Origin of the sequence: Emticicia sp. 21SJ11W-3, assembly GCF_024138715.1 — a bacterium.
Lineage (GTDB): Bacteria > Bacteroidota > Bacteroidia > Cytophagales > Spirosomataceae > Emticicia > Emticicia fluvialis.
The window spans coordinates 3920679-4036021 of record NZ_CP092074.1; the positions used below are offsets into that span (position 1 = coordinate 3920679).

General features: G+C 40.6%; 96 protein-coding genes, 7 tRNA genes, 4 rRNA genes and 6 pseudogenes (1 of these 113 only partly in view). 42 read left to right on the forward strand and 71 right to left on the reverse strand.

From position 1 onward, the window contains the following. Both MB380_RS16585 and MB380_RS16590 read right to left on the reverse strand, forming a co-directional pair. A protein-coding gene (locus MB380_RS16585; RefSeq protein WP_253528083.1) for a DUF3822 family protein crosses the window boundary here: on the reverse strand, positions 1-132 show its 5' end (the start). Its footprint begins 747 nt before the window's first position; only the first 132 of its 879 coding nucleotides appear in the window; its start codon is at positions 130-132; its stop codon lies beyond the left edge, outside the window. A 66-nt stretch (positions 133-198) separates the two neighbouring features. Further along, entirely contained in the window at positions 199-648 is a 450-nt protein-coding gene (locus tag MB380_RS16590; protein ID WP_253528086.1) for an NUDIX domain-containing protein, read from the reverse strand. A 157-nt stretch (positions 649-805) separates the two neighbouring features. Here MB380_RS16590 and MB380_RS16595 point away from each other — a divergent pair, with 157 nt between their 5' ends. Continuing rightward, entirely contained in the window at positions 806-2230 is a 1425-nt protein-coding gene (locus tag MB380_RS16595) for an ATP-dependent RecD-like DNA helicase (RefSeq protein ID WP_253528089.1), read from the forward strand. Between the two features lie 12 nt (positions 2231-2242). Next, complete coding sequence (corA, locus tag MB380_RS16600) at positions 2243-3325, forward strand: magnesium/cobalt transporter CorA (RefSeq protein ID WP_253528092.1); 1083 nt, start codon at positions 2243-2245, stop codon at positions 3323-3325. A gap of 115 nt (positions 3326-3440) precedes the next feature. Here the strand turns inward: corA and MB380_RS16605 are convergent, their stop codons facing one another. From MB380_RS16605 to MB380_RS16615, 3 genes are all read right to left on the reverse strand, one after another. Further along, positions 3441-4451, reverse strand: coding sequence for a glycosyltransferase (locus MB380_RS16605; protein WP_253528095.1), 1011 nt, complete (start codon positions 4449-4451; stop codon positions 3441-3443). Between the two features lie 4 nt (positions 4452-4455). After that, positions 4456-4992: a hypothetical protein gene (locus MB380_RS16610; protein WP_253528098.1), complete on the reverse strand. Its 537-nt coding sequence runs from the start codon at positions 4990-4992 to the stop codon at positions 4456-4458. A 65-nt stretch (positions 4993-5057) separates the two neighbouring features. Next, the gene (locus MB380_RS16615; protein WP_253528099.1) at positions 5058-5693 is read right to left on the reverse strand and encodes a polysaccharide deacetylase family protein; all 636 of its coding nucleotides are present in this window, start codon (positions 5691-5693) and stop codon (positions 5058-5060) included. Positions 5694-5821: 128 nt separating this feature from the next. On the opposite strand from MB380_RS16615, the gene MB380_RS16620 reads away from it, so the two are divergent. The 4 genes from MB380_RS16620 (at position 5822) to MB380_RS16635 (ending at position 10656) form a co-directional block, all read left to right on the forward strand. Next, on the forward strand, positions 5822-7735 hold the full coding sequence (locus MB380_RS16620) for a M1 family metallopeptidase (RefSeq protein ID WP_253528103.1): 1914 nt from the start codon (positions 5822-5824) through the stop codon (positions 7733-7735). Positions 7736-7899: 164 nt separating this feature from the next. Continuing rightward, entirely contained in the window at positions 7900-8769 is an 870-nt protein-coding gene (locus MB380_RS16625; protein ID WP_253528118.1) for a pirin family protein, read from the forward strand. A gap of 2 nt (positions 8770-8771) precedes the next feature. Further along, positions 8772-9725, forward strand: coding sequence for a nitrilase family protein (locus tag MB380_RS16630; RefSeq protein WP_253528135.1), 954 nt, complete (start codon positions 8772-8774; stop codon positions 9723-9725). A gap of 1 nt (position 9726) precedes the next feature. Continuing rightward, complete coding sequence (locus MB380_RS16635; protein ID WP_253528138.1) at positions 9727-10656, forward strand: arginase family protein; 930 nt, start codon at positions 9727-9729, stop codon at positions 10654-10656. A gap of 2 nt (positions 10657-10658) precedes the next feature. Here the strand turns inward: MB380_RS16635 and ligA are convergent, their stop codons facing one another. The 6 genes from ligA to dusB all read right to left on the reverse strand — a co-directional run bounded on the left by ligA (position 10659) and on the right by dusB (position 16869). Then, a complete protein-coding gene (gene ligA / locus MB380_RS16640) occupies positions 10659-12737 on the reverse strand; it encodes an NAD-dependent DNA ligase LigA (RefSeq protein ID WP_253535596.1) in 2079 nt (692 codons plus the stop codon). A gap of 172 nt (positions 12738-12909) precedes the next feature. Beyond that, positions 12910-13470: a ribosome recycling factor gene (gene frr, locus MB380_RS16645; RefSeq protein WP_253528155.1), complete on the reverse strand. Its 561-nt coding sequence runs from the start codon at positions 13468-13470 to the stop codon at positions 12910-12912. A 147-nt stretch (positions 13471-13617) separates the two neighbouring features. Beyond that, positions 13618-14334 (reverse strand): UMP kinase, encoded by a 717-nt coding sequence (gene pyrH, locus MB380_RS16650; RefSeq protein WP_253528178.1) that lies wholly within the window; start codon positions 14332-14334, stop codon positions 13618-13620. Between the two features lie 87 nt (positions 14335-14421). Beyond that, complete coding sequence (locus MB380_RS16655; RefSeq protein ID WP_253528181.1) at positions 14422-14922, reverse strand: acetyl-CoA carboxylase biotin carboxyl carrier protein subunit; 501 nt, start codon at positions 14920-14922, stop codon at positions 14422-14424. Positions 14923-14932: 10 nt separating this feature from the next. Continuing rightward, positions 14933-15820: a DMT family transporter gene (locus MB380_RS16660; RefSeq protein ID WP_310587339.1), complete on the reverse strand. Its 888-nt coding sequence runs from the start codon at positions 15818-15820 to the stop codon at positions 14933-14935. 20 nt (positions 15821-15840) lie between these two features. Beyond that, on the reverse strand, positions 15841-16869 hold the full coding sequence (gene dusB, locus MB380_RS16665; protein ID WP_253528196.1) for a tRNA dihydrouridine synthase DusB: 1029 nt from the start codon (positions 16867-16869) through the stop codon (positions 15841-15843). Between the two features lie 101 nt (positions 16870-16970). Between dusB and MB380_RS16670 the strand changes: the two genes are divergently transcribed. The 5 genes from MB380_RS16670 to tsaB all read left to right on the forward strand — a co-directional run bounded on the left by MB380_RS16670 (position 16971) and on the right by tsaB (position 21693). After that, the gene (locus MB380_RS16670; protein WP_253528199.1) at positions 16971-17912 is read left to right on the forward strand and encodes a CPBP family intramembrane glutamic endopeptidase; all 942 of its coding nucleotides are present in this window, start codon (positions 16971-16973) and stop codon (positions 17910-17912) included. Between the two features lie 273 nt (positions 17913-18185). Continuing rightward, positions 18186-19094 (forward strand): hypothetical protein, encoded by a 909-nt coding sequence (locus tag MB380_RS16675; protein WP_253528203.1) that lies wholly within the window; start codon positions 18186-18188, stop codon positions 19092-19094. A gap of 127 nt (positions 19095-19221) precedes the next feature. Next, positions 19222-19365 carry a hypothetical protein gene (locus tag MB380_RS16680; RefSeq protein ID WP_253528221.1) on the forward strand — a complete coding sequence of 48 codons (144 nt, stop codon included), beginning with the start codon at positions 19222-19224 and terminating at the stop codon, positions 19363-19365. A 303-nt stretch (positions 19366-19668) separates the two neighbouring features. Further along, positions 19669-20916, forward strand: a complete 1248-nt coding sequence (locus MB380_RS16685) for an ABC transporter permease (RefSeq protein WP_253528224.1) — start codon at positions 19669-19671, stop codon at positions 20914-20916. 69 nt (positions 20917-20985) lie between these two features. Then, positions 20986-21693 carry a tRNA (adenosine(37)-N6)-threonylcarbamoyltransferase complex dimerization subunit type 1 TsaB gene (tsaB, locus tag MB380_RS16690; protein ID WP_253528227.1) on the forward strand — a complete coding sequence of 236 codons (708 nt, stop codon included), beginning with the start codon at positions 20986-20988 and terminating at the stop codon, positions 21691-21693. A gap of 64 nt (positions 21694-21757) precedes the next feature. On the opposite strand, the gene MB380_RS16695 is transcribed toward tsaB, so the two are convergent. Together MB380_RS16695 and MB380_RS16700 are read right to left on the reverse strand one after the other, a co-directional pair. Continuing rightward, the gene (locus MB380_RS16695) at positions 21758-23410 is read right to left on the reverse strand and encodes a S41 family peptidase (RefSeq protein WP_253528230.1); all 1653 of its coding nucleotides are present in this window, start codon (positions 23408-23410) and stop codon (positions 21758-21760) included. Positions 23411-23519: 109 nt separating this feature from the next. Then, complete coding sequence (locus MB380_RS16700) at positions 23520-24032, reverse strand: phosphoglycerate mutase family protein (RefSeq protein ID WP_253528233.1); 513 nt, start codon at positions 24030-24032, stop codon at positions 23520-23522. Positions 24033-24256: 224 nt separating this feature from the next. On the opposite strand from MB380_RS16700, the gene gyrB reads away from it, so the two are divergent. Further along, positions 24257-26230 (forward strand): DNA topoisomerase (ATP-hydrolyzing) subunit B, encoded by a 1974-nt coding sequence (gyrB, locus tag MB380_RS16705; RefSeq protein ID WP_253528236.1) that lies wholly within the window; start codon positions 24257-24259, stop codon positions 26228-26230. A 71-nt stretch (positions 26231-26301) separates the two neighbouring features. Here the strand turns inward: gyrB and galK are convergent, their stop codons facing one another. From galK to MB380_RS16775, 14 genes are all read right to left on the reverse strand, one after another. Then, entirely contained in the window at positions 26302-27456 is a 1155-nt protein-coding gene (galK, locus tag MB380_RS16710; protein ID WP_253528239.1) for a galactokinase, read from the reverse strand. After that, positions 27457-29763: a polyphosphate kinase 1 gene (gene ppk1 / locus MB380_RS16715; RefSeq protein ID WP_409014712.1), complete on the reverse strand. Its 2307-nt coding sequence runs from the start codon at positions 29761-29763 to the stop codon at positions 27457-27459. A 133-nt stretch (positions 29764-29896) separates the two neighbouring features. Further along, complete coding sequence (locus MB380_RS16720) at positions 29897-30277, reverse strand: LytTR family DNA-binding domain-containing protein (protein WP_253528258.1); 381 nt, start codon at positions 30275-30277, stop codon at positions 29897-29899. A gap of 126 nt (positions 30278-30403) precedes the next feature. Beyond that, positions 30404-31054: a hypothetical protein gene (locus tag MB380_RS16725; protein ID WP_253528275.1), complete on the reverse strand. Its 651-nt coding sequence runs from the start codon at positions 31052-31054 to the stop codon at positions 30404-30406. A 7-nt stretch (positions 31055-31061) separates the two neighbouring features. Continuing rightward, positions 31062-31541: a hypothetical protein gene (locus tag MB380_RS16730; protein WP_101725902.1), complete on the reverse strand. Its 480-nt coding sequence runs from the start codon at positions 31539-31541 to the stop codon at positions 31062-31064. A 100-nt stretch (positions 31542-31641) separates the two neighbouring features. Further along, the gene (locus MB380_RS16735) at positions 31642-32595 is read right to left on the reverse strand and encodes a papain-like cysteine protease family protein (RefSeq protein WP_253528278.1); all 954 of its coding nucleotides are present in this window, start codon (positions 32593-32595) and stop codon (positions 31642-31644) included. Between the two features lie 79 nt (positions 32596-32674). Beyond that, complete coding sequence (locus MB380_RS16740; RefSeq protein ID WP_101725904.1) at positions 32675-33310, reverse strand: response regulator transcription factor; 636 nt, start codon at positions 33308-33310, stop codon at positions 32675-32677. A 119-nt stretch (positions 33311-33429) separates the two neighbouring features. Then, the gene (locus MB380_RS16745) at positions 33430-34506 is read right to left on the reverse strand and encodes a sensor histidine kinase (RefSeq protein ID WP_253528281.1); all 1077 of its coding nucleotides are present in this window, start codon (positions 34504-34506) and stop codon (positions 33430-33432) included. Between the two features lie 142 nt (positions 34507-34648). Beyond that, positions 34649-36232 carry a 2-oxoglutarate dehydrogenase complex dihydrolipoyllysine-residue succinyltransferase gene (gene odhB / locus MB380_RS16750; protein ID WP_253528290.1) on the reverse strand — a complete coding sequence of 528 codons (1584 nt, stop codon included), beginning with the start codon at positions 36230-36232 and terminating at the stop codon, positions 34649-34651. A 55-nt stretch (positions 36233-36287) separates the two neighbouring features. Beyond that, complete coding sequence (locus tag MB380_RS16755; RefSeq protein WP_253528300.1) at positions 36288-39083, reverse strand: 2-oxoglutarate dehydrogenase E1 component; 2796 nt, start codon at positions 39081-39083, stop codon at positions 36288-36290. Between the two features lie 323 nt (positions 39084-39406). Next, positions 39407-40300: a PorP/SprF family type IX secretion system membrane protein gene (locus MB380_RS16760; protein ID WP_253528303.1), complete on the reverse strand. Its 894-nt coding sequence runs from the start codon at positions 40298-40300 to the stop codon at positions 39407-39409. A 50-nt stretch (positions 40301-40350) separates the two neighbouring features. Continuing rightward, on the reverse strand, positions 40351-41271 hold the full coding sequence (gene rbsK / locus MB380_RS16765) for a ribokinase (protein WP_253528319.1): 921 nt from the start codon (positions 41269-41271) through the stop codon (positions 40351-40353). A 20-nt stretch (positions 41272-41291) separates the two neighbouring features. Then, positions 41292-42287 (reverse strand): GRP family sugar transporter, encoded by a 996-nt coding sequence (locus MB380_RS16770; protein WP_253528337.1) that lies wholly within the window; start codon positions 42285-42287, stop codon positions 41292-41294. A 31-nt stretch (positions 42288-42318) separates the two neighbouring features. Further along, positions 42319-43302, reverse strand: coding sequence for a nucleoside hydrolase (locus MB380_RS16775; RefSeq protein ID WP_253528370.1), 984 nt, complete (start codon positions 43300-43302; stop codon positions 42319-42321). A 184-nt stretch (positions 43303-43486) separates the two neighbouring features. Between MB380_RS16775 and MB380_RS16780 the strand changes: the two genes are divergently transcribed. After that, positions 43487-44863 (forward strand): glycoside hydrolase family 30 beta sandwich domain-containing protein, encoded by a 1377-nt coding sequence (locus tag MB380_RS16780; protein WP_253528373.1) that lies wholly within the window; start codon positions 43487-43489, stop codon positions 44861-44863. A 30-nt stretch (positions 44864-44893) separates the two neighbouring features. Here MB380_RS16780 and miaA read toward each other — a convergent pair whose 3' ends face one another. Together miaA and MB380_RS16790 are read right to left on the reverse strand one after the other, a co-directional pair. Continuing rightward, a complete protein-coding gene (miaA, locus tag MB380_RS16785; protein ID WP_253528376.1) occupies positions 44894-45853 on the reverse strand; it encodes a tRNA (adenosine(37)-N6)-dimethylallyltransferase MiaA in 960 nt (319 codons plus the stop codon). Then, positions 45843-46730, reverse strand: coding sequence for a hypothetical protein (locus MB380_RS16790; protein ID WP_253528379.1), 888 nt, complete (start codon positions 46728-46730; stop codon positions 45843-45845). Before MB380_RS16790 ends, miaA begins: the two co-directional genes overlap by 11 nt. A 102-nt stretch (positions 46731-46832) precedes the next feature. Between MB380_RS16790 and MB380_RS16795 the strand changes: the two genes are divergently transcribed. Both MB380_RS16795 and MB380_RS16800 read left to right on the forward strand, forming a co-directional pair. Beyond that, positions 46833-47528 (forward strand): hypothetical protein, encoded by a 696-nt coding sequence (locus tag MB380_RS16795; protein ID WP_253528382.1) that lies wholly within the window; start codon positions 46833-46835, stop codon positions 47526-47528. Positions 47529-47711: 183 nt separating this feature from the next. Continuing rightward, entirely contained in the window at positions 47712-48119 is a 408-nt protein-coding gene (locus tag MB380_RS16800; protein ID WP_253528398.1) for a MaoC family dehydratase, read from the forward strand. A 62-nt stretch (positions 48120-48181) separates the two neighbouring features. Here the strand turns inward: MB380_RS16800 and MB380_RS16805 are convergent, their stop codons facing one another. Continuing rightward, on the reverse strand, positions 48182-48358 hold the full coding sequence (locus tag MB380_RS16805) for a histone H1 (protein ID WP_101725917.1): 177 nt from the start codon (positions 48356-48358) through the stop codon (positions 48182-48184). Between the two features lie 236 nt (positions 48359-48594). Continuing rightward, entirely contained in the window at positions 48595-49857 is a 1263-nt protein-coding gene (locus MB380_RS16810) for a pyridoxal phosphate-dependent aminotransferase family protein (RefSeq protein ID WP_101725918.1), read from the reverse strand. A 264-nt stretch (positions 49858-50121) separates the two neighbouring features. On the opposite strand from MB380_RS16810, the gene MB380_RS16815 reads away from it, so the two are divergent. From MB380_RS16815 to MB380_RS16830, 4 genes are all read left to right on the forward strand, one after another. Beyond that, positions 50122-51630 (forward strand): acetyl/propionyl/methylcrotonyl-CoA carboxylase subunit alpha, encoded by a 1509-nt coding sequence (locus MB380_RS16815; protein ID WP_253528400.1) that lies wholly within the window; start codon positions 50122-50124, stop codon positions 51628-51630. Between the two features lie 14 nt (positions 51631-51644). After that, positions 51645-52391, forward strand: coding sequence for an energy transducer TonB (locus MB380_RS16820; RefSeq protein ID WP_253528417.1), 747 nt, complete (start codon positions 51645-51647; stop codon positions 52389-52391). A gap of 86 nt (positions 52392-52477) precedes the next feature. Continuing rightward, positions 52478-52565: transfer RNA gene (locus MB380_RS16825), tRNA-Ser, on the forward strand. A gap of 89 nt (positions 52566-52654) precedes the next feature. Further along, positions 52655-52728, forward strand: a tRNA-Pro gene (locus MB380_RS16830). A 616-nt stretch (positions 52729-53344) separates the two neighbouring features. Here MB380_RS16830 and MB380_RS21985 read toward each other — a convergent pair. Together MB380_RS21985 and MB380_RS16835 are read right to left on the reverse strand one after the other, a co-directional pair. Next, positions 53345-54244 (reverse strand): annotated as a pseudogene (locus MB380_RS21985) (recombinase family protein); the annotation flags it as partial. Between the two features lie 48 nt (positions 54245-54292). Continuing rightward, positions 54293-54436: a hypothetical protein gene (locus tag MB380_RS16835; protein ID WP_253528420.1), complete on the reverse strand. Its 144-nt coding sequence runs from the start codon at positions 54434-54436 to the stop codon at positions 54293-54295. 239 nt (positions 54437-54675) lie between these two features. Here MB380_RS16835 and MB380_RS16840 point away from each other — a divergent pair, with 239 nt between their 5' ends. Further along, positions 54676-55392: a hypothetical protein gene (locus tag MB380_RS16840; RefSeq protein ID WP_253528422.1), complete on the forward strand. Its 717-nt coding sequence runs from the start codon at positions 54676-54678 to the stop codon at positions 55390-55392. Between the two features lie 238 nt (positions 55393-55630). On the opposite strand, the gene MB380_RS16845 is transcribed toward MB380_RS16840, so the two are convergent. The 3 genes from MB380_RS16845 to MB380_RS16855 are packed head-to-tail and all read right to left on the reverse strand — an operon-like array spanning position 55631 to position 58712. Beyond that, positions 55631-57262: a type I restriction-modification system subunit M gene (locus MB380_RS16845; protein WP_253528455.1), complete on the reverse strand. Its 1632-nt coding sequence runs from the start codon at positions 57260-57262 to the stop codon at positions 55631-55633. Between the two features lie 5 nt (positions 57263-57267). After that, on the reverse strand, positions 57268-58332 hold the full coding sequence (locus tag MB380_RS16850) for an AAA family ATPase (RefSeq protein WP_253528458.1): 1065 nt from the start codon (positions 58330-58332) through the stop codon (positions 57268-57270). Positions 58333-58334: 2 nt separating this feature from the next. After that, the gene (locus tag MB380_RS16855; protein WP_253528472.1) at positions 58335-58712 is read right to left on the reverse strand and encodes a restriction endonuclease subunit S; all 378 of its coding nucleotides are present in this window, start codon (positions 58710-58712) and stop codon (positions 58335-58337) included. Between the two features lie 128 nt (positions 58713-58840). Here MB380_RS16855 and MB380_RS16860 point away from each other — a divergent pair, with 128 nt between their 5' ends. Next, complete coding sequence (locus tag MB380_RS16860) at positions 58841-60331, forward strand: IS1634 family transposase (protein WP_253528491.1); 1491 nt, start codon at positions 58841-58843, stop codon at positions 60329-60331. Here the strand turns inward: MB380_RS16860 and MB380_RS16865 are convergent. The 11 genes and pseudogenes from MB380_RS16865 to MB380_RS16915 form a co-directional block, all read right to left on the reverse strand. Next, entirely contained in the window at positions 60305-61285 is a 981-nt protein-coding gene (locus MB380_RS16865; protein WP_253528494.1) for a restriction endonuclease subunit S, read from the reverse strand. The genes MB380_RS16860 and MB380_RS16865 overlap by 27 nt on opposite strands. Further along, positions 61272-62309 (reverse strand): annotated as a pseudogene (locus tag MB380_RS16870) (YhcG family protein). Before MB380_RS16870 ends, MB380_RS16865 begins: the two are co-directional and overlap by 14 nt. A gap of 5 nt (positions 62310-62314) precedes the next feature. Further along, positions 62315-65326, reverse strand: a complete 3012-nt coding sequence (locus MB380_RS16875) for a type I restriction endonuclease subunit R (RefSeq protein ID WP_253528511.1) — start codon at positions 65324-65326, stop codon at positions 62315-62317. Next, complete coding sequence (locus MB380_RS16880) at positions 65323-65511, reverse strand: helix-turn-helix transcriptional regulator (protein WP_132775921.1); 189 nt, start codon at positions 65509-65511, stop codon at positions 65323-65325. Before MB380_RS16880 ends, MB380_RS16875 begins: the two co-directional genes overlap by 4 nt. A 265-nt stretch (positions 65512-65776) precedes the next feature. Then, positions 65777-66031, reverse strand: a complete 255-nt coding sequence (locus MB380_RS16885) for a tyrosine-type recombinase/integrase (RefSeq protein ID WP_253528545.1) — start codon at positions 66029-66031, stop codon at positions 65777-65779. Positions 66032-66035: 4 nt separating this feature from the next. Next, the gene (locus MB380_RS16890) at positions 66036-66713 is read right to left on the reverse strand and encodes a site-specific integrase (RefSeq protein WP_253535598.1); all 678 of its coding nucleotides are present in this window, start codon (positions 66711-66713) and stop codon (positions 66036-66038) included. 84 nt (positions 66714-66797) lie between these two features. Continuing rightward, positions 66798-66926, reverse strand: a pseudogene (locus tag MB380_RS16895) (site-specific integrase); the annotation flags it as partial. 243 nt (positions 66927-67169) lie between these two features. Then, positions 67170-67523 carry a hypothetical protein gene (locus MB380_RS16900; RefSeq protein WP_253528547.1) on the reverse strand — a complete coding sequence of 118 codons (354 nt, stop codon included), beginning with the start codon at positions 67521-67523 and terminating at the stop codon, positions 67170-67172. 421 nt (positions 67524-67944) lie between these two features. After that, positions 67945-69366, reverse strand: a complete 1422-nt coding sequence (locus MB380_RS16905; protein ID WP_253528563.1) for a hypothetical protein — start codon at positions 69364-69366, stop codon at positions 67945-67947. A 21-nt stretch (positions 69367-69387) separates the two neighbouring features. Further along, the gene (locus MB380_RS16910) at positions 69388-70557 is read right to left on the reverse strand and encodes a hypothetical protein (RefSeq protein WP_253528573.1); all 1170 of its coding nucleotides are present in this window, start codon (positions 70555-70557) and stop codon (positions 69388-69390) included. Continuing rightward, positions 70554-71105, reverse strand: coding sequence for a hypothetical protein (locus MB380_RS16915; protein WP_253528575.1), 552 nt, complete (start codon positions 71103-71105; stop codon positions 70554-70556). The genes MB380_RS16910 and MB380_RS16915 overlap by 4 nt, the downstream gene beginning before the upstream one ends. 504 nt (positions 71106-71609) lie before the next feature. Here MB380_RS16915 and MB380_RS16920 point away from each other — a divergent pair. Continuing rightward, on the forward strand, positions 71610-73229 hold the full coding sequence (locus MB380_RS16920) for a hypothetical protein (RefSeq protein ID WP_253528578.1): 1620 nt from the start codon (positions 71610-71612) through the stop codon (positions 73227-73229). Here the strand turns inward: MB380_RS16920 and MB380_RS16925 are convergent. Beyond that, a complete protein-coding gene (locus MB380_RS16925; RefSeq protein ID WP_409014594.1) occupies positions 73206-74477 on the reverse strand; it encodes an IS256 family transposase in 1272 nt (423 codons plus the stop codon). The genes MB380_RS16920 and MB380_RS16925 overlap by 24 nt on opposite strands. Before the next feature lie 248 nt (positions 74478-74725). Continuing rightward, positions 74726-75292 carry a hypothetical protein gene (locus MB380_RS16930; protein ID WP_253528587.1) on the reverse strand — a complete coding sequence of 189 codons (567 nt, stop codon included), beginning with the start codon at positions 75290-75292 and terminating at the stop codon, positions 74726-74728. A 506-nt stretch (positions 75293-75798) separates the two neighbouring features. Here MB380_RS16930 and MB380_RS16935 point away from each other — a divergent pair. From MB380_RS16935 to MB380_RS21995, 17 genes and pseudogenes are all read left to right on the forward strand, one after another. Beyond that, on the forward strand, positions 75799-77130 hold the full coding sequence (locus MB380_RS16935) for a TlpA disulfide reductase family protein (protein WP_253528598.1): 1332 nt from the start codon (positions 75799-75801) through the stop codon (positions 77128-77130). A gap of 11 nt (positions 77131-77141) precedes the next feature. Then, on the forward strand, positions 77142-80330 hold the full coding sequence (locus MB380_RS16940; RefSeq protein WP_253528608.1) for a SusC/RagA family TonB-linked outer membrane protein: 3189 nt from the start codon (positions 77142-77144) through the stop codon (positions 80328-80330). Positions 80331-80384: 54 nt separating this feature from the next. Further along, positions 80385-81710: a RagB/SusD family nutrient uptake outer membrane protein gene (locus tag MB380_RS16945; RefSeq protein ID WP_253528635.1), complete on the forward strand. Its 1326-nt coding sequence runs from the start codon at positions 80385-80387 to the stop codon at positions 81708-81710. 565 nt (positions 81711-82275) lie between these two features. Further along, positions 82276-82902, forward strand: a complete 627-nt coding sequence (locus MB380_RS16950; protein WP_253528653.1) for a hypothetical protein — start codon at positions 82276-82278, stop codon at positions 82900-82902. Between the two features lie 207 nt (positions 82903-83109). Further along, positions 83110-83394: a hypothetical protein gene (locus MB380_RS16955; protein ID WP_253528656.1), complete on the forward strand. Its 285-nt coding sequence runs from the start codon at positions 83110-83112 to the stop codon at positions 83392-83394. Positions 83395-83595: 201 nt separating this feature from the next. Next, positions 83596-84120 (forward strand): hypothetical protein, encoded by a 525-nt coding sequence (locus MB380_RS16960; protein ID WP_253528659.1) that lies wholly within the window; start codon positions 83596-83598, stop codon positions 84118-84120. Positions 84121-84243: 123 nt separating this feature from the next. Further along, entirely contained in the window at positions 84244-84378 is a 135-nt protein-coding gene (locus tag MB380_RS21845; RefSeq protein WP_256503992.1) for a hypothetical protein, read from the forward strand. Between the two features lie 272 nt (positions 84379-84650). Continuing rightward, positions 84651-85394, forward strand: a complete 744-nt coding sequence (locus tag MB380_RS16965; protein WP_253528686.1) for a hypothetical protein — start codon at positions 84651-84653, stop codon at positions 85392-85394. Between the two features lie 138 nt (positions 85395-85532). Beyond that, entirely contained in the window at positions 85533-86048 is a 516-nt protein-coding gene (locus tag MB380_RS16970) for a hypothetical protein (protein WP_253528690.1), read from the forward strand. A 230-nt stretch (positions 86049-86278) separates the two neighbouring features. Further along, entirely contained in the window at positions 86279-86413 is a 135-nt protein-coding gene (locus tag MB380_RS21850) for a hypothetical protein (RefSeq protein WP_256503993.1), read from the forward strand. Between the two features lie 71 nt (positions 86414-86484). Continuing rightward, a complete protein-coding gene (locus MB380_RS16975) occupies positions 86485-87120 on the forward strand; it encodes a hypothetical protein (RefSeq protein ID WP_253528693.1) in 636 nt (211 codons plus the stop codon). Positions 87121-87125: 5 nt separating this feature from the next. Then, positions 87126-87422, forward strand: a complete 297-nt coding sequence (locus MB380_RS16980) for a hypothetical protein (protein ID WP_253528696.1) — start codon at positions 87126-87128, stop codon at positions 87420-87422. 361 nt (positions 87423-87783) lie between these two features. Next, on the forward strand, positions 87784-87918 hold the full coding sequence (locus MB380_RS21855; protein ID WP_256503994.1) for a hypothetical protein: 135 nt from the start codon (positions 87784-87786) through the stop codon (positions 87916-87918). Positions 87919-88190: 272 nt separating this feature from the next. Next, entirely contained in the window at positions 88191-88913 is a 723-nt protein-coding gene (locus MB380_RS16985; RefSeq protein ID WP_253528697.1) for a hypothetical protein, read from the forward strand. A gap of 17 nt (positions 88914-88930) precedes the next feature. Continuing rightward, entirely contained in the window at positions 88931-89353 is a 423-nt protein-coding gene (locus MB380_RS16990) for a hypothetical protein (RefSeq protein ID WP_253528700.1), read from the forward strand. An 822-nt stretch (positions 89354-90175) separates the two neighbouring features. Further along, positions 90176-90553, forward strand: a pseudogene (locus tag MB380_RS21990) (transposase). Between the two features lie 26 nt (positions 90554-90579). Next, a pseudogene (locus MB380_RS21995) lies at positions 90580-91061 on the forward strand (transposase). Positions 91062-91236: 175 nt separating this feature from the next. Here MB380_RS21995 and MB380_RS17000 read toward each other — a convergent pair. The 13 genes and pseudogenes from MB380_RS17000 to MB380_RS17060 form a co-directional block, all read right to left on the reverse strand. Continuing rightward, positions 91237-92247, reverse strand: coding sequence for a YhcG family protein (locus tag MB380_RS17000; RefSeq protein ID WP_253528712.1), 1011 nt, complete (start codon positions 92245-92247; stop codon positions 91237-91239). A gap of 176 nt (positions 92248-92423) precedes the next feature. Next, positions 92424-92549 (reverse strand): hypothetical protein, encoded by a 126-nt coding sequence (locus tag MB380_RS21860; protein WP_256503995.1) that lies wholly within the window; start codon positions 92547-92549, stop codon positions 92424-92426. A 65-nt stretch (positions 92550-92614) separates the two neighbouring features. Continuing rightward, entirely contained in the window at positions 92615-92980 is a 366-nt protein-coding gene (locus tag MB380_RS17005; RefSeq protein ID WP_253528715.1) for a hypothetical protein, read from the reverse strand. Positions 92981-92991: 11 nt separating this feature from the next. Continuing rightward, positions 92992-93998 (reverse strand): annotated as a pseudogene (locus MB380_RS17010) (relaxase/mobilization nuclease domain-containing protein). Continuing rightward, positions 93995-94378: a plasmid mobilization protein gene (locus tag MB380_RS17020; protein ID WP_253528720.1), complete on the reverse strand. Its 384-nt coding sequence runs from the start codon at positions 94376-94378 to the stop codon at positions 93995-93997. The pseudogene MB380_RS17010 and the gene MB380_RS17020 overlap by 4 nt, the downstream one beginning before the upstream one ends. A gap of 303 nt (positions 94379-94681) precedes the next feature. Then, the gene (locus MB380_RS17025) at positions 94682-94960 is read right to left on the reverse strand and encodes a CHC2 zinc finger domain-containing protein (protein ID WP_253528731.1); all 279 of its coding nucleotides are present in this window, start codon (positions 94958-94960) and stop codon (positions 94682-94684) included. 856 nt (positions 94961-95816) lie between these two features. Next, positions 95817-98057, reverse strand: coding sequence for an LruC domain-containing protein (locus MB380_RS17030; protein WP_253528733.1), 2241 nt, complete (start codon positions 98055-98057; stop codon positions 95817-95819). A gap of 825 nt (positions 98058-98882) precedes the next feature. After that, positions 98883-99022, reverse strand: a 5S ribosomal RNA gene (rrf, locus tag MB380_RS17035). 76 nt (positions 99023-99098) lie between these two features. Next, positions 99099-99210, reverse strand: a 5S ribosomal RNA gene (gene rrf, locus MB380_RS17040). Positions 99211-99322: 112 nt separating this feature from the next. Beyond that, positions 99323-102144, reverse strand: a 23S ribosomal RNA gene (locus MB380_RS17045). Between the two features lie 238 nt (positions 102145-102382). Beyond that, positions 102383-102459, reverse strand: a tRNA-Ala gene (locus MB380_RS17050). Between the two features lie 83 nt (positions 102460-102542). After that, a tRNA-Ile gene (locus tag MB380_RS17055) sits at positions 102543-102619 on the reverse strand. Between the two features lie 165 nt (positions 102620-102784). Further along, positions 102785-104290, reverse strand: a 16S ribosomal RNA gene (locus tag MB380_RS17060). Together the 16S, 23S and 5S rRNA genes with 2 tRNA genes alongside form the textbook arrangement of a ribosomal RNA operon. An 841-nt stretch (positions 104291-105131) precedes the next feature. Between MB380_RS17060 and MB380_RS17065 the strand changes: the two genes are divergently transcribed. Beyond that, complete coding sequence (locus tag MB380_RS17065) at positions 105132-105599, forward strand: low affinity iron permease family protein (protein ID WP_253528735.1); 468 nt, start codon at positions 105132-105134, stop codon at positions 105597-105599. Between the two features lie 72 nt (positions 105600-105671). Here MB380_RS17065 and MB380_RS17070 read toward each other — a convergent pair whose 3' ends face one another. Together MB380_RS17070 and MB380_RS17075 are read right to left on the reverse strand one after the other, a co-directional pair. Next, the gene (locus tag MB380_RS17070) at positions 105672-106397 is read right to left on the reverse strand and encodes a hypothetical protein (RefSeq protein WP_253528737.1); all 726 of its coding nucleotides are present in this window, start codon (positions 106395-106397) and stop codon (positions 105672-105674) included. 75 nt (positions 106398-106472) lie between these two features. Further along, entirely contained in the window at positions 106473-108035 is a 1563-nt protein-coding gene (locus MB380_RS17075) for an ADP-ribosylglycohydrolase family protein (RefSeq protein WP_253528739.1), read from the reverse strand. Positions 108036-108312: 277 nt separating this feature from the next. Here MB380_RS17075 and MB380_RS17080 point away from each other — a divergent pair, with 277 nt between their 5' ends. Beyond that, the gene (locus tag MB380_RS17080; RefSeq protein ID WP_101728430.1) at positions 108313-109086 is read left to right on the forward strand and encodes an alpha/beta fold hydrolase; all 774 of its coding nucleotides are present in this window, start codon (positions 108313-108315) and stop codon (positions 109084-109086) included. A 53-nt stretch (positions 109087-109139) separates the two neighbouring features. Next, positions 109140-109805: a CBS domain-containing protein gene (locus MB380_RS17085; RefSeq protein ID WP_253528754.1), complete on the forward strand. Its 666-nt coding sequence runs from the start codon at positions 109140-109142 to the stop codon at positions 109803-109805. On the opposite strand, the gene MB380_RS17090 is transcribed toward MB380_RS17085, so the two are convergent. From MB380_RS17090 to MB380_RS17120, 7 genes are all read right to left on the reverse strand, one after another. Next, positions 109795-111039 carry a TCR/Tet family MFS transporter gene (locus tag MB380_RS17090; protein ID WP_101728428.1) on the reverse strand — a complete coding sequence of 415 codons (1245 nt, stop codon included), beginning with the start codon at positions 111037-111039 and terminating at the stop codon, positions 109795-109797. The two genes, MB380_RS17085 and MB380_RS17090, sit on opposite strands and share 11 nt — an antisense overlap. A gap of 201 nt (positions 111040-111240) precedes the next feature. Beyond that, entirely contained in the window at positions 111241-112428 is a 1188-nt protein-coding gene (gene tuf, locus MB380_RS17095; protein ID WP_101728427.1) for an elongation factor Tu, read from the reverse strand. 362 nt (positions 112429-112790) lie between these two features. Continuing rightward, positions 112791-112862 (reverse strand) — tRNA-Thr (locus MB380_RS17100). An 84-nt stretch (positions 112863-112946) separates the two neighbouring features. Continuing rightward, positions 112947-113019 (reverse strand) — tRNA-Gly (locus MB380_RS17105). Between the two features lie 41 nt (positions 113020-113060). After that, positions 113061-113146 (reverse strand) — tRNA-Tyr (locus MB380_RS17110). A 200-nt stretch (positions 113147-113346) separates the two neighbouring features. Further along, the gene (locus tag MB380_RS17115) at positions 113347-114390 is read right to left on the reverse strand and encodes an outer membrane beta-barrel protein (protein WP_253528757.1); all 1044 of its coding nucleotides are present in this window, start codon (positions 114388-114390) and stop codon (positions 113347-113349) included. A 47-nt stretch (positions 114391-114437) separates the two neighbouring features. Continuing rightward, a complete protein-coding gene (locus MB380_RS17120; protein WP_253528759.1) occupies positions 114438-115331 on the reverse strand; it encodes a hypothetical protein in 894 nt (297 codons plus the stop codon). Between the last annotated feature and the right edge of the window lie 12 nt (positions 115332-115343).

Here is a 115343-nt window from a genome sequence, read left to right on the forward strand (position 1 = left end):
GTTATAAACTGCAAAACGGAAACGGTCATGCCCCGCCTCAATCAGCAAATGGCAGTCTGCTATCTGACTCACATCAAAGCGGTCGTCCTTAACCTCAAAGCTAGGCGAAATATTAGTTACAGTGGCCTCCAAATTATCTACCCTATTTTTATTATTCAAAACGGAATATCGCAATATTTTACCAGATAGGCAAAAACATCAGACACCCTGGTTATTTATCTTCCTGTAAAGCTCCTCCGAAACAAATTCTCTGTTTTTAACAGGCACCCACTTTACCTCTTTTATTACTTGTATGTGGTGGTCAGCCTCGGGGTCATGCCCTGTTTTTAAAGCTCCAGATACAACCTTTACTTCAAAATACAACTCAACACCATGCAAAGGGTAGTGGATAAACTCCGACACAAACAAAAATCGGCCTACACTTATTTCCAGTCCGGTTTCTTCCAAAAACTCACGCGCCAAAGCAATTGGCAGTTGCTCGCCGTCCTCAACCCCTCCACCGGGGGGCAGCCAAACGTCATTGTCGTTCACAATGCCTTTATGGCACACCAGCAATATCTGCTCATTTTCTATACATACCCCACAAACCCTGACACGAATCTGATGCCCGTAAAATTTTAAGGCTGCTTCCTGCGTTTTAATTGGCATTAGTAATTAGAAAGATTCTGCAAAGATATAGATTACTATCTTAGCGGACTTCAGAAAATATGAATGTTTTTTGAGGTATTTTCTAATAGATTCATAGCTACCTTTTTATGCACGGCATATATCTGCTTACTTTGCATAAAATAATGTGCTTCCGTAGATGAACCTTGCCCCAGATATTAAACCTTCAGAAAGGTTATTTAAAAAATTTCCTTTTACGCCAACACCCGGACAAGCCCGCTTGTTTGAGTTGATGGATGAGTTTATTCTGAGTGAGGATAAATACAGAGATGTATTTTTACTGAAAGGCTACGCCGGTACCGGTAAAACTACCTTTATTAACACACTTTTAAAAGTGTTGAAAGAGTTTGGCTATAAATCGGTACTGATGGCACCTACCGGCCGTGCCGCTAAAGTAATGGCAGGCTATGCTAAAAAAAGCGCTTTTACGATACACAAGAAAATATACCGGATGGTAGAGAACACCTATACTGGTGCACTGGTATTTGAGCGGGTAAAAAACAATAATGAAGGCACCGTTTATATTGTAGATGAGGCCTCTATGATATCAGACGAACGCGATTTTGGCACTAAAAGCCTGCTGCACGACCTGCTGGACTTTGTTTTTGAACAGGAAACCAACAAATTAATACTGATTGGTGATGAAGCCCAGCTGCCCCCCGTGAAAATGAACGTAAGCCCTGCCCTGAATGCCGACCACCTGAGGAACCACTACCACACAGAACTGACCGAACATTGCCTGACAGAAGTAATGCGGCAGGAGCAGCAGTCGGGCATATTGGCCAATGCGACGGCACTAAGAGATTTGCTTGATACTGAAAAACCGGCCATCAAATTAATAACCAGCAGGTTTAAAGATATATACAAAATGGGTAGCGACCGCCTGGAAGACGGCCTGCGATATGCCTATGGGAAGTATGGCCGAGAAAATACGACTATTATTACGAGGTCTAACAAAACAGCGGTGCAGTATAACCGATACATCAGAAACGCCATTAACTATGCCGATAGTGAAATTGAAAGCGGTGATATGCTGATGGTTGTACGCAATAATTATTCGGTTCTGAATGAAGATTCTAAAGCTGGTTTTATTGCCAACGGCGACTTTGTGGAAATAGTAAAGCTGCGTAAAGAGGAAGAAATACACGGTTTCAGGTTTATAAACGCTTCTCTAAGGTTGGTTGATTACCCCGATGAGCCCGAGTTTGATGCCAAACTGATACTGAACACGCTTTATTCTAACGCCCCTACCTTAACGCAGGAAGAAAACAAGGCCTTGTATGAAAGCGTGATGAAAGACTATTTCTGGGCGAAGTCGAAAAAAGAGCGACAGGAATTATTAAAAGCAGACCCTTACCTGAACGCCTTGCAGGTAAAATTTGCCTATGCCCTTACCTGTCATAAGTCGCAGGGTGGGCAATGGGATGCCGTTTTTATAGATCAGGGATACCTGCCCCCTGACACCGAAATCGACAATGACTATATCCGGTGGCTTTATACGGCAGTTACCCGCGGCGTAAAAGAGGTTTTTCTAATCAATTTCAATAAAGATTTTTTTGAGTAATCGTTCCAGGCTATGTCTAAGCATCATAAAAAACTCAACACTTATATTAACAAAAAAGCTTTTACTTCGCCCGGCACATTGGTTTACGTGGGCAAAGAAGTAGCCGAAAGCACCACTATTAAACTTGTAGAGTTTAATCAGGAGGTTTATAACGAAAAAACCACTAGAGTTTTAAATGATTGCCGCCCGTCTAAAAAAGAGAATCAGGTGGTTTGGCTGGATGTTGACGGTATACATGAAGTGCAGGTCATTGAGGCCATCGGCAAGCTTTATCATTTACATCCGCTTTTACTGGAAGACATCCTGAACACAGGCCAAAAACCAAAAATGGAGCATTTTGGCGACAACCACCTTTTTACTGTACTTAAAATGTTTCAGTTTAACACAGAGCTAAACATGATTGAGTCAGAACACGTGGCTCTGGTATTGGGAGAAAATTACGTAATCAGTTTTCAGGAGATCCATAAAGCTGATGTGTTTGCACCTATTTTCAGCCGCTTAAAAGCATCGATAGGCAAAACCCGCCGGGGAAAAGCCGACTACCTGTATTATTCGTGCTGCGACCTGGTAGTTGATAATTACTTTGTGGTGCTTGAAAAACTGGGCGAAAAACTGGAAGAACTTGAAATAAAAATTATTGATAAACCCCAAACCGACGACCAGAAACAATTGTACCTGCTGAAACAAGAGCTGATGACTGTCAGAAAGGCGGTTTTGCCCCTACGCGATATGTTCGGTACGCTTGTAAGAGAAGAGTCGCCTCTTATTCAGTCTGCTACCCATATTTATATAAGAGACCTCTACGATCATGTATTGCAGATACTGGATACGATTGAAACCTACCGCGAAATAGTTGAGAATATACAGAATATTTACCTGACCAGCCTGAGCAACAAAATGAATTCGGTTATGAAAACCCTTACGGTTTTCACGGCAATTTTTATGCCTTTGTCGTTTATAGCAGGTATTTACGGCATGAATTTCGACAACATGCCTGAGCTTAGGCACCCGTATGGTTATTTTTATACACTTGGGGGCATGGTTCTGATAACAGCTACGCTCTGGATTTATTTTAAGTGGAAAAAATATGTTTAATGCAACCCCAAAAGGTTAATCAATAGTAATTACAGTAGTATTCCTGTTATCTTATGAAAGGAATACCTTAACCAACGCCGACCTTCATAAGTTGGCAATTAATTGCTTTTATAGGTTAATACTGCCGTCCTTTCCAGACCAGCCTGGTAGGCAATAAATAACTTACCAACTGCAAAAACCAGAAAACATACATATACACGGTGTAGGCAGGAATGTAACGAAACAACCGTAACTGATGCAGACGGGTTAAAATACCGTAACCCACAATCATATTAATGAGTAGGTTAAGACCAAAAACAAAAACAGGAATCTGCCAGTAGAAAAAACCGAGAATGACCAAAACCGGTAAAGCAACCCCCTGCAACAATGCCGGAAAAATAAGCGCCGTACCCGTAGAAAGCCCTCCGGCCACCCATCTTTTACGCTGCTCAAAATAATGAGGGGGTGGCTTGGTAATGGTCATAACCGAGGCATCAAACCCTTGTTTGTAGGCATACCCTTTGTCTATTATAGCTTTATAAAGCGCGTAGTCTTCTACTATTGAAAATTCAAATCCCTCATAACCGCCTGTGGCCAGATACGCTTCTTTCAGCACCATCATGTTATTACCCATAGCCGTTGAAGGTATCTTCATATCGGTCAGGGTTTTCATTATCTTCAATGCAAAAAACCATTCAAGAGCCTGGCAGGCTTCAAACCAGTTGGTGTTCTTCACTAAAGTAATGCCGGTAACCACACCTGCCCTATTTTCGCCGGGCTTTTTATTCATTAGTGCCATCATTTGTTCAATCCAATGGGCCGGCACTTCTACATCTGCATCGGTAATGAAAAGATATTCGCCTGTGGCATGTGCAGCCAATTGAGCCAGCACATTAGCCTTGCCCTTCAGGTGAGCCACCTGCTTGTCAATGGTCAATACATTGAATGCTTTTCTGTCGGCATCTGTTAAACCTTGGAGATATTCATTTATTACACCCGCCGTATTGTCTGTTGAGCTATCATTACCAATCAGAATTTGTGTTAATTCTTTTGGATAACTCAGTTTCCTGAGCGATTCCAGCAGGTCGGTTATATTGTTTTCCTCATTGCGGGCAGCAATCAGGATACTCACCATCGGTAAACTCATGGGTTTAATCCTTAATACTGGTCGCTATTTTTTTAAAATCGGGCAATAGTTTATCAAACTCCGAACTCAACGACCAGCATAGTATCTGATAATAATATTTTTTCGTTTCAACGTAGGTAATCAGATAGGTAATCTTTACCTCTTCTTCATTTGTTTCCTTAAAATCTACCTCAAGCTCAGACTGAAAAAACCGGTTGCCTTTCCATTCAAATTCACGCGGATCCGTCTCCGCCCATTTGTTTTTTTCGCCTTTCAGATTGATGATGTTTTCATCGTGAAACTCGCGTAACGACCCGAATTTTATACCCTTCATTTCCAATTCTTCTTTCGAATCATCAATAACTACCATAAAAGCGTTTTTAACGGTATTAACATACTGCATAGATGCCACCTCGTTCAGCTTTACGGTTCTGGTCATGTAATTAGGTACTGACACATAATAAATATGCCCTGCTTTCTGCTCGGCAAATGTACTCTGGCTATACAATGCCTTGGCCGCAATTACCAGCAGCCAGGCAAACAGCACTCGTTTAATTTTCATGGTTTGAAAGGTTATACTGAGTTTAATTACGATGAATTAAGCCCAACTTGTCACAACATTTTTTTTCAGATACATTCAAAACAAAATCCCTTCTCTGAAAAATACGCAAGGAATCTCGGTAAAGCAAAACTCATATTCTTGTTGGCTTTAATGCTATCATGAAAAAGCACTATAGACCCTGCCTCTGTGTATTGCAGTGTTTTGGCCAGTACTTTTTCAGGCGCTATATCTGCAGCATAATCTGCTGTCAGCACATCCCACATTACAATATCATATTCAGGCAGCAAAGCCCTTGCCTGGCTACGCCTGATTCGCCCATGCGGAGGCCTGAATAGTTTCTTACCAGGCAGCATCAACCTGGCCTGACTGCTAATCAGGGCGTCACATTGCTTTACGTTGTCCAGATATGCTTCAGTGGCAGTATCCCAGCCTCTTAAATGATTAAAAGTATGGTTGCCAACAGAATGCCCGCCTGCTATTACTTTATCAAAAACAAGCGAGTGTTTCCTGATGTTATCACCGATACAAAAAAAAGTTGCCCTGGCATTATATGCGGCCAGGGTTTCCAGCACAAACTCGGTTATTTCTGGTATGGGGCCGTCATCAAATGTGAGGTATATTTTCTTTTCCTGTGTTTTTTTTCGCCAGATAAAGTCCGAATACATGGCTCTCATCAGGAAGTTCGTCTTATGAATAAACATAGCCACAGTTTCTTCAAATGTTATAAAATTGTTCTAATAACTAACTAATTTATCTAAATTGCAAAAGAAAATATCAGATTGCCAGTGCTACACAATTATCTTTTCCGGTTCTGAAATAAACTATTTGTATGAACAAGTTTTTGAGTATCTGCCTTTTTTTATGCCTTTTTTTTAATGCCGGGGCACAAAATAAACCTTTAAGCAACCGCATTGCCAACTACAACATTGATGTAACGCTGTTTGCCGAAAAGAAAATTCTGCTAGGAAAAGAAACACTGGTCTGGAAAAACACATCAACCGATAACATTACCGAATTACAGTTTCATTTGTATCTGAACGCATTCCGCGATAAAAACTCGACCTTCATGAAGGAATCAGGCGGACAACTACGTGGCGACAAGTTAGATGCTACCGATAAAGCCAATCTGGGTTACATTGATGTGGTTTCAATGCAAGTGCGCAATGGAGAAACCCTGACACAGAAGCTAAAGTTTATTCAGCCTGATGACCTGAACGATAAAGACCGAACCGTAATCAGTGTGCCGCTCAGCAAACCTCTGAAACCAAATGAAACCATTACGCTGGATATTGATTTCAGAGCCAAATTACCTAAAATTTTTGCCCGTACCGGCTTTGCTGATAACTACTTTCTGGTTGGGCAGTGGTTTCCTAAAATTGGAGTTTATGAACCTGCCGGTATGCGATACGCCACCAAAGGCCAATGGAACTGCCACCAGTTTCATGCCCATACCGAATTCTACGCCGACTTTGGCAGCTATCTGGTAAACATGACCATACCTAAAGATTATAAACTGGCCGCAACGGGTATTTTTCAGAAAGAAACACTTAATAAAAATAATACAAAAACCATAAGCTATAAAGCAGATGACGTACACGATTTTGCCTGGACAGCCTCCCCTCGTTTTGAAATCAGCGAGCGGCAATGGAAACACGTAAAGATAAAAGCCGTAATGCAACCGGAACATTCGGGTTCAACTGAACGCTATTTTCAATCAGCCATTACAGCCTTAAACTATTTTGAGAAGCACGTTGGCCGATATCCGCATACGGTTCTGAGCCTGATTGACCCTCCGGCCAATGCCAGTGGGTCAGGCGGTATGGAATACCCGACCTTTATTACCTGCGGAACCTTGTGGGGATTACCCAAAGGCCTGAAATTTCCTGAATTGGTAACCATACATGAGTTTGGGCATCAGTATTTTCAGGGTATGCTGGCCAGTAACGAATTTGAAGAATCTTTTCTGGACGAAGGCTTTAACCAGTATTTCGAAGGCCGCATCATGGACGAAAACTATTCGCCCGGCTCGCAGGTCAACCTTTTCGGTTTTACTATCAACGACATGGAGACGTCGCGAAGGAGTTATGTAAAAATGAAAAACCCGAAAATAACCGAGGTTTTCAGAAAAGCCTGGGAATATCCGCAAGGTACTTATACCATTATGACCTACACCAAAACCGCCGTCTGGATGAAAACCCTCGAAAACCTGATAGGCCGTAAAGTGATGGACGAAGTAATGCAGACCTACTTTGCCCGCTGGCGTTTCAGACATCCTTGCGTTCGGGATTTCATTAGTATTGTGAATGAGATTGTGCATAAACGATTGGGAAACATATTCGGGCCAGACATGAACTGGTACTTTGAGCAGGTTTTATACAAGGCTCCGGTGCTTGATTATGCCATCAGCTCATTAAACAACACCACAAACGGACAAACCACCGAAGGCACATTTACGGCAGAGCGTTTGGGTGATATGATATTGCCCACTGAAATTCTGGTGAAATTTATGGATGGAAGCCAGCAACTACTCAGCTGGAGCGGGAAAGAAAAAACCAAGGTTTTTAAGTTTAAAAAGCCTGTTGCATCTGCTAAAGTAGACCCACTGAATAAGCTATTGCTAGATTTAAATTTTAACAATAACAGCAAAGCCACTGAGCCATCAACGTTGGCGCTAAAAAAATACAGCATTAAAATTATGTTCTGGGTTCAGAACCTGATGCAATGGGCGGCTATGTTGTCTTAAATTTCAGGTGCATTAATGATTTGTACTGCAGTGATTATAACATTTAATTTACGTTATGTTGAAACCAATAGCCGTAAGTAATACACCCACTATACATTTCATTCATTAAATCACTAATTCGCTAATTCACTCATTCGCTCAATCACTCATTCACTCAATAAAAAATGTCCAATATCAGCCTGATAATTGAAGAAAGGCCCACACACTTAGGTAGTTTTATGGTGGGGCGGTTGCTGCCATTTAGAGGTAAGCGCATGGTAGGACCATTTATATTTCTTGACCACATGGGTCCGGTTTGCATGAGTGACAGAGAAAATGCAGATATTGGCCCGCACCCGCATATCGGTTTATCTACACTTACCTATCTGTTTGAAGGTAACATTATGCATCGCGACAGCCTTGGCACTGTTATGGAAATAAAACCGGGCGAAGTAAACTGGATGACCGCCGGTAAAGGCATAGTGCATTCGGAACGAACACCCGACTACCTGCGAGATACCGATAAAATGTTGCATGGCCTTCAAATCTGGATTGCCCTGCCCAAAGAGCTGGAAACCATGGAACCCACTTTTTACCATGTCCCTGCCGATGAAATACCAACCTGGCAGCAAGATGGTATTACTTACAAACTAGTGGCAGGCGAAGCTTTGGGGTATCAGTCGCCGGTGCCGGTTTATAGCAAGTTGTTTTTGATTGAACTTAAAAATACGGAAGAAAAAACCCTGACCATCGGCCGCGATTTATACGGCGAAGTAGCCATATATATTTTAGAAGGCGGCATTGAAACCGAAGGCAATAGCTACGAGCCCAAGCGTATTCTGGTGGCCAAAGACAATAAACTTTGTGAATTTACCCTGAAACCCAACAGTACCATCTATATTTTTGGCGGAGAACCCTTTGCAGAAGAACGATTCATTTATTGGAATTTTGTAGCAACCAGCAAAGAAACTATTGACGATGCCAAAACCAGATGGAAAGAGCAGTCTTTCCCAAAAATTGAAGGAGAAACCGGATATATACCCTTACCAGCCTGATTATGAACAACCTGAGAATATCAACGGCGCAATTTGAAAACAAAAGCGGCAATAAACCCTATAATCTATCTGTCATAGACCAACTGGCCGGTAAAGCCGCGCAGGCTGGCTCGCAGGTAATAGCGTTTCATGAATGTTCAGTAACCGGTTATACTTTTGCACGCTCACTTTCTAAAGAACAGATGCTGGCCATAGCCGAGGAAATTCCTGACGGAGAAAGCATTCAACAACTGACAGCCATTGCCCGCAAGCATGGCATTGTAGTGCTTGCCGGGCTGTTTGAAAAAGACAAGGAAGACAACCTCTTTAAAGCCTATGTATGCGTAGATAAAAACGGACTGGTGGCCAAATACCGCAAACTGCATCCTTTTATCAACCCTCACCTTACTCCCGGCAACGAATATTGCCTATTTGAAATCCACGGCTGGAAATGCAGCATTCTGATTTGTTACGATAATAATATTATAGAAAACGTGCGTGCTACCACCCTACTGGGCGCTGATATTATTTTTATGCCCCATGTAACCATGTGCACGCCATCTACAAGGCCGGGCGCCGGTTTTGTAGACCCCCAACTCTGGCAGAACAGGGAAGCCGACCCAACCTCGTTGCGACTGGAGTTTGATGGCATGAAAGGCCGGGGTTGGCTAATGAAATGGCTGCCAGCCAGGGCTTATGATAACGCCATTTATGCTATTTTCTCGAACCCGATTGGTATGGATGCTGACCAGCTGAAAAACGGTTGCTCTATGATTGTTGACCCATTTGGTGATATAATTGCTGAGTGCCGCACACTGGGCGATGATTTTGTAACAGCTACCCTAACGCCTGAAAAACTGACACAGGCAGGCGGCTACCGGTACAAAAAAGCCAGAAGGCCGGATTTGTACCGAGACATCATCGGGCTGGAGCATACACCTGAACAAAAAGTAGTCTGGCTGAATACAGATAAATAGTATGTCATCAAAACCCGGGCAAATACTTGATAAGACCCTGGTCTTTGTAACGGCTCCATCTAATCTGGGTCTGAAACGGATGCCCTATGCCGATAAAGATGGCCCGGGTACAAGAAAAATGCCGGGGGTATTCAAGCAGTTTTTATTTGCAGAAAGGCTGAAGATAGCAGCGCATATACACATAGAACCGCCTGCCTACAGCGGTAAGGTTGACGCTGAAACAGGCATCAGAAACCTGCCTGAAATACTTAGTTACAGTAAGCAATATGCGGCTGTCATTAAAAGTATTGTAGAAAAAGACCAGCTGCCAATTGTAATTGGTGGCGATTGCAGCATTTTAGTAGGCAGTATGCTGGCACTTAAACAGTCAGGCACTTATGGTTTGGCCCATATTGATGGCCATTCAGACTATGCCATAGCCAAAATAAGTTCGTCAACAGGTGGGGTAGCAGGTATGGATTTAGCCATTGTAACCGGCATAGGCCCAGACGCTATTACCAATATTGACAACCTGAAGCCGTATGTGGCCGAAGCCAATACGGCTCAATTTGCCAACCGATGCTATGACGAAACTTTCAACGGCAACTTCTATAATACCAATATTTTTAGTGCCGACTTACCCGAATTAAGAGCGAATGGAATTGAAGAAACAGCCAATGCATTTATAGCAAAACTACGAAAAAATAAAGTAGACGGCCTATGGCTGCATGTAGATGCTGATGTACTTAATGAAGAGCTTATGCCCGCCGTCGATTCGCCGCAGGAAGATGGTTTATCTTATGCAGAGCTTAAGACATTGCTAAAGGCATTGTTAAGGTCGGGGTTGGTATGCGGGTTTCAACTGACTATATACGACCCCGACCTTGACCCTGGCAAAGTCTATGGCAAAAAACTGGTTGATGAGCTGGTAGATTTGTTTCAGCAAGCCTGAAATCAGACAGCCAGCATATCCATAAATTCAGTTTCTGATATCATTTTTACATTCAGTTTCTTAGCCTTTTCTAATTTTGAGGAGCCGGGTTTTTCGCCAACAATGAGGTAATCGAGCTTGCCAGATACCCCGCTAACAACCTTACCCCCATTGGCCTCAATTTTCTGCTCCAGCGCCTCACGCTCAAAGTTCTCAAATGTACCTGTATACAAAAATGTTTTTCCGGCTAAGGCTTCTCCTTCTATTTCTTTTACTTCGTTGCCCGCGGTAAACTGTAAACCTGCAGCCCGAAGCCGCTCAATAAACTGGTTATTATCTTCGTTTTGAAAATAATCAAGAATACTCAGCGCAATTTTGTCTCCAATTTCAGGTGCGGTTCTTAATTCATCATAAGAAGCGTTTTTAATTGCATCTATATTTTTGAAAAAACCAGCCAGTTTTTCGGCTACTGTTGCCCCCACGAATCGGATACCAATAGCAAACAGCACCTGTTTAAACGACATTTGCTTCGATTTCTCAATACCATCCAGAATATTCTGTACCGTTTTTTCTTTGAAACCAATCTTCTTTATTTTACCAGTCTCTTTGTCTTCTATTACTTTTTCAAGGCCAAAGAGTTTTTCATACGTAAGGTCATACAAATCGGCGGCATCATTGACCAGCCCTTTTTCATAAAGCAGTTCAATTTTTCCTTCACCCAGGCTATCAATATTCATAGCCTTGCGATGAATAAAATGCTCTATCCTGCCACGTATCTGTGGTGGACATCCTTTTTCGTTGGGGCAATAGTGGTTGGCTTCGCCTTCCTTTCTGTACAGTTCAGCACCGCATTCAGGGCAATGAGTCGGGTATTCAATCTTTTGCGAAATAAAAAGATTTCGTCTCGTCAAATCAACGCCCGTTACTTTGGGTATAATCTCTCCGCCCTTTTCAACAAAAACCGTATCACCTATTCTTAAATCCAGCCTTTCTATTTCATTGGCATTATGCAGCGACGCCCGCTTTACCGTTGTGCCTGAAAGATGGATACCCTTGTTGTTCAGCTTCTCGTTGTCTAGTTCCGCCACCGGAGTAATAGCCCCCGTTCGCCCTACCTGATAAGTAACGCCTCTCAGAATGGCAGGTTTAGATTCCGCCTTGTATTTATAAGCAATGGCCCAGCGGGGGCTTTTGGCAGTATAGCCCAGCTCTTCTCTTTGCGCAAACGAGTTAAGTTTAATTACGATACCGTCTGTGGCCAGGGGTAGCTTATACCGCTCTTGTTCCCATTCATTAATGTAAGCCATTACCTCTGCCATGTTGGTACACTTGCGCCAGGTCTGAGATACCTTAAAGCCCAGTTTTTTTAGTGCAATCAGGCTTTCTTCATGGGTACTGAAAATCTCGTCGTCAGACAAAAACTGATAAACGTAGGCATCCAAACCACGGCGTGCCACTTCTTTTGAATCCTGCAGTTTAAAAGTGCCAGAAGCCGCATTTCTTGGGTTGGCATAACTCTCTTCGCCAGCTTCTTCGGCCTCGCGGTTCATGCGTTCAAAAGATTCAAAAGGCAAAAAGCCTTCACCGCGTACCTCAAAAACATCGGGCAGTATAATATCCTCTTTATTATTAACTTTTAATGGCAGGCTTTTTAGTGTTTTTATATTGGTGGTTATGTCATCTCCTTTCACCCCATCGCCTCTGGTTACACCCCTTACAAATAACCTGTTCTGGTAGGTCATTGATAACGAAATACCATCAAATTTCTGCTCGCATATATACTCATAGCTTTCCCCGTTCAGCCCTTTTCTTACACGTTCGTCAAAATCAAGCAGTTCCTGCTCGCTGTAAGTATTGGCCAGCGAAAGCATAGGATACCGGTGCGCCACACTGGCAAAATTTTTGGTGATACCCCCACCTACCCTGTGCGTTGGTGAATCAGGCTGTTTCAGTTCCGGATACTCCGCTTCAAGGCTTTCCAGTTCTTTTAGCATCAGGTCAAATTCCTGATCCGAAATCTCCGAAACGCTATCCTGATAATAGCGGTCATTATAGTAATTCAGTTGTTCTGTCAGTTCAATAATTCTATCGGCCGGGTTCATTTCTGTCAAGTTCTTAGGTATAGACACTGATTTTGTTCTTTTATGTCAAAATTAGAAGAAATATTCTAATTTCCGATTGAGGGTTTAGTTTGAAAAAATTCAAGGAAATTAACGTATAACAAAAATGCCCGCTCAAAGCAGGCATTTGTACGAAATCAAAATTCTATTGTGTCTAAACACTCATGATATCTTTCTCTTTGTCAGCCAGCATCTGTTCTGCTTTCTGAATATAAGCATCAGTCAGTTTCTGCACTCTGTCTTCAGCTTTTTTCACTTCGTCTTCAGAGCCACCGTCTTTCTGAATCTTTTTTAACTCATCGTTTGCTTCCTGACGAACCTTACGGATATTCACGCGGGCCACCTCAATTTCGCCTTTTACTCTTTTTACCAGATCACGACGGCGTTCTTCTGTCAATGGTGGAATATTCAAACGGATAACTTCACCATCATTGGCAGGCGAAAGGCCCAGATTTGAATTGATAATGGCGCGTTCTAAATCGTTGATTAATTTTCTCTCAAAAGGCTTAATGGCAATGGTGCGGGCATCTGGTGTGCTCACTGACGATACCTGGTTTAATGGCGTGGGTACACCATAGTATTCAACCATGATGCCGTCAAGCATATTTACGCTGGCTCTTCCTGCTCTTATTTTCGAAAGTTCAATTTGAGTATGTTTCAAGGCACGCTCCATCGAGTCCTTCGACATATCAATTACGAGATCAATTTCTTCCATTGTCTAATATATTTTTCAGTCTCTGTTACTATTTAGTGATTTAGTGGTTGAGTATTTGAGTGAATATTTTTCTTGAATAATGATTTTGCAATCAGCCATTTCAGCCTATTCACTCAGTCATTAATTCACTCAATCACACAATTATTACTACTCGCTTACCAACGTTCCAATATCTTCGCCGGTCACCACTTTCATCAGGTTCCCTTCCTGATTCATATCAAACACCACAATCGGCATTCTGTTTTCTTTACAAAGCGCAAATGCGGTTAGGTCCATTATTTTAAGGTTTTTGTTAATGGCCTCATCATAACTTATCTGGGTGTAACGGGTGGCAGTCGGGTCTTTACGTGGGTCGGCGGTATAAACACCGTCTACACTGGTGCCTTTCAAAAGCAGGTCAACACCTAATTCATTGGCTCTTAATGCCCCGCCAGAGTCGGTCGAAAAATAAGGATTACCGGTTCCGGCTCCGAGTATTACCACTCTTCCTTTTTCAAGATGACGTATCGCTCTTCTGCGTATAAACGGCTCGGCCACCTGTTCCATTTTAATTGCCGACAGCAGCCGGGTAACTAAACCAACTTTTTCAAGGGCGCTCTGAATAGCCATACCATTAATAACGGTGGCTATCATGCCCATGTAATCACCCTGTTCGCGCTCAATACCAGAGTTAGTACTTGCCCCGCGGAAAATGTTTCCGCCACCGATAACGATAGCCACTTCGCAGCCCGCATCTACCACCGATTTGATTTCCAGTGCGTATTGCGAAAGGATATCTGAATTAATAATCTGGCTTTTATCTCCGCCATTTAAGGCTTCGCCACTTAGCTTTAAAAGGATTCTTTTGTATTTAAGTTGGTTCATAGTGTATGATTTGCGCGTAAAATTAAATATTTGTCTCAATCAATCAAAAAAATACCCTCTTTGTTGAAAGAGGGCAGCGAATAAATTTTATTCAAATTCCATTATTACCTGGTTCTTCTCTACGGTCTCACCCGTCTTTACCTTTATTGTCTTCACCTTACCGTCGCCGGCGGCTTTAATAGCATTTTCCATCTTCATCGCTACCAGAATCAACAAAACGTCACCTTTCTTAACCTCATCACCCACCTGCACTTTCATTTCATAGATAAGCCCGGGCATGGGTGCTTTCAGGTTGTTCAACCGGGTTGATTTATTGCTGCTCATGCCCATTTTTTCAAGAAGCAAATCTGTTCTGTCTTTCAGATTTACTGTATGAATGGTGCCGCCGATTTTTAATTTAAAAGTCTTTTCGGCATAGTTGGCTTCTACTACCTCAACATTATATGATCTATTGTCTTTCAGAATATGGAAGTCTTTTTCAGAAATCTTTGACAGGTTCCAATCAAAAGGCTCGTTATTCACAAGTATATGCCCTTTGTCTTCAGATACCTCCAGGGTTTCGGTGTCGTTTACAATCGCTTTCAGCATAAAGCACAACTTATTTTTTGTTGATCAGATATACACCCACTAATATAATACTCATTCCTGAATAATGCAGCAAAGAAATTGGTTCTCCGTCTAAAAAGCCCATAATAGTTGCTACAATTGGTATAAGGTAGGTAACCGACGAAGCAAAAACCGGTGAAGCCGCCTGCAATATATAATTAAAAATAATAGTAGCAATGCCCGAATTTACTACACCCAGCAAAATAATTAATAACAAGGGTACGATATTGGCCTTATTGATTTTTTGGATGAAATCTGTAGAAAAAAGAACAACACCGGCCATAAGGGCAACACCAATGAGTGTCCAGCCGGTTAGCAATACCGGATTAATAGTGTTAAGATGTTTACCCGTAATGTTAACATTGAAGCCATACATGAGCGATGCCGCAATAACCAGCAAGGCATAAGGATTATTGAAAGAGAGCCCGTCTTTACCTGCCGAGAGTATAAGCATTAGACTACCCCCAAAACCAAGCACCAGCCCTGCCAATTGTGAAACCCTGATTGCCTGCTGAAAAAACAAGGCACCCACCACCAGCACAAAAAGAGGAGTGGCAGAATTGAGCGCCCCTACCAGCGAGCTGTTAACCCTTGTGCCAGCCAATGCAAACAAAAAGGCAGGGAAAAAATAGCCTAATAAACCGGTAAGTACAAAGTATTTTGTTTTTGCGGCAGGATAATCTTTCCGGTGCTTAATAAGCAAGGGCAGGAAAACCAAACCCGCCGACATGATTCTGAGGGCACCTATCTGCACAGGTGTAAAAGCGGGCAGACTTTTTTTCATGATTAAAAAAGAAGAACCCCACATGGTGGCCAACAGGCATAGCAACAGCCATACAACTATGCTTTTACGACGGGTAGCAGAAACGGCAGTATTCAATTGTTATATAGTAGGTTAGTTTAATCTACACCGGCGTACTCAACCTTTATGGCTTGTTTTTCAAGTACGTATCCATCATACACAACCGGAATTTCGTTCAGGATATCCATAATTTCGTTAATATCCAACGATTGCACCATCCGCATGCGATACTCTTTAAAATTGGGAAGGCCTTTAAAATAATTGCTGTAATGCCGGCGCATTTCCAGAATACCCAGGCGGTCGCCTTTCCATTTTATAGAAAACGTAAGGTGCTTACGTGCGGCTTCTACCCTTTGGTCAATACTTGGGGCGGGTAGTTGCTGGCCGGTTTTAAAATAGTGCTTAATTTCATTAAATATCCACGGGTAGCCAATGGCCGCGCGGCCAATCATGATGCCGTCTACACCAAAGCGGTTTTTATACTCAAGCGCCTTTTCAGGTGAGTCGATGTCTCCGTTTCCAAAAATCGGTATTTTAATACGCGGATTCTCTTTTATTTTGGCTATCAGCGTCCAGTCGGCTTCACCTTTATACATCTGGGCCCGTGTGCGCCCGTGAATGGTCAGCGCCTGTATGCCTACATCCTGCAATCGCTCGGCCACTTCTTCCACATTTTTAGTTTCCTCATTCCAGCCCAGGCGTGTTTTTACAGTTACAGGCAGGTGTGTGGCTTTCACAACGGCGGCGGTCATCTCTGTCATTTTCGGAACATCCTGCAACAAAGCAGCTCCTGCGCCACGGCAGGCCACGTTTTTAACAGGGCAACCGTAATTGATATCTACCAGGTCCGGACTGGCATTCGTAGCAATTCTGGCACATTCGCCCATGGTTTCAACATCACTGCCAAACAACTGAATGCCAATGGGGCGCTCATACTCAAATATATCCAGTTTCTGCACACTTTTTGCTGCATGCCTTATGAGGCCTTCAGACGAAATAAACTCAGTGTACATCAGATCTGCTCCGTTTTCTTTACACACCAGCCTGAACGGCGGGTCGCTGACATCCTCCATAGGTGCCAGCAAAAGCGGAAAATCTCCTAATGATATGTTACCTATTTTTACCAAAATGAAAATTGAATTAGTGAATTCACAAATAAGTGAATATTTTTACTGCAAATTTACCGAATTCCGTGCAAATTCTGTTATACTAATTTTAAACAGTAATTATGGAAAATAATTCCCGAATGTACATCAAAACCAACGAAAACCCTGCTGCTTCTTCCGTTCTCATTATTCTCGGCCTTTTTCTGGTTAACTTTCTGGTGCTTGGTGGTCTGATACAACTGGTAACAGTACTCGCCGCAGGTGTCTCACTGGATGTCATGATGAAAGGTGGTGAAGACCTGAGAAAAATACCCAATGCCTGGTTAGGCATGATTATAGGCCAGGGATTAGGGTCTTTTGCAGGTTTTGTTGGCACAGCGTGGTTGTACTGGCGGGTTATTGAGAAAAAACAATGGAGCGACCTCAATTTTCAATCCTTACCGCCCATCAGAATATTCTTCATGGTTTTACTTATTGAGGTAAGCTTTATGGGTTTCAATGGCTGGCTGCAGGAACTAAACCAGAATTTCGTTTTCCCGGAGTCAATGAAAGGCCTTGAAACCATACTCAAAAACATGGAAGATAAACTGGCCGAAACCACCAGGTTTTTTACATCTTTTACCTCATTGTGGCAGTTTTTATTGGCTTTTGTGGTGATAGCCGTTATTGCAGGTGTAGGAGAAGAACTGGTGTTCAGAGGTTTGCTGATGCGTAAATTGTTTCTGGGCACAAAAAATATTCATGTAGCTATCTGGCTATCGGGTTTTATTTTTGCGGTTATACACTTCCAGTTTTATGGAATTTTGCCGCGCATGATGCTTGGCGTGTTGTTTGGTTACCTGTATTACTGGACGGGCAACATCTGGGTGCCTATTGCAGCTCATATTTTTAACAATGGCTTGGCTATTATCATTATGTATCTTTACAACCTTAAAATTGTAAAAACAGACCTTGAAAACCTTGACCACATGCCTACTCCTATTGTTATTTTTTCACTGATTGCAACCGCTGGCCTGTTATTTTTGTTTAAGAATTATCTTGACAAACAGTCGGCAGAATCATAACATTATGGAAAAACAGAATAAATTTAAGCTCTGGTTTAAACGCCTGGGTTGGGCAGGTTTTTTTTTCTTTCTTATTAAAGGCTTGTTATGGCTAATCATACCTTACCTGATTACCAAGGGAATTTTGAGCAAATAATTGAATCTTTTCATTGATAAGTTTGCACCTGTAAACCCAATTTAAGGACATTTTTTAACTTTTAAAGCCGGACCTTCTGATGTCAGATTGCGTTTATGAGCCTTGGGGCGGTCCGGAATCAAATACCTGAACACCTGATGAATTATTATTTTGCTTATGGTCTTTCTCTAGTAACTGATATTGTTTTTCCTGAACTTCATATAATTGCCCCAACTGAAAACCCGGATATAAGCGTAGTTATCGGAACAATCCCCTCAGCATATACAGACACGAAAAAAGACAGTGAATCAACCATTAGTTTTGATTCAGACAACTATTTTCTCAATATTATAAACGTGGGTGGCTATTATGTTACTTCTGGCAACCACGTGATTATTGAACCCGCCGCCAATGCCGATATGAAAGAAGTGCGGCTGTTTTTTTTGTCAAATGCAATGGCGGCCATTTTGTATCAACGCCAGATGATACCTATGCACGCTTCTGCCATTTATGATAACGAAGGCATAGTATTGTTTCTGGGAGACTCCGGAGCGGGGAAGTCAACCACGGTAGCTTCGCTTCAGGCAAAAGGCTACAGAATATTTTCTGACGATGTATGCGTACCAGTGCCAACTCCTGACGGCATAAGCGCCTATGCTGCCTACCCGATGATGAAACTCTGGAAAGACAGCTTTGACCGGGCCAATATTGGTGATTATGAGGAAGAACTCAGGATAAGACCAACCATGGATAAATACGGCAAATTGTTTAACGAATCATTTGATACCAGGCCGATGAGAATCAAGCGGATTTTTGTTCTGGAAAAAGAAGATACCGGCCATCTGGAAACCAGGCAGGTTATGGGTATTCAGGCATTTAAATATCTGCAAAATTATGCCTACCGGCTTCAGTACATTGAAGGCATGGGGGTATTAAAAGACTATTTTCAGGTAATTAGTTTGCTTTCAAATCAGATACCTACAACCGTAATAACTCGCCCGAACGAAGTTGACACACTGGATACCATACTTGCATATATTGAAAACCTGCTTGAAGAAAAACATTAAAGCCTGACAATAAAATGATTAACGTGTTGTGATAGATGCTTAAATTAATTATAATACTTTTATATACCGTATTTGTAACTCATTTTAAGACCCGGATACTTTTTTTTAAAATTAACATTTCACCCCTATGGCACCCTATTCAGTAAGCACCAGGAAAGTAAAAAAAAGCTGGCAAACGCCTTCTTTTGAAAAAATTGAGCTACAGACCAAGTCAGGTATCAAATCATTGGCAGGTCTGAAATTGCTAGACCCCGATGCCATCAATTATTAAAAACCGGCAGGTGGTTTACGTTTCTCTTAATATCGGGGGCTGGGTTCTGCCCCCCGGCACAAACCTGATCATCCATAGGTTAGCTTTCAATAAGCCCGTTTGTTAATTCTGCCTTAGACCTGCAACTCCTTAGCCCTGCCCTCTGTGGGCAGTCATTTTCTGGCTAATCCAACTATCCTTAAATTTTACCGTTAGTTGATATTTTCAGACGTATCAGCCTATTTCATTTTTTTAATACTTGAAAGAAATCTATTTTCGTTTGTCAGAATCCACCTGCGCACTCAATCACTCAAACAAAGATTTATGATCAAGTTTTTCTTTCTAGTATTTGAGAGTTTCCGTTTTGCCGCTCAGGCATTGCGGGCCAATCTGTTTCGTACCATGCTCTCGTTAATGGGAGTAACCGTAGGTATTTTTTCAATTATAGGGGTACTGACAATGGTGGATTCGTTGGAAGCCAACATCAAAAGCAGCCTTAATTCAATAGGTACCAATGTAATATATGTTCAGAAATGGCCCTGGCTTTTTTCTAACGGAGACTACCCCTGGTGGAAGTACTTTATGCGACCCGAACCCAAATATAACGAGTATAAATACCTGAAGGAAAATCTGGAACATGCCCAGGCAGGCGCCATGATGGATTTTGCAGGTAATGTTACATGCCGCAGAGCAAACAATAGTATTGATGCCCTTTGCCAGGGTATTACCTACGAATTTAACGAGATAACCGAGGTACCAATTAATAATGGCCGCTACTTTGCTCCACAAGAGATTGAGTCTGGCAAAAATGTTGCTGTGCTGGGCGCTGAAATTGCCGAAACTTTATTCCCTGACACCGACCCGATTGGTAAAACCTTTAAAATGAAAGGTCAGAACATTGTTGTGATTGGTGTGCAGGAGAAAAAAGGAAAACAGATTGCCGATTTTGGTGGTGAGCCAGACCAGAAAGTGCTGATACCTTTTCTGGCGCACAAAAGGATTTTCTCGTCTGGTGAACTGACAGGCGACATTGTTTTTAAAGGATATGACTCCGACGAAGGGCTTTATGAACTGGAAGGAGAAATAACCGGATTGTTGCGTACCAAACGCGGCCTGAGACCATCGCAGGAAGACAGCTTTGCGCTGAACCGCCCGGAAGCAGCAGCAGCCATGCTAGGGCAACTATTCGGAACGATACGTGTTAGTGGCATAGCCATCGGTTTTTTTGCGCTTCTCATAGGCGGCTTCGGTATAGCCAATATCATGTTTGTAACCGTAAAAGAACGAACCAATATTATAGGCATACAAAAATCGCTTGGTGCAAAAAACTACTTTATACTTTTCCAGTTCCTGTTCGAATCCATATTTCTTTGTGTAGTGGGCGGGTTGTTCGGTCTCTTACTGGTGTATCTCATCAGTTTCTTGCCATTAGGCTCACTTGATATTATTCTGAGTTACCGCAACATTGTTTTGGGGCTGGTGGTTTCCAGTTCTATCGGTATACTTTTCGGTATTATACCTGCCTGGCAGGCAGCCCGACTAGACCCCGTTATTGCCATTAGAAGCAAATAAAAGGTAAAATCTTGATGCCTTGTCAGACGAATGAGTAATTTTGTGAATTCAAAATTACTCATTTTTGTAATGGCCATCATTCTAAGTATTGAAACTTCTACCAAAGGCTGCTCAACAGCTATCCATCAGGACACCCGTTTATTAGCGCTCAGCGAGTTGTTTCATGAGAAATCGTCGTCCGGTATGCTCACCACACTGGTGCAGCAGGTAGTAAAAGTTTCTTCTTTGAGCTTTGACGATATTGATGCCATTGCAGTTGCCAAAGGCCCGGGTTCTTACACAGGCCTGCGCATAGGTGTTTCTACTGCCAAAGGCTTATGTTTTACGCTAGACAAACCCCTTTTAGCTATTAACACCCTTCAGGCAATGGCCTGGCAGGTGCATCATGTGGCAAAATCAGTTGGCAATGATAACCCACCACTACTTTGCCCTATGCTTGACGCCCGGCGCATGGAAGTGTACTGCGCTTTGTACGAAGCAAAGAGCCTGGAGCAGGTAACTGCTACCGAAGCAAAAATAATAGATGAGACATCTTTTGAAGAGATATTAAAAACGCGCAGAATTGTTTTCTTTGGCGATGGCGCTGCTAAATGCCAAGCAGTGCTGGGTAAATTTCAGAATGCCATTTTTCTTAACGAAACAATTAACCCATCTGCAAAAGCCATTGGCGAGCTCGCTAATGATGCATTTCTTAAGCAGGAATTTGAAAACGTGGCCGACTTTGAACCGTATTACCTGAAAGAGTTTATGGCTACCACGCCTAAAAAAGCCTTATAAACCCAAAGTGCCACAGCTATACTTTTGCATAACTGTGGCACCCTGTAAATACCTGCAATAACTTTTATTTTCCGCCTTTCAGAATAGACTGGTATCTGGGCATATCTTTAAATAATTTAATTGCTTCCTGCACTTCTTTGTCTCTGTCAAACGAAACAAACTTCATGGCTTTCTGATAATAATAGCGGCTTAGAATCTCGGCCTCCAGCTGTTCTTTAATATCAGCTTTATACTTTATTAAATCTTGCTGCTTGGTCTGGTTTATTTTTTCTCTCAACAATTTCAGGCTCTCCTGCACTGCATCAAGGCTGTTTTCTTTTCTGGCAGATGCCTCCAGGTTATCCAGGCTCTTTTCCATTGAGGTGGCATAGGTAAAGTTTCTGGTTTTCAGCCAGTTTGTGAAATCCTGATATTCAGCATCTTTCAAAGAAAACTTCTCTTGCGGTTTAGCAGCCACATGCTCAAAGTAGTATTTGGTGGCGTAGTCAAAAATCATGTTCTTCAACAACAGATTAGTTGTTATTGACGCCATCTGAGGTACTTCGGTTTTAATATCAGGGTCAACACCGCCACCATCATAAACCGTGCGGCCATTTTTTGTTTTAAACGCAGTTTTTAAAGAATCGGGCACCCTGCCCACACTACCATCAGGGTTTCTGTGGCTGTAGTCAAGCGCCTGAATACAACGTCCGCTCGGAATATAATATTTGGCCGTTGTAATTTTCATTTTGGTGTTGTAGGTCAGGTCACGGGTGGTTTGCACCAGCCCCTTTCCAAACGAGCGTTGCCCCAGAATTACGGCACGGTCGTAGTCCTGTAAAGTACCACTCACAATCTCAGAAGCAGACGCACTAGAACTATTAATAAGTACCACCACAGGTATTTCAGTATCCATTGGGTTTTCCATTGAATTAAACTTTTTGTTCCATTCAGCCACTTTTCCTCTGGTTTCTACAATGAGCTGGTCCTTAGGAAGAAAAATGTTACAGATTTCAACAGACATATTCAGCAAACCTCCGGGATTACCCCGCAGGTCGAAGATTAATTTTTTCATACCCTGCGCTTTCAGGTCGGTAAAAGCGGCCTTTACTTCTTTTGCTGCTGTGGCAGTAAAATCAGTTAGTTGTATGTAACCCACCTCATCGCTGATCATACCCGAGTGCGGCACGTTCAGGGTTTTTACGATATCCCGCCCCACTGTCAGGTCAACAGGGGCATTTTGTCCATAGCGTTTAATTTGTATTTTTACAGTTGTGCCGGTTTGCCCTTTCATCAGGCGGCCCATATCTACATCTTTGCGCGTAACCACATCAACCCCGTCTATTTTCAAAATCTCATCACCTATTTTCATACCGGCTTTATCAGCTGGCGAGCCTTCGTAAATCATAACCACCAGGTGCTTGTTGTTCTGATGCGACACCGTTGCGCCAATACCGTTATACTTACCGGTGGCCAGGGTCATATAGTCTTCAATGTCATCTTCCGGATAAAAGTTGGTGTAAGGGTCAAGCTGTTTCAGCATTGACTCAATACTCACTCTCATGGCCTTATTTGGGTTGATTTCGTCTACATAGTAGGCATTCAGCTCTTTAAACATGGTGGCGAATATGTCCAGATTCTTGGCTATCTCAAAATACCGGTCGTCAATCTTAAATGCCACAAAAGGTATGGCCAGCAAAAGGATAATCACAACCGATAACTTACGTAAACGTTTCATTGCTTAATAATTTTTAAATTTTTTATTCATCTCCTTCCATTCACAATATTACCGATAGGCTAACGAAAAAATCAGAAAAAAGGTATTCGCCAACCCTTAAATCGCTGAATCAGGGTGTGGGTTTACCATAGGTTTTTGCCGTAAAACTAAGTTTCTTTTGGGGGGCAGTCTGTCTTTTTACAATATACAGGTTGTCGAAATCGGTTTCTTCCAGGTCTTTTTTCAAGGTATCCTGCTCAAACAGGCCATTGGCAATATGCCTTACCGTATTGCTGTGCCCAACTATAAGCACGTTTTTGCCTTCAATATTTTTCAAATCTTCAATAAAAGGTTTCTGTTTGCGGGGGTCATACTTTTGTATGCTCAGTTGCATGGCATCTGCCAAAGGTTGAGCAGTTAAAGATGTACGCTGATAACTGGTAGCATAAACCGCCGAAATATTTTTATCGGCCAGAAGTTTTTTTAACGTTTCGGCTCTTTCCTGCCCGGCTGCACTCAGCACAGGGTCTGCAGTATCATCGGCTTTTTCGCCATGCCGTACAATGTAGTAAGTTGACTGAACAGAACGCTGGCAGGCCGATAAAAACAGCACAATAAAAAGCAGGTAAAAATAGTTTTTCATAATGTGTATCAACAGGTCAATGGGCTGAAAAACACCCGGTTTTAATTAAAAAATCAGGCTCTGATTAATTGTATTCTGCTAATAATCATTAGCTTATAAATTTCGATTTGTAGATAAAAAAGTGTAACTTTACAACTAATTTATGTTAATTATTAGTGAATATCAAGCATCTATTTTAAGATATAACTAATTTATTGATAGTCAATTGTTTACTAAAACTAATTATGACAGAAAATCAAGAAAACACAGAGCCACAAAACTCAAAAGCAAATTATGGCGCGGAGAACATCCAGGTACTGGAGGGGTTAGAAGCAGTAAGGAAACGTCCGGCCATGTACATCGGTGATATTGGTATAAAAGGACTTCATCATTTGATATGGGAGGTAGTTGATAACTCGATAGATGAAGCGCTCGCCGGCCATTGCGATACAATAAAGGTAACAATAAACGAAGATAACTCAGTAACCGTAAAAGATAACGGCCGGGGGATACCTACCGGTATGCACCCCAAAGAGAAGAAGTCGGCGCTTGAGGTGGTTATGACCGTACTACATGCCGGTGGTAAATTTGACAAAGATACCTACAAAGTTTCTGGTGGTTTGCATGGTGTGGGGGTATCGTGCGTAAATGCCCTTTCTACGCACCTGAAAGTTGAAGTACACCGCGAAGGCAAAATATTCGAGCAGGAATATTCAATTGGCAAGCCTTTGTATCCGGTGCGTGAGGTAGGCGAGGCAAGCGACAGAGGAACGACCGTTACTTTCAAGCCTGACGCAAGCATTTTTACCATTACTGAATATAAGTATGAAACAGTAGCGAACAGGCTGCGTGAGTTGTGTTTCCTGAATAAAGGAATCACAATTATTCTGACTGACCTGCGCGAAAAAGACGAAAGCGGCAATTTTAAAGCAGACACTTTTTATTCTGAGGGTGGTCTGGCAGAATTTGTAGCTTATATAGACTCAGGCCGTGAGCGTCTGATTCCCGAACCTATATTTATGGAAGGGAGTAAAGACGGTATCCCGGTTGATGTTGCCATGCTTTATAACACCAGTTACAGCGAAAACGTATCTTCTTTTGTAAACAACATTAATACCCATGAAGGGGGTACTCACGTTTCGGGCTTCCGTATGGCGCTTACCCGTACGCTGAAAGGCTATGCCGAGAAATCGGGCATATTGGCAAAAGAAAAAATCGAAATTAGTGGTGATGACTTCCGTGAAGGCTTAACTGCCATTATTTCAGTAAAAGTTCAAGAACCACAGTTTGAGGGGCAAACCAAAACCAAACTGGGTAATAGCGAGGTAACATCGGCCGTTAGCTCTTGTGTTGCTGAAATGCTTGAAAACTATCTGGAAGAACACCCGAAAGAGGCTCGCATGATAGTAGACAAGGTATTACTTGCTGCCAAAGCACGTATTGCAGCCCGTAAAGCACGCGAAATGGTACAGCGCAAAAACGTATTGGTTGGAACCGGATTACCGGGTAAACTGGCCGATTGCTCGGAGTCTGACCCATCTCTTTGCGAAGTATATCTGGTTGAGGGCGATAGTGCCGGTGGTAGTGCCAAACAAGGCCGTAACCGGGCGTTTCAGGCGATTCTGCCTTTGAGAGGTAAAATTCTTAACGTTGAAAAAGCACAGGAATACCGTATTTACGAAAACGAAGAAATTAAAAACATTTTTACGGCGCTGGGTGTACAGATTGGTAAAGATGGCGACGAAAGGGCTTTAAATACAGATAGGTTGCGTTACCACAAAATCATTATCATGACCGATGCCGATATTGATGGCAGCCACATTCGTACCCTGATTCTAACGTTCTTTTACCGCTACATGCGCGCATTGATTGAGAGCGGATATATTTATATTGCACAACCACCGTTGTATCTGGTTAAGAAAGGGAAAGAAGAGGTTTATTGCTGGACAGAAGAGCAGCGCGAACGTGAGGTGAAGCGTCTGGCTGGTGCAGGCCGAGAAGACAGCGTGGGTATTCAGCGCTACAAAGGTCTGGGAGAGATGAACCCCGAGCAGCTATGGGAAACAACCATGCGCCCTGACAAACGTACTTTGAAACAGGTATCTATTGAATCGGCAGCAGAGGCAGACCATCTCTTCTCAATGCTGATGGGCGATGAAGTAGCCCCTCGCCGCGATTTCATTGAACGCAACGCCAAGTATGCAAGAGTTGATATTTGATGTTTATTACCATAACAGGAAAAGGCCGGATTCCCGGCCTTTTCCTGTTATATAGAATATCATTATTTTAATTACACCTCCCCTACACCATCAGTAATTGCCATCCGGTAAGAAACGAGTTTCTGCCCAAACTCAGCTTCATAGGCCTGCTCCATATCGGCGAGAAATGTATCAACCGCCTCTTTTTTAATCAGGTTAATGGTACAGCCTCCAAAGCCTCCGCCCATCATTCTTGAACCCACAACAGCTTCGTTTTCCAGGGTTTTTTCTACCAGAAAATCCAGCTCCGGACAGCTTACTTCATACAACTCACTTAGCCCCCTGTGGGTCTCATACATTTTCTGTCCGAAAGATATAAAATCGTTATTCAGCAAATCTTTGCAGGCCTGCTCAACCCTGTTTATTTCTTCAATTACATATCGGCATCTGTTATAGACAATCCCGGGCAATTTATCGGCCTGGCTTCTGAGCATAGCAATGCTTGCATCCCGCAAACTATTTACCTGAGGGAAAGCCTGCTGTAAAATACTGATACCCGCTTCGCATTCTGCCCTGCGTTTATTATATTCGGTGTCACCCAAGTTATGCTTTACGCCCGTGTTACATAAAACTATGGCGTACTCAGTGGTTTCAAACGGAAAATACTCGTAGCTTAAATCGCGGCAGTCTAGTTTGATAACGGCTTTATCTTTACCATGAATAGACGCAAACATATCCATAATACCGCAATTAACCCCGGCAAAATTATGCTCGGCCTGTTGTGCTGCCAAAGCCAGGTCAATTCTGGCAAACCCAAGGTTATACAATTGGTTCAGTGCATAGCCAATGCCACTTTCAATAGCCGCAGAAGAAGATAAACCACCTCCAAACGGCACATCACCCCCAAATACAACATTTACTCCGAAGGGTATCTCAGCTCCTTTTTTACCCATTTCGGCCATCATCCCAATCAAGAAATTCGCCCATCCCTTCTCAGATTTATCCAATGCATCTAACGAACACTCGTAGGTATCATCTAAATCGTATGAAAAAAGCCTCACCTGCCGGTCTTCTCTTTTAGAAACTGCGTAGTAAATGGCCTTATCTATAGCCGCCGGTAGCACAAAACCATCGTTATAGTCGGTATGTTCACCTATCAGATTAATGCGCCCCGGGGCGCGTACAAGTATGTCTGGAGATTGGTTATATAAGTCTGAAAACTTTTGTCTGATATTTTCTGAATACATTTACTGATTGGTTTCTGTCTCTATTGGTGTTTCTTCTGATACAATTTCTGTGGGTGCGTTCTGCTGTGCAAACAAATTTGCTTCTTCAGACCCATTCTCTTCAATTTCAAAAAACATTTTATGAATGTTGATCGGTTGGTCATCTGGTGTGAGCGAGCATTTTACTTTTGAATACGAACCATCTTCCTGCAATTCGTAAGCGTTTACGTTGTCGCGCAGGTTATAATACAATATTTCAATGGCATGTTTTTTAACTTCATCGTCTACGAGCTCAAACATGGACTCTATCCGCTTATCAAAACTACGCACCATGATATCGGCACTACTTCCATATACCCTTGGCTCGCCGTTGTTATGGAAATAAAATATACGGGCGTGCTCAAGGTATAAACCTACCACCGAGCGCACCGTAATGTTTTCGCTGAGATGCTGACGCCCCGGGCGCAAGCAGCATATACCTCTGATGATAAGCTTGATTCTGACACCCGCCTGCGACGCTTTGTATAGTTCATCTATAATATACCGATCTTCAAGCGAATTAAGTTTGATACAAATACCGCTTGGCAAGCCCTGCTGCGCATTTGATGCCTCGTTTCTGATTAGCTCAATCAGGCGGCGGCGCATATCTCTTGGCGAGGTAATCAGATACCGGTAATCAACGGGCTGTGAATGCCCCGTAATAACATTAAAAAACTCTGAAATATCTTTGGTGTAAGCCGGATTAGTGGTTAACAGGCCAATATCAGTATATAACCTGGCCGTATCTTCATTGTAGTTGCCACTGGCCAAATGCGCATACTGCACAACACGGTTGCCTTCTTTGCGCACAATCAACATCAGCTTGGTATGTGTCTTATACCAGCCAATACCATAGATAACGAAACACCCGGCTCTTTGCAGGCGTTCGGCCTCTCTGATGTTGTTTTCCTCGTCAAAGCGGGCTTTTATTTCAAACAGCGCCGACACGTGCTTGCCGTTCTCGGCGGCCTTTAACAATGCCTGCGTAACGCGCGACTTTTTGGCCAGGCGGTAAATTGTCAGCTTTATAGCCAGTACATCGGGGTCTTCGGCAGCTCTTTCCAGCAATTGCAATACGGGCTCAAAATTATTGTAAGGGTGGTGTAACAGTAAATCCTTTTCACGTACCACCTCAAAAATATCGTTATTCTTTTCTTTTAGTCTTTTAGGGGATACAGGCGGATGGATAGGTTCCAGTTCTTCCTGAAACTCCGGATGGCGGATAATCTGCCAAAGACAGGTGTAGTCAATCAGACACTCGTCAACAAAAATATTATACTTGTCAATTTCCCACCGTTTCTGCAAAATATTTACCAGCCATTCGTTGGCATTGGCTTCTATCTCCATATACACCACACGGCCCAGCCGACGGCTTTTAATTTTCTGTTTTATTTCGTCTACAAAGTCTGACTCAATGTCATCAGACTCCTCCAGTGTAAAGTCGCCATTACGCACAATTCTGAAAAGGCTTACCGACTGAATCTCTACGTTTCGGTACAGTTTCTTTATCTCATGGCGAACAATCTCTTCAATTGGCAAAAAAAGCAATTCATCGTTTCTCTCAATGGTGTAGAAACGGGGCAGATTACCTGGAATCTGTACAAAAGATATCTTTTTGGTTTCGCTGTCTTCTGAAAACAGTGTAGAACGGCTTGAATCAGTTACCACGCCAAATATAAGCGTTTTGGCAATTAGCACCGGAAACGCATGGGTGTGGTCAAAGAGCATCGGTGTAAGCATCGGATAGATGGTGTAATCAAAGTAATCCACCACCTCTGTCAACTCATTGCTGGTAAGGTCGCTAATTTTTACTACCTGAAACTTGTGGCTCTTGAACAAGGGTTTCAGTTCTTCATCAAAGATTCTGTCTTGTTCCTGACAAAACTGCCTTACTGCAGATAACAACGCCTTACGAAAAGGGATTTCTCTTAACCCCGAATAATCTATACGTTCTTTATGGTAATCAAGGTAATTATACAAACTACCCAATCTGATGGTAAAGAACTCATCAAGATTGGAAGAAGTAATGGCCAGAAACTTCAGCCGCTCAAAAAGATTCAGGTTGCTGTCGCGGGTCTGGTCAAGCACACGTTCGTTGAATTTAAGCCAGCTCAGGTCACGGCTTATATAGTTAGACTGCTCAATGCTGTCGGCATACCGACTGATTTTTGATTCAGGAATAGCACTGCTTTTGTCGTCGCTTTTATTTGAAGTTGACCCCACTAATCCATTTAAAAATGAAAAAAGGCTACCCTTTGAGCCCCGTTCATTTGCTTTGCCTTTATTCATATCGTCCATTGCTTCAATAACAGAATGTGTCTTGCGAAGTACGTCAATTATAGCAAAAAATTCAAGTATTTAACAATAATTTAATAGTTTTATACCATTTTTTTACCCGCATCTGCACATTTTATTTGAGCGGTCAGGCATTCAGTTTCTTCCAGAGCATATCCTTTATTCCGCTTGCCCGGCGTCTTGAGATAGGCAGCATTGTGCCGTCGGCCAGGCGCACTTCTTTGGTGTCTCTTTTCCAGTTCAGTGCTTCCAGATAATTCAGGTTTAGTATATAAGATTTATTGATTCTTACAAAGTAAGTGTGTTCTTTGAGCACCTCATCAAAAAACTTCAGATGGAAGGCAGACGTAAACTTGTTGTTTCGTGTATGAAAGGTGGTATAATTTATGCTGGCTTCCAGATAAATGATTTCTTCGGGTGATATACTTATCCGTATACCATTGATCATGATGTAGAGGTTCTGGGCAACATGCTGGGTTTTAGACAGAGCGGGTTTAAAGTGTTTCATAATTGTTGGTTTTATATGCCAAATTTCAGCAGATGTACAAAAACAAAAAATCCCCAATTCTGGGGATTTTTTGCTACATGGCTACAAAACAACTAAACTAAAAAAATTAAAACCCCGAAAAACAAGCTACTTAATTAACATTATTCCTTTTATATAAAATATAAGGAAAAAGCTCTTAATAAAATTCTGTACGATTAAAACTGCATACAGTATGGTATCGTTTTTATAGGGTACAGAAAGGGCATAAATATAATCAAAAATAATAATGCTTGAGTATATCAGAAAAACACCTAATACAAGCCAGCTTTCAGTAAGGCTGAAAAGCCTTTTGTTGATATACCTTTTGGCAAGCATAAAAAGGCCTAGCCCTGACAAAAAGGTAAGGTAAAGACTGTTTATGAGTGTGCCATAGCTATTATAGTTATTAAAACCCTGCCCCAGAAAAGAATTATAAACAGAAAACCCCACAAAGGCCAGACATAAAATGTAAACAGTTACGTTTATCCATTTCAGCTTTATAACGCCTCTCAGATAAAAACTCAAAACCACAAACTCAAGGGCTATAAACCAATAATCCAGAAAAAGGTTGTTGCTCAGGGTAATGGCTGTTATAGCATAAACTATTTCGAAAAAGGCAGTAGACAGGGCATAAAGCAAAAAGAACATCTTATGCCCTGTCCAATAACCACCTTTTTTTAGCATCATCCAGCATATTAACAGCCAAATCACATCCTGTGACCATCCGGAAAACCGATATAATCCTAGTGTAAAATCCATGCTTTAATCAGGGAGTCCTTACTGATGGTGGTGGAACTTTCTGGTTGCCGCCGCCGCCGCCGCCCATTTCATTATCAAAAGGCTGCCCCGGAATAGTAAGAAAACCTACAACGTTATCAACCGTTAAAAACTCAGAATTACCATCTTTTTTAAACTGGAATGGCAAAATCTCAACTGTATATTCTTCTTCATTAACTCTTGGCTTAGCTCTTTCTTGCAACGAGCGCCCCTCTTTTGAGCTTAGTTTGCCAATCATAAAACTTACGTGATCAATATTCGGGTGGTTCTTCCTAAGATAGCTTATCAAGATCTCCATCTGGTCAAGGCTAAGGTATAGACCCTCCTGTCTTGTTTTTTCTGTACCATTTGGCCCTTCATCCAAATCAACGTAGGTGTGTCTTTTCACTCTTTTTAATGCGGCGGAATCTCTTTTTGCAGGATCTCCATTTTGTTCGGATAGGTCTTCTTTAGTGGTTAAATCTCCCATTTTAATTGATGTTTTAGGAATTGAATAAAATATTGCTTCTCAAAATTTGTAAGGTTTTTCAGGCTGTTTTCAAAATCACCCGGTTGCCAGGGTAAACGCACTACCAATTCATTTCATTACTGATTCTCTCAAGTATCGGGGCCATTGATTCAAACCTGTCGGCTCTTTCAATATGGTTGATGATCCAGTTATCGTTAAAACCAAATTGGTTGTGTGGATTCCTTACTTTTGCGGTCGTAATAATGGTGGTAATCTTGTTATTCTGGCCAAGAAAATATATATAGGTATCGGCATCCATACCCAAAAGGGTTTCAATTTTCACACCCGAGTCCGCAAAAGTCCCTCGGGTACCTACATTCAGAACTCTGTAACCTTTAGAAACCCTGGTTGCTGCCGCCAAAGATTTATTAAAGTTTATTTCATTATAAAACGAATCGCCTTGTGCATCAGGCAAGGCTTCCACATGTTTTAGGAAAGCACGTATCAAATCATCAGAGGTCTCGTTAAAAAAGACATTTGACAAATATATTTTATCGTCATTATTTAGGTTTGGCCTATTGTTCGTCAGTAATGTTATAGTGTATTTTCGTCTTGGTCCTGAATCCGAATCATCAATTTTACCTTGCCCGTAATATCTTTCATAGGTTATATAAAAACCATTTCCCTGATTAATTGGCCAAGGGTCGTTGATGTGAATCCAGGATATGTTACAATTATCTGGCAATAGTGCCGTTTTCTCTACTTTGTCCATCACCACCAGATGAGACTGCGTATTGCTGTTCAGCTTATAATCATAAATAACTGGTTTTGAGTCTTCAAGCAATTGCTTTATCTGATGCAAACCCAACGAACCCTCTGTAAAACTTGTGTAACCAGAAAGATGTTCTGCCGTGAAATAGGCCATATCGGCATCAGGTATGGTGGTTGCCCGATACGGATATTCATTCAGCCCGATAGCATTGTTTCTAAGTTTTATAAATTCCTCCTGGCTTTTGGGTTCATCATCAAGGGCTAAAGATACCATAGCCAAAGATGCCGCCCAGCAAGAATTCATATCAGTTTGTGGTATAAGTTTCACTTGTTTTCAATCAATAATCGTTAGTCAATAATAAGCCGGGGGCATCAGGCACCTTTTAAACCAGCCGCATTGAGAGCGCTTTTACAACTGCTTCAGGCGCCGAATTGACGTGCAATTTCTCATAAATGTTTTTTATATGGGTATGTATGGTGTTAAAACTTACATTACAGGCATCGGCTATCATTTTATAACTCATGCCTTTCACCATCAGCTGCAAAACTTCTTTCTCGCGCGGTGTCAGCGAAACGTAGGTTTGCTCTTTCATCACAAACTGATTCTGAAACATGGCCAGCACCTTGGCAGCAATGCTGGGGGTTAAATGAGACCCACCGTTGTAAACGTCAAAAATAGCTTTTACATAATTTTCTGGCTTGGGAGTCTTTAAAATATATCCGTTGGCGCCTGCGCAAATAGCAGCAAACACTTTGTCGTCATTTTCAAATACCGTCTGAATCAAAACTTTTACATCACTATTCACTTTTTTGATGGCTATCATCGCTTCTATGCCCGACACCTGCGGCATCTGAATATCCATCAGCACCACATCAGGCTGGTGCCGGCTCACTAATTTTACAGCATCAGTTGCTTCGGGGTAGGCACCTGCCAACCTTAGTCCGTCTGTACCCGAAAGGTACAGCGAAAGACTTTCTCTGAGGTTTTTATTGTCTTCAAAAAGTAGTACACTAATCATTATTAAAACACTTTAACCCCATAATTTTATAAATCAATTGATTTTATGGCTATAAATATTTCTGTAAAATTACGGGGTATTTTGTTTCGCGTAAATCCCCAATTATGGTGATACCACCCCTAAATTGTTATTTCAATCAGAACTTCTGTACCCGTTTGCGCACTTGATTGCACAGATACATTCAAGTCATACTCCTGGCTGCGGTGTTTAAAGTTTTTGAGTCCGTTACCTTCAAAAATCTCATTTACATTAAAGCCTTTGCCGTTGTCGCTTACTTGTATTTTTACCATCCCCTGGCCTCTGGTTACCTGGCACGACGCATGCGTGGCCTGCGAATGCTTTGAAATATTATTAATAGCCTCTTTATAAATCAGGTAAATATTACGCCGTTGTTCCATCGGGAATATATCCCTTTTCCCGTCAATCAGCAACTCAAAGTTAAACGTTATACCGCGGGCTGTCAGCATCTCAACACCAAAAGAACGCATTCTTTCAAATAGTTTTTCGGTAGAATCATTTTCAGGATTTATGGCCCATACGGTATCTCGCATTAACAAAACTGTCTCTTCTGAATTATCAGTAATCTTATCCAGAATGGGCAGCAAGTCCGGATTCTGCTTGATAACCTTCTTGCGAAGCAACTCAATGAATATGGCAATTGAGTTAAGGTTAGAGCCGACCTCATCATGGAGGTCGGAGGCTATCTGGTTACGGATATGCTGTAGCTTGAGTTTCTGGCGAAGGTCATAGATAAAAAACAAATAGAAGCCCGCGCCGAAAATCAATAAAATGTAAATAACAATAGATGGCCAGAACCACCATTTTTGCCAGAAAGCCTGGTTTTTATTAATACTTACCTGCGCCGCCGCCACCACCCTCTGTTTGTTATCTACCGCCTTTATCTGCAAGTGATAATTACCGCCCGGCAGGTTCTGATAATGAACCGACGGGTAGTTGCTCCAGAACCAACTTTCAGACATGGGCCTGATACGGTAGAAATACCTGATTGAATTGCCTTTTACCGGATTTAACTCAATGACCAGGTTTTCGTCAGGCGCAGAAATAGAAATACCAGAGCCCGGTTTATATGGATATACCTGCCCGTTTATCAGCACTTGTCTGATAGAAATCTGAGCATGAGTAGATATACTAAGTAGCAGTATAAAAAATGCTGAATATGTATATTTTTTAAACAAAACCGGATTAATAGGTAACCGAAATACCTAAAAAAAGACAATTAATCCAAATCATCCACAGAATTTCTTTAATAATTACAGAAACAAAAACGGCCATCGGGGAAAATCCTCAATGGCCGCTCTGGTATATAGGTAACAAGTGTTATACGCCTAACAAAATTCTGGTTGGGTCTTCTAACAATTGTTTTACTCTCACTAAGAAACTTACTGAATCTTTACCATCAATGGTGCGGTGGTCATAACTTAATGCCACGTACATAATTGGACGAACCACGATTTCGCCATTCACAACTACTGGTCTTTCAACAATATTGTGCATACCCAGAATAGCCGATTGCGGCGCGTTAATGATAGGCGTAGACAACATTGAGCCAAAAATACCACCATTGGTGATAGTAAAGGTACCACCTGTCATTTCTTCAATAGTCAGCTTGTTGTCTCTTGCTTTTACAGCCAGACGAACAACCTCTGATTCAACACCTGCAAAACTAAGTTGTTCGGCATTTCTGATTACCGGCACTACCAGGCCGCGTGGTGCTGAAACCGCAATGGCGATATCGGCGTAGTCGTTATACACAATTTCATCGCCGTCTATGTAGGCATTCACTACCGGAAACTCTTTCAAGGCAATGGCACACGCTTTGGTAAAGAACGACATAAAGCCAAGACCAACACCGTGAATCTCTTTAAATTTATCTTTGTACTTGGCTCTCAGATCCATAATAGGTTTCATATCCACCTCATTGAAAGTCGTAAGCATGGCTGTTTCCTGTTTTACGGCCACCAGACGTTTCGCAATGGTTTTACGCAGGCTTGTCATTTTTTCTCTGCGCGATATTCTCCCTTCAATACCAGACGCCACCGGAGCAGGTGCAGCAGGCGCTTTAGCAGCCGGTGTGGCAGGAGCTGAACTTGGTTGTGGTGCAGGTGTTGCTTTCAATGCATCTTCTTTGGTAATGCGGCCACCAACACCGGTACCTTGTACATTGGCGGGATCAATACCCTTTTCGGCCAATACTTTGGCAGCGACCGGCGACGGATGCCCGGCCGCATAGCTATTACCGGCCTCAACAGGTGCTTGCGCTGCGGCAGCAGGTTGCTGAGCAGCAGCTGGTGCCGGTGCTGAGCTTGCCGTCGCGCCTACGGCTATTCTGGCAACTACGCCACCGATAGGCACTACGTCACCAGCTTGGGCAACTATGGTTAACACTCCGCTCTCTGGCGATGGCAGTTCAAAAGTGGCTTTGTCTGATTCCAGTTCGCAAATCACCTCGTCCATTTTCACACTGTCGCCGTCTTTTTTGCTCCAGGAGGCTATGGTAACTTCAGAAATTGATTCACCTACTGCCGGTACTACCACATCAATGGTTTTTGATGCCGCAGCGGGTGCAGGTTCAGCAGCCGGTGCAGGAGCTTTCGCTTCTTCTTTTGGTGCTTCTGCCGGGGCAGGAGCCGCCGCAGCCGCAGGGGCGCTGTCTTTAGTATTGTTATTAGAATCTTCAATTTTGCAAATCAAAGCTCCGATTGGCAACGTTGTACCTTCGGCTGCTATAATTCTTAAAATACCGTCGGCTTCTGCGGGGAGTTCAAAAGTGGCTTTGTCAGACTCCAGCTCACAGATTACCTCGTCCATTTTTACAAAGTCACCATCTTTTTTTGTCCAAGAAGCGATAGTTACCTCGCTTACTGATTCGCCCACCGAAGGGACTTTCATTTCTATTGCCATAACTTGTTTATTGCTAAGTTATTGATATCGATATATTTATTTTTCTTACGGTTACTTACTTGTTAAACGCTTTCTCAACAATTTCGGCCTGCTCTTTTGCATGTATTTTGGTATATCCTGTGGCAGGTGATGCGCTCGACTTGCGGGCAATTACATTACCTACACCAATTTGAGGAAACTCCCGCAACACAAAAGACCAGTAGCCCATGTTTTCAGGTTCTTCCTGTACCCATATTACCTCTGGCTTTTTGTATCTGGCCAGATGTGCTTCTATCTGTTTGGCAGGGAACGGGTGCAGTTGCTCAACACGGATAATGGCTACGTCGGTACGTTGTTCTTTTTGTTGCTTATCTAACAAATCGTAATAAACTTTACCGCTGCACAATAATACGCGTTTTACCTTTTTAGGGTCGGCAAAATCGTCACCGATAGTCTCCTGGAAGCGCGTACCCTCGCCAAAGTCTTCTATTTTAGAAATAGCCATTGGATGGCGTAACATAGACTTGGGCGACATGTGGATACATGGCTTACGGAATGGTAATGCTACCTGACGGCGCAACATGTGGAAGATATTGGCAGGCGTTGTACAGGCACATACATACATGTTGTACTCGGCAGCCAATTGCAGATAACGCTCAGGGCGGGCATTTGAGTGCTCAGGCCCCTGGCCTTCATAACCATGTGGCAGCAACAAAACAAGGCCGTTCATGCTGTTCCATTTTGATTCTGAAGCGGCAATAAACTGGTCAATCATAATCTGCGCACCATTCGAGAAATCACCAAACTGTGCTTCCCAGATAACAAGCGCATTCGGGTTAGCCATTGAGTAGCCATACTCAAAGCCCATTACACCGTATTCAGCCAGAAGCGAATTGTATATTTCAAATTTACCCTGATTTTCGTCTATATGGGCCAGATTGGTATATAGCTGGTTGGTATCGGCATCATGCAACACTGCGTGGCGGTGCGTAAACGTACCACGTTGTACATCCTGGCCTGTAATACGCACTATTCTGCCTTCGTCAAGGATGGCGCCATAGGCCATTAACTCACCAACCGACCAGTTAAAGGGCTTCTCCTGCGCAAAAATGGCACGTCTTTCATCCAGTACTTTTTCAATCTGCTTCAAAGGTTTGAAACCATTCGGCACATTTGATAAAGCCTTCCCGATTTTCTCAATAGTAGCCGTTGAAATACCTGTAACCGGCGATTGCTCAAAATCTTCAGGCACTGAGCGACGCAGTTTTTCCCAGTCTTCTTCCAGTTTTGGTTTCTGATAAGGCAGTTGCTTTTGTTTTACTTTGGCAAGCAGGTCCTGCAATTCGCCTTCAAATTGTTTTTTCAGTTCTTCAGAGAATTTTGCATCTGCCTCTCCACGTTCCATCAATTCCTGCAGATAAATCTCTCTGGTGTTCGGGTGGGTATCAATCACCTTATACATGGTTGGCTGGGTCATACGCGGTTCATCAGATTCGTTATGGCCGTATTTACGGTAACAAATCATGTTCACGAACACATCGCGGTTAAATTCCTGACGGAATTCGGTAGCCAGTTTCATGGTATAAACCACTGCCTCGGGGTCATCTCCGTTTACATGGAAGATAGGCGCATCGATAATTTTGGCGATGTCGGTACAGTAGATAGACGAACGGGCGTCTTCAAAGTCGGTTGTAAAACCAACCTGGTTATTAATTACAAAATGAAGCGTACCCCCGGTATAATAACCCGGCAGGTTAGACATCTGCGTTACTTCATATACAATGCCCTGACCGGCAACGGCCGCATCACCATGAATGATGATAGGCAGAATTTTGTCATAAATATCGTCACGGTCGTTTGGTTTCACGGCCGCTTTCTCGTAGTGTGCATCGGCTCTGGCACGTGCATAACCTGTTACCACCGGATTAACGGCCTCCAGGTGAGAAGGGTTAGCCATCAATTTAAGGCTCACTCTTTTTCCTTCCGGGGTTTCTACCTGGCTTGAATACCCCATGTGGTATTTCACGTCGCCGTCTGTATAGGCATCCAGCTGAATGTTTTCTTCAAACTCATTGAAAACCTGCTCGTAAGGCTTTTGCAGAATATTGGTCAGTATATTCAAACGGCCACGGTGCGCCATACCAATTACCACTTCTTCTACTCCCAGTTCGGCGCCACGGTTAATGGCAATGTCTAGTGCAGGAATGGTAGATTCGCCGCCTTCAAGCGAGAAACGTTTTTTACCCAGGAATTTGGTGTGAAGGAAATTCTCAAAATTTACGGCCTCGTTCAGTTTTTCAAAAATCCGGAGTTTCTGCTCACGGGTTGGCGTAAAGTTCAGGTACTCCTGTTCAATTTTCTTACGCAACCAGTTTTTAGCCTGGCGGTCGCGGATATATAAATATTCAAAACCAATTTTGCCCAGATATACTTTTTTAAGTGCATCAACAATTTTGCGCAAAGAGGCGGCTTCACCAAAAAGCTCTACTCCGGCCTCAAAAACTGTATCCAGATCTGCATCAGACAAATTAAAATCGGCCAGGTCAAGCATTGGCTTGCGGTCTTTCCGCGGCCCGATAGGGTTTATTTTAGATAGCAGGTGCCCGCGAGAACGGTACCCTCTGATGAGGTGCACCACTTCCATTTCTTTGCGTGTGTGCTCTGCACTGGCAGATGTTATACCGGCAGGTTTGGCAGCTACTCCGTTAGTGCCGTTCGATTGTCCGTTTCCACTATAAGCCTGATGAAACTCAAAACCTTTGAAGAAATTCTGCCAGCTTTCGTCAACAGAAGTAGGATCTTGTTTGTATTGTTGGTAAATAGCGTCCAATGCGGCTACGTCAGCATTGGCGATGTACGAGAATTGGTCCATTGAGAATTTTAAAATTATTAAATGCTCGTTTCGGAGAACGATAATATTTAGTCGTAAAACCGCATAAAACCTGCTCTGGTGAGGGGAAAATCTTAAACTAACCGTGTCTTCAAACCCCCACTTGCCAAAACGCTACAAAGTTACAGTAAGGTATTCAATAAAATAACAATTTTTTTACTAAAATCATTGTCTTTCGGATGAAAGAAAACAGAATAGTTACATTTGATATGAAAACAATTTTCAGTTCCTGACTTTCAGTGTTTCAATGCGCCAACAAAGCCCATGAAATAAATAAAAATCCCTCCGGAAAGAGGGATTTCATATTAATAGTATTTCATGCGACTGCAGCTGCCGTATTCGCCCAAAAACTCATAACGGATATACAGCTGAAAAATACCTCTCTGCTGGAAAATCTCCTGCGATGCCGAACCTGAATAAGCCAGCGGTCTAAAATCATAAGACCCGCCCAGACGGAAACTCTCACCCAGTTGAAATTCTGCCATTGGTACTATTTTATTTACCTTTCTACCCATGTGTGTTTCTGCTCTGTATAATAGGCCCAGGCCTATCTGCTCGTTCATCCATACCTTCGCTGTCAGAAAAACACCTGGTTTTTCACCTTTGCTGGTTTCCAGCGTACCGCTAATGTTGAGCATTACGTTTTCTGGTTCTCCTACCGACGCCCCAATCATGGTATAAACCGGTTGTTTGCTGTTATACAGGCCATCGTTTATCAGTAAAACAGGTTTAGAAAGGCCTACAAAAAACTGTTTGGTAGCAAGCATACCTCCTAAACCCAGATACGGGAACATTTGTTTGACACCAGTGCCGGATAATATAACGGGCTGATAGATGAATCCGGCGTTGGCGCCTACAGAAACCGTAAGCCCGTTTCTGAACTGCTCGCGATAGGCATAAGACAACTTGGCGCCGGCGTTATCAAAACCACTTACATTACTGTTATACGCCTGCAAACCAAGGCCCCCTTTGCCTTGCTGTATAACGCCATCCATAGAAAAAAGCTGATAAACCTGCTGAGGGCGCAACGTACCATTAAACTGGTTACCAAACATACCATTGAGGCTGAAAGTCTCCCGGGCTCCAGTCATGGCAGGGTTTAAAGCAAGAAAATTAAATTGAAACTGCTCTTCAAGTATAGATTGCGCCCTAACCATAGTAGCCATGGGTAAGAGCATTAAAAAGAGGTATTTTCTCATGAATTGCCTTTTGGTCAATTAATTGTCAAAACAACAAAAATAAACGCAATTTAGAAATAGAAATTAGAAGAAGATGAAATTTCGTTCAGATAGGGCGCCGAAGCCTGCGCGCCCATGCGCGTTACTGAAAGCGAAGCGGCCTTGCAGGCCAGCTCAACGGCAGACCGCCAGTCTTTTTTATAAGCCAGTGCAACAGCCAGTGTGCCATTAAACACATCACCTGCGGCGGTGGTGTCTATGGCTTCAACCATTGGCGCGTCCATAAAAAACGAAAGGTATTCGTTTCTGAAATACGCCCCCCTATCACCCAACGTAATAATTACATTTCGTACGCCCTTATCAAGCAATACCTGTGCGGCTTCTTCAACAGCGGCATCATCAGTTACCTCAATGCCGGTCAGTATGCCTGCCTCTGTTTCATTGGGGGTTATCAGATATAATAACGGATAAAGCTCTTGCGGCAGTTGCTGTGCCGGAGCAGGGTTAAGAATTACCTTACTTTCGGTTTTAACCCCCAGTTGAGCAGCAAAAAATACAGTTGCCAGTGGTGTCTCCAGTTGCATCAGTACCACTTCGGCTCCTTCAATTTCTGATTCTGCCTTCAGAATATCTTCTGCCGACAACGTATCATTAGAGCCGGGCGCCACCACAATATTGTTTTCTCCGGCTTCATTCACAATAATTAAAGCTGTACCCGAGGCTTTTTCGGCATCAGTAATGATATAGTCTGTATTGATTTTTTCATTCCGGAAACCCTCAACGGCCTGCTTGCCGAAAATGTCGTCTCCTACTTTGGCAATAAACACCACGTCTCCTCCCATGCGGGCAGCCGATACAGCCTGGTTCGCTCCTTTCCCACCGGCAAACATAAAAAATGTGCCTCCCAATATAGTTTCCCCGGGTTTGGGGAAACGGCTCGTTTTCACCACCATATCGGTGTTCGAACTGCCTATCACTACTATTTTTGACATATCTAAAAATTTTGTGGATTTTACCTTGCTGCTATTATCAAGCCCAAGCCCGTTAAGTAAAGCAGCAGCATTACATTAAGTATAGTTGATGTACCCCGGGGTGCATTTCTGAACTCTTTCCATATAAAAATACCCCAGATGGCTGCTACCACAGTAGCCCCCTGCCCTAATCCGTATGAAATGGCTGTTCCGGCTTTATCAGATGCGATAATGCTAAAGGCCATACCCATACACCAGATTACCCCACCTAACACACCCGTCAGGTGATTTTTCATGCTCCCTCTAAAATAACTGCCGTAGCTAACGGGTGTTCCCACAAAAGGCTTCCACATCAGCAATGAATTAAACAAAATATTGCTTAAGAAGATGCCTGTAGAAAAAAAGAACACAGCAGTGTAAGGGCTTAGCTTTCCGGCTTCTGGTACTTCAAAGTTCTGGAACATGGCCTGCGCCACATATTTGTAGAAATAGCCCATCAGCACCCCGGCCACTACCGAGAGAATCAATCCTTTTGAAGAAACACCCTTTGCCTGTGCAACTGCGCGCCTGTAAGCATAGGCATTAATCAATATGGCAGCAGCAATAAGCCCTACACCAAGAAATATAAGTGATGAATTACCAACCGGGTTATCCAGGTAGTTCACAATCACGCCAATCACCAGCGCCAGACCAATACCAACCGGAAAAGCCACTGCCATACCTGCAATAGATATAGCCGCACCCAAAAGAATATTAGCTGCGTTGAAAACCACCCCGCCCAGCATGGCCGAGCTTACATTGCTGGCATCAGCCTGTTGAACATCAGCAATAAAGCTTCGCCCTTCGGTGCCGTTGCTGCCCAGTGTAAATGCCAGAAAAGTAGCCAGCAGTACGATACCGGTTACGTAGTCCCAATAAAATAATTCAAAACGCCAGGTAGCTGCCGCCAGTTTTTGGGTATTGGCCCATGAACCCCAGCACAACATGGTAATAATACAGAACAGTACGGCAAGCGGATATGTTTCTATGATAAACATTTGGCCGGATGATTAGAGGTGAAATGATTGACTATTTCTTTTTAGGCTGGTGCATCATGTAATCTTCAATGATGGTTGCTACTTCTGCAGGGGGCATTTTCTCTGTCAGATACATTAGTTTCTCACCGGGTATCAGCACATTTGTGCCATCCTCCTTAATCTCCAGATTCAACTTTCTGTAAGAGAAATAGGGTTCAATACCTTTAATAGCTACCAGAACGGCGGTCTGGTCCCAGCTGTTACGCCCCTGGGTGTTCTTATCTTTTGCCAAAGCTACCTGATACGCATCTTTCACGGGGCTGCTCTGAATATCCTCATTGTTTATCAGGCGAATACCTGTTCTTATTTTCTCGCCAATCTCAAAACCACTGAGCAACATTGGTGTATTCCATTCAGTAAATACCTTTTGCGATGCTCTGGCATCAATATGCACATTAAATTCACGGAAACGCTGGTTTTTATCCAGCCCGGCAGCCATAGACACCAGCCATTTTACTTTTTTTCTGATGAGGTCTTTTCCTGAAAGTTTTGAAAACTCATCGGGCCGGGAATCAAGTAAATCGGCCAGATTGGTAAAAAAGCCAACCGTTATAATAGTTACAGACTGGTCTGGCTGTTTTGCCAGAATCCTGCGGTAAAGTTTCACGGCCTCAGTGGCTTCGGCATTTTCTTTTAAGTTATGAGGATATTTATCTATTATAAACTCTGCCCACTTTTGCGAACAGTTCATGTTGGGTTTTTCTCTTTTGGTAATACCAACCGGGATATCCGGACGACCGAAATAGGTATTCAGTACGCTGATGGTAGGTGCGGTGGTTTCAAAGGCATTGCATGAAATAGTGGCCAGAATCTTCGCTTCGCCTGCATCGGCCAGGGCATGCAGCAGGGCCATTGCGCCTACGTCGTCATAATCAGGTGCAATATCGGTATCAAAAATAACTGAAACTGGCTTACTTTTCTGAGCAGAAAGACACAGGCTTAGCATGCAAAGTACGATGGCAAGAAACTTTGGCATTGATATAAAGAGGTTAAAGGCTGAACTTGTTCTCAAAAATAAAAAATAAAAGTAGAAACTGAAACAGAAACGGCTGATATTAAATGCTCACAGGGTCATTTAAAAATTGAATCTAATCAAGTAAACAATGGGTTTATTTTATATTTCTATCTAACTTGCCTGCCGAAAACCTCATTCCCAATCTATGAAATACCTTCTTTTACCAGCTTTTATTTTTGCGGTTTCATTTACTTATGCACAACGGGTTGATGTATGGCTTACCAATGCCGATAAATCTGCCCTGTTTCAAAAACAAGCCCAGGCCTTACAGTTTGTGGATGATAAAACTGACGGCCCCACCATTTTTGTAGATGATACAAAGAAATTCCAGACCATGGATGGCTTTGGCTTTACGCTTACAGGGGGTAGTGCCACATTGATTAATAAACTGGGCGAAACCGAAAAGGCCAATTTACTGAAAGAACTTTTTGCTACCAATGGTAACAATATAGGCATCAGTTACCTGCGTATCAGCATCGGCGCATCTGATTTAAGCGACCATGTGTTTACTTATAACGACCTGCCTGCCGGAGAAACCGATGTGACTATGAATAAATTCAGTCTGGCTGAAGAGCAAAAAGACCTTATTCCTGTTTTGAAGCAAATACTGAAAATTAATCCGACAATTAAGATACTGGGTTCGCCCTGGACGCCCCCGGTTTGGATGAAAACCAACGGCAACTCAAAAGGAGGCAGCCTGAAACCCGAATACTACCAGGCTTATGCCAGATACCTTACCCGCTACATACAGGCCATGCAAAAAGAAGGCATCAGAATTGATGCTATAACCATTCAAAACGAACCTTTGCACCCCGGCAACAACCCAAGTTTATTGATGCTGCCAGATGAACAGGCCACTTTTATCAAAAAAAACCTGGGTCCGATGTTTAAAACCAGTGGTATTAAAACCAAAATTGTACTGTATGACCACAATGCCGACCGCCCGGATTACCCCATCAGTATTCTGAACGACCCCGAAGCACGTAAATATATTGATGGCTCGGCTTTCCACCTGTACGGCGGCGCAATTGAAACCCTGAAAGATGTTCATGAAGCACATCCTGACAAAAACCTGTACTTTACCGAACAATGGATTGGTGCCCCGGGCAATTTTGCGGGAGACCTGAAATGGCATATAAAAAACCTCATTATTGGCGCACCCAGAAACTGGTGCAGAAATGTACTGGAATGGAATCTGGCTGCCGACCCGAAACAAAACCCGCACACAGATGGCGGATGCACCGAGTGCCTGGGTGCCTTAACTATTGGCAAGTCTATCATCAGAAACCCGGCTTATTATATTGTGGCACATGCCTCTAAATTTGTACGCCCGGGTTCAGTGCGGGTAGCTTCAAACATTACCTTGTCTCTGGCCAATGTGGCCTTTAAAACCTCAGGTGGCAAAACAGTACTGATAGTACTGAATGAATCTGACAAACCGCAATCTTTCACAATTTCTTTTAAACGCAAAACGCTGAGCCAGGCTCTTAATGGTGGGTCTGTGGCTACTTATGTTTGGTAAAGAGGAATGAAACCCCATCCTTACCCTTCCCTACGTGGGTCGCCCCAACATGGGGAAGGGTTTAATTTCTGCAAGCCCCATCATCTCCTCAGTAAGATTCACCAGGCTATCCATCCCATTCAGCCAGTGAATAGCTAATCCTTTTTTTTCCATGCTCCTGAAGAACGTCATCTGTCGCTTGGCAAACTGGTGTATGGCAACTTCCAGTTTTTTTACCATATCATCATAGGCCGTATGCCCAAGCAAATATTCCGTAATGAATTTATATTCAAGCCCATAAAATACCAGTTTCTCAGGGCTTACACCCGCATTCAGTAAGCCTTGCACTTCTTCTATCATGCCACTGGCCAGTCTGCTATATAATCGCGCGGTTATTCTTTCCCGGCGTATCTCGGTCGGTATCTGTATCCCGAAAATAATTGCATCAGATATACTTTCATTATCTTTCTTTACGGCATTATTGCTACTGTTGAATTTTGCCACCTCAAAAGCCCTGATTAGCCTTTTTTTAGTAGAGACATCGGCATCAGGGTAAAACACCTGGTAATCTTGCCTAAAAAGGCACAATAAATCTTCATAGGTTCGGGTGTCCAGTTCATTTCTCCATTCTTCATTAACAGGTACCTGTGTGTGCTGATAGCTTTTCAAAACTGCCTCTATATACATACCTGTTCCACCGCAAAGAATGGGTACTTTGCCCCTTGCAGTAATATCCTGATATGCCTGTATACAATCTTTTTGGAATCTTGCTACATGGTAATCGTTACCGGCCTCAACTATATCAATCAGATGATACGGAATTACTTTTCCGGAGCTATGCGTATAATCTTCATAGTCTTTGCCAGTACCTATGTTCATTCCTTTGTACACTTGTCGGCTATCGGCACTGATAATTTCGCCGTCAATCCTTACAGCAAGCTCAACAGCAAGCCGGGTTTTGCCCGATGCCGTCGGCCCTAAAAGCACTATCAGTCTCGGTTTATTGCTCATTTACCGGTTCTTTTAATTTTAGTAAATACTTCCAGCTTCCGGCGTTCCAGACTTTCCGGCTATTGTTTCCAACCTTTGGGTTCCATAGTCTGTTCAGGTTTTCATCCAACTCAAAGGCTTTGGGCGGTAATAATTGCAACCTTTCAAAACCCAGTTTTTCATAACTAGCCCCGTCTGACCAATCAGCATCTGCGTATGTCATAATATCATCAGGCTTTTGTTCTTTAATAAACGCCTGCAGTAGTTTATCAAAACCACCTACTACCGTAAACCCTTTCAGATTGGCAAAGCGTATCAGCTCAAAACTACGGTAAGAAACGCCCTCTCTCACAAAAGTTCTGGCTGTGCTGAACGAGGCAACCGCAACCAGGATTTCTTCAGTTATATCAGAATTTTTTAGCAGTATCCGGCTAAAAATATTCTTCTCGGTATCAATTACCCTAAAGTAACGTTTGGGTAAATACAGGCCATATTTAAACTTGGCTGAGGTAGAAATCTGCAGGTGGTGTTCGTTCAGGAAACCGTCAAGCGTTGCTTTATCAATGCGCCTACTCAGGCACAACCGCGCCGGAATAGTAGCCGATTGACCCAGAATAGACAACAACCTTGATTGTATGACCAATTTGCGGTTAAGCCAGAGGTCTTCCCAAAGATGCACAATTTTAATGCCCGATTCAGCAAATTGCAAGGTCAGGCTTTTAAAGAAATCCCCATCCTTTGCCTGCGGTTCTAAATTAACACAATGAATAACGGTTTGTTTGTCTGAAAGATACAAAAACGTATATGGCGAAAAAGGGAATGCATCAGGATTAATCAGCAACGGTGCAGAACTGTTTTGTTGAATAAAGGCGGCTATTTCGGTACTGAATGATTCCAAATTTATTTAATTTTTAAGTGCTGCTTCAATTTTTAATATCTGTTATACGTTTAAATAACAAAATAGCTAAAAAACTTCCGGAAATAATAAATCTGTTTTCTAATGAAGACCCTGCGTTTTTTTGCCTTGATGCTGGCAATTGCAACTATATCCTTTACGGCTTTCGGGCAATCAACACGTACCTATCTATTACAGGAGGCTGATGATTACTTTAAAGCAGGCCGTTATTGGGACGCCTTTTTTCTGTACCGCGAGTGCGCCAAATTACCTGAATTTCAGTCGGAAAGCAAAGTATCAGACCAGATTAGCTATTCGTCGCGGGCGCTTTTTCTTACCAGGAAATTTCAGGACTTTGCAGCGATACGGAGGTATGAACCTGCCAAAAGTAATCTGATTGAACTCATTAACATAAACCCCAATGACCCGAACCGCGGGCAGTTACCCAGAATTACACTGGCACAAGGCGCTGAGTTGCACCGCCTGGCTTGGCGGCAGCCCACACCACAGGCCACGGCAGATATGCTGAAAAGAGCCATAGCCTATTATCACCAGGCCATCAGAGAGGGATTAATTGACGCGTCAATAGCCACGTCTATCAAACAAGCCGAAGCGTCAATTAAAGATACTGGTGTAAAAGATGCTGAACCGGCAATTAATGCAGACCCTGTACTTAAAACAAATACAACGCCCGCACAGAATACGGCTCCGGTTGCCAGCCCCAGAAAAGCCGGAAATGCCCCTCCGGAAGTAATTATTTTGCCAGGCACACAAAGTACCTCTCAACCCAAAAAGAACTAAAAGTTTATTTAATAGCAAAAACAGGGAGGCAAATAATAGGTATTGCCTGCCTCGTTTTAGTTTTGCAGGCATTAAATATGCGTTTGGTTTTAATCTGCTCATTGTCTTTGGTTAATTTTTGATGGCCATCAGCAAGTAATTGATATATTTGTGCTTTTAATTTCTTACAAAAAAATCAGTATTATGCCATTAGAAATCGGAGATACCTACAAACACGAATTTCGTTTTTCGCAGGATGACGTCATTAAATTTGCAGAAGTAACCGGCGATAAAAACCCCTTGCACCTGGACGCCGATTATGCAGCCCAAACACGCTTCAAACGCCCCATTATTCATGGCCATTTAAGCAGTAGTGTTTTTACAAGGGTATTGGGTATGGAGTTTCCGGGCAAAGGTTCAGTGTATATGAAACAGGAAACGGAGTATTTGTTTCCGATGTTTGTAGATACAGACTACGAAGTAATTTTTACGGTAATGACTGTTGACAAAGAAAAGCATATTGCTGAAATAGCCGGAGAGGTTTTTATTAAAGGAACATCTCGCCGAACCATCAGAGGGCTGGCTACGCTAATGCATACCGAAAAAATATAAAAAGGTAAGCTCATGACTGAGCTCACCTTCTTCTTTAATCTCTTTCACAATAAATGTGGTTTTCATTGGGCATTTTTTATTGATTGTACTTCGGCCCTTGTGGCTTTCGCCCAGGCAGCCAATTGCGCCATACCGGCTCTTACTCTTGTGCCGGCAGCTTTATTGCCTTTGTCGTAAAATTTGTCAAAATCCCCTTGCAGAGAAGCAACTAGGTCACTAAGTTCTTTGTACTTATTCATGGTAATTGTAACAGATTTGGTTAAAAAATAGAATTACTTACTCAAACTATGAATTATTAGCACTTGCAAGTTAGAGATATTGATAAATATTACAAATTTTTCTAAAGAAAATACTATAAAAAACAGCATATTTTTGTACCACAAAGTAAAAAAGTCAGGTTGTAGCCTGACTTTTTTACTTTCTATATTAAAATAGCCTACAAAAACCGTTCTTAAAGACCCTTTCTGCCTGTTTATCAGGCCACTGTAAGTGATGCATATTCACCGGCTTTAAGCTTGGCCTGAACTTTTTCAAAGCACTCCATGGTATATTCAACGTCCTCAAGTGTATGAGATGAAGTAGGAATAATACGAAGCATAATTACCCCTTTAGGAACTACCGGATAAATGATAACAGAACAGAAAATACCCATATTTTCTCTCAGGTCACGTATCAGATTGGTAACGGTAGGTAAATCATAATTACCATGCAGGAAAACCGGGGTAACCGGCGACGAGGTATCACCAATATCAAAACCACGTTTACGGAAACCATCCTGAAGTGCATTAACAATTGTCCAGAGGTTTTCTTTGTATTCAGGGTGTTTCTTTATAAGTTCAAGCCGTTTCATACCACCCAGAACATAAGGCATAGGTAATGCCTTGGCATAAGTTTGAGAGCGCATATTGTATTTCAGAAACATCACCACATCCGGGTCGGCAGCAATAAACGCTCCTATAGCCGCCATTGACTTGGCAAACGTACAGAAGTGCAGGTCTACTTCATCCTGAACCCCAAAATGCTCGGGTACTCCCGCTCCGGTGGCACCCATTGTTCCGAAACCATGCGCGTCGTCAACCAATAAACGGAAGCTGTATTTTTTCTTCAGTTCAACAATTTTATCAAGACTGCCCACTTTACCCGACATCCCGAAAACCCCTTCAGTTATCACCAGAACGCCACCGCCTCTTTCATCAGCCAATTTGGTAGCCCTTATCAGGTTTTTTTCAAGGCTCTCCATATCATTGTGCACATATTTGTAATATTCGCCACCTTTGGCTTTGTGCAGGCGTATACCGTCTATCAGGCAGGCGTGGCTTTCGGCATCATACACAATCACGTCCCGGCGGTCTACAATACACTCAATAACCGACATAACCCCCTGATAACCATAGTTAAGCAAAAATGAGTCTTTTTTACCTACAAAGGCCGCCAGCTCTTTTTCAAACGCCTCGTGCAGTTCGGTGTTTCCGGTCATCATACGCGCTCCCATCGGGTACGCCAGACCATATTTTTCTGCTGCCTCTGTATCGGCTTTACGTACTTCCGGATGATTGGCCAAACCCAGATAATTGTTTAGCGACCAGTTCAGAACGCGTTTGCCGTTAAACTCCATATAGGGTCCCAGTTCGCCGGTTAGCCTTGGAAATGAATAATAGTGGTGAGAATTAAGCAGTTTTGCCTGTGTGCCGATATGACCTAAATCGCTAATTGTTTTGTCAAAAATATCTTTTGCCATTATGTTAAGTATGTATGAAGGAACGTAACATTGCGTTGCCTGATTGAATTAACAATAAAATGATGAAGAAGTCTCCATTTTTTAACAAAAGTATCATTTTTTAGAATTGATAACAAACCCATTACAGAGGCTCCGGTTTTTTTTATGGAAATATCCAAGATTTTTGCTCTAAATTTCAAAAACAAACAGAATTTTACTGTTAATTAGTAGCAAAAAACAGGCTGCCCAGCAACAAATGCTGGCAAAGCTGCCATTAAATTGACTATGCCAGACATCAGAAAAATTCTTGTAGCCAACAGAGGTGAAATAGCGCTACGTGTTATGCGTACCGCACGGGAAATGGGTATCAGAACGGTTGCCGTTTTTTCAGAAGCAGACAGAAACGCCCCTCATGTTAAATATGCCGACGAGGCCGTATGTATCGGTCCTCCGCCCTCTAAAGAATCATATCTGCTCGGTGATAAAATCATTGCAGTAGCCCGGGAGACCGGCGCCGATGCCATTCATCCGGGATACGGTTTCTTATCAGAAAACGCCGGGTTTTCAAAAGCAGTAAAAGAGGTGGGCTTAATTTTTATCGGCCCATCGGCAGAGTCTATTGAAATCATGGGCGATAAGCTCTCCTCCAAACATGCCGTTGCCAGCTATAACATACCCATGGTGCCAGGCACCCCTGATGCCATTACAGACCGCGATGCCGCCAAAGCCAAAGCCGCCGAAATTGGGTATCCGGTTCTGATAAAGGCCAGTGCCGGTGGCGGTGGCAAGGGCATGCGTGTAGTAGAAAGCGAAGCAGATTTTGATGAACAGATGGACCGCGCCGTTGGAGAAGCCATATCGGCTTTTGGTAATGGCTCATGCTTTATTGAAAAATACATAACCAAGCCCAAGCACATTGAAATACAGATAATTGGCGACCAACATGGTAACGTTGTCTATTTGTTTGAGCGTGAATGCTCCATTCAGCGCCGCCATCAGAAAGTGATAGAAGAGGCGCCATCGGCAGTGCTTACACCGGCCATCAGAGAAGCAATGGGTATATGCGCCGTTAACGTAGCTAAAGCCTGTAATTATTATGGAGCAGGTACGGTAGAATTTATTGTAGATGAAAATCTGGATTTCTATTTTCTGGAAATGAATACCCGCCTGCAGGTTGAGCACCCGGTTACAGAGCTGATTACAGGTATAGACCTGGTAAAAGAAATGATTCATGTGGCAGAAGGCAAACCGCTTAGTTTCCGCCAGGAAGATTTACAGATAAAAGGTCATTCGATAGAGGTGCGGGTCTGCGCTGAAGACCCTGCCAACAATTTTCTGCCTAACGTGGGTACCTTACAGACCTACGTTCGTCCGCAAGGGAACGGTGTACGGGTAGATGACGGCATAGAAGAAGGCATGGAAATTCCTATCTATTATGACCCCATGATAGCCAAACTTATTACCTATGGCAACGACCGCACCGAGGCTATTGAAAAAATGATACGAGCCATAGACGAATACAAAATTACAGGAGTTGCCACTACCCTGCCATTCTGCAAATTTGCTTTACAGCACGAAGCATTTGTGAGTGGTCAATTCGATACCCGATTTGTCAGCCTCTACTTCACGCCTGAGGTGCTTCAACAACCAGCCGACAAAACAGAACTGGAAATTGTTGCAGCCCTGGCTGCCGAATTACTAACGAACAAAGGCAAACTTAAATCGCAGAATAACCCGGCGGTGTCTGTTGACAATATAAGCCCATGGCGCCAGAACCGGGCAAAATTAAGGTAAACAATAAATAAAACATGAAAACGCTCACTTTACTTTTGCTGTCTTTAACTATACTGACCACCGCTGCCCAGGAGCTGAAACTGGTAAGCAAAAGCTCGCAGCCGAATCCGTTTACTAATTATAAGGAAGAATACTATGTACTGAAAAACGACAAAAAAAACAGGCAAGGCTCGTATAAAAAATGGGTAAATGGAAAGATTTCGCTGGAAGGCTTTTACAAGAACGATAAAATGGATAGTACCTGGACAACCTTTAGCTCACTGGGCTATATCATTTCTTCCGGTAATTATGCTAAAGATACTAAGGTTGGTATATGGAAATTTAATGATAAAGATGGGTTGGAACAGGAGTATAATTACAGCACCAATATGCTGGTTTATTTCAGGCCTGAAAAAACACCAACCAATTATGCCATTATAAAAGGTACCGACACCACCTATAGCGTGGTAAGCCGTCCACCGTTGACAATTGGTGGCAGCTATGCCCTTTATGAAACTATTGCCAAAAATTTGAGGTACCCTGTAGCAGCCCACAAAAAGAACGCAACCGGCAAGGTATATGTTAGCTTTACCATTGACGAAACCGGAAACGCAGCTGGCCATAAAGTACTTAAGAACGGCAATAAAGACCTGGACAATGAGGCATTAAGAGTAGTAAAATTACTCGACAAATGGATACCTGCGCTGAAAGACGGCATACCTGTAAAAGTAGTTCATGTTATTCCTGTAACCTTTCAAAATGCAGGTATAATAAACCCCTGAATATTTTAAGAAAAAAAATACAAAAAATGGCGTTGCGTTTTGTTAAAACAAAATGACCCTGTATATTTGCAATCCCAAACGGGAAAGGAGAGGTGCCTGAGTGGCCGAAAGGAGCAGTTTGCTAAACTGTCGTACGTCTAAAGCGTACCGCGGGTTCGAATCCCGCCCTCTCCGCGAGAATGTGTAGAAATATTTTAAAATTAATTTTTGATTTATTAATAAAGTTTTCTACCTTTGCACTCTCAATTTTTAGATACCGCCCTCGGGGTGTAGCGTAGCCCGGTATCGCGTCTGCTTTGGGAGCAGAAGGTCGTCAGTTCGAATCTGGCCACCCCGACTTTACAGGACAAGTCAAATTTATTTTTGACTTGTCCTTTTTTGTTTCCACCTAAATCGCTGTCTATCAGGTAAATAAGACTGACAGCTTCATTTATTCTGCCAGTTCGAAGTGCATTATTTTCAAAATGCAATTTTTCAGGAAACATCGAACTAATCACTTCCCGTTTCTTGTCTATATCTGCGGTTTCATAAATATAATCCAGCTTTAAAAGATTGTCAATCCCTTTATCAAGCAGGTCTTTAATACTTATGCCATTTTCAGAAAGTCCACTGAGTTTAGCTTCCAACTTTTCAACCTTACTGCTGTAATCCGCTTTCATTTTCCTGAAATCTTCCGGCTCAATCTGTTTAGAGGATAATAAGTCACGGGTGTATGATAACTTATCTTCCAGATCCTTAATCTGTTTCAGCAGTTGCCCCTTATCATCTAATAAATGGGCAGTTTGGTTATGCCAGGCTTCCTGCAATACAATCTTGTATAATTCGGCCATTTCAGGAAGTGGGATATACTTTTTCAGTTCGTAAACAAACTGTTGGTTAATTGCATCAGCCCTGTGTCTGAATTTGCAGCCTGCAAAGCAGTGGTAATACGAATAACGCTTGGTAAGACCCTTCGATGCACTTCCGGTCAGTACTTTACCACATTTTGGGCAAATCAAAAATCCTCTGAGGGGCAAAGTCGAGTTTGAAACTACCTTCAGCCTGTATTGGTTTCGTTTCCTGCCATCCAGTACGTCCTGCACCTGATAAAATAAATCTTCCTGTATTAATGGCTGATGCAAGCCTTTGACGAAGCGGCTTTCATCATCCTTGTATTTGGGAATGAATATCTTTCCGCAATAAACCGGGTTTCGAATAGCAAACCAGAAAAGACTCTTAGTTCCTCTAAATCCCTTTGCTTTTGCCATTTTGAAAATCTGCTCAGTATTATATACTCCTTTAGCTACTTCCTCAAAAGACCACCGCAAAATACCTGCTTGTGGTTCATGGATGGCAATGTACTTCCTTCCTGCTTCATCAGTCTTGTTGACATAACCAATCGGAGCCAGCCCCATATAACGACCTTCTTTTCTCGCCCTTCGCATTCCGTGAATAACATTTAATGCCCTTCGATCATTCTCTACCTCCGGTGCGGCCAGATAAAAGGCCAGCATCATCTTGTTCTCAGGAATAGATAAATCCAACGGCTGTTCTATTGCCTGAGGTTCTACACCCAATTTGCGCAGGGTGTTAATCATCTGATAGGCATCTCCGGCATTGCGGCTGAACCTGTCCCATTTAAGAAATAAGACCACATCGGCCTTTCCTTTGTGCTTTTTCAGCTCTAACAAATACGCCTTCCATTCCAGGCGGGCAAAGGTCTTTGCAGAATGGTCTTCAAACATTACTCTACGGATGGTAATGTTGTTAATATCGCAATACTTGCGCAACAGTTCTTCCTGGCTACGCTGTGAGTAGCCTTTATCAGCTTGTTCGTCCGTACTTACGCGTATGTACAAATCAGCTACTTTCATACTCAGATCGGATTAAAATCATTAATAGGCTAATTAGAGGATATAACCTTAATGCTTTTTCAGATATTGTGCGATCAGGATATTCGCCAATAAATGCAAGAATTCAAGAATAGCTACAGCCTGTTCTAAAGATATTTCAATTCCTTTTTTGCGCAGCAGTTCCACTGCCTGTTCTGGTTTTAGTTTTTCCATTTTGCACCTCCTCATTAAATCATTCACACAAACCTTCGTGCAGAAGGACACCTTTCAGAAAGCTAATATAGTAATATGTTTTGACATTCCAAATTTTATCATAACCTTTTTACTATCTTTGTGAAGTCTCTGGAGGAAATCTAAAGTACTGCCATCTTTTTTGGGGAAATCTGACGTCCTTTGTTATATAGAAATATGCTGTAGTGTAAGTAAGCTAAAAACGAGTAAATAACGACAAAATGAGTAAAGTATACAAAGTTAGTTACAAAACTTACCTGAACGACCGATTAAAGCAGGTTTATCTACATGGCAAGCTAACCTATCCTTTGTATGTTCAGGTGACCTTTGAGCGCAAGACCCTCTTCTTTAAGAGTTACTATTTTGAACTCTTTTCAAAACCAAGGTATTTCCTCTCTGCAGCTGGATTAAGCCGCGGCCTCTCTATTGAAGAAATTGCAGCTAGAGAAAATGAGGTTATTGATTTTGTCATTAATAAGCACCCAAACGATTTCTCACTAGACCTCTTCAAACGGGAATATGCTTTTTATAGCAAGGACGTCTGTGACATTATGGAAGAAAGCTTTATCGATTATATGTACACCTTCTTTCAGGACAAGGGTATGCCTGCATTTGCTGTAATGGTTAGAGAAGGTTGCAGGTATCGTATAGCCTTTGATGTGGTGCAGGATATGAAACTAGCATTTACTAAGCCTTTTTTCGATGAGCTAGTTGAAAGCTCTTTGTATTATGCCCCACCATATTTACCTTTATATGGTTTTATGCAGGAGACAAAGAAATGGTCTATGTTTAGCCTCACGGTTATGGAATGGGAAACCAGCAATACGCAAACAGAGTTTTTAGCTTATTTGCAAAAACACTATCGTAACAATGATGCTGGTGAAATAAAAAAGATGGTTGAGAAGTGGTTGAATTCTTTAAGAAAGATTGGTAAATAAATGCCTCTTCATACACACTTTCATAAATTATTAGTATTATAATTCATCAATTCTTTATTTTAAAGTTTTCAGGGAAAAGCTGTATCGGCTGAATACTGAGTTTTTTTAAAGATAAAAGCATTGGGCTGTGTTGTTTTTGTGGAACTAATATCAATTATTTTTCGAATTTGTAGGTTACAATGTCCTTTCCGTAAATTCTATATCTTTTTCGCATTTAAGACCAATTGTCCAAGGACTTTTATATTGTTTTCAATCCCAATTCTTTCAAATATTCATTGTGTTTGTTGGTACTGCTACTGATTTTTCGTTCAATTTTTTCCAATTCCCAATGCACCTCTTTTAAGTCAATAATCACATTATCTGCTGCTGTACTTACATAACGGGAAATATTCAAATTATACCCGTTTTTTTCAATTTCGCCCATTGAAACTTTGCGTGAATACCGCTCTCTTTCACTTCGAAATTGGTAAGTTTCTACAATATTTTTAATATGTTTCTCACTAAGTGAATTTTGTCGCTTTTCTTTTTCGTAATGTTCAGCTGCATTGATGAATAATACATCCTCTTGCTTTTTACATTTTTTCAATACCAAAATACAAACAGGAATACCCGTAGAATAGAACAAATTAGGAGGCAAGCCAATAACCGTATCAATATGGTTGTCCTTCAATAACTTCGTTCTTATTCGTTCTTCTGCACCACCGCGGAACAGCACTCCGTGTGGCAAAATAATTGCCATCGTCCCTTCTTTACCAAGAAAGTGAAAGCCGTGCAATAGAAATGCAAAGTCAGCTGCCGATTTGGGAGCTAAGCCATAGCTTTTGAAACGAAAATCTTCTCCCATTGCTTCGTTGGGTTCCCAACGCAAACTAAATGGCGGGTTGGCAACTATGGCATCAAACTCTGTTTTTTTGCTTGGGTTCATTTCATTGAGTAAATCCCATTGATTGAGCAATGTATCACCGTGGAATATCTCAAACTCGGTATCTTTCATTCCGTGCAATAACATATTCATTCGGGCAAGGTTGTAAGTGGTAATATTCTTTTCCTGACCGTAAATTTTACCAATACTTCCCTTAGCGTTCTTTAATTGATTACGAACATTCAAAAGCAAAGATCCCGAACCGCAAGCCATATCCAGCACTTTATCCAATTTCGGTTTCAGGCCTGTTGTAGGATCCTGACTGTCTAAAGTAACTATTTCGGAAAGAATGGTCGAAACTTCTTGCGGTGTATAAAATTCTCCTGCTTTTTTCCCTGAACCTGCAGCAAATTTTCCAATCAAATATTCATAAGCATCTCCAAGTGTATCGGTATCCGTTGAAAAATCGGCAATCCCTTCGGCAATCTTTCCAATTACTTTACAAAGTTTATCATTCCTTTCTTTGGGTGTTTTCCCTAACTTCTCCGAGTTGAGATTAATTTCAGAAAAAAGACCTTTAAAGGTAGTACCAAACGATTTGTTTTCGATAAATCTAAAAGCATCCTCTAAAATTACTAATAATTCTCCATTTTGAGTACGAGCCAATTCGGTAATGTTGCTCCACAGATATTTAGGCTCTATAACATAATGCACTTTTCTACGCATCTGTTCTTCAAACTCTTCTACGTCTTCCTCATTATTTTTGTACCATTCTTCTAACGGTGGCGGAATTACAAAATCGGGTCTTAAATCTTTTGATTTAATTTCAGGATAATCCTTTCCCAGTTCTTTTTTAGCTGCTTCCTCGTAATTAAACGATAAATATCGAAGAAAGAGAAATGAAAGCATATAATCACGGAAATCATCTGCATTCATTGCTCCCCGTAAGTCATTCGCAATGTTCCAAAGTGTATCGCCTAATTTTTTATGTTGTTGTTTTGTTGTCATACTGATTAAAATCTAAAATTGTATCTAGCTATTAACTTCTCAAAAACCTCATTAAAGACTTCTGTCTCTTTTTCATTCATTTCATTGAACTGTGGAACGAATACTCTTTTATGAGATAATGAATTGAGCATATTTATGGTTTCTTCGGGATTCTTTATTATAATTTGTTCCAAGACAAATTTTATTTGACTTTTGCCTAAAAACGAAACGATATTTTCCAGCAACTGTCTTAGCAATACAAAATGGTATGTGAATAATTGTGTCTTTCTTGCTTCATCTAAAACCTGCAAAAGATGAAGATGAAAAAGGAAAACCTCATTTTTGAATTCCTTCAACTCTAATTCTTTCCCTTGTCTTTTCAGCATAAAGGATTTTGCATTTTGTTTATATCTCCCGCTTTTTTCTCCGTGATTTAGGCGGTCAAACAAAACTGAAAATAATCCGATGTGGTGTGTTGTAAGGATAATTTTTCGATTGCTTTCAAAATTATCTTCTATTAACCGCATAATGGTGTCGGCTGTGAGAAAGATATTGTTGTCGTCTAAACTGGAAACAGGATCATCTATAAAGAAATGGGCATCTTGCACATCTGCCCAACCTTCTATTTTGAACATCGCCAGGAAAAAACACCAAATAAAAATTCGTTCTTCGCCTCTTGATATTTTAATGGCAGTATTTTCATCTTCTTCCAAAAAGAATGTTATTGAATCAATGCCAATCTCAGGGTCTGGATTGAGGTTAAACCGAAACTTGTAACCCATATTATAAGCAACCAATTCTGCTTGGATACTTTCTTCCGTAAGCAGGTTGTATAGCTTGTTTAAACTACTTTTTTTAATGTCCAATTTGAGATTACTGTTATTGTTCTCCTCATCATTATCCCAAATAAACAGGTCTTCGCTGTATGCGTTATAATAAACTCCCGAATGGTTGCCATCATTTTCGGCTTTTGTAAAGTCTTTGTAAGCAACAGACAATCTGGTTTTTCCTGTAGCATTAAAAGCATAAATACAGACAATGTATTCGCCTACATCTCTAACTTGTTGTGCTATTTCAGTTACTGTACTCATTATTAATCATTCATTTTAGGAAACAAACCCTGCATCAATCCTTTTTTGTGTTGTTTCAATTGTTCTATTTTCTCGGCTTGTGCCGTTATTAATTCATCTAATGCTGAAAAACAAGAAGCGATTTTTTGTTGTTCTTCGGTGTTCTTAGGTTGAAAAAATTTATATTTGAACAAATCTTCTAAAGCAATGGAACCTTGATTAGCGTTGCCACGAATAATAGACTCAATAAAAGCTACATACTCGTTTTTTTTAAATAGAGTATTTAAGAACTCTTGGGAAATTTTTGAATTTGCCCTTAAGCAAACAGCATTTTGATTTAGTAAAGCATTTTCATCTTTTGATTCAACTATAATTGTTCTTCCTACCAATGAATCATACATAGGTGGTTTAGACCCAACTGTTGTGATTATTCCCGACTTGTCCACCTCTTAAATTTAAAATCATAAGTTGCTGAAATAGAGTATATTAACTCTAGTAATTTTGTAATTTGCTGACCTAATGGGTCAAAATGTATAAAATCAGGCAAATAAAATATTCAGAAAGTTCGGTTTCTATCCAGGTTTATAAGATTGAAAACAGGAAGCGAGTCATTGTTCGCCACATCGGCACTGCTCGTAACGAGCAGGAGAAATCTGACCTACTTGTTCTTGCTAATGATTTTATTGAAAAAATCTCTAAACAACTTTTTCTCTTTGAAGACCAGCAATCAGGCAATGTATTTTATATCAGACAAACCGAATTTATCGGGGTTCATTATACTTTTCTTTATGATGTACTATCCAAAATTATCCTTGCCATCGGTTTTGACAAGCTAAACAATACTCTGCTTCTGGATTTGGTCATTATGCGGATAATGGAACCGGCCTCTAAACTTCGTTCTATTGCGCTTCTGGAGGAATATTTTGGTATCAAACATCGCAGACAAAATTATTATAAGACTGCTCCTGAGTGGCTTAAACTAAAGTCGAAAGCCGAGGGCATTGCTCTCGCATTTGCCAGGAAGCATTATGCCTTTAATTATGACTTATTGTTTTATGATGTCACTACCTTGTACTTTGAGACTTTTGAAGAAGATGAATTGCGTAAGAATGGATTTTCTAAAGATAATAAATTCCAACAACCACAAATTTTAGTGGCACTAATGGTCAGTAAAGAGGGATTTCCGATAGCTTACGAAGTCTTTGCTGGCAATACTTTCGAGGGGCATACCATCATTCCCGCTGTAAAAAGTTTCATCCTTAAAAATAAGGTAAAAAACTTTACAGTAGTGGCTGATGCGGCAATGATTAGTACCGAAAACATTGAGGCGCTAAGAGAAAATGACATCAGCTACATTGTAGGAGCCAGATTAGGTAATCTTTCCCATGAGTTGATAGAGGCAATAGACAAAAGTATTTTGCGTGAAGATGGCAAAAGCATCCGCATCAAAACAGACAAAGGATATTTGGTTTGCAGCTACTCCACAGTCAGGTATCGTAAGGATAAGTATGAAATGGAAAAGCAAATAGAAAATGCTAAATACATCATCGAAAACCCCTCCAAAAACAAAAAGCTAAAGTTCACCACCACGAAAGAAGAAATTATAGCACTCAACCAGAAACTAATCGATAAAACACAAAAGATTCTGGGAATCAAAGGCTATTATACCAATATAGAAGAAAGCCTTCTCAGCAATGATACCATCATAGAACGTTATCACGAATTGTTCAGAATAGAACAGGCTTTCCGAATAGCTAAAAGCGATTTACAGACAAGACCCATATTTCACTACAAAGAAGAACCTATCAAGCTACATCTGTTAATTTGCTTTACAGCACTGGTTATATCCAAGCACATAGAACTTCAAACAAACAAATCCATCCGCAAATGTATCCATGAATGTAAAAGGATAACAACGGCAAGGCTAAAAAACAAGATTACAGGAAAAGAAATAAAAATAAAGGCAAATCTAAACCCAGTAATCATGGAAATCCTAAGAAAAATTAACTTGCTGACCTAATTTGAACAAGTCAGGAGCATTTTGATTTAGTAAAGCATTTTCATCTTTTGATTCAACTATAATTGTTCTTCCTACCAATGAATCATACATAGGTGGTTTAGACCCAACTGTTGTGATTATTAAATCATTTTTTTTCAATTTCCACTTTTCATATTGAACGGCATCACCTTCATTTATGTAAATAGCGTTATCTTCATTCTTGATGTAATTAAAACCCATATCAGAAACCCTTATTATTCTTCTTCCCTTAGAAGTATAATCTTTAGACTGAAAGGCAAAACCTTTAAAGTATTTAACTACATCTCCCAGCGTTTTCTCCACCCACTCCCCATCTTTCTCAAACACTTTAAACCTCAATTTCGGAACTTTCTCTCCCTCTTGCGGAAAAAGGTTTTGCATCAAGCCTTTTTTGTGGTCTTTAAGTAAATCTAACTTTTGGCTGTGTGCTACAATTACTTCATCTAATGCAGAAAGACAAGAAGCGATTTTTTGTTGTTCTGGTAGAGAATTACAAATTACGAATTCAAAATTACGAATTGCATTTAGTTGAATATTTGGAAGTCCCGAACCAACTCTCAATCTCATTATTTTTTCTTCATTGTGTTTTAGGGCTTGAAAGAGAAAGAGTGTATCAACTTTTTTATTTGTTTTTAATTTATAACAATGACCACCAAGCCAAAACTTTGAAGTTATAAAGTTGACATAACCACAAGAGTTTCCTCCTTCACTTATTGTAATTGTGTTTTCTTCTGAATTAAATTTATCCGTGAAACCAGATGGATTAACTCCACCATTTTGACAAGGATATTTTCCTTTTTCAGTTAATTCAATTCTGTTTAATTGTTCTCCCTTTATTATATCACAAACTTTCCCTAATGTTTTCACCTCCCATTCCGCACTTTTGGCAAACTCAGGAAAACACAATTCGGGTATCAATTTTTTATTCTTGCTCATTATCTCCTTCTGTTGCGTTTATTTCGTTCAATACTAGCGCTTGCAGTTCGTCTATAGGTAATAGCAATTGGTATTCGGCTACACCAATAGGTTTGTTGATGTCCTGCAAAGTTATTTCCACATCCAAATGATCTTTATCGGCACAGAGAATAATGCCAATAGATGGATTCTCGTTTTCGCCTTTCTCCAATTTATCCAATAGGGAAAGATACAAGTTCATTTAGCCTACGTATTCGGCTTTAAAACTGCCAATCTTTAATTCAATAGCCACCAAAGACTGTAATCCTCTGTGGAAGAAAAGCATATCTACAAAGTACTCTTTGTTGTTGTATTCCAATCGGTATTGGTTACCTATAAATGAAAACCCTTTGCCTAATTCCAATACAAAAGCTCTGATTTTGGTTATCAACCTGTTTTCTAATTCCAGCTCTTTTACGGGTTCTGTAATACCCAAAAACCCAAGATTGTACGAGCTTTTAAATACTTCGTTGGCATATTCGGCACTTATTTCCGGTAATGTATTGCGGAAATTGTTAGTCTTTAGTTGATTTTCGGCACGGCTATAGCTGTCCATTTTGATGGCGTTGAGTAATAAATCTCTTGACCATCCTTTTACAGCTACTTCATTGGCATAAAACGCAACAGCAGAAAGAGATTGGACTTTGTCTAATAACAACAAATTATGTCCCCAAGGTAAAACTGCTGCGCCCTGTAGCAGTTTTGCATCTGCTTGATAATAACGCTCATAAAAGCGTTTCATATTCCACAAGTTGCGTGGCTATAAACCCATATCGGGAAATTCATTTTTGAGGTCAATAGATAATTGTTTTACAATACCACTACCGTAACCTTCTTCTAACTGTTTTTCAAAGAGTAGTTTTCCCAAATTCCAATATACGGAATTTGCAGTACTGTTTACCTGCTTTGCAATTAGCGTTCGGGCGGTGTTAATTTGGCTTATCGCTTGATGTAAAATCTTCCGATAATCCGAAGTATTTATATTTATTTGAGGTTGATTACTCATTTTTTTTATTTATTATCATAAGCAGCCAAACCGCTTATTTCTCTACCTTGAGCTAGTTTTTTTAATTGAGGCACAAGGTCTTCCATTAATGACAATTCTTTTGCTCTGCGTTCTTTCCAGCTTAAATCTAAAGGCTCCAACAAATCCGTTAATTTTTCTCCGTCAAAAATCATACGGCTCAAAATCGTATCTACAAAGCTTTGTAATACTGTGGTTTGTAAGCCGTACTTGTTGGCAAGGGTTGCAATTTCTTTATTATATTTTTCGTCTTTAAATATATCATAACCTTTTCGAAGCTCCTCTTCACTTAATCCTTTATTCCAATCTAAACTATCAATATACTCCGATAAGTCTTCTTCCTCATCCATTAAATTGGAATTGGATTTCAATAAACTTTTTACTTGTTCTTTGGTCATCTTCTGCTTACCTGGTTTCATTCCAAGGGTTTCCGCAGTTAATCTCATTATGTAGTCATAATCAATTACAGCAGAAGCAAACAACACAAATTCAAAATCCAATTGCTGAATATCATCGGAAGCATTATTACCTTCTTTTTGCTGTATTTCCCGCAATTGTTTTGCCGTTTCTATGTATGAACTACGGAACTCCTGTAAAGTTTCTTTAGATAATATGGCTTCAATTTTTTCCTTTTGTCTGTCGTCTAAATCTGTATATTGGTCAAGCTGTGTTTTAAGTCGCTGTACTTCTTTAAAATTTTTAACAAAGGCAATCCGAGCTGCATCACCTTTTAGGTTGTATACTTCTTCTGGTTCTCTGAGTAAATTGTTTTCATGCATAAATACACCTAATTTTTCAACAGCTTCTTTATACTTGTCAATCATCACAGGTGCAGGTTCAACCAACCAAATTTCTCTTGATTTTTCTTTATTATCTTCTCCCGAGAATAAAGCAATAGCTTGGTTTACGGCTTCTTGTTGTGAACGAAAATCGAGAATATTTCCATACGGTTTAGTGTCGTTCAACACACGGTTGGTTCTGGAAAATGCTTGAATCAATCCGTGATATTTCAGGTTTTTGTCCACATACAAAGTATTCAAGAATTTACTATCAAACCCCGTGAGTAACATATCTACCACAATAGTTATATCTATTTTTTCTTTGTGAGGTACGTCTTTGTTGCTGTATTTTTGGTCTTTGATACGTCTTTGTACATCTTGATAATACAAGTCAAATTCGTTGACATTATGATTGGTTTTATATTGTGTATTGTAATCGGCAATAATTTGCATTAATGCCTTTTTCTTTTCTTCGGGATTTTGCTGATTATCCTCTCTTTCTTGTGTTAAATCTTCTTGAAGTTGCTTGATGTCAGCTGCATTCTTTTGACTTCTTTGATCTCCATCTTTTGTCATTAATTGAGGAGGTGGAGAAAATACGCAAGCGATATTTAGCGGAACAAAGTTTGGATTATCATTTTGCTTTATCTTTTGTAATTCCTTGAAAATTTGATAATATTCAATAGCGTTATTGATAGAGGCCGTTGCCAATACCGCATTAAATTTACGCTCGTTAGTTGCTGCATCGTGTTTTTCCAGAATAGCCTCCACTACGGCTTGTTGGGCAATCGCTTCGCCAGGTTTGGCACTCTTCGAGCCTTCGCCTTTGAAATAATCAATATGGAACTTCAATACATTTCTATCGTCTATGGCGTGTGTTATAGTGTAAGCGTGTAATTCTTTTTCAAAAATATCTTGTGTGGTTTTATAAGACTCATATTCTCCTTCACGTATTTTATAAGTAGCATTATCAGGAAAAATAGGTGTTCCCGTAAAACCAAATAATTGTGCATTAGGAAAAAATTCTTTGATAGCTTTATGATTTTCACCAAACTGCGAACGGTGACACTCGTCAAAAATAAAAACAATACGTTGTTTGCTCAACGGCTCTAAACGTTCTTTGTAGTTTTTCTTTTGGTTACCATCTAAAGCCAAACCTAATTTTTGAATGGTGGTAACAATTACTTTATCCGCATAGTCAGTAGAGAGTAAACGCCTTACCAAGGTTTCAGTATTGGTGTTTTCCTCCACACTGCCTTCATGAAATTTATTAAACTCCTCACGAGTTTGTCTGTCCAAATCTTTCCGATCTACTACAAACAAGCATTTTTCAATTTCGGGATTATCCTTTAAAAGTGTAGATGCTTTAAAAGAAGTCAGTGTTTTACCGCTTCCCGTAGTGTGCCAGATATAGCCATTTCCACGATTTTGATTGACACATTCTTCAATAGCTTTTACAGCATAAATTTGATAAGGTCGCATCACGAGCATTTTCTGCTCACTTTGCACCAATACCATATATTTGCTAATCATCTCGCCCAATGTGCATTTCTTAAGGAATTTATCCGTAAAGTCTTCAAGATGTTTAATTATTCTATTTTTTTCATCTGCCAAATGGTAAGCAGGTAAAAATTGCTCATCGGCATTAAATTGGAAATGTTGTTTTATATTGTTCGCAAAATAAAAGGTGTTTGTTCTATTACTTACAATAAACAACTGCATAAAGCAAAGCAGTGAATTTCCGAAACCATTGCCTGCTTCGTTTTTATAATCCACAATTTGCTGCATTGCTTTTCGTGGCGAAATGTCCAATTTTTTCAATTCAATTTGCACCATAGGCAAACCGTTGATAAGCAAAATCACATCGAATCGTTGATGGCTGTTTTCCGTATTAATACGTAATTGGCTAACTACTTCATATTCATTTTTGCACCAGTCTTTGATATTGACCAATGTATAATGTAAAGGTGTTCCATCTTCACGTTGAAAATACTGTCTTTCACGCAAAACTTTAGAAGCAGCAAATACATCAGGATTAATGATTTGTTCCCGAAGTCTTAAAAATTCACTGTCAGAAAGCCGAACACGGTTCAATTCTTCAAATTTAGTCTTGAAGTTTTGCTCCAGTGTTTTTCTGTCAAATATATCTGAACGATGAATATATTTCAGCCCTTTTAGTTGCTCAATTAGTTGTTCTTCTATTTGGTTTTCTTTACTCATTCTTCTATCAATAAATCTTTTGCATTAACGCCTAAAACTTTAGCAATTCGATACAAATCTTCAATGCTCGGTTGCCTCACGTTTCGAGCGTACTCGTTAACGGTGTTGTAACTTTTGTCCAACTTCTTAGCAAGCCAAGCTTGTGAGATTCCTTTCTCTTTTAAAACGTCTTTAATTCGGTTCATTGAAGCCTAATTAATTTTTAACTGTTCAAAGATAGTCAAATTACACTGTCCAATAGTGTAAAATGTCACAATATTATAGTGAAAGGTAAAGCTGTTTTTTAGCATTGAGTATGAAAAACAAATGTGCTTGATCGTGCAGTTATAGCCTTATTACTCATTCACTTCATTTCGTTTGTCAGTTGGATTTTGGGACGGTCGTTCATAACATTTACGTCCAACTCAAAAAATTAGCGGATGCTATCTATTTTTAATCGTATTATTAGTTTCAAAGTTGCAAAACAAAAGAATGTTCCAATCCTTTAAATTTATGCGATACCTTTTGCATATCCCTTCCGACTTTCTCATTGAGTATCTTGGCATAAATCTGTGTGGTAGCAATGTTTTTATGCCCCAACATTTTGCTCAAACTCTCCAACGGAACACCCTCGCTTAAAAACAACGTAGCAAACGTATGGCGTGCTAAATGAAAGGTTACTTTCTTTTCTTTAAGGCAGTCAATCTGTTCGGATATTCGTTTCAAACTATCATTGCAGACGGTGTTTGAGGGAACAGGAAAAAACCTTGCCGTCCTTTAACAATCCAGCATATTTTTCGATAATCATTTTGGGAATATCCAACAGCATCACGTTTGACGATGTGGCTGTTTTTTTCCTACGTATGATAATCCATTGGTTGCCGTCAAAGAAATCTTGGATATTACTGTTTTTAAGCCCTTTCATATCTGAATAGGAAAGACCTGTAAAGCAACTGAAAACAAATAGGTCTTTAACCAACTCATCTTTTTTTTTCTCGCAGTTGAATGTTACGAGCTGTTCCAACTCGTTCCGCAACAGATAACCTCTGTCTTTGTCCTTTTTGGTATTCTTATACTCGCTGAACGGATTAAAAGCAAGATACTTTCTGCTCATTGCCAATCGGCAAAGCGTAGTAAATCCAATCATATACAGCCAAATGGTGTTGTGTGTTAAACTTTGGTCGTCACGCAGGTAGTAATCAAAGTCCTGCACAAAATCAGGTGTAAGGTCGTTAAAGGACACATCGGAATAGCCGTATTTTGTAAGTGCAAAATTTCGAAGATGTTTCAAAAGTATTTTGTATTTACTGCGTGTGCCATTTACCCGAAGTCCACTATTAACCTTTTTCTCATAGTCGGATAGGAACTGTTCATAGAATTTGAAAAAGGTCAGTTCTCCGCTCTCCATCCCAAGAACGGCATTTTTAAGTTTAGCACTGTTTACAGCCCTCTCGTTCTTCAGGATTTTGGAATAGCATTCCTCAATACCTGAACGAATTTTGTCAAGTTTGCTGTTTGTGTCTTGGGCTTCTCGGCTTTTACCTAAAACCCTGCTGTACTTCAAATCCCAGTTCGATACGGTAATTTCCAGCTTGGTACTGAATGCAGACTGTTTGCCGTTTACGGTAACCCTGCACGTTACCGTAACTTTTCCGTTCTTCTTCGAGGCATTCTTTTTAAGTTAGAACAATACCTTAAACGTTGATTTTTTTGTCGTTTCCATACTAACAATTTTTTAATGATAAAATTAAACTTATGTGAGCCAAAGAACAATATGAAAAGCTATGCAAAATACAGAAATACAATATTTTCAAACGATTGTTTCTAATATTTATAAAGTAACGTTTTAGGGAACACTTATGAATCATAAGTGTTCCCTAATAAACTGATAATACAATATAAAAAACTCATCCTGAATTTGGTCTTCCGAAAGGTTTAGAGGTTTATTTGAATTTTGAGTAAACATTACTCTCATCTTAATCTTACCCTCTTCCATTAAGTCAAAAAAAGCATCCATTACAGTCTTATACTTTTCTAAGTACTGCTCCGTTACTTTTTGCCATTTAATTTCATTTCTGAAACCAACATCTTCGCAAACTTTTGTGAGTTTTCTTTGCACATAAGATAAATCTTTGGACTTGACTAAAACACCCCCATAAAAGTTAGAAAAGTAGCGGCCCTTTTTTACAGATTCGTCACACCAGATAAAATACTCCATCGCTCTACATCCATTATTGTTTCTACAAAAATACAAATTTTTATAGTAGAAGCTTATTGAGTTTTTCAGTGTATGAAACTATATACCAGTAAAGTGAAAGTATTTTACAGTAAATTGGAAGTATTTCGCAGTAAAAGGCACCTATTTTACTCAAGTGTCATATTATCTTGGAAACAAGGCTGTCTTCTATTAAGCATCTAAAATCTCATTTTTTACGTGGTATTCTTAAAAGCTCCTTAATGAATAGACATCTTAATTAACCGTTCATCAAAGGTGGGAAAACCGATATATCACTGCGCATAAACGATGGCAAAAGGATAGAAGTTTAAAGCTGTACCGAAAAATATAAAAAGTTTTGCGAACTTCCGTATATTTGATAACGAACAGTAATTAGTAAATTATAGAAGTAGAAAATATTACGCTAAAGAGATTCTCTAACTATCAGCAAGTTTTTTATTTGATTTTCGCTTAAATAATTGGAATCTAAAGATTTGTTAATAAAGTTCATACTTTTTTGTCTGGTTTTAACAGGCAAATAATTTTCATGTGTTAAATATCTTGTAAGGGAATATAATAAATTTGTTTTAAGCTGATCTAGTTTTTTGCCTTTGCAATACTCTTCAATTTCATTAATTATCGTCTTACTAAAATAGCCATTTCTATGATATAGTAGTAAGGCTATATCTTTAAAGGTAAGAAATTTCCTAAGTTTCAAAAATCTAGAATTATTCAGCATTAAATCCTTAATATGTATTTCGAGAACATTAGAAGTCAGAAAACTATATTTTAACTTGAAAAAACACTGAATTCTATAAATACCTGGATTTGAAAATGTATAGCCACCTGATTGTCCAAAAATACTAATATCTCTTAAATAACTATTTGTAGTTATATCCATATTCTCTTCATTTTGGCAATATATTCTAGGAGAACGATATTTAAAAATACTACCATCTGGTCGGGTAATAAATATGATAAAGTCTTCATAGCCGGGATCAATTTTATCTGGAATAGTAACATTTTTTTTAGAATTAGTATTTTCTAACTTAATGCTTAATTCAACTGGCTCAAAATACCAGAATTCTTTATCTTTTTGATTAATACTTATTTCCATCTTAATATCCTTGGATACATGAGGTTTGTTGAATGGATTTATCTCTGATGGTCCTAAACTACCTCTATCTCCAAATTTTGTTCCGCCTGGCCAGACGTGATTGTCAATAGGTGCTTCATGAAGAAACGCTCTGTGTCGAAAATTAAAAAGATAGGCAGATGATGGGAAAGTATTAGTAGTATCACTGGTAGCCATAAAAGTTTTTGGATTCTCAATGTGCCATAAGTTAAAAACATGTCCTAGTTCATGTATTGCAGTAAATAATACCTCTCTCCGAAAATCATCTATATTAGGGCGAATAGATTCTATGGCATCCAAAAAAATAGCACATCCTTCACGAGGAACACTAGTGAAAAATTCACTCACCGGAGTCAGACCCGAAGGATTAAATCCGAAATCGAACATCATTCCAAGTAAACCTGGTCTAGCCTTAAAACTATCGGCTAAAATTAGACCAATATTATTTGCTTGTTTTAGATTTGGAGTATTTTGCGTAAGATGAGCTAATGATTGTTGTAGATAAAAGGCCGTTGTAGGTCTATCATCAGGAATTATAGAGCTGGTAAAACGTGTTCTATCATCTACTGATAATTTGATTGCAGGATTACCATCAGTATCCATTGACCCATTTAGAAAATATTCCTCTATGCCTCTGTTATCTAATAAGAGAGGGAAATTAAGATTTAAAGATGGTCTTAATTTCCCGACAAAACATGTTATATTTAGCATATAAAGATTAGCTAAAAGTTGCTATTCTATTGTTACATTAACAGTTTCACTTTTTTCATCTGCTGTATGTTTAAATGTTACATCAATTTTATATTTCCCTTCCTTAGCTTTGGGTTTATTAAAAGTAATTGTAACAGTTTTCTTGTCGTCAAGTAACTTAAGTTCAACATCTGTATTAAGTAGATTTGTATTATCATCTACATTAGAAATTTTTAATTGACTTTTAACGACATCCTTTATTTCTTTATCAAATAAAATTTTCAAAACAGCCTTGCCTTGACTATCAAATTTTATTTTCTGTGACTTTGACTCAGCAGTTATCTTTGGAGTATTAGCATCAGGGGTAGTAGTAGTTTCAGGTTCTCCTATTGTATCAAATTGTAATTGAGTGGAATTAGCATTTGTTGCATCGAATTTTTGGGCTACAAGCTTAACGCCACCCTTATTTGCACTTGTTGCATATGGATCATATGTGTCTTCGATAGCAAAAAAAACTGGTCCCCAAGCTTTATTAAATGTCGGATCATTAGCTGCTGACCCAAGCGATACTACCACAGACTTTGCTGCAGCTTCTCGTATTTTTAAAGAATAAATCTCTTCTCGTAACTTAAAAATTAAAACTTCAACTTGACGTATTTTTTCTTTTATTTCTGGTGTAGGATTGGCAATTGCATCTAAAGTAGATTTATCCTTATCAGCAATCTTTAATTCCAGCTCTTTTGCTTTTATACTACTATCTATCTTATCCAGACTTTCTTTTGCTTTAGCTTTTTTATCATTTAATTCCTTTTCTTTTTTTTCATTATCAGTATTCTGACGCTCAAGTTCAGCTTTTAAAATCTCACCTGAGGATTTTATAGTTTCAGAAACCAGATTATCTGTTGCATCTGTCCGATCAATTTTTTTTAAAATTCCATTGGCATCAACACTAATTTCCATAGTACTTTTAGCAAGAAAAGTTTTAACTTCCACAGCATATTGTTCATCTTGATTAGGAAGATAAACGACTGCAACACTATAGGTGCCATCTCCATTAGCGCTTGGTGTAACCTGGATAAATGGCTTCCCGAGATAATACCTGACTCCTTTTTCTGAATTGTTCGTTACTCTGTGCACTCTAACATTTGTACAACCCACAAAAAAAAGTATACTAAACAAGGAAAACATGGTTGATTTTATTAGATTTTTCATTTAGTTTCAAGTGCTTTTTGTTTAAGAATATTTACATTAATTGTTTTATCACCCTTGTCACCGATAAAAGTGATATTAAATCCGTTTACAATAATCTTATAAATAGATGGAGCAGGAACCACTCTAGTGTCATTTGTAGGACTATTTAAACCTGCTAAAAATGCCGGTGCTGCAGTTTCTATAGCTTTTATAATAGCTGATGGTACAACTGTTGCATCAAATGTACTTTTTGAGGTCTGAAAAATTCCATTTTCAAATTCCATAGTTATTTGGAAATTTGCTAAGAAACTTTTTGGCTTTACATCCATTTTTTTAAATGGATCTGGTAAATATACTATTTGAGTAATCAATCCACCTTTCCCGTTTGAATGTACCAATAGGTATGGAGAACTATTATAATATCTGAATCCATTGCTAGTATCCTTGTCCTTTCCTTCATTTTTGACTGGTTTATAAACAAGTTCAGCGCAACCTGATAAAATAAGCATTATACTTAATGCTATAAATTTTATCAATAATCTTAAGGGTATAATTTTCGGTATTCTCATTTTTTTTAAATTTATATATATGAATATTAACTTTTCCTTTGTTTTAGAATTTGCTATGAGATTAAAACTATCTTTAAAAGAGTAATTATTCTAATCGAGAAAATTTAATGAGATATAGGTAAGAAAAGTAAAATTTTAAGATTAACTAATACCCATATACGCGGCATTGCGTAGTTTATAAATGTAGTAAAGTTTTTGTGTGAGAATCAAGAAATTTCCAGCTATTTTATTTAAAGGTACCCACTAAGGGGGGGGGGGTGAATTTAGCTATAAAAATTAATATGTTAGATAGTTCGAAGAAGTACCTCTTACCTAAGAATAAATGGTTTTTTTGTTATAGATAATTTTATTGTTTATTCATCAATCAACGAATAATCAGTTATAACGCATGTGGCGAATTATTTACTGTATGGATTTGTTTATGAGCGAATAAGCCCCGAAATATTTAATTATCAGTAAAAGTGTAGCTAGTAAAAATTAACAACTTGTGAACTAAAAATAACGATGTATAAAAATTTTGATATTGTTTTAAGGCTAGATTATATTGATATTTTTGATGATGGATCGGTAAATATTTATGATTTTCTTAAAGGGATTAGTCAAAAAGATTTATTTGAAGCTGCTATTAGTGCTATTGCTATAGCGAATAATGAAAATTCTGATTGGCACAATATTGAAAAGTTTATTTTTGAGAAATTCTTCTCCTCAGAGAATAAGGAGTTCGCAAATTTTGTGTGGAAAAAGTTTGATGCTAAAAATAAAAATCAAACAAAAAAAGATGGTTACACTCATAATTTCAGAATATTTGACCAAATAAGTGGCTTGTTATTATTTAAATGTATTCTTGAAAATCCCAATAAAGAAACATCAACAAGTCTTTCGAAAATAGAGGTAGAACAAAAATTATTCAAAGCATTTTTGGTAGTTAACCAAGAGTTGAATAAAAAGGATGATATAGCTATAAAATCTTTGGAGCCTATATTATCTAATGAGAACATATCAGGTGCACTGTTAACATGGAGTATAGGATATGGAGAAGTTTATAATCAAACTTTTTTTTGGAGAGGAGCTTTTGCATTGATTCAGTTAGTTAAAGCTAAATATTTATTTGAATTTCTGAATGAAAAATATCCTATACTTTTAAATGAGTTTTTACTGAATTTTAAAGTAGGATCTTATAAAGAATACCTTAAATTCTTATTGCCAATTGCTTTACATAACAAACCTCATCAGGATGGCTCAATTAAATTGTTTGTCAGTGAAGGTGCTAATTTTTCCAGAAAAATATTTTTTCTGGAAAAATTTACATTTAATACTGATAGCTTAATTAGTGATGATGATTTTCGAGAAGTTAGAAGTTCACCGCTTCTTAAAATAGATGAAAATGAGTTTATGGTGATAATTGAAAATTTTGCTATTGATAAAATATTTTATGGATTATATTTTGACTTAAATAGTGTAAATAATTCACTTTCAAATGGAGTTAAAATACCAAATTTTCGATCGGAATATTGTAATGAATTTTCAGAAAAAACACTTTTATATAAAACTCTAAAAGTTTACCAAAATAAACGAAGAATTATTTCCTTTTCGGGAGAACAAATTCTAAAGCAGTTTCATTTTAGTGGGGAACCAGATTTTTATATACGGCATGGAAACAAAATCCTTATATTTGAAAATAAAGATATATTGATTGATTCTCTTACTAAAATTTCTTATGATTACGAAGAAATAAAAAAGAAACTAGAAAGCAGATTAAATGATAAAGCGGGAATTAATCAAATCATTAATAACATAAGATTCATTTTAAATCAATCATATCCTTTTGATAAAAATTATAATCCTGAACGTGCAATTATTTATCCATTACTGGTTGTTCATAGAAATGAATTTGATGCTCCTGGATTAAATACTATAATAAATGATTTATTTAAAATTGAGCTGACAAAAATAAAAAACGAGGGTTTGGATGTAAGCAGAGTTAAAGATTTAGTAATAATAAATATTGATACACTTATTATTTTAAAAGATAGTATTAGAAAAAGTGAAATTTTACTGACTGGGGAGTGTAAACTGAACTGTGTCAAGGATTTTTACAACTCACTTGTTGTTAACTCCAAGTGAGTTTTTTTCAAAATTATGAAAATTCAATCTATCGCCAAAAATGATGTACAACTGTGATAGTGTAACACCCCAATTTCGGACAGGCATAGTCCACTTTTGAGAGATTCTCTGTACGACCAGATAAATCAGTTTTAAGAGTGCCGTATCAGAAGTGAATGAGCCTTTGGTCTTGGTAACTTTTCTAACTTGTCGATGAAACCCCTCTATAGGATTTGTTGCGGCCGCCGCTGCGGTATAAATCAATCTTCTAATGTCTTCTGCATACTCATAGAAGCTTGATAGGTTTTCCCAGTTAGTAAACCAGGATTGGACAGCAATGATGTATTTCTTGCCCCACTTAACCTCTAAAGACTCTAATTGCCTAAAACCTTCTTCTTTGTTTACAGCAGTATAAACAAGTTTCAAGTCAGCTATAAAAGCCTTTTTGTCTTTTTCAGGAACATATTTCAGGCTATTCCGTATTTGATGAACAATACAGAGCTGTATTTGAGCTTGGGGATATAGGGTAGCAATAGCATCAGGAAAACCTTTCAGTCCATCAATACAGGCAATTAAAATGTCCTCTACACCTCTTCTTTTTAAATCTGTTAAGACAGAAAGCCAGAATTTAGCACCCTCTGTTTCTGCCACATACATACCTATTAAGTCTTTTTTCCCCTCTAAGTCTACTCCTAAGATGTTGTAAATAGCTCGTGAAACCACTCTGCCATCCTCTTTGACTTTATAATGTATGCAATCCATAAAAACAATGGGATAGATGCTCTCCAAGGGTCTGCTACGCCATTCTTGCATGGCAGGGATTACCTTATCTGTAATAGTAGATAACTGCGTAGCTGAAATATCCATTTGATATAGCTCCTTGATATGAGAAGATATATCTCTGGTAGACATTCCTAAACCATATAAACCTATAACTTTAGTTTCAAGTTCTTCTGTAATTATTACCTGTCTCTTAGGTAAAATCATAGGCTCAAAAGTCCCTGAACGATCTCTGCCACTCTCCAGTTCAAATTCTCCTGATAAGCTCTTTACCTGCTTTTGTGTCTTTCCATTTTTACGATTAGATACTCCTTTTGCTTTTGATTCTGCCAGATGATTTTCTAACTCACCAGACAAAGCAGCTTCCAAAAAATGTTTCATTAATGGCGCAAAAATGCCTTTCTCTCCACTAAAAGGCTTACCAGCATACATTCCAGCAATTGCTTGCTTTTTGAACTCTTCGAAATCAAATTCTTGTTTCTCTTCCATAAAAAAACTGTGTTTAAAGTAAAATTAACATTTTAGCTAAATTTTACCTTGACACAGTTTAATTTACAGTCTCACTGACTGCTATAATTGATGAATATCTAAGTTCTTCGAACGTAAATAGAATTGAACAACCTTTCTCTTTTTTTATACAAAAGTATTTTAAACGTAAGATTGATTTAAAATCAACCCTTAGAACAATAATCAATAAAAAAATAAAACCCTTATTTAAAAGCCAATAACTAATGTTATTATCTAAAATACACATCCACCTTTCTACTCCCTAAACTTCCATCGTTTAATAATATCGGTCTCTTCATTGATTTTAGAACACCTTTGAAAACTGCATATCTTAGACCTTTAGAGAGTTCATCTTTTCGAAATTCCCTACTCAATTCTTCTTGACAATAAGTAGTAATTTCTTTTAAGTATTTGTAGCGATTATCAAAAAAACCTGACTTAATTAAAACTTCATTGATAAATGAGTCAATGCTTCGTTTAGATTTAGAACTTAAAAAATATTCTACGTTCTTTTTGTTATCGTTTTTGAATCTCAGTAGGGGTTCAGACCTATTAATATAATTGGGAATATTAGAATTCAGGTTGAATATTTTTATTCCGTCGAACCCTAATTTATCACCTATTTCTCTTGCTAAGGACTCACTTAAAGGTCTTGATCCATTCAAAATACCATATAGATGTGGAGTTGATTTATCTAGAAAATCCGCAAAGCCAGGAACATCCAAATCTATGATTTCCATAATTCTACGTAATCTATAAGCTATTTTTTCAGCGTATGCAATATTTTCTTCTTTCATCCTGTAAAAGGATGAAAACATTTACGCTATAAATTATCATATATTTGCTTTTTCTAAAAAAATATTTTATATTTGAATAAGTTATAGCTAATAGCTTTAGCGTTTGATTTTTTTTGGTATTAAACTAAAGAGTCTCGACAGCAAATTCCGACAATTTGACCAAGACGAGATGGTAGCTTAATGCCCATGTTAATATTTTGCCTACATTTGGCATTATAGTACATGGGCTCTACCATTACACCGTTCTTGGGAGCCGTCGGAAGCTTGCTGTACGGTGGGTAGTAGCCCTGTGCTATATTGCTTTTTATACCTACCATAATAGACTCGTTAAATAAGGACGAGTTGTGAAACAGTTTTCATTCAATCCCAACCTTTGCAGGGCTTTGTTCGACCTCAGGATAGGCGTATGCCCTAAGCAGCTCTTCAAGAACATCATCAAGTCTCCGGTGTAAGGGAGGGTAGTGCCAAGTCCCTTCTTTTACTCATCAATCTAAGCAATTAAAACTATGAACGTAAAAAAATACGTAGGGGCATTGCTATGCCTTTACTTTTGCCTATCTATACATTATCACCTACCCGCCCAGGCGCTCAAGGTGGGAGACGCTCTCCTACCGGCGCTCTGGCGCGTGCCACTTCAGGCAGCTAACCACCCCGAAGGTAAAGCAACCCTCACCCTGCAAGAGTATAAAGACCAACTCATCATCCTGGATTTCTGGGCTACCTGGTGCAGTCCGTGTATTGCCATGATGCCCCGCCTGGATAGCCTGCAAAAGCAATTTGATGGCCGTGTCCGGATCATCCCCGTTACCTATCAGTCCCGACAGGAAGTCACTTCCTTTATGGAGAAGTTAAGCAGACGGACCGGCAGACCTGTCAACCGGCCTGAAGTAGTAGAAGATGAGGTGCTGCAAAAAGCATTCCCCCGCGATGCCATCCCTTATTATGTATGGATAGGCCCCGATCAGCTTGTCAAAGCCATCACTACCAGCGAGCAGATGACGGCTAAGCATATTTCAGATTTCTTACAGAACCATACCACTCCCCAAACCAGAGAAAGGCCGCCGACAATACATTATGATGCACGCTACCCGCTTCTGGTAAAAGCGTCTGTCGACCAGCATCCGGTCACTCCGTATTACCAGTCAGTACTCGCCGCTTATATGCCGGGTTTGGGTGGCGGATACCAGCGCCAACCGGCAGGTAAGGGATTTACCCGCATCACCATGATGAACCAGACCATCCCCAAACTGGCTGCTCAGGCCTATGAAGAAGCACGCATCTGGTTCGGGAAAAATCGCATCCTGATAGAAACCCCCGATACACTGCAACTTATACCTCAGGGTGACCGGCAGGAATGGCTGCAAAAGAATGCCTTCTGTTATGAAATCATCGTTCCCACTGCTGATACCTCAAGAATTTTCCAATTTATGCAATCAGATTTAGGACGGTATTTTCCTCAATACCAGTTTTCCATTCAGGAACGAGACACCCGGTGCTACGCCTTGACCGTGACCGACCGAACCGCACTTCCTTTCAACCAATCAGGACAAGCCCCTCTTTTTGAAGCGCAGATGCTGGGTCTGAAAATGATTAATTGCCATCCGACCGTACTAGTCAACCGTTTGAATTTTCTCTACCAGCAAAACTCACCTTTCCCGCTGGTGGACGAAACCGGCATTACGAAGGGAATAGACCTGCCCATCGAGGCGGCTTTATCAGACCTGAACGCATTGAACAAGGCTTTAGAAAAATATGGTCTGGCCTTCAGGGAAAAAACTGTCCCGTTGAAACTACTGATTATCAATAGTGCCTCAGACCGATTATCTCCTCACCCCTAAATTCCTGACCCATGAACATAAAACCATACATTCTGTGGCTCCTGCTCTTCCTGTTTCATAGTAACCTGTGGGCACAAATCCAGGTAAGAGGGAAAATAGTATCTGCGGGCGAAAAGCAGCCCCTGGTGGGGGCTTCCATACAAATCCCTGGTAGCATTCGTGGTACGATTGCTGATGCAGAAGGCAATTTTTCCATCCAATCATCCGCCCCTGCGGAGAGTCTGGTGGTCAGCTTTATCGGATACAAGCGTCAGCTGGTGTCGCTGAAAACCTATACAGGCGAACTGCTTACTATTTATCTGGAACCTGAGTCTTCCCAGTTTGATGAAGTGGTGGTGGTTTCTACCGGTTACGAGCAGATACCCCGCGAGCGGGCAACCGGTTCCTTCGCCTTTGTGAATGCGGAGTTGATTAACCGGAGTCCCGGCACCAATATCCTCAACCGCCTGGAAGACCTGGCCAGCGGACTGACTTTTAACCGGGATGGTTCCACGCAGGGCAACAACATCAGTATCCGAAGTCTGGGTACGATTTATGCCAATGACCAGCCTTTGATTGTGATTGATAATTTCCCTTATGAAGGGGACATCCGTAACCTCAATCCTTCCGATGTAGCCTCCATTACTCTACTCAAGGATGCGGCTGCGGCTTCCATCTGGGGAGCCCGGGCAGGTAATGGGGTGATTGTCATCACTACTAAAAAAGGAAAGGCAGGCAAGCAGCAGATTACTGTGAAAAGTGATGTGGTTTGGGGAAGCAGACCCAACCTGTTTTACAAACCCCGGATGTCTACGGCGGAGTACATGGGTATGGAAAAGCTGCTTTTCGAACGGGGATACTACACGGCAGCAGAAACTTCTTTGGGGAATACACCCCTGACACCGGTTGTGGAGCTGCTCATTGCCCGGCGAGACGGAACAATCAGCGCTGAGGCAGCGCAGGCTGAAATCAGCCGACTGGAATCGCTTGACCTTAGAAATGATTATAGCAGGTATCTCTACCGGAACAGCCTGTTACAGCAATATGCTATGAATCTCAGTGGCGGAACCACCGCTCACCGGTATTATTGGTCTGCGGGGTATGACCGCAACCTGTCTGCCTCTGTGGGCGACCAGTTCAACAGACTGACGCTGAACCTGGCCAATCATTTCAGCTTTCTCCAGCAAAAGCTGGAACTAGGAACAGGTATCTACTTTACCCGGACGACGGATCAGCAGAACAGTTTGGGGACACTTAATCTGGAGACCTTACGACCGCTATATCCATACGCCCGGTTGGCCGACGAATCAGGGAATGCTTTGGCGATTGTAAAGGATTACCGGACTTCTTTCGTTCAGAATGCAGCCTTGCGGGGCTTGTACGACTGGACTTACCGGCCATTGGAGGAATTAAACCGCAATGACAACACCACTCTTGCCAACGATTTGCGTCTGAACCTGAATATGAAATACCTGCTTATCCGCGGCTTGCAGGCCGAAGTACAGTACCAGGCAGGTTTGGGCAATGCCTTGCAAAAGCAATATTACAGCCCTGAAAGCTATTTTACCCGTGATTTGATCAATAACTATACCCAGGTAGGTACTAACGGAACCTTGACTTACCCTATCCCCAAAGGTGGCATCCTGGATCAGTCGCAGGGATACACTGTCACGCATCATCTGAGAGGCCAGTTGTCCTATAAAAACATCAGCAATGACGCTGAACCTAATCCTAACAGAATTTCGCTGCTGGCCGGGGCGGAGGTGTATGACCGCAGCAGATGGAGTAGCCGGAACCGGTTTTATGGATACGATGACCGGCATGCCACCCTGCAACCAGTTGATTACATAGGTATATTCACTCAATACAGTTACCCGACTACCAGTAAGACGATTCCCTTCCGGGATGGGCGTACCGAGCAATCCGACCGCGGCATCTCGTATTACCTGAATGGGGCTTACACCTATTTGGGACGTTATACCTTCTCGGCAAGTGCCCGGCTGGATCAATCCAATCTGTTTGGGGTAAAAACCAATCAGCGGGGCGTACCGCTTTATTCTACAGGTCTCAGCTGGGATATAGCTCAGGAGCAGTTTTATCATTGGCCAGCACTTCCTTATCTCCGGCTGCGGGCCACCTATGGCTATAACGGTAACATCGACAAAACAACCAGTGCGTATACGACCGCCTATTATTTTTCTTCTGCCGCACAAACCAGGCTACCCTATGCACAGATTATTAATCCGCCCAATCCCCAACTCAGATGGGAACGGGTGGGCATCTTTAATGGGGGGTTAGACTGGGAAACACGAAACTCCCGCTGGAAAGGAAGCCTTGAATTCTATGCCAAAAAAAGTACGGATTTAATCGGAGACACACCTTATGCCCCCTCTTCCGGTATTACCAGTTTTAGAGGGAATATCGCCAATATGACCGGTAAGGGTATGGATCTGGAGGTTTCCCGCCAGCATACCACCCGGGGTGTCCGCTGGCAGTCGGTACTCTTATTGAGTTATGCGGCAGATAAAATTACTAATTATCAGGTGCAGTCCTCCACTATCAACTATCTGCAATCCATCCGCTTACCCATGAACAACCAGTCCTTGTATACCTTGTATGCTTTGGAATGGGGTGGATTGAATCCCTTGGATGGCTCTCCCACCGGCTTGCTTGAGGGAAAGTCCAGCACGGATTATACCCGGATCATCCAGACCACTCCGACGACCGGTTTACTTTCCTATGCGGCAAGACCCCGGCTGTTTGGAAGTATCCGCAATAACCTGGTCTACAAAAAACTAAGCCTGTCCTTTAACATTGCCTACCGGCTGGGCTATTTCTTCAGAAGGGAATCGGTGGTCTATTCCGATGTCCTGGCAGGCAATGGGGGACATGGCGATTTTTCCAAAAGGTGGATGCAGCCGGGTGACGAATTAAAAACCCAGGTGCCCTCGCTTCCCCTAACCGCATCGGCCAACCGGGATAACATGTACCGTTATTCAACACAGCTCATAGAAAATGGTAATCATATCCGCTTGAGAGATGTTCGTTTGCAATATGATTTGTCTGCTAAGCACATAGCGCTGTTCAAATCTGCTCAGCTATACTTTTATGCCAATAACCTTGGATTGCTCTACCGGGCTAACAAGCAGGGCATAGACCCGGATTACCCGGATATGCCCTCTGCACCTTCTGTCAGTTTTGGATTCAATCTCCAGTTTTAAACTCCTCATGCAATGAAACCTCATCAATTATTCTGTCTGCTATCCTTATGTCTTTTGTCTGGCTGTGATTCGGAATTCCTCAGCAAAAAGCCTGACAAAGCATTGTTGATACCCCAAACCCTTGCGGATTTCCAGGCACTGCTGGACAATAACAGCTACATGAACCTGGCACCCTATTTACCTTTGATCAGCAGTGATGATCTCTCTATTACTGATCAGGGACTCCCCAGCCGCTCCCTTCTGGAAATCAACAGTTATGTATGGAAAAAGGATTTGTACGAAAACTCCAATGTCGGAGATTGGAATAACCAGTATCGCATTATCCTGTATGCCAACATTGTCCTGGAAGGACTTGAAAAAACAGAACCTTCTGAACAGAAAAAGCATCTGCAGGGTACGGCGTTGTTTTTCAGGGCATGGGCGCATTTGCATTTGGCACAACAGTTTTCCCAACCCTATGATCCGGCCAAAGCCGGTCAGACACCGGGCATCCCTCTTCGATTGGAATCTGATGTCAATGCTTTAAGTGGCAGAGGCACCCTCTCAGGAACGTTTCAGCAAATCATGACTGACCTCAAAGAATCGCTTGAATTATTGCCTGACCTGGTGCCGGTTCTCACCCGGCCCAGTAAAAATGCAGCCCGGGCATTGCTGGCCCGGGCCTGTCTATTGATGCAGGAATATGCCCTGGCCGAACACTTTGCCGCGGAAGCACTGAAACGAAATAATCTATTGCTGGATTATAATCAATTGACAGGTGACCTCAGTTCGGCTACCCGCCCTTTCCCTGCCTTGTTAACGGAAGGAAACCCTGAGGTGATTTTCTATGCGCCGCTGGCTTCATCAGGTTATCAAAGCGCGACTACAACGATGGTTGATTCAAGCCTTTTCAATGCCTACGACTCACGAGATCTGAGAAGAAATCTGTTCTATGTCAGGCGGGCAGACAGGGCGGTTAATTTTAAAGGATCGTATAGCGGCCGGTCTCCGGTGACCCATTTTGCCGGACTGGCCAATGATGAACTCTATCTGATTCTGGCAGAATGTCAGGCGCGCCGGAATGCCTTGGAAGAAGCGGCACAAACCATCAACACCTTGCTGAGTAAACGATGGAGAACGGGAACTTTCCCGGGAGTGTCTTTCCCGAATGCCATAACAGCGCTTCGCTTCATCTTAGAGGAAAGAAGAAAAGAGTTGGCCTTTAGAGGATTGCGGTGGTCAGACCTGCGCAGATTGAATCTGGAACCGGGCTTGAGCAAAGATTTGTCCCGGAAAGTGAATGGAGAACTTATCCAACTACAAGCAAATGACCCCAGATATACTTTCCCTATTCCTGAACTGGAGGTAAGGCTGAATCAAATTGAACAGAATCCCAGGTAAAAAAACACCCCTGATGGTAGATCAATTCACCATCAGGGGTAGACTACAATAAGTTTATTGGATGTAAGAACATATTGATATCGAATAAAAGCAATTGACCTTAACATTCTTTAGTTAATCAGACTTTATGGACTTGAAGTTTGCATAATATCCGTCTATGTTAGAAGTCTCCAGATAATCAACCAATAAAAAACCAAAAAAATTGACAGATAAAGTCATCTTACCACTGAATTCCCCATTTTCGAAGTCAATACTAATTATTCCATTATTAAAAATTTTTCCAAGTATTAACACTTGCACAAGTATTAACACTTGAAATAGACAAACCACACTAACAAATAACCCCTAAAAGGATTTCTTCTTTGGCAAAACTTGAAACCAAACGTGTAGCTGCATTTCAGATGCCCTATACCTTACTGAAAAAGATTTAGGGCAAGTTACCTACTCTGCGGCACAATTTTTTGGATGCTTGGATCCCACTCTTGGAGTTAACAAGTTTCTTATTGATGCAGACTGTCTTAAGATGGTGACTGATGGGTGGGAAACTATCAAACTAATCTATGGTATGGCCAAAGGTATTACTTTAGATGGGACATTCAAAAAACTTAAATCAACAGCCTTACAATTTGTTGAGGATTATGTTGGATATACTCCCATCAACAAGTATCATCATGGGCGGTTAGTATTCGATGTTGGTTCTATGTTTGTTGGAGTTGGCGAGGCATCAGCTTTGCTGAAAGGCATGAGTCTTGTAAAAGCTGCTGTGTTTTTAGAAAGAGCAGCAGCATTAGCAGAGCGATTCAATGTTTTAAGTAAAATGCTGAGTAAAGTTGGTGTAACTGCCTCAAAATTGGGCAGTAAAGGTTTTCAGTTTGTTATAAAAAAAGCGGATGGAAGCATTGCTAAAGTTATAGGAAGTTATGTAGATAATGTACTTAAAGGTGTAAAGCAAAAGACAGCAGCTTATACCAAATATTTAGGTATTCATACAGGTGATATTGAATTTGCAGATGGTACTAAACGAAAAGGCACTTATAAAATTTGGGGTAAATGCGGAAGTGTCAGTACTTTGCGTGTAAATACTGATGGAGCCAATGGATGTGGTAATCTTAGCGAAGCTGCGGCTGAAGCCGCTAAGGGGGGGCGAATGTTTACAAGCATAGTTATAAATATGATGAGAGGGTTAGGATGAGAGGGGTTGAAGACCATGTTAGTCACAATTTTCCGTACTCATTTGATGATGCCATATTAGCTACTAAGCCAATTATTAAAAATAATGGATATAGAATCTTCCAGCTACAGGGTAAAATGAATGGAAAGAATGGCGTTTTTGAAATTGGAGTCAATAAAGATGGTATAATTGATCACAGGTTTTTTAGACCAAAATAAACTGATAATAATGAAGTATTTAGTTATAGATGCTGCCTTAGGTGGTACAGGAATTAGAGATAAGTATCAAGGAGGATATATAGATCCCGATGACTTAGATTTAAGCATAATAATTAAACAAAGATTAAAAGAGTGGTTATTAAAATATGAGAATGAACACTATAATGGCTTTGCTGATGGCACACTTATAGAAGACCTTGACCAAGAAGGTAGAGAAATAGCCTTAATTATTAAAAATGAATTAAAGGAAGTAAAGATAGAATACTTTTCTGATGCACGAATGACAAATGATTAGCGAATTATGGCCGAAAGATGCAAATTGCTCTGAGTGTGATGCTGTAAATCAGGCATTGTATGACGGTGCAATATGGGATGATATACAAATCCATACCATTAAAATCGACTTTAAAGGTAATAAAATGATAAATTTTACAAGATGTAATGAGTGCAGAGATATTTTTAAAGATTTGCATGTCACTAGTGATAAATAAATTATATGAAAGCGATGGATTTTAAACGGATATCAATTCGGGGAAGAGTTGCATTTTCAATAGTATGTCTTGAAAACTCAATCAAACACTTTCAACTTTCAGAATTGGAATGGGATTTTTTATTGAAGCTATTATGGAATTATACTAGTATTAATATGGGGACTTGGCACTATCAGGTGGCAGAATGTATTCCAAGAGGGGCATTAAATGATACTGATGATTTGAGTGATTTAGATTTTTTGAGCGAAACCCAATTCTGGTCTTTAAATCAATTATATAAAAAGTGTAATAATGAATTATTGGAAATTATAGACCTTATTTTTTTCATAGGAATATCAGATCTTTATTCTTCTATTGAAAATTACTCTCCTCAGACTATTGAATATTTGCAAGAAATTTTACTTATTATGAATAAGCATAAAATTCCGTTACCACCTGTTAATATGTTTTATCAATTCTCCATAACTGAGTATAATGGTTGGGGAAGGGAGTTTACAAGAGAAGATGTTTTTAGAAATATTTCAAATTAGTGCTATAGTAAAGAAGCAATTTAGAATTGTAAAGCTTAAAGTGCCCCAACCAATAAATACTAAACACATACCCATTACCAATCATACCACCCATTATAATTTATAAAGAGAAAAACCTATAAAATGAAGCAATTCTACAAACCTTTACGTAAAATCTGGGCTTTGCTGTTGTTAGTATGCGGCTTTACGTTGGCGGCTCATGCCAGCGATGACGTGCCGGGTACAAAGAAAAAGGAATATAAAGTAAAGATAGTTTAAAATAAAAATTGAGTACTTCTGCTGATATAGGCAATCAGAGAAGCCGGGGTTTCCATAACCCATATAGTTCATTGATTTATAGGTTAATTTCTCAATTTCGTTGGCATAACCGATATGTTACCGGCCAACGGCTGGGCGGCTATATTGAAAGACCAATATTACCAGCTTGAATCAGGTACACTTCAATAAACGGATACTACAACGGGCGCACTGCATTTGAAATAGCATCTATGTTTGTGGGTGTGGGGGCTATAACGGGTAGCCTGAAAGCCATGAAAGCTGCGAAACTGGCCAATGCCATACAGAAAGTTGCTGAGATATCTGACAGGCTTGATGTTACCTCTAAGATTATGAGCAAGGTAGGCATGGGCTTTAAAAAAGGAGCTGGTAAAGTAGGTAAGTTTGTAATTCGTAATGCAGCCGGCGGTATTATAGGAACAGCATTTGATGTAGTAGATGGGGTTTACAAGAATGTAAAGAAAAAGACATCAAGTGCATATAATGTCTTTTTAGGTACCATTGAGGGACAAGTGCAATTTATAGGCGAAAAAACTCAAAAGGTTAGATGCAATATTTGGGGTAAATGTAGTTCAGGAGCAGGTGGAAGAGTTGATGCAACAAATCCTCCTAATCTTTTGAGTTGTGTAGATGACGCTGCTATGGAGACAATTGATGTATTCAAAAGAGCATTGCATAAAAATGAACTTAATAATATGACCTATAAAAAGTATAAAAGTGACAGAGATAAGGGTATTATTACTAATTTAACAGGGCATCATGCGCCATCTGTATCTTATTTTGAACAGTATTGTGAAAAAATGGGACTTGACAAGAAAATGATTATGGGCGGAGGTCATGGGGACGATTTAATGACTATACTTTTGGAAAGCGGGAAAGCTCCTGGCCGTCATTCGCGAACAAAAACTTTTAAAAACAACCTTGGTAGTAAGAGACCCGATTATTATGACTTAATTCCATCAGAAGCACTAAAATATGAAATTGAAGATATGGCGTGAATACTTAAAGAAGATGGTTTTGGGATGCAGTGGCTAAGAAAAAATTACAAAACTATATAGAGGCTCAAAAACAAAAATTACAAAATATTTTTACTACTTATCCCAGTATTTCTTGGCCAACATTTAATTAATAAATATATGAGAAACGATATGCTTAAATTTATTGAAGCAATAAACTCTTCAAAATTTCTGAATACAGAAGAAGAATATTCCATTTTTTGGGATTCATTAGAGAATTTGAAAGAGGCTAGTAAAGAAGAAATTTCTAATCCTATTGAATATGTGGAAAAATTATTTAAGATATTGAATAATGAAACTGAAGATTTTGAAACATTAATGGAAGTAGTATTTTTCATATTCGAATTCGCACGAAACAAAAACATTGATATTGATGAATTTATTAAAACAATCTTCATTGAATTTGATGAAATGAAGGAAGATAAGATAATATGGGTAGAAGAAATTATTTCATTAATGATTAAAAAGGAGTATATAGATGCAATAAAATTTCATCTCAATAATTCCGATAAAAAAATTATTGAGGCCTTTAAATTTATTTCTTCTGGCTTTATTAATGATCTTAGTTTAGATAAACCCACCATTTCATATGCGAAGGAGATTTTTAGTTTTATTGAGAATTTAAACTCAAACTAATAGCGTATTTCGTGATTGTTTAAGGTTTGCCTTTAAGAAATTTAAGAGTGAAAAAGTATTCGAACTCATGAAATTATGCTTTAACACTTGATTTATAGCTAAACATTACTAGCTATAAATCACTCTGAATGAATCTCTTAGAATAAGCCACCAACCTCAAACCATTAAATTCTAAACACATTACCAAACACCACCCCCACTGTGATATTTAAAAGAGAAAAACCTATAAAATGAGGCATAACTACAAACCTATTTTTAAAATCTGGGCTTTGCTGTTGTTAGTATCCGGCTTTCCGTTGGCGGCTTATGCCAGCGATGATGGTCCGGGTACCAAGAAAAAGGAATATAAAGTAAAGATAGTTTAAAATAAAAATTGAGTACTTCTGCTGATATAGGCAATCAGAGAAGCCGGGGTTTCCATAACCCATATAGTTCATTGATTTATAGGTTAATTTCTCGACGTCGTTGGTATAACCGATGTGTTACCGGCCAACGGCTGGACGGCTATATTGATAGTCCTGTGTTACCAGCTGGTAAATCAGGTAAGTTTGTAATTCGTAATGCAGCCGGCGGTATCGTTGGCGAGGCAATGGAGTATGTAAACGGAGTTTATAAAAAAGTTAAAAAGAAGACTTCTGCTCATAACAAGTATCTGGGTACTTTTGAAGGTGAGGTTGAATTTGCAGATGGTACTAAAGGAAAAGGAACATATGAACTTTGGGGTAAATGTGGAAGTGTTAGTAATTTGCGTGTAATTGCTAATCCCCCGAAGGGTAAAAAATGTGATAATGTTAGTGAAGTTGGAGCAATAGCCGGTAAGGAGGGGAAAGAATTATATAATTTTGGCGGAAGTGCGGGCAGGCATATGGAAAATCCGGGTAGAGCAGTACCAATTCAAATATTAGATCAAGCAATCAAAGGATCTATAGGAGTGCCAGACCCCAAAGGCTCACGAGCTAAAGTGCACAGTATCGAAATGATTAAAGACGGAAAGACTTACAAATTAGATGTTCTTTACGATAAGGCAACAAATACTATTTGGCATTTTCAATATAAACCTGTAAAACCATAAGCAATATGTATAAAAAGAATGATAAGAGAAGACTGTATTGGCTTATTGACCAATTTTTATCAGGCAAAATAAATGAAATAACATTTTGTGATGATTTCCACGATACCTTTGTTAACGAAATGAATTATAAAGGTCTAACAGATATTGAATATAAGGCTTTTGTTGATTTAAGTGATGTATCACAACGGTATTCAGAATATGAAGAGGACTTTAAATTTTGGGCAGGATTTGTTACTGCAGAAGAGTTAAAGCAAAAAATAATAGAGACAAAAGAGGAATTATCAGAGGAAAGCCCGCATTAGTATATTTTGATATTATTTGAGAATATGTTTTAGAAGTTGAATCACTACTTTGCTGATAATATTTTCACAACTACTTTTCAAATTTATTGTAAATGGAATTAAGAAAATTTTTAATTGTGAATTCCTTTGGAGAACTATTGAATAAAATTCAATCAAAGTAATAGTGAAACTTTAGAGTTTCATTAACGAATAAGAGGAGTAATTATTAGTTAAATAAAATCAAACTTCTAATAATAGAATTGGGATACTGTTGAAGAGCATCTGTTTTAGAATATTAAGCACCTGATTAAGAAAACACTAAACACATACCCATTACCAAACACCACCCCCACTGTGATATTTAAAGAGAAAAACCTATAAAATGAAGCATAACTACAAACCTTTACGTAAAATCTGGGCTTTGCTGTTGTTAGTATGCGGCTTTACGTTGGCAGCTTATGCCAGCGATGACGGGCCGGGTACTAAGAAAAAGGAATATAAAGTAAAGAAAGTTTAAAATAAAAATTGAGTACTTCTGCTGATATAGGCAATCAGAGAAGCCGGGGTTTCCATAACCCATTAAGTTCATTGATTTATAGGTTAATTTCTCAATGCCGTTGGCATAACCGATGTGTTATAGGCCAACGGCTGGGCGGCTATATTGAAAGACCAATATTACCAGCTTGAATCAGGTACACTCCAATAAACAGATACTATAACGGGCGCACTGCATTTGAAATAGCATCTATGTTTGTGGGTGTGGGGGCTATAACGGGCAGCCTGAAAGCCATGAAAGCTGCGAAACTGGCCAATGCCATAAAGAAAGTTGCTGAAATATCTGACAGGCTTGATGTTACCTCTAAGATTATGAGCAGGGTAGGCATGGGCTTTAAGAAAGGAGCAGGTAAAACAGGTAAGTTTATCATTCGTAATGCTGCAGGTGGTATTGTTGGCGAGGCGATGGAGTATGTAAACGGAGTTTACAAAAAAGTTAAAAAGAAGACTTCTGCACATAACCAGTTTCTGGGTACAATAGAGGGTGATGTAGAATTTGCAGACGGTACCAAAGGAAAGGGAGCTTATGACCTTTGGGGAAAATGTGGAAGTGTTAGTAATTTCCGTACTAGTGCTAATCAATGTAATACTGTTAGCGAAGTTGGAGCTGAAGTCGCTAAAGAGGGGGGGAGTATACTTTCTGCTGCTTCAAAAGCTGCATTTAAAGCGGCTGATAATGTAGGTTCAATTTTTGTCAAGAATAAACATTTAAGTAGTCATACAACGGGTACTTATGCAAAGTTTGCAACAGCAGATATTAGTACAGCTCAAGGATGGGTACAAGAGGGATTCCGTTCACCTAAAGCTAGATTTTTGCCCAATCCTCAAATCCCAAATTCATTTCAGGTAGTAACAGACCTCGGAAAAAAAATAGGAACTAAAGGGCAAACATCAATTCGAACCATCGTTAGTTTTGATGGTAGAGTAATTAATACTTTCCCTGTAAATTTAAATTAATATAAATTGAAATTGAAATGAGAATTAAATTTGAGATAACTGATATTCCAATTGCTGAACAAAAAAATTATCCTACAGCTTATTTAGAAGGAATACTTAAAATCTATGTTAAAGAAGTGGTATTCTTTAATCAATCAGGAATATTACTTATTGAGTTTGCAATATTTATTAGCAGATGGCTGAATAACGTTAAAACTACTGAATTTGTTGATTTTAGCTTCGAAACAATGGATAATGATGAATCTATTCTGTCTTTGAATTATGTGAACAAGAATCTTTTTAGAATATATTCCATTTGGCAAGAATTAGAAGTTAAAGAATTATTAACTAAGGAAGAAATAGTTGCTGAGTTTGAAAAATATTTAGAAAGTCTAGAAAATGAGTTGAAACTGAAAACTGAAATTGACTTAAGTAGTGTTCTAAAGGATATCCAGTGGTAGTTACTGCTAAGTGAGTAAGAAATAATTTTAAGTTTGATGAAAACGAAGCGAAAGTGTATTTTGGTAAACATGCAATCGAAATAATGAAGATTAAAGAGAAATCCATTTTACAATCTTTAAAACTATGTTAATCATGCGAATTGGATAATTCAAAATTGAACATAGCTCCAAATATAATGCCATTAGAGAATAACAGGTGGTATTATTAATGTTGTGACAAATTAATAAGTATTCACAATGTTATAATTGATTGCAGTGATATCATCTTTTTTTCTGAGACTGGATAAATGATGAGAGAGCGATTGAGAATTATGTGTACTTTGTATTATCACGACTTGATTTATTAAGAATTAAAAGCAAACATGAGTCATCTTGAATTTTGAAAATTTAAATAAAAAGAACCTAAAATTACCGACACACCCCTCCACTGTGATATTTAAAGAGAAAAACCTATAAAATGAAGCAATTCTAAATTACCTATTGTAAAATCTGGGCTTTGCTGTTGTTAGTATGCGGCTTTACGTTGGCAGCTTAGGCCAGCGATGATGGGCCGGGTACCAAGAAAAAGGAATATAAAGTAAAGATAGTTTAAAATAAAAATTGAATACTTCTGCTGATATAGGCAATCAGAGAAGCCGGGGTTTCCATAACATGTAATAGACAAGACTTAATCTGACAGAAAGGTATTAAAATTAACTGTCAGATAACATATTAATATCGTTCCAGTTAAATTCTGAATTAGATGACTGAATTGACACATCAGTCATTGGGAGTTTTGAGCCAATCATTTTACCTAAACGTCAGGTAATTATTACCGAAGAACTGGAAGATAAAGTCACTGCCTTGTACGGTCGTGGGGTGAGTACAAAAGATATTTCCACCCATATTAAGGAGCCTTATCAGATTGAAATTTTGGCTTCTCAGTTGTCTGCCATTACTGATAAGGACTAGGCGTCCCCGTAATTCCGGCTATGAATGAGTGGAAAACCCGCTCTCTTCAATCAGTCTATGCTTTTGTTTATCTGGATTATATGCACCGCAGCGGCGGACCGCTACAAGGTACGAGAAAGTGGACGAGTTACTACACGAGCAGTTTATAACATTTTAAGAATAGACTTGACAGGTAAGAAAGATTTAATTGGCATGTATGTCTCTGAAACAGAGGGAGCCAAATTCTGGATATCAGTTATTACTGATTAAAGAATCGAAGTGTTGAGGATATTCTGATTGCCTGTGTCGATGGGCTAAACGGGTTCCCCGTTGCTATTGAACTGTTTTTCCTCAAACTTAGGTACAAACCATGTGTAGTTCATCAAATTCGTGCTTCTCTTCGGTATGTGGCTGAAAAAGACAAAAAAGAGTTTATTAATGACTTGAAGCCTGTCTATCAATCCCTTACAAAAGATGAAGGCTTTGAGAATCTGATTGCTTTAGATAATAAATGGGCTAAAAAATATCCAGGTCCTATTCAATCCTGGTACAACAATTGGGAGAATCTTTCAACTTTTTTTCAATACCTAATGCCATTAGAAAGGTCATTTATACCGCAGCGGCGGCCGCAACTAACACCATCGAGGGTTTCCACAGACAAGTTAGAAAAATTACGAAAACAAAACGGGCTTTTACTTCTGACAATGCCTTTTTAAAATTAGTCTATTTAGTAGTACAAAATATTACTGACAAGTGGACAATGCCGCTCCATAACTAGAGCTTGGCACTATCACAACTTTATGTTTTTTTTGGGGATAGGTTGAAACTTCATTTAATGACCTGAAAAATCAAACCTGACACAGTTCAGTTTACACTCCCTTCTACGCTAACTACTAACTTGTCAATTTCTGTTACAAATTTATAATACTGGGGAGTGATTGCCTCTTGTGTAGTTAAACTCTGGTGTCATTTTCTCTTTTTTCAATCTCTTTTTTGATTTCTTCGATCAGTTGCTGTTCTGTTGGTAAGTACAATTTGTATTCGCTTGCAAATATCGTTTTATTGTCTTCTGGCAACGATATTTTAACCACTGCATTATTTTTCTCGGCACAAAGTAAGATACCTATGGTGGGGTTTTCAAACTCTCTCTTTTCATAACGGTCGTAATAATTGACGTACATCTGCAATTGCCCAATGTCCTGGTGTGTAAACTTGGTAGTCTTTATCTCAATGATTACAAAGCATTGTAGAAGCCGGTTGTAAAATACAAGATCTATAAAGAACTCATCCCCTTCAATGTGTAGCCGTTTTTGCCTGGCTACGAATGCAAATCCATTACCTAATTCCAGCAAAAAGTCGTGCAAGTGTGTAATAATCGCTTGTTCTAAGTCTTTTTCGTAGTAGGAGGCTTCGCGATGTAATCCTAAAAATTCAAGATACATGGGGTCTTTGATGATTTCCTTCGCATCTGAGGGTTGTTTTTCATTTCTTGCCACGGCTAGTACACTTTCCCTGTCATTGCTCATTAACAGACGCTCCCATAAACTACTATGAATTTGCCGCTCTAACTGTCGTACAGTCCAGTTGTTTTTAATAGTTTCTGCAATATAAAAAGCTATTTTATCTTGATTATCAAGCCTTATAAGTAATTTATATTGGCTCCAACTCAATTGCGAATACAGTGTATTCGCAATTGGAAATGTGCGATAAAACTGCCGAAAAAGCTCTATCTGACGCTTAGAAAAACCGCTTCCATATTCCGGTTCCAATTGTTCGGCTACAAATTTGGTCAGATAGTTGCCGTAATCTGCCCGGTCTTTCCCTTGCTGTTCTTCTTCAAAAATACGCTGTCCAATCAACCAATACATCATAGTACGTTCGTGATCTACTGAACGGATGGCTTTTTCTTGCGAATTAAGAATAATAGCCTTGATGTCTGTTATGACAGATTGACTTATAATCATGTGTCCTACGTTTAATTTTCCAAAATTACAAAAAGTTATAGGGTCTCCCTTTAATAAGAATATCAATATTCCACTTGCTCGTGAATACTGCTTGTCCCATTCATTACTTCTAATAGCTGATTAGTCAGCTTAAACCTGACTAACCAGATACAAAATATAAGTTGTAAATGGGTCGATTATTCTCCTTCAGACCTCTCTGAATTGATATAAGCCTTCTCCATCAGCTTTTTTACTCCTATGCCGTTATTGTTATATAGATAGTTCCAAGATTTCCTTAACCTGTCATTTTCAATTTGCCTCATTTTAATAGCCTTTTGATTGTCACTGTAATGGAGACTCCATTTGTAAAGATTGTTCACAAATAGCATTATAACCAGCCACAAAAACCAGCGGCCAAAATAACCCTGTAGAATAGTTTGGCATCCTGCTCGGGAAATAGCAGTATTTGAAATTTTCTGACAATACTTTTGGGCTGTGTGCCGATCATTAGTTTTACATCGGCTAAACCCTTATATATGATTTGCAGGATAGGCTCAGTGTTGACTGTTACCGAAACGGATTTTGGATTGTCCTGCTCTTTCTTAAAATCATCAAGCATGCTGCCGATGGTGTTGACAGCAGCAATCAGATCGTTCATGGTTTGATTGGTAGTTTTCTGTTCCTGAGTGAATTCTTCCAGTACCAATCCCAATGTTTCTTTTTCGATCCCTCCGTTATTGATTGTAGTATCCATAATCATGCGTTTTAATAATTACTTATTTGTACCCTTCTCCTTTTACGTTTTTTCCTGGCTTCTTTGATAAGTTCAGGATTGATATAATCCACTCCTTTCTCTGGTTTCAGCAATTGATACAACATACTGGAAAGCTGTTTTTCAATGATTTCAAAAGATTCATGTGTCTCCCATTTATAATCTTGTGCTGTTGCCTTCGCGTAGGTGATGGATGATCTATTACCTTCCGGCTGTCTATGCTGCTTGGCTTTGTTCATTTCCAATTGTTGCCTAATTCCTAAAATCCTGTCGATTTTCGCTAGCGAAAAACCCACCTCGCTACCTTTTATTTTCACCTTTTTATCATCTATAAAGGAAATGCCCCTGCCTTTGATAACCTTATAGCCCAATGCCTGCATCTGCTTTTCAAATGCGTAATAGTGAATTACTTTCTCTAAGGTCTGTCGGATGTCTGCCTTTAATCGTTCTTTGCGATGATCATTGCGTGGTAATAGTCTGTTCTTAGTTGATAGGAAAGCCCGGGGGCTTAGTACTGCTTGCAGGTTATACTGCTTCTCCAAACTCCGGCAGAGACTGGCCATGCGTTTATAGCTGTTGCTATCGCTGGCAACCTTACCATTCAATCCTACACGGTTAGCTGCGATATGAATATGCTGCTCTTTGGTATCCTTATGTAACACGCAGATATACTGATTCTCTGCCACGCCAAATGCTGCGGCGCAAGCTCTGCCCATTTCAATAAGCTCAGCGTTTCTCCGGGTGCCAGCCGCAGGGATAAATGCAGTACCGGTTTTTCAACCCGATTGTTTAGCTTCTGAACGTCCTTAAACTGTTGGGTCAGTTCATGTTTGTCGCCAAAACATTTATTGTATTCCAGTACCTCTGCACGTTCTCTGTGCTGCAAATGATCCTGCACGGAAAGCTCCTGTTTCTGCTGCTCGGACAGTTCCTTTTTATCTTCCAGACAATAGCTGATACAGTGATAAAAAGATGAGCCAATTGATACATGCCCTATCATTGTAAATAGCTTTTAATCTGTACTGCAATTTCGTTTAACTGCCCTGACTGCACTTTTAATTCTGCACGTTCTAACGGGCTTAACTCTTCAATACCATTTCGCTTTTTAGCGATCTGGTTCAGGTTGGCACTCATGTGATTGAGCGCAGCAGTAAGGCTCAAAACTTCTTTTGGCAACGCCTTATTTCGCTTGTCAATTTTTCCGGTCAGCCCGATTTCCCGGAGGTATTCAGAAACGGAAAGATTGGCACTCTTTGCCTTGGCTTCAATTACCTTACGTTCGTACTGCGTGCATTTGATTGCCATAAGCTGGTCTCTTTTGATGGCTTTTTTAGGTCTGCCGCCTTTGTTCTTTGTAATTACATTCTGCTCCTCCATCATCTTCCTCCTCTTTCTTTTTGAATGCAATAGCATGAAAAATATCTCTCACCGAATACGGTAGCATGAGGTGAGCCAGCGTTTTGGTTTTACCAAAACATAGCTGGCTATATCGCTCCAGACATAATACATCTCTTCAGACACAAAAATTTCATAAAGCCTTTCCATGTTTATAAGATTGCCTTATCTCGGGCTGACTGCTTTTAAGCCAATCGTTCAAGTCCTGAAAGCCACTATAAAAATTACTGCAGTCGATAAATTTATCCCGTCTTCCATTTTCCCATTCCAGCACTTTTAGTGTCGCCTCTACCCCAGCCTTGTCACTATCCCAAAACAAGTCAATGTGTTCATGGTTGATAGTAGATAAATTTCAAGCAGTTCACTAATTGTACATCTGAAATAAGCCTTACCTAAATCAATCAGGTCACCTCCTTTTCCGGTTCCATGGTCATAGTAAACATTTAATTTCCTGTTAACTTTAAAGGAAGCTGTATGCTCTTCCCGAAGGGGTGAGCGATACCAATAATCGCTTCCATTGGTTACCTGCTGGGGCAGGTGTCCAATGGAAGCTAAGTAGTCTACCAAATCAATTTTTTTAGCTGTCGCACAGGTTAGCTTTCCCATTTAATTATTCTATATGAAGTTTAAGAGAAAAGCGGTGACAAGCTTAGGGTTTTAAACCGCTATGCTTGCCAACCGCTTTAAATCATCTATAAATAAGTTCGAAAATTGTACAGGTAGGACGACTTTACAGGACAAGTCAAATTTATTTTTGATTTGTCCTTTTTTGTTTCCACCTAAATCGCTGTTTATCAGGTAAATAAGCCTGACCGCTTCATTTATTCTACTAGTTCGAAGTGAATTATTAGGATCAAGTCTAAAACCTGTGGGGTAGTTATATCTAAGCATAGATTTGGGTAAGTCTACATAACCGGATTAGAATCGATTGAGCTCTTTTAAAAAAGAAGCGAATTCCTTAGTTATCCGCGTACCATCTGCCATTAAATCACAGTTCCTGTAAACTACTATTTCTATTGTATAGCTACACCACCTGCGGGCGTTTGATATGTAGAAAAACTTTATGCCCTCTAATTGGAAAGCCCTGAACCGTAATCTCATCGAAGAAACCCCTTGGACTCCAACTTCTGATTCTCAAATTCTTTGGGCATCTGATTAATCTCTTGTAGATATAAATGCTTTACTTCTGCCGTAGTCTTGTAATAAGTAAGCTCAAAATTTTCAACTAAAAAGGCTGGTAGTAATAACTTCAAAATGTCATTATGACTTTCTTACATCTATCTTTTCTTAAAATGCAAAGAACGAAATTACACTACCGACCCAAAACTTTTAGGTTTGACCCTGACTAAACTTGATTTAAACAAAAAGCTCTTCCCTATCAGTTAGAGAAGAGCTTTTCTTATATAAGCATTTACTTAAACTCTTAGCGAGACAAATACCAGTCTGTATTTTTTAATCCTCCGCTAAGTGCCCAGTCCTGAAACTTAGGATATACATCTTTGATGTTTTTTGATTCCGGAGGGCTCACAAACGATACCGGTAAGGCTAATCCCCATGGTTCGTTGTTGATAGATTTATATGGGTCTGTCAATGATAGTAATTTGCCTTTTGCACCCTCATAGATAGATTTACTTATCTTATCGGTTGCCTTAAAGCCTACCAGGTGAACTTCACTTCTGCCACTGGCGCTGGTTTCGCTTGTAAGAACCACAAAGACGTTAAGCGCATTGTAGGTGAAGTTTTCTACCGGTGTGTTAAATTCTATTGTAATGGTTAAATCTAATGGGTTGTAGTTACCGTTTTGGGTAGATATCAATCGGGTGTCTGCTACGCCAAAGGCTTTGTGAGCGTCATCAACTATTGTTACTACCGCGTTCGTCTGACCAGATTCTACTCCGTTCGATCCAAGTTTCAGATTATTACCTACTAAATCCTGACGTGAATAGGTTACTGATTTCACATTCCCTGATGCTATGCCGTCTAACTGAATGGCACCTGACATACGTTTGGTGGCACCTACTGAACGTAATTTCGCTTTCAATGCTACTTTAACCGTTTTGTTTGACGAATTCTGGAATTTTGAGACATTCATATCTACCACAAAGTCGTTCAAATCGTAGTCTCCTGTTTCAGGCCAGTTATCTTCAAAAGAATAGGAGTAAGTTCCCAGATTAACTTCTGTAATGGTCTGGTCTGTTGGCGTAGTACCCGAGCCGCTATCATTATTGCCACCAGCATTACAGTTAGTTGAGGCAATTTTAACAGTTGATTTTTCATAGGCCACCAAAGCTGCTGGTCTTGAAACTATATAATAAGTACTCCATTGACCGTTAGGGGTATGATCAGAACATGCAATCTCAAGGTTACCTGAATACGTTATGGCTTCCCACTGATTATTTACATCAACCTTTTTCAATCTGGCCACTGCACTTTCAGTTCCGGTTCCAGTCATGTAATTTTTGTTACTTGTAAAGTTAGCCGATACCCACACATCAAGAATTGCAGATGAAGCAAGGTTGATTTTAGTACCGCCTGCAACCAGTTTCTTGATGCCAAGCAATGATTTTTCTGCTACATTAATTGTTGCGTTAGTAGTTGTCAGGTTGTCAATTGTTGTATGACAAACAGTTTCTAAAGTTGCATTAGTAAGCGAAGCATCTTTCACCTGTAATGTTCCTTCATTTCGTATCTTGGTAGAACCCGTTGTGCTTGTCAGATTATCAATAGAGGCTGTTCCGTAGTTAGTAAAACTTCCGTTGGCAAATGTAGCGCTCTTGGCATTTAATGTACCATAATTGGTGTAAAGCGTCTCATTTGAGGTATTCAGGGTTTCAAAAATCGCTGTTCCGTAGTTAGCAAAAGCGCCACCGGTGTTCTGAATAACATTCACTAAATCAAGTGTACCACCAGAAGTTACAATAATTGCATTATTGCCACCCAGGTTTAATGTGAAGTTACGGTTCTTCCAGGTACCCTGTATATATATTTTCACGCCGCTTGTACCATTATTTGCGTTAATTTCACCTATAAAGTTGTCAGAGGCCTTTACAACATACGCTTTATTTGACTCAACCGTAATATTTGAGTTACCACTTATGGCAATAGCTGTATTAGGCACAACCACAGGCGCGTTATCTGCAATACTGTAAGCAGCAGCAACACCAGCCATTGAGTTGGCAGATTCGCCACGAAGAGCGCTGGCTCTAAAACTACCCGTATCACCTGACTTTGAAACTGTTACAGAATTAACATCTTTAATAGCTACCATTGAAACTGAAGCTATACCCACAGGCGAGGTCTCTCTAAGGTACACATATTGCAAGCCAACCGGAACAGTAACTTTATCAACAAAGTCCTGGCCTTTTTTTGCTTGCCCGGCCCCTAATAAATTGGCAGCAGTTCCAAGTTTTGGGTCATTATCAAATAATTCAACTTTGTAAAAGTATTTACCATTGTATTTGTCGTTAACAACGACACGAATATCAAGGGTTCTAACCGATGACCATTTAAAATCAGAAGGAATAACACCACCAGATGTAAACAACTTTGAAGCAGCAGGCGTTGTGTCAGTTGGAGTAAACTCAGGTGTTGAGCAGCTGGTTGCTCCCAGAATAATTCCTGTTAATCCTAACAGAAAAAAACGAAAATTTTTGCGCTTGTACATATTAGCTAAGGTTCAAAAATAAAGTCAGAGACAATATAATTTAATTAAATAAAAAATTCCTAATTAAGGGGCAAATATTTACAAATAACTTCAAGCAGAAAAATGATTGAGGAAAAAGTCCATCAGCATCTTTTTAACAGTTTATCTATTCATAAATAACAATACAAAATTGTTAAAAATATTAGTGAAGAATTGTCAATTTTCGACGATTGGAAGAAAAAAAGGGGATATTGGTTGATTTCAGCCAGCCAATTATGCAGAGGTCTGAATCCTAATCAAAGCAAGACAAAAAATAGCCGATATCAAACAAGAATAATAATCATCAATAAGCTGGATTATTACACTTACAATTCAGACAATTCTATGGATTTGAGTGCTGTCACTCATCTCGATTCTGACGAGAGCGCGAAAGTCTGATCATGCTCAAAGCGGGAACTAACACAAAAAAACTTACAACTGCATCTAAAAACTTCAGAATAAAAACAGGGTGGACGCTTATACTCCCAAGTATGAAAACAGTACCAACACGGGACACGTAGCCCCGGAGCAAACTGGGTGTCTTCGTTTGGCAAAGAATATCCATTTTTACCTACTCCCCAACTTTTTCGCTTGAGCCCCAACTTTTTCGATTGAGCCGAAATTATTTTACCGCCCCACAACTTTTAGGTTTGATCCCCCTTAACTGCTCTGTTCGGGATGGGAACGGGACGCGCAGTCGAGGTGTTCACCCACCCTATAGACGCCATGAAAATCTTTTGTGATTTGCGTTGGGCAAAATGCAAAAAAAAAGACCTTAGAATTGCTTCTAAGGTCTTTGGAATAAAAAACTGGCGTCTACTTACTCTCCCAAGTATGAACTCAGTACCATCAGCGGTGCGGACTGGGCGTCCCCGGACTTAACTGCTCTGTTCGGGATGGGAACGGGACGCGCAGTCGAGGTGTTCACCCACCCTATGGACGCCATGAAAATCTTTTGTGATTTGCGTTGGGCAAAATGCAAAAAAAAGACCGCTACTTTTCGTAACGGTCTTTGGAATAAAAAACTGGCGTCTACTTACTCTCCCAAGTATGAACTCAGTACCATCAGCGGTGCGGGGCTTAACTGCTCTGTTCGGGATGGGAAGAGGTGTTCACCCGCCCTATTGACACCATGAAGATCTTAATGATTCTTTCGCTAGTTAACTAACACCGAATCCTGAATATCTTATTGGCCATTAGGCTTTCATTATATGACTTTAATGGAGAGAGAAAAAAACAGATAAAAAAATTAGGAGCCCTCGATTCATTAGTACTACTCGGCTGGGTGTTACCACTTTTAGACCTGTAGCCTATCAACGTCATCGTCTATGACGAATCTCAATGGAAGACTCATCTTGAGGAGGGTTTCACACTTAGATGCTTTCAGCGTTTATCCCGTCCGTACTTGGCTACTCTGCCGTGCCCTTGGCAGGACAACAGATGCACCAGCGGTACGTCCAACTCGGTCCTCTCGTACTAAAGTCAGACCCTCTCAATCTTCCAACGCCCACCACAGATAGGGACCGAACTGTCTCACGACGTTCTGAACCCAGCTCGCGTGCCACTTTAATCGGCGAACAGCCGAACCCTTGGGACCTTCTCCAGCCCCAGGATGTGACGAGCCGACATCGAGGTGCCAAACCTCCCCGTCGATGTGAGCTCTTGGGGGAGATCAGCCTGTTATCCCCGGAGTACCTTTTATCCTTTGAGCGATGGCCCTTCCATACAGAACCACCGGATCACTATACCCCTGTTTCCAGCCAGCTCGACTTGTAGGTCTCACTGTCAAGCAGTCTTTTGCTATTGCACTCAACGCACGGTTACCAAGCGTGCTGAGACTACCTTTGGAAGCCTCCGTTACTCTTTTGGAGGCGACCACCCCAGTCAAACTACCCACCAAACGGTGTCCTCGCAGCGCGAGTTAGAATCCAAATAACCAAAGGGTGGTATTTCAACGTTGGCTCCCCGATGCCTGGCGACACCGGTTCACAGCCTCCCACCTATCCTACACATCAGTTACCCGAATTCAACGTTAAGCTATAGTAAAGGTTCACGGGGTCTTTCCGTCCCGTGGCGGGTAAGCGGCATCTTCACCGCTACTACAATTTCGCCGAGCTCACAGCTGAGACAGTGCCCAGATCGTTACACCATTCGTGCAGGTCGGAACTTACCCGACAAGGAATTTCGCTACCTTAGGACCGTTATAGTTACGGCCGCCGTTTACTGGGGCTTCGATTCAATGCTTCTCTTGCGATGACATCCCCTCTTAACCTTCCAGCACCGGGCAGGTGTCAGGCCTTATACTTTGTCATTAAACTTAGCAAAGCCATGTGTTTTTGTTAAACAGTCGCCTGGGCCATTTCTCTGCGGCCTCATTGCTGAGGCTCCCCTTCTCCCGAAGTTACAGGGTTAATTTGCCGAGTTCCTTAGCTGTGACTCACTCGAGCACCTTAGGCTTCTCGCCTCGACTACCTGTGTCGGTTTACGGTACGGGTGGTAAATGGCTGAAGCTTAGCGGCTTTTCTTGGAAGCGTCTTCACGAGTTCGATTCAGCCTAAGCCTCCTCTCAACGCCCTATTCCGTCAGGACGTACCCACTCCAACTCTCCGTCCCCGCATCGCACCATCACCAGTACAGGAATATTAACCTGTTTGCCATCGGCTTCTGCTTTCGCATTATCCTTAGGACCCGACTAACCCTCAGTTGATTGACGTAGCTGAGGAATCCTTAGTCTTTCGGTGTGTATGGTTCTCACATACATTATCGCTACTTATCCCTACATTTGCTTTTCTATCCGCTCCAGCATACCTCACAGTACGCATTCGCCGCAAATAGAATGCTCTCCTACCCAAGATTTAAATCTTGACTAAACTTCGGTACTATACTTGATGCCCGTTTATTATCGATGCCCGCCTCGCTCGACCAGTGAGCTGTTACGCACTCTTTAAATGATTGCTGCTTCCAAGCAAACATCCTGGCTGTCTCTGCAATCAGACTTCCTTAGTTCAACTTAGTATAGATTTAGAGACCTTAGTTGTAGTTCTGGGTTCTTTCCCTTTTGGACTCGGACCTTAGCACCCAAGCCCTCACTGCCGAGTATATTATATCGCATTCGGAGTTTATCAGAATTTGGTAGGATTTGACTCCCCCGCATCCTATTGGTAGCTCTACCTCGATATAACTCAACCTCGACGCTGTACCTAAATACATTTCGGAGAGTACGAGCTATTTCCCAGTTTGATTAGCCTTTCACCCCTACCCACAGTTCATCCAAAAACTTTTCAACGTTAACTGGTTCGGTCCTCCAGTTGGTTTTACCCAACCTTCAACCTGACCATGGGTAGATCACAAGGTTTCGCGTCTACAGCCACCGACTATTCGCCCTATTCAGACTTGCTTTCGCTTCGACTACGTATCTGAAATACTTAATCTTGCCGGTGACCGTAACTCGTAGGGTCATTATGCAAAAGGCACGCCGTCACTGGACTTGGCCAGTCTCGCGACCGCTTGTAAGCGTCGGTTTCACCGGTTTCAGGTTCTATTTTCCACCGGGTTAATCCCCGGCTTTCACCTTTCCTTTCACAGTACTAGTTCACTAATCGTGTGTATCAGGAGTATTAGCCTTGGAGATGGTGCGCCGAATTCAGAGGGGATTCCACCGGTCCCCACCTACTCAGGATTCTGCTCGTTGTTATTATCGGTACGTTTACGTGTCTCTCACACTCTATGGATGACTTTCCCAAATCATTCAACTTAAATAATACTCCTAATGCAGTCCTATAACCCCACTCTTGCCGTAACAAAAATGGTTTGGGCTTCTCCGCGTTCGCTCGCCACTACTTGCGGAATCACTGTTGTTTTATTTCCTTCGGTTACTTAGATGTTTCAGTTCACCGAGTTAGCTCCATACTCAGTATGGTAATAGTTCTTCAAACTATTGGGTTGCCCCATTCGGAAATCTACGGATTACAGAAAATGTGCTTCTCCCCGTAGCTTATCGCAGCTTATCACGTCCTTCTTCGCCTCTGAGACCCTAGGCATCCTCCGTACGCCCTTATGTAGCTCCTACATTATCTCTTTTCTTCTCTCTTCCATCATGTCAAATAACTTCATCCAATCTTAACTGAACTCTTACCACCTACCAAGCTGTGCTAGATATGATAAGAATGTCGTCCAGTCTTAACTGACTTGTGGTATTTCTACCTTGTTTCTTCGTAAAGAACTGTATCCGATTTTTAAAAGTATCAGTTAACTTATTTACTCTTCATCTATTCACTAATTCACTCATTCTTCATTCGTGATTAGTTTGGTGGAGGATAACGGATTCGAACCGTTGACCCCCTGCTTGCAAAGCAGGTGCTCTAGCCAGCTGAGCTAAACCCCCTTTATTTTAATCGTGAATTAGTTAATCTTGAATCATGAATATTTTATTCGCTAATTCGCCATTCTCTCATTCGCCATTCAACTTGGTGGGCCTGCGTGGACTCGAACCACGGACCTTTACATTATCAGTGTAACGCTCTAACCACCTGAGCTACAAGCCCCTTGCAGAGTTTGCAGTTTAATGGCTTGTAGTTTTGCTTTCCCTACAATCACTACACCTGTAAACTTCCGTTCCTTCACTCTAATACATAACTTGTTGATGAGAATACAAATGCTTGATCTTTCGTGTCAGTCGTTTTTATTTCTTTCTGTGAAGAAATCTCTAAAAAGGAGGTGTTCCAGCCGCACCTTCCGGTACGGCTACCTTGTTACGACTTAGCCCCAGTTACTGGTTCTACCCTAACGAAATCTTTTACCTTCCGCTTCAGGTCTACCCAACTTCCATGGCTTGACGGGCGGTGTGTACAAGGTCCGGGAACGTATTCACCGGATCATAGCTGATATCCGATTACTAGCGATTCCAGCTTCATAGGGTCGAGTTGCAGACCCCAATCCGAACTGTGAACGACTTTTTGTGATTGGCTTGCCATTGCTGGCTCGCAACACTCTGTATCGCCCATTGTAGCACGTGTGTTGCCCTGGACGTAAGGGCCATGATGACTTGACGTCGTCCCCTCCTTCCTCTCTACTTGCGTAGGCAGTCTTGTCTGAGTCCCCAACTTTACTTGATGGCAACAGACAACAGGGGTTGCGTTCGTTGCGGGACTTAACCCAACACCTCACGGCACGAACTGACGACAGCCATGCAGCACCTTGTTTTGGGCCATTGCTGGCTTATCCATTTCTGAATAATTCCCTCACATTCTAGTCCAGGTAAGGTTCCTCGCGTATCATCGAATTAAACCACATGCTCCACCGCTTGTGCGGACCCCCGTCAATTCCTTTGAGTTTCACCGTTGCCGGCGTACTCCCCAGGTGGATTACTTATCGGTTTCCCTTGGTCACTGACTCTCGCCAACAACTAGTAATCATCGTTTACTGTGCGGACTACCAGGGTATCTAATCCTGTTTGATCCCCGCACTTTCGTGCCTCAGCGTCAGTGTAACTGCAGCAGACTGCCTTCGCAATCGGTATTCCTTCTGGTATCTAAGCATTTCACCGCTACACCAGAAATTCTATCTGCCTTCTGTTAACTCAAGCTAACCAGTATCAACGGCATGTAAAACAGTTAAGCTGCTACCTTTCACCGCTGACTTAATCAGCCGCCTACGCACCCTTTAAACCCAATAAATCCGGATAACGCTCGCCACCTACGTATTACCGCGGCTGCTGGCACGTAGTTAGCCGTGGCTTATTCTGCCGGTACCGTCAACTCCCTTCGCAAAGGTTCTTTTCTTCCCGGTCAAAAGCAGTTTACAACCCAGAGGGCCTTCTTCCTGCACGCGGCGTGGCTGGGTCAGGCTTGCGCCCATTGCCCAATATTCCCTACTGCTGCCTCCCGTAGGAGTCTGGCCCGTATCTCAGTGCCAGTGTGGGGGATTCTCCTCTCAGAGCCCCTAAAGATCGTAGACTTGGTGAGCCGTTACCTCGCCAACTATCTAATCTTACGCATGCTCATCTCTATCCGATAAATCTTTTAAAATCTCTTGATGCCAAGAAATTTGTTATGCGGTATTAATCCGGGTTTCCCCGGGCTATCCCCCAGATAAAGGTAGATTGCATACGCGTTACGCACCCGTGCGCCGGTGTAGTATTGCTACCACCCCTCGACTTGCATGTATTAAGCCCGCCGCTAGCGTTCATCCTGAGCCAGGATCAAACTCTCCATTGTAAATGTCAAAGTTTGCCTGACTACTTAAGGTCTCGCATTTGCATTCTCAACAAGTTAATGAACTTTATTCATCCAGTCTCGCAACCTTCCGACTTGTTAAATCTAATTAAGCTCTCTCTCTTCAACCTCCCCCTCAACCGCTTAATCAATTCTTATTTTAACTCTGAACTTTTCTTTTCGTTTTTCCGTTTTCTTATTTTAGTAAGCGAAACGGACTGCAAAGTTACTACTCTTTTTTGAATTAAAAAAATATTTTTTCATATTTTTTTTCACTCTCCTTATCGCCTCTTCCTTTTCTCTCTTTCCTTTTCCAATCAATCGGGGTGCAAAATTCTGAATTTATTTTTACATTCCCAAATTATTTTTGAAGTTTTTTTTCGCCTCGCTCTCACCTCCCGTTTTCCTCTCCTTTTCTCCTTTCTCTTTCGACTAACCGGGGTGCAAAGGTCTGACTTTATTTTTACAACTCCAAATTAATTTTACTCTTTTTTTTACCCATCCCCCAATTCCCTGATTCCCACCTTTTTACTATGCTCCTGCTATGTAACGCTCAGTGTTTCTTCCATTTTTGGGACTGCAAAGGTACGCCACTTTTTAGCCTTTGTCAAGGCCTTCCCCCAAAGTTTTTTATACCTTAAACCCTACTCCCCTTATGTTCAGTTACTTATAATTTAACCCATCCATAAAGTTTATATTAGTTCTTCGTTTTGTGCAATAATTATAACTCCTTTTAAAGTTACAGGTAAGATTATAAGCACTTTTTACTAACCAAAGGGTGGTACAGTTTTTTTAATTATTCCTTATTTCCATTCAAAAATCTACAATTAACTATTTAAAACACATGGACAACAACAATAACGGAGTAATGAGCCTGTTTGGCCAATTCTCAAAAAAGGTAACCAAGGCAACCGGAAGCCCCTATGCTTTTTTACTGGCATTGCTAATTATAATTGTCTGGGCGGTATCGGGCCCGCTGTTCAATTTCTCTGATACCTGGCAATTGGTTATTAACACCGGCACCACCATCATCACTTTTCTGATGGTTTTTATTATTCAGCAGTCGCAGAACAAAGACACTATTGCATTGCAGATTAAACTTAACGAATTGATAGCGTCTAGCGAGAAGGCCAGCAACCGGCTGGTCGACATTGAGGATTTAACAGAAGACGAGCTTGAGAAAGCCAAAGGATTTTACAGAAAGCTGGCTGACCTGGCTCAGATGGAAGATGACGCATTTATATCTCACTCAATAGAAGAAGCCGCCGAAACCCACGAAGAGAAAAAGAACCTGCAGAAAAAGCGAAACTAAAACCTATATATATATAGACAAGAAAAGCCCGCCGATAGATTCAGCAGGCTTTTCTTGTTCTGGTGCTTACCGTTAACGGGCAAATGCCGAAGCAGAGATGTTGTCGTTGAAAACAATATTGGTTGTCAGCTTAACCGAGCGTTTTTCGGCTGTGTTGCTGTAGGTTCCCTCAGACGGATATTTGATACCGTAGGGCGACGTTGCATAATTGGTATAATCTTCTGTAATTACTTCAGCTGGCGAAAGCGTCAGTTTTTTTCTTACCAGCAACCCATTGGCCTGGTCAAAATAAAGGTTATACTTTACACCCTTGCCATTTAGCTCTACATGGTTAACCTTCTTACCATTGACTGTTTCAGTACCAACAAGCGTAGCTACATAGCCTTTTTTCTGATAATTCCAGAAAGGTAGTATCAGTTCTGTAATTTCACGCTTCATATTATCCTGCTCTTTCTGATTCAGGTCTTTGGTTTCATACTGGGTGGCTTTATCGCCAGTTCCCAAAGGCACTTTAAACCAACCACTGTTGCCCTTTATACCATATATAAATGTGCGTCTCAAAATTGTTTTCGATTTTGACATTGAACCATCGGCCAGCGAGGCTTTCACATCCATGTCATAATCGGCAGCAGTGCCACTTTTAAAGCTTTGCTTAAGTGTATATGTATTTACGCCGTCCCAGAGCGACTTGCCCCCTGTGGCTTCAACGTACTTATCTAAAACATCTTGGGCGGTTTGCGCCAGAGCTATGCTGGTAGAAACGGCAAATGCGATGATACTGATTACTGCTTTCTTCATTTGTTGTCTGATTAATTAATTTACTATAGAACGTCTCACTTATGGCAATCTATATATATAGACCTGTTTTACTGATTAAGGTTTAAATTTTTTGGGTTGGCCGAACCGGTAAATTTTCTGGTTCGCCTCAGTGCCCGGCGTATCATTATATACAATGATGTCATTTACCCGTAAATCATGCTGAACAGAGGGGTTCAGCAATTTTACAACCACTTTATGTTTACCTTTAGGCAACTCGTAATTCCAGAAAAGCTCATGCCTGCGGGTTCTGAATTCCGTCGGCATCTCAACCGTTTCCATCAGTTTGCCATCAATATAAACTTCTGTGTTTAATACTATGTCTTTTGTTGTCTGGTCTTTCTTCTCGGCAACACCTTTTATTACTACACCCGTACCTTCAAAATCAAAACTGTATTCATCTTTCAGGCTTTTATATACAAATATTTTATCGACCGGATACGTATTTTCAAAACTCTGTTCAAACCTTACTACCTCAGGCTTTTGCAAAAGAATACTTACCTGCGTACCAGTTACCTTTCCGCCGTTGCGTTCTATATTCTGCAGGGCATGCTTCATGCCAATTCCGTAAACGTCGTTCAACGATATGGTGGTATATTTAAAATCTATGTCTTCTGCATCTTTCAGACCCAACTTCCAGTAAGCCGGTATTTTAGAATACCCCAGCATGGTTCCCAGTATTCCACAGGCTGACGATGGATTACAGTCGGCATCTTGCCCGCAACGGGTGGTTATTTCTATGGTTTTGGTAAAATCACCTTTACCATAAAGTAAGCCCAGCACTACATAGGCCGAATTCAACTTGGCATCAATATTAAAAGGTGTATAAACGCCATCAGGACACCCCACATCGTCAGACCACCGCTCCTGCAAAGCATACCAGGTTTTTTTCCAGTCGTTCGGATACAACTTGTAGTATTTTATTACATCAGCTATACATTTATAATACTCGCTTTGCTTCGGAATTGTTTTCAATGCCTCATTAATAATATACTCAATGTTATTAGACGTAAAAGCCAGTGTATAGCAGGCACCCAGAAAAACGCCCCCATACCAGCCGTCACCATAATTCATGATATGGCCTATCCTGTCTGAGATTTTCGAAGCCGTATTGGGCATGCCGGGCGACATCAACCCCGCGAAATCGCATTCAATCTGATAATCGATACAATCGGCATGCGGATTGTGTAACCAATGACCAGACTGAGGAGGCATAATCTGATGTAATATATTGTAGCGCCCGGCCTGATTGGCATGCCATAAAGCATAACCTGCATTGGCATAGGCTTTGGCATGAGATTCAACCGGAGCATCCAGCCCTTCTTTTTCAAGCACATCCACAAAGGTTAAATCCATGTACAAGTCATCATAAAGCCCCGGGTTTTCAATCATGGTTTTTCTCAGGTAGCCATCATACCAGGGTATGGGCTGATACTCATTAATAATAGTACCATTGTACCTGAACTCCATGGGGCCTCCAAAGGTAACGCCGATGGTCTGGCCTGCCCAGCCACCTTTAATTTTGTCTTGCAGTAGCTCTTTGCTGATTGTAAAAAACTTTTGCTGCGCCTGAGCCGATAAACTGAGGCATAGCACCAGGTAGAAGATTGTTTTTTTCATAGGTCTTAATCGATTTTGAATAGATTCTTTTTCAGATGTTTCAATAGACGGGTTACTTTACCCCTGCCAGTATTCTAAAGCGCAGCAGGGTTTAATGGTATGCAGGCATACAGAAAATGCCACTACCAAACTTTTAAGCATTGTTTTTCGTTAATGATATAAAAGTTTTGAAAATTCAATTTTAAAGCACTAATTTGTTGTTAGAAAGCACAAATATAGAAGTATTTCAGTAATTAAGGCTTTGTTACATCTCACTAAAGAATTATTAACGATTAAGATGAATTATCAGGTACAACAAGAGGGAGAGTTTAAATATATTGACGAAGGTAGTGGAGATACCCTGCTTATTTTACATGGCTTGTTTGGCGCATTGAGTAACTTTGACGATGTTATTGAGGGTTTCAGACATCGTTGCAGAATAGTAATACCAGTTATGCCTATCTATGATATGCCCATGCGTGAGGCAAGTCTGGAAGGGCTGCAGGCATTTATTGAAAGGTTTATCGCATTCAAGCAACTGAATAATATCATTTTATTGGGTAATTCGTTAGGCGGCCATGTGGGTCTGTTATATACCCTTGCACATCAGGAAACCGTAAAAGCGCTGGTATTGACCGGAAGCTCGGGTCTTTTTGAAAACACCATGGGTGGGTCTTTCCCGAAGAGAGGTAGCTATGACTACATTCGTGAACGCGTAGCCTATACATTCTATGACCCTAAAACTGCAACTAAAGAACTGATTGACGAGTGCTTTGAGATTACATCAAGTATTCCGAAATGTATGAATATTGTGCAGATTGCCAAGTCAGCACAGCGCCATAACATGGCTAAAGAAATACCAAACATTAAAGTACAAACCTGCCTGATATGGGGATTGAACGATACCATAACCCCACCCCATGTAGGTTTTGAATTTAACCAGTTACTAGAAAACTCGGAGTTATATTTTATTGACAAATGTTGTCATGCCCCGATGATGGAACGCCCGCAGGAATTTAATCATTACCTGGGCCTTTTCCTCGACAAAATTCAGGAACCCGTGCTGGCATAGTAGTTTAAGATGTTACCTTACCGCCCGCGGGATTATACTAAAAACTAAAAAGAATGACGGCTGCTCAAATTATCAACCACGAATTACCCATCTTAAAACTTACCGACACGGTGGGTGATGCTTTGAGCTGGATGGAGGAGAATCGTATAAGCCAACTGGTGGTTGTTGATAATGAACAATATCAGGGCATTTTAAGCGAAGACATATTACTGAACTACGATGAAGAACTGGCGATATCGGAAGTAATGCCCCAATATACCGAAGCGTACATTTTTGATGACCAACACCTTTATGAGGCACTGGGTTTAATTTCAAAATTTCAGTTGCAGATATTAGGCGTGGTAGATGAAGACAAAGTATTTACCGGCGCAATTACCGCAACTGAAATATATAACCGCTTCGGCGAATTACTTGGCGTTCAGGAACCCGGAGCGGTGCTGGTGATTGCCATAAAAAACAGAGACTATTCTCTGGCAGAAATCAGCCGGCTGGTGGAGTCAGACAATGCCAAAATCCTGAGCAGTTATTTTAACGGCAGCGAATTCGGCGAAGAAAACGCGTCAAAACTTACCCTGAAAATAAACAGAAAGAATATTTCTTCAATTGTTGCTACACTTGAGCGTTTTGGCTACATGGTTGAAGGAGCCTACGCGCACGAACCCATAGACAGCATTGAACAGGAACGTTACGATATGCTGATGAAATACCTTAGTGTTTAATTGACTCTGCCTGTTCTACTTTTGTAGTATGCTTTCTTAGCGTTTTTATAATCAATATCAGACTGATGGTGGTCAGAATTGCCGCGGCAAGAAACGGAACTCCCGGAAAATACACCGGTGCGCCCTTTTCAGTAAACCTGTAGAACAGACCCGTCATTAAAACAGGGCCAATAATAGAAGCCACACTGTTGAGGCTGGTGAGTGAACCCTGCAATTCACCTTGTTCATTTGGAGGCACCTGGCCTGAAATAATTCCCTGCATGGCAGGCCCGGCCAGCCCCCCGAGTGCAAAAGGCACCATAATAGCATAAACCATCCAACCCTCATTGGCAAAACAATACGCTACCGAACCAAATATTGAAAAGGCAAAACCTACATAGATAGCATTTCTGGTACCCAGTTTAGGAATTACCAGGCGGGTAAGAAAACCTTGTACAAAAGCTATCATTACCCCTATAAATGTAAGAGAAAACCCTACTTCCTGCTCTGTCCAGTTAAATTTTTCTTTAGTAAAATAAGTCCAGGTTCCCTGGGTTGAAAAATTAGATATATAAACAAGGAATAAAGCGCCTACCAATCCGGTAATCATCGGAAACCGACGAATACTCATTAAAGCGCCAATAGGGTTAGCCCGTTTCCAGTTAAATTTCCTGCGGTTTTCAATACTGAGCGACTCCGGCAATACAAAATATCCATACAGCCAGTTCAGAATAGTAAGCCCACCTGCAACCATAAACGGTGCGCGTGTACCCAGATGACTTACAAAACCGCCGATAGACGGCCCTATAATAAACCCTAACCCAAATGCGGCACCAATCATTCCAAAATTCTGCGCACGTTTGTCAGGCGTACTGATGTCGGCCATGTAGGCAGCTGCGGTTGTAAAACTTGCTCCCATTACGCCTGCAATGATTCTGCCTACAAACAACCACCCTATATTTGGGGCAAATACCAGCAACAGGTAGTCAAGCCCAAAGCCAAATAAAGAGGCAAGCAACACAGGCCGACGCCCGTATTGATCGCTTAAGCCCCCCATTACCGGCGAAAACAGAAACTGCATAACCGAATAAGCCGCAAAAAGCCAGCCGCCGTATCGGGCAGCGCCGCTGATATCCACATGTGCCAGTTCTGAAATCAACCTTGGCAAAACAGGGATAATTACACCAAATCCGATGGAATCAATTAAAACAGTAATGAGCACAAACGAGGTGGCAGCACTTCTTTTGACAGACATAGTTCAGTTTGGTAAGTTTTGTACAAAATAATTGATTTCCAGGGATAAAACCGCTCTGCCTCCTGAAAATTATATCAATATTAAGGCAATTTAATATGTTTCTAAACTGCCGGGGTATGGCCAGTACGGCTTAGTGGTTTTATAAAAAACAAAGAGCGCTCCCTTGCGGAAGCGCTCTTCTATATTTCTGCTCAATTAAAATCAAGAAATGATTTCAGTTACCTGACCAGCACCTACTGTACGACCACCTTCACGAATCGCGAAACGAAGACCTTTATCCATGGCAATGGCATTGATCAATTTCACTTCGATAGTGATGTTATCGCCAGGCATAACCATTTCAACACCTGCAGGTAGAGTAATTTCACCTGTTACGTCAGTTGTACGGAAATAGAACTGTGGACGGTATTTGTTAAAGAATGGCGTGTGACGACCACCTTCTTCTTTGCTCAATACATAAACCTCAGCTTTGAAGTGAGCATGTGGTTTAACTGAACCTGGTTTACAGATAACCATACCACGTTTGATATCGGTTTTCTCAATACCGCGAAGCAATAGACCAACGTTATCACCGGCTTCACCACGGTCAAGGATTTTACGGAACATCTCTACACCAGTTACAACTGATTTCAAGCCTTCAGCACCCATACCCAGGATTTCAACAGGCTCACCAGAGTTGATTACACCAGTTTCAATACGACCAGTTGCAACAGTACCACGACCTGTGATTGAGAACACGTCTTCAACCGGCATCAAGAATGGTTTGTCAGTTGCACGAGCTGGAAGTGGAATGAATGTATCAACTGCTTCCATCAATTGTTCGATAGTAGCAACCCATTTAGGCTCTCCGTTCAAACCACCAAGAGCTGAACCTTGAATTACTGGGATATTATCACCATCGTATTTATAGAATGACAACAAGTCACGGATCTCCATTTCAACAAGTTCCAATAACTCAGGATCATCTACCATGTCAACTTTGTTCATGAACACAACCAATTGAGGTACACCTACCTGACGGGCAAGAAGGATGTGCTCACGGGTTTGTGGCATAGGACCATCAGTTGCAGCTACTACAAGAATAGCACCATCCATCTGAGCAGCACCAGTTACCATGTTTTTCACGTAGTCAGCGTGACCAGGACAGTCAACGTGAGCATAGTGACGATTAACTGTTTGATATTCTACGTGCGCTGTATTGATAGTGATACCACGCTCTTTTTCTTCCGGGGCGTTGTCGATAGATGAGAAATCTCTTTTATCTGCCAATCCTTTCTCAGAAAGCACCTTTGTGATGGCAGCTGTCAATGTTGTTTTACCGTGGTCAACGTGACCAATAGTACCAATGTTTACGTGAGGCTTGCTACGGTCAAAATTCTCTTTTGCCATGATTATTGAAGTCTAAATATTAGATTTATTACAAATTTATTAATTTTCACTTTGATGAGCCTTCTTGCAGAACAGTTTTTGTACTTGCCAAGTTTCCCGCGTATGGAAGAAAACTCTTATTTTAAATTGTAAACCAGATTTCCGCAACTCATATCCTGATATTACTGATTTACTTTTCTTGAGGAAAGAACTATCTTTTGGAATTCGAGCATTCAATATAAGACAGTCTGGAATTTACTCGTGTAAACTTTTCCTAAACAAAAAATGCTCTTTTCAAAGTTAGAGCCTTCAAGCAGGATTGAACAGTAACGACTGCCGCTGCCAACCCCTTCCTTACCAAGAACCACTCATTTCAAAGTTAGAGCCTTCAAGCAGGATTGAACTGCCGACCTCTTCCTTACCAAGGAAGTGCTCTACCACTGAGCTACGAAGGCTTTTATTATCGAGCGGGAGACGGGTCTCGAATCGGTAACGACCGAACCGCCACCACCTAAAGATTGAATCGTCTATCGCTTTCGAGCGGGAGACGGGTCTCGAACCCGCCACCTATAGCTTGGAAGGCTATCGCTCTACCAAATGAGCTACTCCCGCTTAATTTCAATAATTCGTGATTCGGAATTCACGATTAATTATGGTGGGGGCGGATGGATTCGAACCACCGTAAGCGTAAGCTAGCAGATTTACAGTCTGCCCCATTTGGCCACTCTGGTACACCCCCTTAATTTTTATTGCCATCCGGAACCCTTAACAAAGAACATTCTGTCCGAATGGGAGTGCAAAATTATATTCTTTTTTTTAATTGTCAAATATTCACCCCCAAAAAAAATCAATTCTTTTTTATTTTTTTTTCGACCTATGACTTAAAACCAAAAAAAGGGCGAAAACTCACACGTTTTCACCCTTTTTTTATTGAAAAAATTACAGTCTGATACCGATTGTCCAGGCCTGCAGGCCTGCCGCATTTTCCTGGCTGCTCTTAAACAACTCACCCATATCGTATCGGCCAAAGAAGGTAATGCCCCTGCGCTTGCCAATCTCTGCCACCAGACCATACCTAAAATCGTTCAGGCCATAGTTATCTTTATTAATTTCTTTCTTGCTGCTGTCGCTGTACTTCAACTTACGGTAACTACCTACTCTATACCCTACATAGCCACCCAAACCTATTTTAAATTTAGCCTCTTCAAACCCGAAATTGAACATAATGGGCAAATTAAGGCTGGTTACCACCAATTTACTTTTATTGAGGTCTTTGGCCGATTTGAAAAATTCTATCTTCCCGGTACTATTATCAATGTAGTTGTTACCTTCAAACATAAAATTGTTCCAGGCAATCTCGGGGCCATAGCTGATGGCAAAATCTACCTGCTTGCCATTAATAAGCGTGGCATTTCTCTGGAAGGATAATGCTACAAAGCGCGACCCCCAGGTTTGCAAATCAGGCACCGTTGAAGGCCCATTAGCCCAGTTATTCAAGCCCAGATATATTCCAAAGTCTGACTTAGAAAAAAACCTGCTATTGCTGCTTTTCTTTTCAGGCTTTGAAGACCAGGTTCTGGTCTCGCTACTTTTTTCTTCTTCATTATCTCTAGTATCAGACCTGCTCCAGTGGTCATTGTCTTCTTTGTCTTTTCTGCTCAAGTCGCCGGCATCGCTGGTTATAATTTTCAAGCTTCTGCCGTCTGCTGCCGCAATTACCAAAGTATCTTGTTTAGCGTTGTTCTGTTCAAGCAAAGCTATTGTTCTTCTTCTTTCCGCTGAATCTACCCCCAGGGTTTTCAATACATTTTCCAGATTAAGGTTGCGTGGTAATTCAAAATCTTTATTGCCCGATGTATAAACCGTTACCCGTTTCTTTACACCCTTATCTGTAAACTCTACTATGGTGGTGTCTTGCTTAACAGCTGCCTTTACCGAAATGCATCCTAATAGTATTAAGAGGATTAGTCCAATTCTTTTCATTATTTTGTTGCTAATTAAATTTTTCTGCTCAAACGGGTTTTTATTAATTATCTGAAATCTTCTTCTCTTTTCTGCATTCTTACTATACGGCGTTGCACAAAATCTCTTACATCTTCCCGCTCTTCTTTAAACAAACCTTCGTCTACACGAGCTACCGCATCTTTTACACCTATTCTTTTTAAGTCTACTTTTTCACCGTATTTAAAGTTTTTGTATTCGCCATACAATTTGGCAAGGAAAGATTTATCTTTCTCGGCCTTTTCTTCTGCCTGTGCATTGTTGCTTTCGTTCAGTGCGGCAAGCGAGTTGTCTTCAATAGGTGTAACAATGAGTGTTACAGATTCGCCCAGATGATACTTTGAAGCAGCCGATGCAGGTTTCTCTTTAAGAGCAATCGTATTTTTACCGGCAAGTGTTTCTAAAGGCAATGGTTTCAATTCGTCTTTAGCATTACTAGCCAGTGCATTCGCTGCCTGCGGTGTATCTATAATCACTTTGTCTTCTGGGGCTGGCAGTTTTACCGTTTCTTTATTAGTTATGGCGGCTTTGTTCTGAGCAACGGTAATTTTGCCGGCCGTTGCCTGGCTGCCAAGCTCAGGGGTGTTGTTTTCAGCACGGGCAATTAATGCCTTGTTCTCTTTCCCTTCCGGCGCCAAAGGCTGCTTAACAGCCTCAACTTTTTTAGAACTGGTATTATTGGCCGCCAGGTTGTTACCCCCGGTATTGTTTTGTGATAGAACACCTATGGTAAGTACTGCCACCACACCAGCTGCTGCGGCATAGTATGCCCAGTTGCGGTTGATAGCAAAAACTCCACCGCGACGTTTGGTTTGTTTTTCCTGCAAACGCGCCTGAAATTTCTCAAATGCTTTCTGAGAGGGTTCCTGGCGATGCTCGGCCAGTTTTCTGGCAAAAAGTTCGTCAATTGGATGTTTCTTCATTTTTATAACTGA

Coding starts and splice junctions, on each gene's coding strand:
- MB380_RS16590 (WP_253528086.1), bottom strand. CDS start 648: ATGCCAATTAAAACGCAGGAAGCAGCCTTAAAATTTTACGGGCATCAG.
- MB380_RS16595 (WP_253528089.1), top strand. CDS start 806: ATGAACCTTGCCCCAGATATTAAACCTTCAGAAAGGTTATTTAAAAAA.
- corA (WP_253528092.1), top strand. CDS start 2,243: ATGTCTAAGCATCATAAAAAACTCAACACTTATATTAACAAAAAAGCT.
- MB380_RS16605 (WP_253528095.1), bottom strand. CDS start 4,451: ATGAGTTTACCGATGGTGAGTATCCTGATTGCTGCCCGCAATGAGGAA.
- MB380_RS16610 (WP_253528098.1), bottom strand. CDS start 4,992: ATGAAAATTAAACGAGTGCTGTTTGCCTGGCTGCTGGTAATTGCGGCC.
- MB380_RS16615 (WP_253528099.1), bottom strand. CDS start 5,693: ATGTTTATTCATAAGACGAACTTCCTGATGAGAGCCATGTATTCGGAC.
- MB380_RS16620 (WP_253528103.1), top strand. CDS start 5,822: ATGAACAAGTTTTTGAGTATCTGCCTTTTTTTATGCCTTTTTTTTAAT.
- MB380_RS16625 (WP_253528118.1), top strand. CDS start 7,900: ATGTCCAATATCAGCCTGATAATTGAAGAAAGGCCCACACACTTAGGT.
- MB380_RS16630 (WP_253528135.1), top strand. CDS start 8,772: ATGAACAACCTGAGAATATCAACGGCGCAATTTGAAAACAAAAGCGGC.
- MB380_RS16635 (WP_253528138.1), top strand. CDS start 9,727: ATGTCATCAAAACCCGGGCAAATACTTGATAAGACCCTGGTCTTTGTA.
- ligA (WP_253535596.1), bottom strand. CDS start 12,737: ATGAACCCGGCCGATAGAATTATTGAACTGACAGAACAACTGAATTAC.
- frr (WP_253528155.1), bottom strand. CDS start 13,470: ATGGAAGAAATTGATCTCGTAATTGATATGTCGAAGGACTCGATGGAG.
- pyrH (WP_253528178.1), bottom strand. CDS start 14,334: ATGAACCAACTTAAATACAAAAGAATCCTTTTAAAGCTAAGTGGCGAA.
- MB380_RS16655 (WP_253528181.1), bottom strand. CDS start 14,922: ATGCTGAAAGCGATTGTAAACGACACCGAAACCCTGGAGGTATCTGAA.
- MB380_RS16670 (WP_253528199.1), top strand. CDS start 16,971: ATGGAAAATAATTCCCGAATGTACATCAAAACCAACGAAAACCCTGCT.
- MB380_RS16675 (WP_253528203.1), top strand. CDS start 18,186: ATGAATTATTATTTTGCTTATGGTCTTTCTCTAGTAACTGATATTGTT.
- MB380_RS16680 (WP_253528221.1), top strand. CDS start 19,222: ATGGCACCCTATTCAGTAAGCACCAGGAAAGTAAAAAAAAGCTGGCAA.
- MB380_RS16685 (WP_253528224.1), top strand. CDS start 19,669: ATGATCAAGTTTTTCTTTCTAGTATTTGAGAGTTTCCGTTTTGCCGCT.
- tsaB (WP_253528227.1), top strand. CDS start 20,986: ATGGCCATCATTCTAAGTATTGAAACTTCTACCAAAGGCTGCTCAACA.
- MB380_RS16695 (WP_253528230.1), bottom strand. CDS start 23,410: ATGAAACGTTTACGTAAGTTATCGGTTGTGATTATCCTTTTGCTGGCC.
- MB380_RS16700 (WP_253528233.1), bottom strand. CDS start 24,032: ATGAAAAACTATTTTTACCTGCTTTTTATTGTGCTGTTTTTATCGGCC.
- gyrB (WP_253528236.1), top strand. CDS start 24,257: ATGACAGAAAATCAAGAAAACACAGAGCCACAAAACTCAAAAGCAAAT.
- galK (WP_253528239.1), bottom strand. CDS start 27,456: ATGTATTCAGAAAATATCAGACAAAAGTTTTCAGACTTATATAACCAA.
- ppk1 (WP_409014712.1), bottom strand. CDS start 29,763: ATGAATAAAGGCAAAGCAAATGAACGGGGCTCAAAGGGTAGCCTTTTT.
- MB380_RS16720 (WP_253528258.1), bottom strand. CDS start 30,277: ATGAAACACTTTAAACCCGCTCTGTCTAAAACCCAGCATGTTGCCCAG.
- MB380_RS16725 (WP_253528275.1), bottom strand. CDS start 31,054: ATGGATTTTACACTAGGATTATATCGGTTTTCCGGATGGTCACAGGAT.
- MB380_RS16730 (WP_101725902.1), bottom strand. CDS start 31,541: ATGGGAGATTTAACCACTAAAGAAGACCTATCCGAACAAAATGGAGAT.
- MB380_RS16735 (WP_253528278.1), bottom strand. CDS start 32,595: ATGAATTCTTGCTGGGCGGCATCTTTGGCTATGGTATCTTTAGCCCTT.
- MB380_RS16740 (WP_101725904.1), bottom strand. CDS start 33,310: ATGATTAGTGTACTACTTTTTGAAGACAATAAAAACCTCAGAGAAAGT.
- odhB (WP_253528290.1), bottom strand. CDS start 36,232: ATGGCAATAGAAATGAAAGTCCCTTCGGTGGGCGAATCAGTAAGCGAG.
- MB380_RS16755 (WP_253528300.1), bottom strand. CDS start 39,083: ATGGACCAATTCTCGTACATCGCCAATGCTGACGTAGCCGCATTGGAC.
- MB380_RS16760 (WP_253528303.1), bottom strand. CDS start 40,300: ATGAGAAAATACCTCTTTTTAATGCTCTTACCCATGGCTACTATGGTT.
- rbsK (WP_253528319.1), bottom strand. CDS start 41,271: ATGTCAAAAATAGTAGTGATAGGCAGTTCGAACACCGATATGGTGGTG.
- MB380_RS16770 (WP_253528337.1), bottom strand. CDS start 42,287: ATGTTTATCATAGAAACATATCCGCTTGCCGTACTGTTCTGTATTATT.
- MB380_RS16775 (WP_253528370.1), bottom strand. CDS start 43,302: ATGCCAAAGTTTCTTGCCATCGTACTTTGCATGCTAAGCCTGTGTCTT.
- MB380_RS16780 (WP_253528373.1), top strand. CDS start 43,487: ATGAAATACCTTCTTTTACCAGCTTTTATTTTTGCGGTTTCATTTACT.
- miaA (WP_253528376.1), bottom strand. CDS start 45,853: ATGAGCAATAAACCGAGACTGATAGTGCTTTTAGGGCCGACGGCATCG.
- MB380_RS16795 (WP_253528382.1), top strand. CDS start 46,833: ATGAAGACCCTGCGTTTTTTTGCCTTGATGCTGGCAATTGCAACTATA.
- MB380_RS16800 (WP_253528398.1), top strand. CDS start 47,712: ATGCCATTAGAAATCGGAGATACCTACAAACACGAATTTCGTTTTTCG.
- MB380_RS16805 (WP_101725917.1), bottom strand. CDS start 48,358: ATGAATAAGTACAAAGAACTTAGTGACCTAGTTGCTTCTCTGCAAGGG.
- MB380_RS16810 (WP_101725918.1), bottom strand. CDS start 49,857: ATGGCAAAAGATATTTTTGACAAAACAATTAGCGATTTAGGTCATATC.
- MB380_RS16815 (WP_253528400.1), top strand. CDS start 50,122: ATGCCAGACATCAGAAAAATTCTTGTAGCCAACAGAGGTGAAATAGCG.
- MB380_RS16820 (WP_253528417.1), top strand. CDS start 51,645: ATGAAAACGCTCACTTTACTTTTGCTGTCTTTAACTATACTGACCACC.
- MB380_RS16835 (WP_253528420.1), bottom strand. CDS start 54,436: ATGGAAAAACTAAAACCAGAACAGGCAGTGGAACTGCTGCGCAAAAAA.
- MB380_RS16840 (WP_253528422.1), top strand. CDS start 54,676: ATGAGTAAAGTATACAAAGTTAGTTACAAAACTTACCTGAACGACCGA.
- MB380_RS16845 (WP_253528455.1), bottom strand. CDS start 57,262: ATGACAACAAAACAACAACATAAAAAATTAGGCGATACACTTTGGAAC.
- MB380_RS16850 (WP_253528458.1), bottom strand. CDS start 58,332: ATGAGTACAGTAACTGAAATAGCACAACAAGTTAGAGATGTAGGCGAA.
- MB380_RS16855 (WP_253528472.1), bottom strand. CDS start 58,712: ATGTATGATTCATTGGTAGGAAGAACAATTATAGTTGAATCAAAAGAT.
- MB380_RS16860 (WP_253528491.1), top strand. CDS start 58,841: ATGTATAAAATCAGGCAAATAAAATATTCAGAAAGTTCGGTTTCTATC.
- MB380_RS16865 (WP_253528494.1), bottom strand. CDS start 61,285: ATGAGCAAGAATAAAAAATTGATACCCGAATTGTGTTTTCCTGAGTTT.
- MB380_RS16875 (WP_253528511.1), bottom strand. CDS start 65,326: ATGAGTAAAGAAAACCAAATAGAAGAACAACTAATTGAGCAACTAAAA.
- MB380_RS16880 (WP_132775921.1), bottom strand. CDS start 65,511: ATGAACCGAATTAAAGACGTTTTAAAAGAGAAAGGAATCTCACAAGCT.
- MB380_RS16890 (WP_253535598.1), bottom strand. CDS start 66,713: ATGGAGAGCGGAGAACTGACCTTTTTCAAATTCTATGAACAGTTCCTA.
- MB380_RS16900 (WP_253528547.1), bottom strand. CDS start 67,523: ATGGAGTATTTTATCTGGTGTGACGAATCTGTAAAAAAGGGCCGCTAC.
- MB380_RS16905 (WP_253528563.1), bottom strand. CDS start 69,366: ATGCTAAATATAACATGTTTTGTCGGGAAATTAAGACCATCTTTAAAT.
- MB380_RS16910 (WP_253528573.1), bottom strand. CDS start 70,557: ATGAAAAATCTAATAAAATCAACCATGTTTTCCTTGTTTAGTATACTT.
- MB380_RS16915 (WP_253528575.1), bottom strand. CDS start 71,105: ATGAGAATACCGAAAATTATACCCTTAAGATTATTGATAAAATTTATA.
- MB380_RS16920 (WP_253528578.1), top strand. CDS start 71,610: ATGTATAAAAATTTTGATATTGTTTTAAGGCTAGATTATATTGATATT.
- MB380_RS16925 (WP_409014594.1), bottom strand. CDS start 74,477: ATGGAAGAGAAACAAGAATTTGATTTCGAAGAGTTCAAAAAGCAAGCA.
- MB380_RS16930 (WP_253528587.1), bottom strand. CDS start 75,292: ATGAAAGAAGAAAATATTGCATACGCTGAAAAAATAGCTTATAGATTA.
- MB380_RS16935 (WP_253528598.1), top strand. CDS start 75,799: ATGAACGTAAAAAAATACGTAGGGGCATTGCTATGCCTTTACTTTTGC.
- MB380_RS16940 (WP_253528608.1), top strand. CDS start 77,142: ATGAACATAAAACCATACATTCTGTGGCTCCTGCTCTTCCTGTTTCAT.
- MB380_RS16950 (WP_253528653.1), top strand. CDS start 82,276: ATGGCCAAAGGTATTACTTTAGATGGGACATTCAAAAAACTTAAATCA.
- MB380_RS16955 (WP_253528656.1), top strand. CDS start 83,110: ATGAAGTATTTAGTTATAGATGCTGCCTTAGGTGGTACAGGAATTAGA.
- MB380_RS16960 (WP_253528659.1), top strand. CDS start 83,596: ATGAAAGCGATGGATTTTAAACGGATATCAATTCGGGGAAGAGTTGCA.
- MB380_RS21845 (WP_256503992.1), top strand. CDS start 84,244: ATGAAGCAATTCTACAAACCTTTACGTAAAATCTGGGCTTTGCTGTTG.
- MB380_RS16965 (WP_253528686.1), top strand. CDS start 84,651: ATGAAAGCTGCGAAACTGGCCAATGCCATACAGAAAGTTGCTGAGATA.
- MB380_RS16970 (WP_253528690.1), top strand. CDS start 85,533: ATGAGAAACGATATGCTTAAATTTATTGAAGCAATAAACTCTTCAAAA.
- MB380_RS21850 (WP_256503993.1), top strand. CDS start 86,279: ATGAGGCATAACTACAAACCTATTTTTAAAATCTGGGCTTTGCTGTTG.
- MB380_RS16980 (WP_253528696.1), top strand. CDS start 87,126: ATGTATAAAAAGAATGATAAGAGAAGACTGTATTGGCTTATTGACCAA.
- MB380_RS21855 (WP_256503994.1), top strand. CDS start 87,784: ATGAAGCATAACTACAAACCTTTACGTAAAATCTGGGCTTTGCTGTTG.
- MB380_RS16985 (WP_253528697.1), top strand. CDS start 88,191: ATGAAAGCTGCGAAACTGGCCAATGCCATAAAGAAAGTTGCTGAAATA.
- MB380_RS16990 (WP_253528700.1), top strand. CDS start 88,931: ATGAGAATTAAATTTGAGATAACTGATATTCCAATTGCTGAACAAAAA.
- MB380_RS17000 (WP_253528712.1), bottom strand. CDS start 92,247: ATGATTATAAGTCAATCTGTCATAACAGACATCAAGGCTATTATTCTT.
- MB380_RS21860 (WP_256503995.1), bottom strand. CDS start 92,549: ATGAGGCAAATTGAAAATGACAGGTTAAGGAAATCTTGGAACTATCTA.
- MB380_RS17005 (WP_253528715.1), bottom strand. CDS start 92,980: ATGGATACTACAATCAATAACGGAGGGATCGAAAAAGAAACATTGGGA.
- MB380_RS17020 (WP_253528720.1), bottom strand. CDS start 94,378: ATGATGGAGGAGCAGAATGTAATTACAAAGAACAAAGGCGGCAGACCT.
- MB380_RS17030 (WP_253528733.1), bottom strand. CDS start 98,057: ATGTACAAGCGCAAAAATTTTCGTTTTTTTCTGTTAGGATTAACAGGA.
- MB380_RS17065 (WP_253528735.1), top strand. CDS start 105,132: ATGGACAACAACAATAACGGAGTAATGAGCCTGTTTGGCCAATTCTCA.
- MB380_RS17070 (WP_253528737.1), bottom strand. CDS start 106,397: ATGAAGAAAGCAGTAATCAGTATCATCGCATTTGCCGTTTCTACCAGC.
- MB380_RS17075 (WP_253528739.1), bottom strand. CDS start 108,035: ATGAAAAAAACAATCTTCTACCTGGTGCTATGCCTCAGTTTATCGGCT.
- MB380_RS17080 (WP_101728430.1), top strand. CDS start 108,313: ATGAATTATCAGGTACAACAAGAGGGAGAGTTTAAATATATTGACGAA.
- MB380_RS17085 (WP_253528754.1), top strand. CDS start 109,140: ATGACGGCTGCTCAAATTATCAACCACGAATTACCCATCTTAAAACTT.
- MB380_RS17090 (WP_101728428.1), bottom strand. CDS start 111,039: ATGTCTGTCAAAAGAAGTGCTGCCACCTCGTTTGTGCTCATTACTGTT.
- tuf (WP_101728427.1), bottom strand. CDS start 112,428: ATGGCAAAAGAGAATTTTGACCGTAGCAAGCCTCACGTAAACATTGGT.
- MB380_RS17115 (WP_253528757.1), bottom strand. CDS start 114,390: ATGAAAAGAATTGGACTAATCCTCTTAATACTATTAGGATGCATTTCG.
- MB380_RS17120 (WP_253528759.1), bottom strand. CDS start 115,331: ATGAAGAAACATCCAATTGACGAACTTTTTGCCAGAAAACTGGCCGAG.